The organism is Paenibacillus sp. sgz302190 (assembly GCF_059820445.1).
On record NZ_JBZYAO010000030.1, the window covers coordinates 1 to 94,167 of the forward strand.

75 protein-coding genes and 6 pseudogenes are annotated in these 94,167 nt (G+C 46.6%); 5 read left to right on the forward strand and 76 right to left on the reverse strand.

What is annotated here, in order from left to right:
- Nucleotides 1-78: 78 nt before the first annotated feature.
- The 15 genes and pseudogenes from AC6RNO_RS26075 to AC6RNO_RS26145 all read right to left on the reverse strand — a co-directional run bounded on the left by AC6RNO_RS26075 (nt 79) and on the right by AC6RNO_RS26145 (nt 22,092).
- Nucleotides 79-561 carry a hypothetical protein gene (locus AC6RNO_RS26075; RefSeq protein WP_497107270.1) on the reverse strand — a complete coding sequence of 161 codons (483 nt, stop codon included), beginning with the start codon at nt 559-561 and terminating at the stop codon, nt 79-81.
- Nucleotides 562-901: 340 nt separating this feature from the next.
- Entirely contained in the window at nt 902-4,261 is a 3,360-nt protein-coding gene (locus AC6RNO_RS26080) for a DUF5107 domain-containing protein (RefSeq protein ID WP_497107271.1), read from the reverse strand.
- Nucleotides 4,262-4,454: 193 nt separating this feature from the next.
- Nucleotides 4,455-5,411, reverse strand: a complete 957-nt coding sequence (locus tag AC6RNO_RS26085; RefSeq protein WP_497107272.1) for an aldose epimerase family protein — start codon at nt 5,409-5,411, stop codon at nt 4,455-4,457.
- 5 nt (nt 5,412-5,416) lie between these two features.
- Nucleotides 5,417-7,777 carry a beta-galactosidase gene (locus AC6RNO_RS26090; protein WP_497107273.1) on the reverse strand — a complete coding sequence of 787 codons (2,361 nt, stop codon included), beginning with the start codon at nt 7,775-7,777 and terminating at the stop codon, nt 5,417-5,419.
- Between the two features lie 98 nt (nt 7,778-7,875).
- The gene (locus AC6RNO_RS26095; protein ID WP_474681276.1) at nt 7,876-9,486 is read right to left on the reverse strand and encodes an ABC transporter substrate-binding protein; all 1,611 of its coding nucleotides are present in this window, start codon (nt 9,484-9,486) and stop codon (nt 7,876-7,878) included.
- Between the two features lie 73 nt (nt 9,487-9,559).
- A complete protein-coding gene (locus AC6RNO_RS26100) occupies nt 9,560-10,498 on the reverse strand; it encodes an ABC transporter permease subunit (RefSeq protein ID WP_497107274.1) in 939 nt (312 codons plus the stop codon).
- Nucleotides 10,499-10,592: 94 nt separating this feature from the next.
- Complete coding sequence (locus tag AC6RNO_RS26105) at nt 10,593-11,510, reverse strand: ABC transporter permease (RefSeq protein ID WP_474681278.1); 918 nt, start codon at nt 11,508-11,510, stop codon at nt 10,593-10,595.
- Between the two features lie 103 nt (nt 11,511-11,613).
- Entirely contained in the window at nt 11,614-13,398 is a 1,785-nt protein-coding gene (locus AC6RNO_RS26110; RefSeq protein WP_497107275.1) for a histidine kinase, read from the reverse strand.
- A gap of 3 nt (nt 13,399-13,401) precedes the next feature.
- Entirely contained in the window at nt 13,402-15,015 is a 1,614-nt protein-coding gene (locus AC6RNO_RS26115) for a response regulator (protein WP_497107276.1), read from the reverse strand.
- 267 nt (nt 15,016-15,282) lie between these two features.
- On the reverse strand, nt 15,283-16,803 hold the full coding sequence (locus AC6RNO_RS26120) for a family 43 glycosylhydrolase (RefSeq protein ID WP_497107277.1): 1,521 nt from the start codon (nt 16,801-16,803) through the stop codon (nt 15,283-15,285).
- 257 nt (nt 16,804-17,060) lie between these two features.
- Nucleotides 17,061-18,230 carry a sulfite reductase subunit alpha gene (locus tag AC6RNO_RS26125; protein WP_497107278.1) on the reverse strand — a complete coding sequence of 390 codons (1,170 nt, stop codon included), beginning with the start codon at nt 18,228-18,230 and terminating at the stop codon, nt 17,061-17,063.
- Nucleotides 18,231-18,406: 176 nt separating this feature from the next.
- Nucleotides 18,407-19,674, reverse strand: a pseudogene (locus tag AC6RNO_RS26130) (prolyl oligopeptidase family serine peptidase).
- 206 nt (nt 19,675-19,880) lie between these two features.
- A complete protein-coding gene (locus AC6RNO_RS26135; RefSeq protein ID WP_497107279.1) occupies nt 19,881-20,390 on the reverse strand; it encodes a DUF402 domain-containing protein in 510 nt (169 codons plus the stop codon).
- A gap of 101 nt (nt 20,391-20,491) precedes the next feature.
- Complete coding sequence (locus AC6RNO_RS26140) at nt 20,492-21,490, reverse strand: hypothetical protein (RefSeq protein ID WP_497107280.1); 999 nt, start codon at nt 21,488-21,490, stop codon at nt 20,492-20,494.
- A gap of 89 nt (nt 21,491-21,579) precedes the next feature.
- Nucleotides 21,580-22,092: a hypothetical protein gene (locus tag AC6RNO_RS26145; protein WP_497107281.1), complete on the reverse strand. Its 513-nt coding sequence runs from the start codon at nt 22,090-22,092 to the stop codon at nt 21,580-21,582.
- Between the two features lie 183 nt (nt 22,093-22,275).
- Here AC6RNO_RS26145 and AC6RNO_RS26150 point away from each other — a divergent pair, with 183 nt between their 5' ends.
- Together AC6RNO_RS26150 and AC6RNO_RS26155 are read left to right on the forward strand one after the other, a co-directional pair.
- Nucleotides 22,276-22,860 carry a TetR family transcriptional regulator gene (locus tag AC6RNO_RS26150; protein WP_497107282.1) on the forward strand — a complete coding sequence of 195 codons (585 nt, stop codon included), beginning with the start codon at nt 22,276-22,278 and terminating at the stop codon, nt 22,858-22,860.
- 127 nt (nt 22,861-22,987) lie between these two features.
- On the forward strand, nt 22,988-23,842 hold the full coding sequence (locus AC6RNO_RS26155; RefSeq protein ID WP_497107321.1) for an ergot alkaloid biosynthesis protein: 855 nt from the start codon (nt 22,988-22,990) through the stop codon (nt 23,840-23,842).
- Here AC6RNO_RS26155 and AC6RNO_RS26160 read toward each other — a convergent pair.
- The 39 genes and pseudogenes from AC6RNO_RS26160 to AC6RNO_RS26350 all read right to left on the reverse strand — a co-directional run bounded on the left by AC6RNO_RS26160 (nt 23,798) and on the right by AC6RNO_RS26350 (nt 61,849).
- On the reverse strand, nt 23,798-23,986 hold the full coding sequence (locus AC6RNO_RS26160; protein ID WP_497107283.1) for an AAA family ATPase: 189 nt from the start codon (nt 23,984-23,986) through the stop codon (nt 23,798-23,800). The genes AC6RNO_RS26155 and AC6RNO_RS26160 overlap by 45 nt on opposite strands.
- 113 nt (nt 23,987-24,099) lie before the next feature.
- A complete protein-coding gene (locus AC6RNO_RS26165) occupies nt 24,100-24,480 on the reverse strand; it encodes a GNAT family N-acetyltransferase (RefSeq protein WP_497107284.1) in 381 nt (126 codons plus the stop codon).
- 10 nt (nt 24,481-24,490) lie between these two features.
- Entirely contained in the window at nt 24,491-24,925 is a 435-nt protein-coding gene (locus tag AC6RNO_RS26170; protein WP_497107285.1) for a hypothetical protein, read from the reverse strand.
- A gap of 96 nt (nt 24,926-25,021) precedes the next feature.
- Nucleotides 25,022-25,459 carry a GNAT family N-acetyltransferase gene (locus AC6RNO_RS26175; protein WP_497107286.1) on the reverse strand — a complete coding sequence of 146 codons (438 nt, stop codon included), beginning with the start codon at nt 25,457-25,459 and terminating at the stop codon, nt 25,022-25,024.
- Complete coding sequence (locus AC6RNO_RS26180; RefSeq protein WP_497107287.1) at nt 25,456-25,620, reverse strand: hypothetical protein; 165 nt, start codon at nt 25,618-25,620, stop codon at nt 25,456-25,458. The genes AC6RNO_RS26175 and AC6RNO_RS26180 overlap by 4 nt, the downstream gene beginning before the upstream one ends.
- Before the next feature lie 171 nt (nt 25,621-25,791).
- Entirely contained in the window at nt 25,792-26,607 is an 816-nt protein-coding gene (locus AC6RNO_RS26185) for a GyrI-like domain-containing protein (protein WP_497107288.1), read from the reverse strand.
- A 422-nt stretch (nt 26,608-27,029) separates the two neighbouring features.
- Nucleotides 27,030-27,554 (reverse strand): AAA family ATPase, encoded by a 525-nt coding sequence (locus AC6RNO_RS26190; RefSeq protein ID WP_497107289.1) that lies wholly within the window; start codon nt 27,552-27,554, stop codon nt 27,030-27,032.
- A pseudogene (locus AC6RNO_RS26195) lies at nt 27,538-27,774 on the reverse strand (GrpB family protein); the annotation flags it as partial. The gene AC6RNO_RS26190 and the pseudogene AC6RNO_RS26195, both read right to left, overlap by 17 nt.
- Before the next feature lie 140 nt (nt 27,775-27,914).
- Complete coding sequence (locus tag AC6RNO_RS26200; RefSeq protein ID WP_497107290.1) at nt 27,915-28,469, reverse strand: DUF4234 domain-containing protein; 555 nt, start codon at nt 28,467-28,469, stop codon at nt 27,915-27,917.
- A gap of 110 nt (nt 28,470-28,579) precedes the next feature.
- Nucleotides 28,580-28,843 (reverse strand): hypothetical protein, encoded by a 264-nt coding sequence (locus AC6RNO_RS26205; protein ID WP_497107291.1) that lies wholly within the window; start codon nt 28,841-28,843, stop codon nt 28,580-28,582.
- Between the two features lie 34 nt (nt 28,844-28,877).
- The gene (locus AC6RNO_RS26210) at nt 28,878-28,982 is read right to left on the reverse strand and encodes an Imm7 family immunity protein (protein ID WP_497107292.1); all 105 of its coding nucleotides are present in this window, start codon (nt 28,980-28,982) and stop codon (nt 28,878-28,880) included.
- Between the two features lie 69 nt (nt 28,983-29,051).
- A complete protein-coding gene (locus tag AC6RNO_RS26215) occupies nt 29,052-29,351 on the reverse strand; it encodes a hypothetical protein (protein WP_497107293.1) in 300 nt (99 codons plus the stop codon).
- Between the two features lie 95 nt (nt 29,352-29,446).
- A complete protein-coding gene (locus tag AC6RNO_RS26220; RefSeq protein ID WP_497107294.1) occupies nt 29,447-30,166 on the reverse strand; it encodes a hypothetical protein in 720 nt (239 codons plus the stop codon).
- A gap of 63 nt (nt 30,167-30,229) precedes the next feature.
- A complete protein-coding gene (locus AC6RNO_RS26225) occupies nt 30,230-30,496 on the reverse strand; it encodes a hypothetical protein (protein WP_497107295.1) in 267 nt (88 codons plus the stop codon).
- Nucleotides 30,497-30,579: 83 nt separating this feature from the next.
- A complete protein-coding gene (locus tag AC6RNO_RS26230) occupies nt 30,580-31,164 on the reverse strand; it encodes a hypothetical protein (RefSeq protein ID WP_497107296.1) in 585 nt (194 codons plus the stop codon).
- 88 nt (nt 31,165-31,252) lie between these two features.
- Nucleotides 31,253-31,869, reverse strand: a pseudogene (locus AC6RNO_RS26235) (zinc dependent phospholipase C family protein).
- A 98-nt stretch (nt 31,870-31,967) separates the two neighbouring features.
- On the reverse strand, nt 31,968-32,132 hold the full coding sequence (locus AC6RNO_RS26240) for a hypothetical protein (RefSeq protein ID WP_497107297.1): 165 nt from the start codon (nt 32,130-32,132) through the stop codon (nt 31,968-31,970).
- 592 nt (nt 32,133-32,724) lie between these two features.
- Complete coding sequence (locus AC6RNO_RS26245; RefSeq protein WP_497107298.1) at nt 32,725-33,075, reverse strand: hypothetical protein; 351 nt, start codon at nt 33,073-33,075, stop codon at nt 32,725-32,727.
- A gap of 158 nt (nt 33,076-33,233) precedes the next feature.
- Nucleotides 33,234-33,623 (reverse strand): hypothetical protein, encoded by a 390-nt coding sequence (locus AC6RNO_RS26250; RefSeq protein WP_474681293.1) that lies wholly within the window; start codon nt 33,621-33,623, stop codon nt 33,234-33,236.
- Nucleotides 33,624-34,402: 779 nt separating this feature from the next.
- Nucleotides 34,403-34,681: a DUF2277 family protein gene (locus AC6RNO_RS26255; RefSeq protein WP_497107299.1), complete on the reverse strand. Its 279-nt coding sequence runs from the start codon at nt 34,679-34,681 to the stop codon at nt 34,403-34,405.
- A gap of 126 nt (nt 34,682-34,807) precedes the next feature.
- Nucleotides 34,808-35,761 (reverse strand): ribose ABC transporter substrate-binding protein RbsB, encoded by a 954-nt coding sequence (gene rbsB, locus AC6RNO_RS26260; RefSeq protein WP_474681296.1) that lies wholly within the window; start codon nt 35,759-35,761, stop codon nt 34,808-34,810.
- Nucleotides 35,762-35,784: 23 nt separating this feature from the next.
- Nucleotides 35,785-36,741 (reverse strand): ABC transporter permease, encoded by a 957-nt coding sequence (locus AC6RNO_RS26265; RefSeq protein ID WP_474681297.1) that lies wholly within the window; start codon nt 36,739-36,741, stop codon nt 35,785-35,787.
- Nucleotides 36,731-38,239 (reverse strand): ATP-binding cassette domain-containing protein, encoded by a 1,509-nt coding sequence (locus tag AC6RNO_RS26270; protein ID WP_497107300.1) that lies wholly within the window; start codon nt 38,237-38,239, stop codon nt 36,731-36,733. The genes AC6RNO_RS26265 and AC6RNO_RS26270 overlap by 11 nt, the downstream gene beginning before the upstream one ends.
- Nucleotides 38,240-38,253: 14 nt before the next feature.
- Nucleotides 38,254-38,649: a D-ribose pyranase gene (gene rbsD, locus AC6RNO_RS26275; RefSeq protein WP_497107301.1), complete on the reverse strand. Its 396-nt coding sequence runs from the start codon at nt 38,647-38,649 to the stop codon at nt 38,254-38,256.
- The gene (rbsK, locus tag AC6RNO_RS26280; protein ID WP_474681300.1) at nt 38,646-39,578 is read right to left on the reverse strand and encodes a ribokinase; all 933 of its coding nucleotides are present in this window, start codon (nt 39,576-39,578) and stop codon (nt 38,646-38,648) included. The genes rbsD and rbsK overlap by 4 nt, the downstream gene beginning before the upstream one ends.
- 1 nt (nt 39,579) lies before the next feature.
- Nucleotides 39,580-40,578: a substrate-binding domain-containing protein gene (locus AC6RNO_RS26285; protein ID WP_497107302.1), complete on the reverse strand. Its 999-nt coding sequence runs from the start codon at nt 40,576-40,578 to the stop codon at nt 39,580-39,582.
- A gap of 237 nt (nt 40,579-40,815) precedes the next feature.
- Complete coding sequence (locus AC6RNO_RS26290) at nt 40,816-41,742, reverse strand: GDSL-type esterase/lipase family protein (protein ID WP_497107303.1); 927 nt, start codon at nt 41,740-41,742, stop codon at nt 40,816-40,818.
- Nucleotides 41,743-41,764: 22 nt separating this feature from the next.
- Nucleotides 41,765-42,442, reverse strand: coding sequence for an FCD domain-containing protein (locus AC6RNO_RS26295; RefSeq protein WP_497107304.1), 678 nt, complete (start codon nt 42,440-42,442; stop codon nt 41,765-41,767).
- A gap of 132 nt (nt 42,443-42,574) precedes the next feature.
- Nucleotides 42,575-46,414, reverse strand: coding sequence for a X2-like carbohydrate binding domain-containing protein (locus AC6RNO_RS26300; protein ID WP_497107305.1), 3,840 nt, complete (start codon nt 46,412-46,414; stop codon nt 42,575-42,577).
- A gap of 91 nt (nt 46,415-46,505) precedes the next feature.
- Entirely contained in the window at nt 46,506-48,182 is a 1,677-nt protein-coding gene (locus AC6RNO_RS26305; RefSeq protein WP_497107306.1) for an extracellular solute-binding protein, read from the reverse strand.
- A gap of 114 nt (nt 48,183-48,296) precedes the next feature.
- A complete protein-coding gene (locus AC6RNO_RS26310; RefSeq protein WP_497107322.1) occupies nt 48,297-49,184 on the reverse strand; it encodes an ABC transporter permease subunit in 888 nt (295 codons plus the stop codon).
- A gap of 27 nt (nt 49,185-49,211) precedes the next feature.
- Nucleotides 49,212-50,066 carry an ABC transporter permease gene (locus AC6RNO_RS26315; protein WP_488434723.1) on the reverse strand — a complete coding sequence of 285 codons (855 nt, stop codon included), beginning with the start codon at nt 50,064-50,066 and terminating at the stop codon, nt 49,212-49,214.
- Nucleotides 50,067-50,390: 324 nt separating this feature from the next.
- Nucleotides 50,391-52,691, reverse strand: coding sequence for a helix-turn-helix domain-containing protein (locus AC6RNO_RS26320; RefSeq protein ID WP_497107307.1), 2,301 nt, complete (start codon nt 52,689-52,691; stop codon nt 50,391-50,393).
- Between the two features lie 77 nt (nt 52,692-52,768).
- The gene (locus AC6RNO_RS26325; RefSeq protein WP_497107308.1) at nt 52,769-55,072 is read right to left on the reverse strand and encodes a glycosyl hydrolase family 95 catalytic domain-containing protein; all 2,304 of its coding nucleotides are present in this window, start codon (nt 55,070-55,072) and stop codon (nt 52,769-52,771) included.
- A 148-nt stretch (nt 55,073-55,220) separates the two neighbouring features.
- On the reverse strand, nt 55,221-56,642 hold the full coding sequence (locus AC6RNO_RS26330) for an extracellular solute-binding protein (RefSeq protein WP_497107323.1): 1,422 nt from the start codon (nt 56,640-56,642) through the stop codon (nt 55,221-55,223).
- A gap of 149 nt (nt 56,643-56,791) precedes the next feature.
- Nucleotides 56,792-57,664, reverse strand: a complete 873-nt coding sequence (locus AC6RNO_RS26335) for an ABC transporter permease subunit (RefSeq protein ID WP_497107309.1) — start codon at nt 57,662-57,664, stop codon at nt 56,792-56,794.
- 2 nt (nt 57,665-57,666) lie between these two features.
- On the reverse strand, nt 57,667-58,572 hold the full coding sequence (locus AC6RNO_RS26340) for a carbohydrate ABC transporter permease (protein ID WP_488434725.1): 906 nt from the start codon (nt 58,570-58,572) through the stop codon (nt 57,667-57,669).
- A 118-nt stretch (nt 58,573-58,690) separates the two neighbouring features.
- A complete protein-coding gene (locus tag AC6RNO_RS26345) occupies nt 58,691-60,019 on the reverse strand; it encodes a response regulator (protein WP_497107310.1) in 1,329 nt (442 codons plus the stop codon).
- 33 nt (nt 60,020-60,052) lie between these two features.
- Nucleotides 60,053-61,849, reverse strand: coding sequence for a histidine kinase (locus AC6RNO_RS26350; protein ID WP_497107311.1), 1,797 nt, complete (start codon nt 61,847-61,849; stop codon nt 60,053-60,055).
- 349 nt (nt 61,850-62,198) lie between these two features.
- On the opposite strand from AC6RNO_RS26350, the gene AC6RNO_RS26355 reads away from it, so the two are divergent.
- Nucleotides 62,199-65,924: a carbohydrate-binding protein gene (locus AC6RNO_RS26355; RefSeq protein WP_497107312.1), complete on the forward strand. Its 3,726-nt coding sequence runs from the start codon at nt 62,199-62,201 to the stop codon at nt 65,922-65,924.
- An 80-nt stretch (nt 65,925-66,004) separates the two neighbouring features.
- Here AC6RNO_RS26355 and AC6RNO_RS26360 read toward each other — a convergent pair whose 3' ends face one another.
- The 6 genes from AC6RNO_RS26360 to AC6RNO_RS26385 all read right to left on the reverse strand — a co-directional run bounded on the left by AC6RNO_RS26360 (nt 66,005) and on the right by AC6RNO_RS26385 (nt 73,895).
- Nucleotides 66,005-67,291, reverse strand: coding sequence for an MGH1-like glycoside hydrolase domain-containing protein (locus tag AC6RNO_RS26360; protein ID WP_488434484.1), 1,287 nt, complete (start codon nt 67,289-67,291; stop codon nt 66,005-66,007).
- Between the two features lie 19 nt (nt 67,292-67,310).
- Nucleotides 67,311-68,138 carry an ABC transporter permease subunit gene (locus tag AC6RNO_RS26365; protein ID WP_497107313.1) on the reverse strand — a complete coding sequence of 276 codons (828 nt, stop codon included), beginning with the start codon at nt 68,136-68,138 and terminating at the stop codon, nt 67,311-67,313.
- The gene (locus AC6RNO_RS26370) at nt 68,135-69,007 is read right to left on the reverse strand and encodes a carbohydrate ABC transporter permease (RefSeq protein ID WP_474681313.1); all 873 of its coding nucleotides are present in this window, start codon (nt 69,005-69,007) and stop codon (nt 68,135-68,137) included. Before AC6RNO_RS26370 ends, AC6RNO_RS26365 begins: the two co-directional genes overlap by 4 nt.
- Before the next feature lie 75 nt (nt 69,008-69,082).
- Nucleotides 69,083-70,438 (reverse strand): ABC transporter substrate-binding protein, encoded by a 1,356-nt coding sequence (locus AC6RNO_RS26375; protein ID WP_488434487.1) that lies wholly within the window; start codon nt 70,436-70,438, stop codon nt 69,083-69,085.
- A 105-nt stretch (nt 70,439-70,543) separates the two neighbouring features.
- Nucleotides 70,544-72,073, reverse strand: a complete 1,530-nt coding sequence (locus AC6RNO_RS26380; protein ID WP_497107314.1) for an AraC family transcriptional regulator — start codon at nt 72,071-72,073, stop codon at nt 70,544-70,546.
- Entirely contained in the window at nt 72,066-73,895 is a 1,830-nt protein-coding gene (locus AC6RNO_RS26385; protein ID WP_497107315.1) for a histidine kinase, read from the reverse strand. The genes AC6RNO_RS26380 and AC6RNO_RS26385 overlap by 8 nt, the downstream gene beginning before the upstream one ends.
- Nucleotides 73,896-74,088: 193 nt before the next feature.
- Here AC6RNO_RS26385 and AC6RNO_RS26390 point away from each other — a divergent pair, with 193 nt between their 5' ends.
- Complete coding sequence (locus AC6RNO_RS26390) at nt 74,089-74,958, forward strand: helix-turn-helix domain-containing protein (protein ID WP_497107316.1); 870 nt, start codon at nt 74,089-74,091, stop codon at nt 74,956-74,958.
- Nucleotides 74,959-74,996: 38 nt separating this feature from the next.
- Here AC6RNO_RS26390 and AC6RNO_RS26395 read toward each other — a convergent pair whose 3' ends face one another.
- A complete protein-coding gene (locus AC6RNO_RS26395) occupies nt 74,997-75,440 on the reverse strand; it encodes an FAD-dependent oxidoreductase (protein WP_497107324.1) in 444 nt (147 codons plus the stop codon).
- A 50-nt stretch (nt 75,441-75,490) separates the two neighbouring features.
- On the opposite strand from AC6RNO_RS26395, the gene AC6RNO_RS26400 reads away from it, so the two are divergent.
- Complete coding sequence (locus AC6RNO_RS26400; protein ID WP_497107317.1) at nt 75,491-77,305, forward strand: histidine kinase; 1,815 nt, start codon at nt 75,491-75,493, stop codon at nt 77,303-77,305.
- Nucleotides 77,306-77,347: 42 nt separating this feature from the next.
- Here AC6RNO_RS26400 and AC6RNO_RS26405 read toward each other — a convergent pair.
- The 15 genes and pseudogenes from AC6RNO_RS26405 to AC6RNO_RS26475 all read right to left on the reverse strand — a co-directional run.
- Nucleotides 77,348-78,386, reverse strand: a pseudogene (locus tag AC6RNO_RS26405) (Fic family protein); the annotation flags it as partial.
- Nucleotides 78,387-78,697: 311 nt separating this feature from the next.
- Nucleotides 78,698-78,790, reverse strand: a pseudogene (locus tag AC6RNO_RS26410) (ribonuclease H1 domain-containing protein); the annotation flags it as partial.
- 91 nt (nt 78,791-78,881) lie between these two features.
- Nucleotides 78,882-79,109 carry a hypothetical protein gene (locus AC6RNO_RS26415; protein WP_474681319.1) on the reverse strand — a complete coding sequence of 76 codons (228 nt, stop codon included), beginning with the start codon at nt 79,107-79,109 and terminating at the stop codon, nt 78,882-78,884.
- A 36-nt stretch (nt 79,110-79,145) separates the two neighbouring features.
- Nucleotides 79,146-80,264, reverse strand: a complete 1,119-nt coding sequence (gene rpoD, locus AC6RNO_RS26420) for an RNA polymerase sigma factor RpoD (RefSeq protein WP_474681320.1) — start codon at nt 80,262-80,264, stop codon at nt 79,146-79,148.
- A 76-nt stretch (nt 80,265-80,340) separates the two neighbouring features.
- Nucleotides 80,341-81,723 carry an MATE family efflux transporter gene (locus AC6RNO_RS26425; protein ID WP_474681322.1) on the reverse strand — a complete coding sequence of 461 codons (1,383 nt, stop codon included), beginning with the start codon at nt 81,721-81,723 and terminating at the stop codon, nt 80,341-80,343.
- A 433-nt stretch (nt 81,724-82,156) separates the two neighbouring features.
- Complete coding sequence (locus AC6RNO_RS26430; protein ID WP_474681323.1) at nt 82,157-82,501, reverse strand: YkgJ family cysteine cluster protein; 345 nt, start codon at nt 82,499-82,501, stop codon at nt 82,157-82,159.
- A gap of 8 nt (nt 82,502-82,509) precedes the next feature.
- A complete protein-coding gene (locus AC6RNO_RS26435) occupies nt 82,510-83,898 on the reverse strand; it encodes an MATE family efflux transporter (protein ID WP_497107318.1) in 1,389 nt (462 codons plus the stop codon).
- Nucleotides 83,899-83,921: 23 nt separating this feature from the next.
- Entirely contained in the window at nt 83,922-85,754 is a 1,833-nt protein-coding gene (locus AC6RNO_RS26440; protein WP_497107319.1) for a polyketide synthase, read from the reverse strand.
- Nucleotides 85,755-85,810: 56 nt separating this feature from the next.
- Complete coding sequence (locus tag AC6RNO_RS26445) at nt 85,811-86,560, reverse strand: polyketide synthase (protein WP_474681345.1); 750 nt, start codon at nt 86,558-86,560, stop codon at nt 85,811-85,813.
- Nucleotides 86,561-86,562: 2 nt separating this feature from the next.
- Nucleotides 86,563-87,330, reverse strand: coding sequence for an enoyl-CoA hydratase/isomerase (locus tag AC6RNO_RS26450; protein WP_488434495.1), 768 nt, complete (start codon nt 87,328-87,330; stop codon nt 86,563-86,565).
- A complete protein-coding gene (locus tag AC6RNO_RS26455) occupies nt 87,330-88,589 on the reverse strand; it encodes a hydroxymethylglutaryl-CoA synthase family protein (protein WP_488434496.1) in 1,260 nt (419 codons plus the stop codon). Before AC6RNO_RS26455 ends, AC6RNO_RS26450 begins: the two co-directional genes overlap by 1 nt.
- Complete coding sequence (locus tag AC6RNO_RS26460; protein WP_488434497.1) at nt 88,590-89,837, reverse strand: beta-ketoacyl synthase N-terminal-like domain-containing protein; 1,248 nt, start codon at nt 89,835-89,837, stop codon at nt 88,590-88,592. It lies immediately after the preceding gene.
- Nucleotides 89,815-90,063 (reverse strand): acyl carrier protein, encoded by a 249-nt coding sequence (locus tag AC6RNO_RS26465; protein ID WP_474681329.1) that lies wholly within the window; start codon nt 90,061-90,063, stop codon nt 89,815-89,817. The genes AC6RNO_RS26460 and AC6RNO_RS26465 overlap by 23 nt, the downstream gene beginning before the upstream one ends.
- A 38-nt stretch (nt 90,064-90,101) precedes the next feature.
- Nucleotides 90,102-93,644: a beta-ketoacyl synthase N-terminal-like domain-containing protein gene (locus tag AC6RNO_RS26470; RefSeq protein WP_497107320.1), complete on the reverse strand. Its 3,543-nt coding sequence runs from the start codon at nt 93,642-93,644 to the stop codon at nt 90,102-90,104.
- 173 nt (nt 93,645-93,817) lie between these two features.
- A pseudogene (locus AC6RNO_RS26475) lies at nt 93,818-94,167 on the reverse strand (SDR family oxidoreductase); the annotation flags it as partial.

The window sequence follows — 94,167 nt, forward strand, 5'->3', positions numbered from 1 at the left end:
AGATTTTTTAATTATCCGCCAGACAAAAAGCATCAATAAAATACAGTTTTAGGAACATTTTGAAACAAATTTTTCATGTCAGGTTTGATGCAAAGCTAGTGGGTTTTTGCGCTGGAAACGGTTCGTTTGGAGGAAAAGCCTGCAATTGTGCAGGAATTTCCGCTCCTGATGGGGTTGAGCTTGAATATGAGCGAAAAAAACTGCAGATTTGCAGGAATTTTTCCCAGCAAGCGCTTTTAGGTGCAAAAAGATGTACTTTTGCAGGTTTTCTTCGCGCAGCCAGGCGCTTTGTGGCTCGACAGCCTGACTTTCGCAGGCTTTCTCCCGGACCGGCCTGGCAAGCGGCCTCATGTCCACCCGCCGTGCAGCGCTGTAACCCGCGCCGGAGAGGCGCGCATCAGGAAAGAGCCGCTGTGCCGACGCCAGCCGGTACAACCGCACCGAGCGCGCAGTTCCCAGCGCACGGTGTTGCGCTGCATGACGGCGGTCGGCCGACCACATGGCCATGTCGTGCACAAACGTCCTGATAGCGCCGGAAAATTGTGCGAATACCTCCTTCATGACGCCGGGCCGCGGATGTTCCTCGAATCTTCGTTTGCCAAAAACCGGGACCCCATTAGAGTCCCGGTTTTCTTGTATACGAACCCCTCCGGTTCTCGAACCGGGGGTTCAGGAAAGCTTATGAGCCGATCTGCCAACCGCTGCCACTTGCGAATCGTGGAAATCTGTTCGAAATTTCATACAGAAATTGCACTGATTTCGTAAAATCGAGAAATAGGTGTGAAAAATCGAACAGAATCGTGCCTACAACGGTAAAAATGACTTTTGTATGCGAAAAATCATACAGAAAAGCGCAAAAGGGACTGCAATAGGCCGTCTCATGACAAGCAGTTACAACAGGTCAAGACTTCGTCATAGCCCTGTGTATCCGCGCTCCGCCATGATTGACATCCATCGCCAGAACCGTTTCCAGCTCCGCTTTCGCTTCTTCCATTTTGCCGAGACCAAGCAGGCCGAGGCCTCTCATAAATCGGCAATGAATTGTGTTGCGCTTGTCCAAATCGTCCTCGAACACTAGGAAATCCGGCAAAGAAACCGCGAAATAGTCAAATTTCACGTCATCATGCAGATGCTTTTCCGCATAGTCGATCAGCTTGTTGAACCTGCGCTTCGCTTCCTTTTCTACGCCCAGCTTGCTCCAGGCGAGTCCCTGATAAAAAATCATCTCCGGCGGCTGATCGTTGTAATACATCGCGCTCGTCGGTTCCTCCAAGCCCTGAGACGCTCGGCGGAAGCACGTTTCCGCTTCGGCCGTCTTAGACATGCCCTCGAGAGCAAGCCCCATGAAGTAGTACACATGATTCTCCTGCGCGCCCTCCAGCTTGCCTTCAGCCAGGTTATCCGGATACACAAGCGCCGTTTGCAAACGGACAAGCGCTTCCGCATACCGACCCTCCGCCAAGTCCTGCTTAGCAGCTTCCACATGTCCCAGCACATGCTGGCCGGTGACCTTGCCTTCGCCTCCCTCCCACGGGTGGAAGTTCCGAACGTCCAGCGCCTGCAGAGCTTCCCGGTGCCGCCCTAATTGGTTGAGAAGCGTTACATACTCAACGTACAAATCGTCGCGTTTCTCAACAAGCGGCATATGCGCCTGGAGGGCACATAAACGCGTCTCAGCCGGATGGCCCAGCCTCTTATAAAGCTGATCCAGCTCGTAGAATACGCGGGCATCGTCCTGCCCGAGAGCAAATGCACGCTCCAGCGATTGCAGGGCGCGTTCCGAATCGCCCAGCTTGTTATAAAAAGCGAGCGCCAAATTGCGGTGAACGGTCGCGAAAGCGCCGTTAGCTTCGCGCGAGGCCTTCCAAGCCCGGACGGCATCGTAATGCCGTTTCTTGTCGTAGTACCAGTTCCCCAAATAATAGTTCGCCTTGTCATCCGCAGCATTGGCGGAAACCGCGCTTTCCAGCGCCAGCAGCTCGAACAGGGTGTTGGGAAAGCAAAGGCCCGGTGCCGCCGCCTGCCCGGCTTCCCGATGCTGCGAAGCCAACTCCGGATGGCCGGAAAGCTCGTGCAAATAGGCAAGCGCGTAGTGAACCGTCGGATAGGCTGCTGCCGAGGCGCTCGGCGCGATTCGGTTCAGCACCTCAATCGCTTCTTTCAACAGTCCGGCGAACGCATAATCGGACGCCAAGTTCAAATAATTGTGCGCGCTGCCGTGCAGCAAACGCCGCAATTCCTCTCCGGCCTCCGACGCACCGGCCTCATCCCCGGCTTCTTGCAACGCCAGCATAAGTTCGTTTCCGGCGCCAAAGTCGGCGATATCGATCTGCAGCGTTTCTCTCGCAAAATCGGCAGCTTCTGTCCGGCATCCCCGTCTCCGCAGCAGCGCCGCCTTGAGATGGCGTGCCTTGAAATTATGGGCGTTTCGGACCAGAGACTTGCCGACAAGCTCGAAAGCCTCCTCGATCCCCCCCTGGGATGCGGCAATCTGGGCGAGCGTAAAGAAGCCGGCGTCCTGCCAGGCTCCCGACCACGTCGCCTTGTACAAAGCGGCAAACGCCTCGCGGTTTCGCCCCTGCAGCTTTAGCGACAGGCCAAGCTGGTAGTAAGCCTCGCCGTCATACGGATTCGCGTTGCGCCAGTTCAGCGATTTTACTGCCGTGCGAAAATGCTTTTCGGCCTGGGAAAACTGCCCTCGCCGCAGCAGCAGCGTGCCGTATGCGATATTGATCCGAATATCGCTCTCATCCCGCTTCAAGCCTTCCAAATAGTAAGCTTCCGGCTCGAACGTCGCGTGACGGTACTGCTCAAGATGCAGACCTGCCAGGTAAAGCTGTTCATTCGTGCGCAGTTCATGCGGCTCCGGCAAAGGTTTGGCGGCTTCCGGCACTTCTTCGATGGACGGCGCTGCGGGCCGGTAGGAAACCAACAGCCGTCCATCGGCGCTATGAACAGTAATGGTTAACTCATGCGCTTGGTCGTCATCCTCCAGGGGAACAGCCAATTCAAAGGTGGATAACGGGGATAGCGCCGCCGTTTCTTTGAAGTAGGACCGCCGCTTCCCTTTCAGCTCAATGACCGCTCCTTCGTAGAGCGAAGTCGCATAGGCCTGAGCGAGCGCTTTGCGCGTCCGGTCGTCGACCTCCAGATTGACTGCCGCTTCAATGGTCGCGTTTTTGACAACACCGATGTTCTTGTAAGGCATAAAATATTGGGTGAACGATTTCTCCTCGTAAGGCGCAAGCCAGGTGAAATCGGGCTGATTGTCCGTGAAGACGCCGGTCATCAGTTCAATATACGGACCGTCTTCGTCCGTCAGATTGCGGTCCCAGGCTTGGCCGAACTCGCCATTGCCCCAGGTCCACTGCTTTTTGCCCGGAGATACGTGATGATTGGCCACATGCAGGAGACCGGCCCGAACGCCGTGATCGTACCCGCCTACAAAGTTATAATCGGACTTGTAAGCCATATAGGAGGTCGGCACCGGAATATTGCGATAGCGGGAAATATCGACGCCTGCGGAATAATCCATTTTGTAATACGTGCCCGTAGCAATCGGAAATCGGGATACGTCACGTTTGCCGTGATCGAATACAGCGGTAACATCGGGCGGAAAAACGGACTGCGTATGATCGTTAACCGCCACCGCAGGGTTGGCCCACCAGAGGAAAGTTTGCGGCTCCGCTGTCCGGTTGTACAGACGGGCCGATATTTCCAGATATGCCTTGCCCGGATACAGGGTAAAGCCGGCCGTCATTTTCGTGCCGTACATGCGGTCGATTTCGCTTACCCACACCGTTGCGCTGCCGTTCTTGTTCTCCTCAAGCTTGTACTCGACCGGACCGTACGTATTCGGACGGTGGTGCTGCGGCCAATTGAATTCGATCCCGCCTGAAATCCAGGGTCCGGCCAATCCGACTAAGGCAGGCTTGATGACCCGGTTGTAATAGACAAAGTCGTATTGATTGGTCTTGTCCAGCGCCCGGTAAATGCGCCCGCCCAGTTCGGGCATAATCTCAATACGAACATACTCATTCTCCAAAATGGCCATGCGGTAGCTTTGGGGCCGTTTCTCATCTTCAATCCGGTCAATGACCGGGTGCGGATAAACTTTTCCGGAGCTTCCCTGATAAACCCGCTTTTCCAGAAACATCGGATTGCGGTCAGGCTCTCCGACGCCGTAAGTCGGGATGACGACATCCTCTTCCCATATTCGGACCCCTTGGAACGATTGCTCAGGTTGTGCGTATAGCGTCAAAATAAACCCTCCTTCAATTGATCGTATATGTGTACGGCAGCCGCCTTCATTCGCCAATAGACCGTTTGCAATTACCGATGGCAGTGAATCGGCGCATGGGAGTCTGTCCGACGGAGTTCATCGGACAGACTCCTGGGAGGTCCGCAAGGGACTTGCTCCCGGTGAATCCGGCGTTTTCCCAACCCCGTGACAGTCAAGCTTCCACGACGAACCCTTCGCCGATCCCGCCGGTTCCGAGCCGGACCGATATCGACCAATCCCAAGCTTCGCCGGGCTGAACGACCTGCGCCGTGCCATTGTCTCTCGCCCGGTCAAGACTGTCGTAGAAGCCGATCGACGGCTCCAATGCAATCGCATTGCGATCGTTGCCCATTCCCTCATCGATCCAGATGCCGAGATAGGGAACCCGCGCCGGATCGCATTCCATGCGGAGCCAGTTCCCGCTTATTACACCGGTCAGACCGCACCAGCCCTGCTCATGAATGCCGGGCACATAATACTTGCGGCCGTTCCCCGTCTGCCGTTCCGTTACCAGCAATTGCTCCGCCCACGGATAGGACCGGCCGGCGGTTTGGCTCAAGCCTCCGAAGACGCAAAGCACCTCTTGGACGGAAGGAGGCAATACGAGATTCGTCGGCTCCGGAACGGCGAACTGCGGATGCGGCCCCCAGAGAAACGGCAGCGGATCGCTGCCCTGATTCGCAACGCTGTAGTCCATCCGCAGTGTATCGGCGGCGGCAAAAGACAGCTTTCGCGTAAGCCGATAAGGCTTCGCCAAGCCTTCCACCGAGCAGGAGACCTGTTCTCCGGTGTACGAGTAATCCCAGGGCAGCGCCCACACTTCGCCATGGTCGGGCAGCGGACAGCGCCCCTCCGCATCCGCGAAGCAGGGATTAATCGTCGGGAAGCATTCGTCCCACCCGCTCATATCCGCTTCGCCAAAGGGAGAGCCGTAGGCCGGCCGGAGCAGCTTGCGGCTGCCGGCGTCCACCAGCCACTCCCTGTCCGCCGGTTTATAGCGCAGCGAGACGATTTTTGCCCCCAGCCCGGGAATCAGTTCAACGCGGATTACTTCCGTTTCCAGCACAAGCGACAGCCAGCCTCGGTAGGTGGACGGCCATATCCGGACGTCTTGACTTTTATCCTTCATGGGGGTCAACCTTTCTGCAGCGTAAGTTCGTATACAGGCACGGCGGCGATGCCTTTCAATTCCGCGATCGACTCCTCCGCGTTCTCGCTCCAGCCGGCCATCGTCGTATGGCTGGCGACGGTGCTGCCCTTACGGATCGGCGAGATGTAGAGGTACATTCCTTTCTGAAGCAGCCTCTCGCTGAATTGCTTCAGTCCGATTTCCCACGTTTTTCCATTGCTAAAGTTATCGTTAATCAAATCGCCGTCGATAAAGGCGTAGCCGATATCTCCCGTGTAATCGATCCGCAGCAGCGCCTCCTTGATGCCGACGAAGGCATCCGGCGAAAACGAAAGCACGGCCTTGTCATCCTTCACCCGCTTGAGCTCAAAACCGATTTCCCGGTGAGGCACCCGGAACCGGTACGCCGTAAAGAGCCCTTCCTGCTTTCGCTCCACCAGTTCGCCCCCGTTGATAAGGTCGAGCCCGTCAAAATCGGGAAATACGCGAAGCGCAATTTCTTCCGCTCCGGTCGCTTCCAGCTTCACCTCATCGCCGCTGACGAGCAGATTGCAATCCGTAAGAATAACGCGTTCGCTTCCCCAGACTGCTGTCTGCCAGAAGCCGAGGCTCTCCTCGTCGGTGAGCGTAATCAGGCGCACACTGCGTCCGGCAGCGGACGTTAGCAAGATAGGCGCGGCATTCCCCGCAGCGGGTCGTACAACCGTCAACCCATCACGCTCGAAAATCTCCCCCGATCCGGCTTCAAAACCTGCCAGCGAGGAAGTTTCAAAGGCATATTCCGGCTGCATCCCCTTCGGCGAAGCGAAGAAATAATAGGAAGCCCCGTCAACTTCCAGCCGGTTGATCAACTGCGCCATGGCATGTTCCAGCACTATGCCTTCCAGGTCAAACCGATAGGGCAGCATCGCATAGCTATTTTTGTCCAACGTCAGAGCTCCTTCGGCGGGAAAGCGAATCTCCCTATCCTTGGTGACAACGGTCACGCCGTCCGCCACGCTCAGAGCGTGTGTCTGTACATGGTCCTGATAGTTGTTCAGGAACAGGAGTCCCGAGCCCTCAGACGCCCGAACCGCGCAGCGCAGCGTATCCGTATCGGCCGGTTCCATCTTCGACGTATCGCCGGGCAGTATCGTCTTGGTCCGGCACAGCCATTTCTCAAAAGTCCGGAAAAAATAATGCTGCAGCCGCGTACGGTGATACGATTCGCGCACTTGGCCGAATTCCCCGATGCAGGCGTTAAAGTCGTAGGAAATTTTCGGCGTTGCCAGATCGTTGAGAAACACATCGCGCTTCCCGGTGGGGTTCGAGCCGCCATGGTACATATAGTACCCGATCAAATTGCAGCCTTCCGCCACCTTGATGCCGGTCATCGCCGATACACTGACATAAGGAAAATCGAAACGGTATTTGTAAAACGGCGTCATCCCGCCGCCCATCTCGCAGCAGGCATACGGATAATCCTCGGGCGTGTATCCCGGCTCGAAGTTGTAGCTGACCGGAATGTGATTGTTATGTTTGTCTCGGAATATATATTCCGGCGTCGCCGGATGCTCGCGCATATCGCCGAAACGGTCATGTTCGTAATAAATCCAGGGCCAGTGGGAATATCCGCCCCACAGCGGCAGCATCTCGGCGGCCGGAGCGTTAGCGCCTCCCCATGCCGTACAAGTGTACAACGGCGTGTCGATGCCGGCTTTAATCGCCATTTCTTTCAGCTTCAGCATATGGGCTTCACCGTCCTCCCCGCGCGTCAGCCACTCATTGCTGATGCCCGTCATCAGAGCCCATTGCGCGGCAGAGTGGCCGTGCTCGTTCTCAATCTGCGTGCCGATAATCGGCCCGCCCTGCTTGAACAGCAATCCCTGCACCTGCGAGCTGATTTGCTCATAAAGCCGCTTGGCGAAGAATAAATAACCTTCGTCATTGGAGCGCACATCGAAGGGCCGGCCGAACAGCCAATCCGGCAAGCCGCCGTTGCGGATTTCCCCATGATCGAAAGGCCCGATGCGGATGATGACGTACAGGCCATGCTTGCCGCAAAGCTCGACGAACCGCCGCAGATTTCGGCGTCCGCCCCATTCGAATAAGCCTTGAATTTCCTCATGCACGTTCCAAAAAATATAGGTGCAGACGATGTTCACGCCGCCCATTTTTATTTTGACAATCTCGTCTTCCCATGCATGCTCGTCATACCGGCTGTAATGAAATTCGCCACAGATGCCAAAAAAAGGATGGCCGTTTTTTTCCATGAAATAGTTGTTAAAGCGAATGTGCTCGCCGGTCAGGCTGCTTCCCTGCATGTAGTTTTTATCCACATCAATCGCTTTAAAATCCTGACTGGCGTCAATACGGTACGCTGGCATTTAAAATTTCCCTCCTCGCTTGTCGCTATCCTGAAAAAAAGGCAAAAGAATAGACTCTCCCGAACTGAGAGAGAGTCTTTATCCAATTGCAGCGCCGGCTACTTCTTGTTGGCCAAGAACGCGGCGGCCTGTTTCTCGACCTCGGCTTTGACCTTGTCAATGCCGGCTGCTTTCAGCTTTTTGTCGAGCGTGTCAAACGCCTCGTCCACATTTTTCACGGCTCCGAAATAAATCGGCTGGGCATATTGAGTGGACACGTTTTTCAAATTGGCGACTTCGGTTTTGATGCTTTCCGAGTTAAAGGTGAATCCCAGGTATGGCACAGGCTTCAAATAATCTTTGATTTTGCCGTTCAGTGCAATATAGCTGTCCGTCCAGGTCGCCATCGGCTTGAACAAATCTTTGTTCACGAACCAGAAGCCAGCTGCATCCGGAGGATACGTATTGGATTCGCTGGTCACGCCGGCAGGCAGGCCGATTTTGCCGTCGCTTGTAATCATATAGTTCTTCCCTTCAACGCCGAAATAAGCCAGATATACATAGGCAGGGTCTTCCATCAATAAATCAAGCGCTTCCAGCGTGCGTTCCGGATTTTTCGAGTTGGCCGCAACCGCAATCCCGTTGTTGATCCAGCTCGTTTGCGAAACTTTGCCCGACGGATACAGCATTGGCTTGACGTAGACGTCGATGCCCTTCTCCTTGGCGCTCGTCATGACGGCAGCGACATCGATGGAGTTGCCGAAAGCAACGCCCGTTTTTCCCGCTACAAAATTATCCTTGGAACGCACCTTGTTGGCGTAAGGGTTCTTGTTAATGTAGCCTTTGTCATACCAGTCCTTCATGACAGTCGCCGCATATTTCTGAGCGCTCAGGAACGGCTCTTCCGTCATGCCGACGATCTTGCCGGTCGAATCGTCAAAATCGGAGGTGATCCCTTGGGCCATCGGATCGCCGGAATCGAAAGGCGCCCCGGCCCAACCGACCTTCTCTTGCAGCAAGGTTTGATACGGTGTCGGCAAATCGTATTGCGACTCGAGATTCAGAGGAATCATGTCCGGGTAATCTTTTTTCACTTCCGCCAAATACGGTTCAATGTCCGAGAACTTTTTAAATTCCTTTATGCCGGCTTTGTCCATAATGTCTTTGCGGAACAGCGCCACATTGACCTTGCGGTCCGGCGTCGAGGTCGGCACCATGAACACATTGCCGTTCACCTTGGCGGCCGTAATCGCTTCCGGCGGCAGTTTGGCCATATGCTTCGGCATATAGGTTTTCAACATGTTCTCATCCAGCTTCAGGAATGCGTTTTTGGTCGCTTCAGACACATAGAAGTTCCAATCGGCGGCAAAAACAAAATCCACATCGGCGCCGGAAGCAAGCATCAGCGGATATTTGGACGCTACGTCTCCCCAACCGATATAATTGATTTCCAGCGTTGCGTTGATGTCCTTCTTAAGCTTGGCGTTGATCGCGCTGAGCACCTCCGGCATCCCCTTGGGCGCTTCGCCGAGCAAGTAACCGACGATCTTCACTTCTTTGGAATGATCGATCTTGCTCGTCGACGCACCGGCGGCGGCGGTTTGACCGGGCGCCTCCGACTTTGCCGGACTGCTCGAAGCATTGTTGCTCGAGGAACAGGCCGACAAGAACATCGCAGACGTCAGCACCAACGGCACAGAGAGCAGTGTAAACTTTTTGAGACTTTTCAAAATAAAGACCTCCCTTTTTTGACAAAATTTATATAAATCCCCTAACGGGAGATTTGCCATAATGCCGTGCCGTTTAGCCTTTGACAGCGCCGATCGTGACACCTTTGACAAAATATTTTTGGACAAACGGGAAGACAATCGCAATCGGCACCGTCGTAATGACGGTAAGCGCCAGCTTGAATGTTTCCTTCGGATCGTTGGTCGTTACGTGCTGGGCCATCGCAGACGAGAGATTGATCGAAGACAGCATTTTGTAGAGCAAATACTGCAGGGTGACATACTGCGGTTTGTCTGTAAACATCATGGCCGTCCACCAATCGTTCCAGTAGGCGAGCGCCGTGAACAAACCGATGGAAGCCAAAGCCGGTTTGCTAAGCGGAAGCACCATTTGGAAAAAAATCCGGAAGTCCCCCGCCCCGTCAATGCGCGCCGACTCGACAAGCGGCTCGGGTATACTGCTGCTGATGAAACTTCTGAGAATCAGCACATACATCACGTTAAACATCGGAACGAGCAGCAGCACGAGATAAGTGTTTTTCAAATGAAGATCGCTGCTGATCCACAAATAATAAGGGGCCAGTCCCCCGTTGAACAGCGTCGTGAAGAACAGAAAGAACGCCAAACCGTTGCGGTACTTCACTTCTTTGCGGTACAGCACATAAGCTGCCATCGTCGATATGAACAGGGAAATCGCTGTGCCGATGACCGTCGTGAGCAGTGTTACCTTGAAAGCATTCAACACGTCTTCGGGATAACGGAAGATGATCCTGTATGCTTCAACGGAGAAAGAGCGGGGCCAGAACCAGTATCCGTCCTTCAGCACCGAAGCCTCGGAGGAAAAAGAGCCCGCCAGCATGACGATAAAAGGAATCAAGCAGAATAGCGCAATCAGACTGACCAGCGTGTAGGAAATCGATTGAAACAACCGGTCCTGCTGCGGCCCGCCCTTTTTCAAGGTTGGCCGGTTCGCGGCAGGAACCGCCGATTCATAGGACTTAACATTGGCTTCCATGTACGTTCACTCGCTTTCTGCAGGATAGGCCTAGGAGTCTGTCCGACGGAGCTGCTTTTGTGCATACCTTCCACGGACTTCATCGGACAGACTCCTAGAACAGGGCTTGCTCAGGCTCATAACGCTTGACCAGATAATTGGCGGTCAGGATGATGATCAAGGTCAGCACTGATTGATAGAAGCCCACGGAAGATGCCATGCCGAAGTCCAGAGATCCTACCAGCGAGCGGAACACCAGCGTGTCAATAATATCGGTTGCATCCATCAGCGACCCGTTGTTGCCGATCAACTGGAAGAACATATCGAACTCGCCGCGCATAATCCGCCCAAGTCCGAGCAAAAGCAAAATAATCATAGTCGGCTTGAGAAGAGGCAGCGTGATTTTGAAAATTTTCTGGAACCGCGTTGCGCCATCGATCGTCGCCGCTTCATAAATCTCCTGATCGATACCGACGATCGCCGCCAGGTACAGCACACTGCCGAATCCAACCCATTTCCAGACATACAGGATCGGCAGGAGCAAATACCAGTACGAGCTCGTGGAGTAAATGTCGATCGGCTCCATGTGGAAAAAACCAAGTATCCGGTTGACAATGCCGTATTCGTAATTCAGAAAGTTGTAGACGAACGCGGAAACCGTGACCCAGGAAATGAAGTAGGGGAGAAACATAAAGGTTTGCGCTATTCTTTTAAACCAATTCGTGTAAATTTCGGAAATAAGCACAGCGGACAAAATCGAGAATACGGTATAGACGCCAAGAAACACGGCATTGTAAACAATCGTATTTTTCGTCACGAGCCACGCTTTGCCTGAAGAAAAAAAGTAATGAAAGTTCTCCAGTCCGTTCCAGGGACTCAGAAAAATCCCGTCTTTGTAGTTAAACTCCTTGAAAGCCATCACAATGCCGGCCATCGGCACATAGGCAAAGACGATAAAATAAATGGCGATCGGGAGAAACATCAAATATAACGGCCATCTCACCCGAAGCTCGCGGATTACGCCCAAGTCCATCACCCTCCATCCCTTTTCTTAGAACAACATTTATCTGTGTCTTTATTGTAAAGGGACGGCAGCTTCGCAAGTAGCGGTTAAACCTATGAAAACCTTTGAATTTCTAAGCTTCGATCTGAGCGGGCAGCCGAATCAGGACACGGGTCCCTTTGCCGGGTTCGCTTTGAAATTTCAAACCGTACACCGCACCGTATGCGATCCGCAGCCGCTCCTGGATATTGCGGACGCCATAGCCGCCTCCTTTGCTCCCGCTGCTTCTCTCTTTAAAAATATGGTTCATCTGCTCGGCATCCATCCCGACGCCGTCATCCGCGACTTCAATGAGAAGATCGCCGTCCTCCAGCCAGGAGGAGATGCATATGGCTCCCTCCTCAGGCTCCTTCTCCATAATGCCGTGGAGAATGGCATTTTCCGCAAGCGGTTGCAGCAGTATTTTCGGAACCCGGTAATCATACAAATTTCTGGATACTTCCATCTGCAGGCGAATACCGCCGCCAAAGCGCATATTTTGAATGCGGACGTACGCCTCCATATGCTTGAGCTCATTCCCCAGTGTGACGTATTCCTTTCCGCTGGAAAGACTCAGTTTGTAAAAGACCGCGAGCTCGTCCACAACCCGCGAAATATCGGAGGCGCCCGATTCAATCGCCATGACATTAATCAAATCCAGCGTATTATATAGAAAATGCGGATTGATCTGAGCTTGCAGCGCCTGCAGCTCCTTGTTCTTGACTTCCCTCCCGAGCAAAAACGTTTCATCCATAAGATTGGATATATTATTGGCCATTTCATTGAAATTGCGGGTCAACTCGCCGATTTCATCCTCACTGACCGGCAGATGCGCCAGAGGGAATCTTCCGTTCTTCACCATGCGGATATGCGCGATCAGCCGGAGAATGCGCTTGGTCGCCCGGTTGGTAACCAAATAGGACAACGGCAGCATTAAAGGCACAATGAGAAGAAAAATCCATATCGTCCGATTCCGGGCCTTATTGCTGGAGGCCAAAATATCCGAATAGGGAACAATCATCGCCACCACCATATCCGTGCGGGGAATTTCCTGCACACCGAGCAAATAACGCTGACCGCCAATCGAATAGCGGTCGTTCCAATCGTTCGCGTTCGGGGAGCTCTTATACTTATTAATGATCGCATCCGATTGTTCGGACGTAAGGGGAAAATGCTTGGAGGCGCTGAGCACTTCCCCGCGCTTGTTAAACAACAGAGAGAAGGTATTTTGGGTTAGCACAGCATGATCCAAAACATTCTGAATGCCGCTTTTCGTGACGCGCGCACGAACCAAACCGTCGAATTGCTGAAGGTTATGCGAATTAGGGATTTTGCGGATCACGCTTAGCTCCTGGGGATCGGCGTCGCCATCCAACACGGAAGAAGGCAGCCAGGTAATCACGGCATTCTCGTTTGCAAAATGTTGGAACCATGGCTCATTCTCCAACTTCCTGATACTGAGAAAGTCAGGATTTTCCGTCGCTCCGGCCAGTCCTTGTTTCATATAGAGCTGAATCGTTTCGATATCCTCATTGTATCGAAACTGATTCACCAACCGGGACAATTGGAGCGCATTCATATGCCACAAATTCACGTCAAGATAAGGCGTGGAATCCGCGATCACATTTTCCTGCACCAGGTTGTTGAAAGCGACAAAGTTGAGCACTTCCGTAATGGCCTGGCTTTTGTATTGAAGGTAGGAATTGGTTTCATCCAGCATCTTGCGCGCCAAATACAGCGCATTATCCTTGCTTTCCTGCCGGTTTGTTTGGATATTGATAAACAGGAGTATCAAAAAAGGAACCATGATGACCAGCACATAGGAGGAGAACAACTTGTAACGAATGCCCAGATTTCTGAAAGATAGCCGTCTCTTCATGAGTCACACTTTCCCTGTCATTTTCGACAGCTTCTCCCTGTATTCGCTTGGCGTCACGCCCGCATATCGTTTGAAGAAGGTCGTGAAATAGTTCGCGTCTGCAAAGCCTAACCGGGAAGCCACCTCCAGGAGCTTCATGTCTTGATCGCGAAGCAGCTCCTTCGCCTTATCCAGGCGTGTTTCGGTTATGAATTCCTTAATGGTCTGACCGCGCTGCTTCTTAAAATAAGAGCATAGATACGTCTCGCTAAGCTTGACATGCTGTGAAATCGCATGAATGCCAAAGCCTTTCTCATGAAAGTGGGCAAGTGTAAAACGGATAATCTCCCTCAGCTTTCCCGTGCCCGCAGCGCCGTCATCCGCGCTCATGTCAAAAGACTCGACAGAGGACAGCAGGTAAGCTGCCAGCAAATCCAGGCTGGGGAGGCGGTCGATTTCTTTCCAGATATACCGCCGCTCGGCATTATCGGAACGCTCGGTTACGCCAAGCTGAGCCGCGGTCTCCATGATCGCGAGCAGCATTTGGAAATAGGTATCCTTGACCCGAGGGATATCAAGATCCTGCACATCTTTGACGCGGGCTGTCCAGCGGCGGATCGTCTCCTTCACCAGATCGATGTCGCCTTTGCGAAGTTCGCTGCGCAGCCGGCGTATTTCGTCCCAATCCGTATGAAGCGGAACGCTCGGACTCAGCTTGTCGGCAAACACGGGGGCCTGGCCGTTCGTATAAAATTGAAAACTGACAGCATGAACAGCCTGGCGGTACGCATGCGGGATGTCCATAAGCTCCGCGGCTGCTCCCCCTACCCCCAGCCGCAGTTCGATCATCGGACCTGCCATCCTTTTGAGCTCAGCCTGCATGTCTTCGATCCACTCCCGCCCTGCCTGATAGGAACTTCCATAACATCCGGGCAATATGAGGACAAGGGCATGAGAGGCGTCAAAGCCGGTCAATACCTGATGCGACCGAAACGACGGATGCCGGCCAATCGTGACCAGTATGCGCTCTTGCACCATAACCGGGTTCTCGGGATGATCCGTTGGGCTCCAGAATAGCGTGGCAACAGCCACCGTGTAGGGGCCGTTGAGGGGAAGGAGAAAGGTTTCCCGATTTTGCAAAGCCTGCAGCGTATGCCCGGTCGAGGGACTGGAAACCAGCCTTCTAACCATCTCCTGCCGCAAAATCGGCAGGCTGCGGTCCAAATCCGCCTGCAGCAATCCGTAAGTCTCGGCCTTCTTGATCTCCTCGCGGCGCAGCTGCACCGCCTCCTCCACAGTTCGGCGCACCTCTTCCAGATTGATCGGCTTCTCCAAATATGACAACGCTTTCAAATGAATCGCCGATTTGAGATATTCCTTGTCGGAAAAACCGCTTAGGAAAATAATTTTGCAGGCCGGATCTTCTTGCCGATAAGCTGCGGCGAAATCAATGCCGTTCATTTTGGGCATGCGCACGTCGCACAGAATAACATCCGGCCGCTGCACCTTGGCCACATCGATCGCGACTTGACCGTTTTTGGCGGTCTCCACTTCAGAAATTCCGATCTCCTCCCAAGGTATATAATGCTGCAGCAGGTCCCGCGTACGGTTCTCATCGTCTACAATCAACAATTTCATGATGGTTATCTCCTTTATGCTTCATTCCGGCAAAGGACTAACAGGGTATCAATATAATAATAGTTGATGACACCGGATGATCAAAGAGGATAAACTTTGGATTTTCTTTTTATTCTTCAGCACCCTCTCCGAGTGCCCCTGCTCTGGCATGAATATGCATGCAAAAAGACGCTCCCAATCCCACTTGTATAGTGGTTTTGGAGGCGTCTTTTGGGACTTTGTCGTTCTTCAATAGTCTGTGTTTCGAATCTCTCAAGCCTCAATCAATCAATTCTTGACGAAGGACCAATCATCCACCCTCACCCAGTTGTTGGCGCCCGCTACCGAGAAAACGCCGATTTGCGCCGATCCGTTTGTAACCGCAACGTTAGGTATGGTCACCTGCGTCCAGGAACTGATTGCAGAATTGATCGGATAATCAATTTCGGCGCCCCCGTAATTTTTCACAAAAATCTGGGCTGTTGACTGACCGCCGCTGCTTCTAACCCATACTTTCAAGGTATACGTGCCATTGGGCAGATTGGAAAGATTTTGATAGCGGCTTGCGCTGTAGGCACTCGATGCCGACTGTGTCGCGGCCCAGTTTCCGGTATGTCCGCCGGAAACATTGGAATTCGGGTCCGTCGACACATTACTCCAGATCAGCCAACCGGCCAATGCATTCTGCGAGACGCGATCCGCCTCGTAACTTGGATTCATGACGTAGTTGTTACCGCTTCCAACACTCCATGTACCGGCCGCCGCATCCAGGTTGATCTGACTCAGCGAGTTGAAGGTTGGCGTCGTACCGTTGAAGGAAAGCGGCAGCCACTCGTTGTATCCGATTCCGTTGCCCGCGAAATCGCTCCAACGGTCTCCGCCGAACAGCACAGTCGTGCCGGATGTCCCCTGTACCTTGATGAACATGGAGGTTTGCGAAACATGGGAGAAATCGGCATCGGTGCCGTTCATGACGGATTCACTCGAATACGGCCCCTTTATATTCGTGGCTGTAATGTAATAGGTATGGGAAGCATTCCAGCCATGCAGGTCCGAAGAGCATAAATAATAGACCCCGTTATATTTGAACATAGCATTTCCTTCGCGGCCGCCGGAAGAACTGTTATACACATTCGTTGCCGGCTCGACGTTCAAATAATCGGAAGCCCGCAGCTCAGAGACATAAAGATGGGTTCTGCCGTTTGTGTTGCTGAAAATCAGATAAGCCTTGCCATCGTCATCGACAAACGTCGACTGATCCCCCGACATATTATTGACGACATTGCCGATAGAAGTCTGAACATGATCGAAAGTAAATGTACCCGTAGGTGTGTCGCTTGTAGCAAAGGCGATTCCGCTTCCGGCCGGACCTACATATTGCGTAATGAGGACGTATTTTTGCGTATTCGTGTTGTACACGACGCCAAGTCTGCCTAACCAGCTGGCATCCCAAGTCGAGCCGTCCGTCGCGCCCGTGATGACATTTCCACAGAAGGTCCAATGAACCAAATCCGTGGAGGAATAACAAGTCACCGCGCTGAACTTCGTATCGCTGTTCTTCTTCGTCGGATTATTGTAATAAGTGACCGCGCCGTTGTATTTCACCCCATACCAATAATACGTACTGCCAACTTTAAGGACGTTGCCTCCCTGGGAGTATATCGGATTGTTCGAGGTGTCCTTCCAGAATTCATCGTTATTTAAGGTTTGGCTGGATGCACTGACAGTTGCCGCTCCGATCAAAACTGAAGCGAGCATGATAAGAAGATAGCTTTGAATAACGGAGACCCATTTCATGCTTCTTTTCATGATAACCTTCCCTTCACTTGAATTATTGGATGCTTTATTCATAAAATCAAAACTGCCGCCTTCGCTCCTTTCTTGATTATTTTTATTTCAATTCCAAATATAAAACGCTTTCATTTTTAATGACATATGACAATCCTTCGATTTCCTTTGTAAAGTTATTTGGATACAAAAAAAGAGTGACTTCAAATGACCGCTAATTGCGGTATAAAGTCACTCTTTTTGAAATTATGCGGCAGCGCCGCTAACAGCTTTAGATTTTAATACACGTCACGTTGGTAACGTTTTTGCTCTTGCATATCATTTAGATACGCTTCGGCTGCTTCACGGTTCATCATACCTTCTTTTTCAATTACATCAATAAGCGCGTTGTGGACATCTTTCGCCATGTTTTGCTTATCTCCGCAAACGTAGAAGTATGCTCCTTTTTCCAGCCATTCAAATAATTCTTTGCTGTTCTCAAGCATTTTATGTTGTACATATACTTTTTGCGCGGCATCGCGGGAGAACGCAGCCTCTATTCTTGTCAATACCCCATCTTTTTGATATTCTTCCAACTCGTCCTGATAAAGGTAATCCGTCGCTGAATGCTGGTCTCCAAAAAATAGCCACGATCTGCCTGTTCCTTTATTCACTGCACGTTCCTCGATAAAGGAACGGAATGGCGCAATGCCTGTCCCAGGACCAACCATAATAATATCTTTATCTGGAGATTCCGGCAGATGAAAGTGTTTATTGGGCTGAATAAATACCGGAAGCGTATCGCCTTCTTGAATGCGTTCTGCAACTAATACAGAACAAACCCCTTTTCGTTCGCGTCCGTGAGCCATATAGCGGACAGCGCCGATCGTTAGATGCACTTCCTCAGGATGAGCGGCAATGCTGCTTGCAATCGAATAGAGCCGCGGTGTCATTTTTCTTAAAAGAGCGACCATTTCCCCGGCCGAAGCTTTCCATGGACCGAAATCGCGCAACATATCGAGCAAATCACGCCCATTGGTATATTCTTTCAGTTGGTCGGCATTTTCAGCTAACAAAAGCTTTCGCAGCTCTTCGTTTTCTGTGAATTCCACAGCCTGCTGCAAAATCTTTTTCGACAACAGCGTAATTTCAAAATGAGCGGTTAACGCTTCCTTCAGCGGAAGTGTATCGCCTTCCTTATTAATTATAACTGGTGTTTCTTCATCCCACTTCATTTCCTCAAGAAGGGAAGCCACTAATTCCGGATCATTTTGAGGGATAATACCAAGAGCATAGCCTGGGATATAGGAAAGGTCAGATCCTTTTAACGACAACTCGATATGTCGAGTTTCTTTACTCGAACCGGCTCCATTTAAATTTACATTTTTGAGAACTTTCGCTTGAAACGGATTTGTCCTTGAAAATGTTGCAGGGCCCTTTGAGACATCTGTTGATTGCATAGTCTTCACCTCAAAAATTATATTAATCTAGAATAACACAAGAAGTAAAAATAATACATGTTTTTTGTATGACAATTGTGGCTCCCCATGTAAAACAAAACAAAAGGAGCTGCGCCGAGACAGCTCCTTTTGTTGCTTTCCTATAATACCATCTGCATAAATCGCAGAAGGGTCAAAGTCTTTCGCTATTTTTTTAATGATTGAGCAGCCAGCCATTCCATAATCGTTATCTTTTTCCCGTTTATTGCAGCTATGCATTCGTTGTTATACACATAAATCCAAGACCAATGACCATTGTATTCGTATGGCGTGCCATCCGCTTTCTTATACAAGCCCGTAGTGTCATGTACATTCTCAAACAAGGAGATTTGGACATTTTGGGCTCCCGCTTGGATTAACCGGTCATACGTTGGATTGACGAAGTTAGCCGGAGGCACGATCGGATCTGTTTTTGCAGCCGTGAACCAGATTGGAAGGTTTTTCATTGTCTGAATATCCGCATCACTGATAAGTGTATCTTTCAATGCTTCACAGGTTGGGAACGCAGCTGCAAAGTAGTTGGGATAATCGCGAATCATCAGCATGGTCATATACCCGCCGTTGGAGTCGCCGCCGATATATATGCGATCAGTATCAATATCTTTATGTTCGGCAACATAATTTTGAATCAAAGCCATCAGCGATTTCTCATATTTTGAGGTGCCGTCCCCAAACCCCGTTAAACCATCCATCCAAAAAGTCGGTGTCTGAGGCGCTAGCACATAAGCTCCATTAAAATAGGATTGCATCTCTTTTGAGGCGAAATTGACCGCCTTGTTTCCGGCAATAGCAATGGTTGGATCCGTTCCTCCTTCTCCGGCGCCATGCAACCAAATGATTAACGGATTTTTTTGTTGTCTTTTGCCGGCACATAGCTTGCATACGTCAAAGTGATATTATCGTTGGTTGCTTTACCGGTTGTAAACTCATCTACAAGTTTCCTGGTTCCACCTGCAAACGTATTCACAACTAACCCTGAAATTTTTCCCGCTGGTGTATGAATGTCTTTCTGTTGAGTAATCGTATACTCGTTCGTAATCCATGCATTAAATCTTGTTCCGGCCAAATCATAGTTAATACCTGAACCTAAAGTTATACTCGGACCAATCTGCATTTCCAGAACGACATAGTTCCCCATTTTGAATGCAGGATTTCCCTTTTTATCAGCAACGTAAGCTTTAGTGACTACCCGGTCGCCTTCCTCGATAAAAGGATTTTTCAACCTGCTGTCGCTTCTTACTACATGCACTTTGAAAGTATCCGGTGTTACCGAACCCTTGGGTATCGGTTTGCCTACATCAATAATCAACTTCGTAATTGCCGGGCCCCAATCTTCGATTTCCGTAACAGTCCGATAAGAGTTTGATTGTGTCTGTTGCTTAGCCATCGCATTCATGCCAAATGAAAACGCCATACAAATTGCTAAAATACTTGTTATTGCAGCTTTGTAATTTTTGCTCCATTCATTTAACATGTTTCTACACCTCCCGATTTTATGATGGTATATCCTTTGAAGCGCTTACATTTTATATTATAATAAAATCCTTGTAATATCCCGACTTATTGATATTAAAATTCCGACATCAATACCGATTATACATCGCAGCGGCGGAACTTCGTTTATTTGGGTATTCGTTCAATAAAGCGTTCAATGGTACCGTCGAATGGAAAGTCCCTATTTTTGATGCGTTCCTTTAAATGAGCCAATTCTTGTTTTGCCCTCTGAATCAATTCATCCGGGTATGAAAATTTTATTGCATTACTTTCAAATTCATCTTCGTCAACAACCTTCCACTCTCCGTTTCTCTGGACTAGATCAAGGTCTAAATCCACAAAAGACACAACATTTCCGTTGATTTGGGCAGGCTGATTGATATTGCAGTAATACTGATTAATTTCCCCATCTACAACGTCAGCACTAACCGTAAACCACAATTCCGACGAAAAGAACTCTATAGTCCAGTTTTCCATAGTAAAAATTTTTTGCTTAGTAAAATGCTGCAATTGCCTTCCCTGCTCGCCAAGTACAACCATATACGTGCTTGTCTTCTCTAGAAGTCGAGTATTCCATTTATAATGCAGACGATTTCCGTATTTCATTGCTTGGATAGTGATCTGTTGATTATTCATGCTTTAACCTAATCATGATTATCATATGAATTTTCACCTTTCTTAGCCCATGCTATAGCTTTCTTGACCCTATCATGATATTCTTACACCCACAAAAAGCATCACTTAAAGTAAGCTTGAATCTTATCAAATAATGCTTTCTCCGCATGGGTGCTCAAAGAGAACATACTATAAACCCTACTTAAATGCAAAATAGCCTTAGTAGCCAGGAACTGCGATGATTTTTCACGAACATCAACAGGTATTTCGGGATAGGCTTGAATACAAGACATAAGATGATTGGCTAATTGTTGAGCTACTTTATTTAGATATTCACCTTTTATCGTCTTAGCATCATATTTAGGCAAGATCCTCTCATCGAAAGTCTGCCATAAACCTGATTGAAATTGTTTTGTGAATTTTCCACCAGCGTTTTTTTCTCCCAGCCCAAATGAATCATTTGCTGAACTCATATCGTTTGCACCGGTTTTTTCGTTTTTTGAAGAACCTTTCGCTTTCGTGCCACTAATCTTGGGAATCAGTGTATTTGGCAAGCTATTTCTAAGCAATATATACTCCTTAATTAGATTTTGAACAACCGATCCTTTACGAAGATCGGAAACAGTACCAGGATTTGAATAATCGTTGTTGTTACTTATGTTAGTAATTGCCGCGTCTATTTGTCCTTGTTCTGTTGCATCTGCCTTCTTATAATTTGGAAGCTCTCTAATCGCATCACAAAGATTAAGAAGTGCAATAATCGCTGTCTGAAAACTTTTCCCGTGTACAGCGTGAATCGCAGCATCTTCGAAAACGACAAATGCCGTACTATGAGCACCTCCTGTTGTTCCTTCCCCTCTTTCAATACTTACTTTGCTAATAGTAGGATTCAAAGGATCTGTAACATCATCAAACTCTACATTCGTCATCAAGCGTTGAACATAAACTTCACTACCAGCACCAGAGAAAACATTTTTAACCATTCGCTGTACAGCTTGATTGCCAATTGTCTTATGTAAGAGGTGGGTATTTGAAATTAAACTATGAAGAGAATCAACATTAGATTGACTTGCAGCCGAACGATCTGTTGTTTTGCGTAGTCTTGTTTGAAATTCGTTCATTCAATTTCACCATCACTTTTCCAATAGATCATCGTCAAATTGTTCCAGCAAATCCTGCCGCGCATTTTCCTCATTAGCCCTAACAGGAACTAGCCAAAGATAGCAACCCAAATTTGCTTTAAAACATGTGGACTGCTCTCTTGAGGATAAAATATTATTGTAAAAAGTAATGTTAACAGTATTGCCCCAGAAACAAAAGCAGCGCGATTCAAATATCTTGTTTTTATAAAACTAATAACTATTACTGTGCTGTTTAAAAGAAATATAAACGGTAAGTAAATAATTCTACCAAGACCAGTATTAGGAAAATACGCGATTAATAATGTAATCATAAGTATTGAAGGTAAGATTGCTAATAGATACTTATCTACACTACTTGTCTTATTCCATTCAGGTAATATTCTAAGAAAAGTATTGTTACAATTGAGGCAGGTGCTCACATAGGGAAAAACTAAAGGAATCAAAGCAAATAATGCTTCATAATGAATCCCTCCGATAAAAAATAGGAAGGTTAAAAATATGTAAATAGATAATAATATTCTGGTTAAAATAGAATCTGTTTGTTTTATTTTGTCACTGTTACAAGTTGGACAAGCCTTCATGCTAACCTCCGGGTTAGTTGAATGATTTCACCACTCTATATTCGCCAATGCCATTTCCATATCCTGCTAAGTTGTGAGCGTGACATAGATGAGATTTCGTCAAAAATCAACGCATCGTTTTATTGACTGATCAGTCTAGAATGTGTATGATGTATATCATACGAAAGGAGGCTAGGTCTGAAATTGGGAAGAGCCAAGGAGTTTGATCCCGAAAGTGTTCTCCGAAAAGCAACAGCTGTATTCGGGTCCTACGGTTATGAAGGCACCTCATTAATCTTACTGTTAAACGAGCTAAACATAGCGCGGCAAAGTTTATATGATACCTATGGAACCAAACATGATTTATTCGTCTCAGCGCTGAAATTTTATGTTCAACAGAAAACAGAGGCTGGCATCAAACTGTTGAATGAATGCACCAGTGTGCGGCAGGGCTTGGAACAACTTTTCGGAGAAGCCGTTCAGGTACTAACAGACGAGGAACGCCGCAATGAATGCTTTATTATCAATAGCGCAATCGAGCAGGCACCACAAAATCATGAAATTGCAGCATTTATAAAGGCCAGCACCAAGCAAATGGAGGACGCTTTTCACGAAGTGCTCGTACGCGGACGCAATAATGGTGAATTTCGGCATGCCGAAGAGGAATTACCCGGCTTGGCCCGTTTTCTGAATTATTCTCGCCTGTCACTGACCTTCACGGCTAAGAGCGGTGCCAGCGCGGAAGTGCTGCAAGAGTTAGTGCGTACGACATTAAAAGTTATAGATTAATGGCATCACATGATCACGGTTCTCTGGTTGGACTTGCGAAATGAACGCTTAGGCGTTTATTTTTTCATCTTTTCAGACCGATTAGTCTAAATAATAGTTCTGAACTTTTTAGGAGGAAATAAACATGATCGAAAATAGACCTTTAACACTCATAACAGGAGCCAATGGTAAGACGGGCAGCCGGATTGCAGCCTTGTTACGGGAGAAGCAGTATCCAGTTCGCATGGCAGGCAGAAAAAAGCCAACTTCTATTCATGGCGACGATTATGTTCACTTTGATTGGTATAATTCCTCGACGTTTGCTGCCGCGCTGAAGAATGTGAACAATGTATATCTTGTTGTGCCTGGACTGGACATGAATCCGGAGAAGGTGATGATTCCCTTTATTCAGGAAGCGCTATGGGAGGGTGTTAAGCGATTTGTTCTGCTCAGCAGCGCTTCCATAGATGAGGATGGTCCTATATTTGGCAAGGTACATCAAACCTTAAAGGAGCTCGTTCCCGAATGGGCTGTTTTGCGGCCGTCTTATTTTATGGAGAATTTTACAGAGGGACCACATAGAGAGACGATAAAGCGGAGTAAGAAAATCTTTAGTGCTGCCGGTAACGGGAAAATCGGGTTTGTCAGTGCAGATGACATCGCAGCAGTCGCCGTCCATGCACTTACAGATGTTGTACCCCATAATACAGCACATATCATTACGGGGCCGGAGACATTGTCCTATGGGCAAGTTGCTGACATCATCAGTCGATTCCTTGATCACTCCATACAGCATCAGTCGTTATCTGTTGAAGAACTGAAGAATAACATGATGCAGGCGGGTTTACCGGAAGACTATGCAGCTGCTCTCGCAGGACTGGATCTATTCATCAGGGAAGAAGGCATAGAAGATCAGGTCACGGATACGGTGAAAAAAATAACAGGTCAAAGCCCAGTCTCAATGGAGCAATTTGTTAACCTCCATTTGGAGCGGTGGAAATAACGGAAGAGAATCTTGCTTAACCATTCGAAGATGGTGCTTAGCGAAGGCCCCCCTGTCAAGTAGACACATACTGCCGAGGTTGATCGCTGCTATCGTTCTGCCCACGCCACCTTTCTGATTGGCGAGGGCGATAACCTTTGACATGTTTTAATCCCCAAGCCGGTTGCTCCGGACTTCGGGGCAACCGGTTCTTGAAAAGTATCTATATAAAAAGGGAACGCCGTAAAAGAGGCGCTCCCTTGAATATGCTTTTTCCTTTAGTCATCATCGTTACTCGTGAAAGCCATAAATCGTGCAGAATACTGAAATAAAGGACTTCTAGGAATCGATTCGTATAGCCCATGTGCATCTTGTGTTCCTAAAATCCCTGTTAACTCCTTTAGTTCTTCTGATGTTGTTAGTGATTCGATTAATTTCTTCCCAATGTTTTTTCCTCTGTACTCTTCATCAATATATACATCGCATAACCAATACATTGTTGCACCGTCTGTTACTACTCGGGCAAATCCAATTTGCTTACTTCCGTGATATACTCCATAACAAATTGAGTTTTCAATTGATTTTCTTATTCTTTTTATGGGTCTCTTGCTTGCCCAGTAACTCTTTGATAAATAATCCACTATGACATTCAGATTCAATAATTTAAAATTACCAAATCATATGCTCAGTTATTTCCCAAAAATACTTGAACAAAAATAGCGCTATTAATATTTCAATTAATGCAACTAAAGCAACAATTACAAATAATTGTAAGCTATTAAAATGCCCCTTGTATTTCGTTTCTTGGTTTAATGCCAGAATTTCTGCTGTCATAATAGCATCTTCATATGCAAAATTTCTTGGCAAATATATAAAACCATATAAAAGTAAACCAACAGGAGCAATAGCAAATGGAAGCAATATTAGAGTAAAAATTCCAACAAAAGTTAAATAACTTGTGAACAACAACGCTATCCTTAATATTGGAGGAAAAAGCATAGTCAATAAAATTTGAAGACAAGTATAATTAAACCATTTTCTGATTTGTCCATTATATAGTTGGCCAGTACCAGGATAAATTATTGATAAAATACCTGCAACCATATTGGTTCCCCTCTTTCGCTATAAACTCTTTTATGATATTTAGGATGAATCCTGATATTATATAAAATTGGAGTTTTATGTATGGTTCACAGAACCCTATTTATTACCCTTTAAATATTTTTTAAATCCTTTACTTATTGAACCCTTAAAACCATTAGCTTCGAAGAATTTATGTGCATCCAAACGAAGGGAATTGCTTTGAAGCATCAATAAGAAGCAGTCCCCTCCATTATTCTCCTGTTCAATATGATTTAATAACTTCTTCCCAATACCTTTTCCACGTAATGATTCATCAACAATAAGGTTTTCAATTACCCCGTAAGATCGAAACCCAAACATAGGGTCAAGACAGATTGTTAAAAATACTGTTGCTAGAACATGCCCTGCTTCCTCATACACGTATAGAAAGTTGTTTGCATCATTTCGAATCTGCTCAATACGTTCTGGCAACACATTGATTGGTTCATTTGGAACTAAAATTTCATAAAGTCGCTGAATTGCATCTTTGTCTTGTGGAAGGGCTTCTCTTATCAAGATATCTTGCCCCAATTAAGTGAGTGAACTTCAACAGTTACCCCACGCTCAATCATTTCTTGAACTGTTTCATCAAAATCATAAACGTTAAATCTTATCACCGTTGGATTTTGCGCTCTTATCTTTGCTGTTACAGATGCAATACCATTATCCTCAATCATAAGATAACTGCCACCAAAATCAAGTACAGCTAGATCTTCTTTTTGCTCACGGATATTAAGAACCCATCTTGTCTGTATAAAACTCTACTGCAGCATCAAACCGCTCACAAAATAGGATAATTCCTGATTCACGTAACTGCATTCTACTCCCTCCTTCACCTTACTTCTCTTTCATTGTACAGGTACATAAAGATCAATCTGCGTTTCCGGATGGTGGGGACCTCTAAAGCGATGGTCGTATAACTCATATACTATTGTATTGGATGGTACGAGACCATACTGTGGAAGAAGTGTACTGTAAATTGTTTCTTTGGTTTCCCAGATGTGATCAAGATTCCCTGTGTGGGTAAAAATGGCATAAGTTTGTTCTGGCACTGTGACTGCGACCATGCCCTCTGGAATTTTCTCTGGCGAAGCTTCAAATCCAGCGATGTAAACAAATTCGCCTGATTCTTGTGGAATACCGATGCCGTAAAGTTCGTTTGGATTCGTCCTTCCAGTTACTTCGTGCGCTCGTGACATGAAACGATTCCAGTGCATTGGTATCCCGATGCCTTCATTTAACTCCTGATTGCTCCAATTTAAACCTACGACAGTAAAAGATGCCTTTTTCAATACCTTAGGCTCCATTTTAATTCCTCCTGTTTTATTAAAATGATTCATCATTCGTTCTAAACTGATTAACAATTGATTTTGTCGTTCTATTTCATAACGGATTTTTTGTGCATGTTCTTCTAACATAGGCTTAACTTTCTCATCGTCTTGTAAAACTCCACTCAATTTCAAAGCACGAATCGTTTCCACACTAACACCCATAGACCGTAACCAGATAATCCGTCGAAGTTCAGCAAGCTGTCCAAGACCGTAATAGCGGTACTGATTATCCTCACCAGTTTTAATAGGACTAAACAATTCGATGGTATCGTAATGGCGTAGCGTCTTTGTGGACACGTTGAATATACCAGCCATTTGACCTATTGTTAACACTACAAGAATCTCCTTTCTTTTTTTCGTTAGGATTCTGCATATATCATAAAAGATTTCCCCAAGGTAAAGGTCAATATTTTTTTCGCATAATCTTTTACGATGTTTTCTAAGCGATTACATATATGAAATCCATGTTTTATTAACGGAGTCTTCATTTTGTGTTACTAAATCATCAATTATCTTATCGAACATGATATTGCGATTATATTGTTTATTAAAAACACTCACAATAGATTATCTTGTGTCCATTAATGTATCATCGAAGTCCAATCCAATATGTATCACCGATATTCGCTCTCCTAGTTTAATAAATCTGCCCTTTTATAAGCCTTATCGCAGACGTTTGAAGCAAATTATTTTTATTTACCATGGCATCAACTGTACCTACTACTCTTTCATTAGAATGTTTTTCTCGTGCTGTATCAATTGATTTGGCTTACAATTACTTCTATTACATCTTCAATGTTCATCTCATCCGTATGAATATGCTCCTCAAAGCATTTGTCTGGAAATACATCCAAGCATTTCTCCGTCTGCTGGAAGCACCAATTTCCTTCAGTTTCACCACGCTTCCTCAAGCGTTCATATATCGTGTCTTTCTTAGCCATTAAGCAAAAATGGTATATCTGATTATCAATTTCCCTGTACCCCTCATAAATGTAACGAAAATAATTCTGATTATAAATCGTCATCGGTACGATCAAATTCTTATTGTACTTCGCCTTAAGCGCTTGTGCCACTTGAACTACAAGCACTCTCCATAACGATAAATCTTGAAAGTTGTCTGTTCGCTCACCGTTGTCTTTCATTTCATCCGTTATTATCTTTCTAAGCATGTAGCCAACCTCTTCAGGATCAAACAACATGCTATTGGGTATTCTTTCAAGCAATTTGGACGCCACAGTTGTCTTTCCAACTCCAAATGCGCCATTAATCATGATTATCATAAAATTTTTCGTCTCTTTTCTTGGCCCATATCATCGCGCTATTGACCATCTCACTAAGAAAGTTTTCTTTTCCACTCTGATACAAATGAATATCGTTGGGAAACTGCGCGGCAAGTTTCAGCTTTAATTCTCCATAGGCTTTTGCGTCGTCTGGATGCTCAATCATGTATTGCTTAAAAGCCAAATGAGCAAAGATTCTTTCATCGCCAAACGGATGACAATGAACATGTGCTTTTTACATTGGACTCTAGTAGTAAAAATGATTATCTGCTTACTTCAAAACTATCTTCGCTTAATAAAAGATCAATTATTAACTCGGCATGTGCTGAACAATCAAAAGATTCTAACGCATATCTGTAGTTATTCTGGAAAAATCATTCCCATAATAGTTAAAACCCAAACTAATGCCCCCAATACCACAATACAAATTTGTTTACCGCTTAATCCTGTTCTATGAGTTAAATCTGGTTGCACTTTACTCCACAATTCATTTAATGTTCTTTGAACTAGAGCTAGAGGGATTATTCCTAAAAAACTTAATACCCAATAAGGATCGGGTAATTTAGCTAAAGCATAAGTAACAATAATCACTAGGACAATAAGTCCGGGATAAATATCTCGATTTATTCCTTCTTCTTTTATTAAATCCCGATAATCTTTATGGGCATGATAAATGACTATGAATCCATAAATGGGGATAAACAAACCTACTGTTCTCCAACCAGGACTAAATTCTAAATTTTTATAAACTTTTAAATGCTTCCAATTGCGATAATACCAATAAATATCATAGATTCCAAACGTGAGTAGAGATAACAATATAAATTGCCAAACAGGTTGACTAAAAGAATTTCCTTCATTTTTAACGAGTTCTAATTGGGGACCTAGAGTTCCATTCATGTTGTTATTATTCAAAATTGTTCTCTTCCTTTCTAAAAATCATTTAATTTGAGTAGCTATTTTCAAGATAAATGTAGCGTCAGCATCATGAACCATATCTTTCTTAGTTCTGTCAATTTCATTTTTTATACTTTTAACTCTCTCTGTATAGTTTGAACAATCTTTTTAATCCCCCTCTTGCTGTATTTATTACATAAAAGAGCGACAAAGTTATCCATTTCCCAATCTTCCAGTTTTAGATGTTCCTCAATCATTTTAATTTCTTTAAGAAGTTCTTTCTTTGTCTGCTCTGACTCTGACTCGCCGAAAAGTGCTATGTTGTCTGCAAGCGACATTTGCAGTAAATCACGATATTGATTCATGAAATACCGAAAAATGGGTATCGTCATTCATTTCATCCTTCAAATAAAATCGTGTAATCATTCAAAAACATTCGTCTTCAATTACTGGCATACATGGTGATAAAAAAGGGTCTTCACGCAGTGTCACTTGCCCACGAACTAATACATACGCTGTTGAATTTCGCAAGATGTCGTCATTAACTAGTCACTCCCCATGAAACTTCGATTTCATGTTTGCTTCATTAATTTCGTTTATTTAACCTGAGTCTCCATTTAGCAACTTATTATACAAGGCTTGATAAGTTCTGAGTGCTATATTAGCTTCATCTGCCATAATGGTAATTGAATCATCGGGATATAAGATGATAATTCGGATGATAAATTCATAATAGTTTTCGTCCAAGTAGTAAATCTGATAGATCACTTTTTCCTTACTGTAGTGCTCGTTAATCACTGTCGCATCCTTAAATTCCGCATTAATAATATCAGGAACAGGCACAAAAGAATGAGAGTAAGGAGTTTTCTTGAAACCATATAAAATTAATTTGTTTTCCATTTGACTTCCTTCATGAAGTTTATTGTCCTTTACAAAGACGTTACAATATTACGTACTCCTTTTGTGCGATAAAAGATTCGTTTCTTTTTGAAATATCATGAGAAATTATTATTAAAACAATCATCAGATTCACACTTAATTTTATACCATTGATAACCATAGTCAGTTATGTTTGACTGAATCAATAATCTGCTGCCACAGCGTGTACAAGTATATTCTGTTCGACTACCTCTTTTATACTCGGCCAGATACGCTTCTGCGTGTGCTACCTCATTGATTATAAGCTTAAGAGCATGATCACTTATGTCGAAAGGTTTCATGTCGCCTCTTCTTGCATCAATTGAACGAGAAAAAGCTCCAAATCCGCCAACAAGTTCGTGGTGATGTGTGCTAATCTGTCCGCCGCCTCTTTCAAACAATTTGATCATCGGTTCATATATATATGGGAACCGTAATGCAATCAAGTTACCACTATCAAGCAGAGAACACCATCTCAGATAGTGGATGCTTAATATTTTCATAAGCAAAATATCGATCTCTTTAAGGTTTGGAAATGTTATTAGGAAATTGTCCCATTCATTTTCGTCCATTTTATAACCAATTAACAAGTCCATTCCCATATAAATACTTGTGGCTTCCTTTGAGATAAACCGCAAAAAAACGCCAACTCTTCGATAATACTCAGCAATTAATATAGAATCTGCTTCATATTCCCCTCTAGATCTTACCTCTTCATATCTTTTTTTTGATATTCCAATATATAGATTCGCATCCACATTCTTAATTCTCTTAACAGCTTCTTCGTAATAACTCATGGACATTCTCCCGACATAAACTCCGAAACTTAGTTTCAATCTCCTAATAAAAGACTCGTTTTATTACCAGCGTCGCAATTGTAACAAATTTATTCCCATTGTTTTTAATACTTTATCCAATAATGACTCAGCTTCTAATATTCCCCCACAATAGTAAGGTGAAATTGCAATAGTGATCAAATCCCACGTATACAATTTTATTAATTTATCAACACATTCTCTAACTTCGTGCATTGGCATTAATATCGGTTCAAAATTGTCGGACTCATTAAATACATGTACAACCAAAGCTTTCTCGCCAATTTCACCTTCGATTCTGATATTTCCCATGCAGCGAAAGACCAGTTATGTTCGCGCATAATATAAACTCGTTTGTCAGAGACCAGTTTTCCTTTTCTAACGAAAGTATTATTTTATTTGTAATAATCAATCCATTTCCCTGAGTATTTTGAAAAATGATCAACTACTAGATCTTCCTTATCTTTGAAATCTAATTCCGTAAAACCCCTAATCTCTTTCATCGTTTCACTGTGATCTATTTTTCTTTTCAGAAAGCCGTTTTCAAACCGTAACTCGGTAACATATTGAAAATGATGTGTCCAATCATAACCATTAAATAAATAGCCTTGACCTACTAACTCATCACATAGAATAATGCCTCCCGAATACTCTATAGGTAAGTCCACTTCTTTATACTCCCAGAAAACGCCATTATTATTCTTTCCAGAAACACCATTCAAGTTAGGAGGATTGTAAACCGAGCAGTCCAAATTTACAAAGAAAGACTTGAGAAGTAGTTGTTGGTCATCAACTTCATACAAACAATAGAAACCTCTGTGACTAGCTGTAAAACTATCAATTGGATAATAACCATATCTTTCAGGAATGAACGGCCACTCATTCTCAATTGCCGCGAGTTCATAACGCTGTTTCTTGATATATTTACTATCATTATCCTCAAAGTCATATCTAAAATAATCGGGTATCTGATAAGTCATATTACCTCATAAAATATTAGTTTTCTAGAAAATTTATATTATTTCTAAGGCATATTTATCATGAAACTTCTCTTTTATTGAACTATCGTTATCTTTTCGTTGAGGAATAATGTTTTATATTCAATAACCCCACATCAACTGATGTCTCTATATAACCAACTATCTGATCAAACGTAAATATATTTAGTTTTTCATTTACTACTTTCGTATCATACTCCAAATCTCCCAATACATATGGATGAATTCTTCGACATCTTTATACTTAACCTCTTGTAAATCAAAAATTGTTGGAATAGAAAAAAGCGTTTTTCCCAATTCATCTTTGAAGCCATAGTATTCCAATAATTTCCCATTTAGTAATCTGAAATCATTATGGTACAAATTTAATACTTCTTTATTAGTTTCCATTCTCTTTCTCAACCACGGTAAATAAAAACCTTTCAACCATATATGATCAGCGATTAAATGTGTAAAATACCCTAATATATAATAACTTTCCTCATGTGAACTATATTTATATAAAAATCCATTGTAATCAATGCTTCTAGAATAATCTCGTGGATCACCTACATAGAAATGTGATGTGTCCTTTGGTGAAACAGCATCTGGAGCAATACTTCCAAGTAAAAATGGTGTTCTATCATCTATCGACAGACACTCTGCAATTCTATGAGCAATAATCACGTGCATTATTCTTGAACCCACACTATCTTCCTCCCATTCTTCAACCAATAACCTTCTTACCACTATCTCCCCAACAGAGGTATGCTGCCTAGTTCAATAAAATCCATGTTTTATGTTATTTACACTTTTTCTAAAATCACCAAAGAAAATACAAAGCTGTTTCCACCACCGCCCCCCATTGCACTTTGACTAATTACTTTCCATCCCTCATTCAATAATTGGTTGAGTTCATTTAAGTTATTCTTTTTTTCAGTGTAAGCATACAGAATTAATGCTTTCTGCATTATGTTTCACCTCACATAAAATTGCTCTTTTACCTGTATTCCAATACGATATCATCCCAAACTTGTGCTTCTATATATCTTTCAGGTCCTAATTTACCATCATTATTCCAGATTTGGGGCAAACCAAAAGTTTCAATCAATCTTGGAAGTTCCTCTATGGCGTACACTTGTCCTCTATAGGGCTTGCCATCTTGAAAACGCATGGCGGGAAATGAGTCACCGTAAGTGAAACTGATTGTTTTCGAATCGAGCAATGTTAGCGGTATTTGAACTAGGCTGCCTTCTATATACCATTCCTTTAGCCAAGCGCATGAACCTAGTGTCATGTAATAAGGAAACTTAGTTTTGGGTTCGCCACCCTTCTGAATAAATAACTGTCTAATCTTACTCTCTAATTCAAAGCGTACTTCAATATAATTGTCTGCTCTTTTACTTGCGAATGTTTTATTTTTTTGGCGTATTCCGTCAAAACTACCTCTGCTTCTGAAACTGACAGGCTTGATAAACCCTTGAATTCCCCTTGGGATTTCTCAAAATAGTGAAAGAGATATTGAGGTACCAAATTGGTCATAGGCCCATCGACCTAACCCTTCTATAAAATAGTGCTTTCATTCGTACAAATGGATTCATTACACTTATCGAATATCATTTCAAAATCACCTTGGGTTATTAGATGTTCAATCACTTCTTCAATGCGATTACGACTACACTCATCTACAAGTAGCATGTCACTTCCCCAATAGTACTTTCCATGTAAGCATTCGCCAGTATGTTGATTCTTTTCAGCAAGCGTTTGAATGTTTTTGTATGTATAAAATGAAGCAACCCATCTTGAGCCATCTTCAAACATGACTATTGCATCAGTGTTATCATCATGGATGTTCCACTCTCCTTCAGCCCACTGTTCCGCCTCAATCCAAATGGAATACTGCTTGCTTTTCATCCAAGCCCCTCCGATTAATGAATTCATTTCAAAATTAATAATCACTGTATCGCTCATCGTAGAGCTGCAGGAACGTATTGTTCCATTAGTGGGGAAATCATCAAAGTACTATGGAAAAGAAAATCTTCATCCATGCTCCTCTAATCAAATCCTGATTTTTATTCATTCATATATTCTATCAGACATTTTCCAATGAATTCTTTGTAATTTGGTAATTCTTGAAGTAGCCATACTTTACCTAAATCAGAAGGCATGTAGATAACATTCTTACTTTCAGTAAATTTACTCGCCCAGCTAATAATACCCTCGGAATTCTCATAACCTAAAAAGTAAACTGGTTCTACTGCTTTCTTTAAAAGAGGCTCGATTAATTGAGGTTTGTATGTTGCAACTGACGAAAGAAATGAAAAATATCCTTCCGCGGCTGTAGTACAATTGTAGCTAGGAAGCCAAGAAATATACTTTTCAACAATATCGTTATCAGTCAAGGAAGTATCTCCATCTTCAATCCTTCGTTGAATTAGTTCCATTTCGCAAGATGTCGTCATTGACTAATCACTCCCCAAATCATTTATTTCACCTCTGTCTAATACAATGAAAGTCAGTTTTCATTGTAAATCTTTTTCCATTTAATTTTGTATTCAATCTTGTAATTCTATTAATTTTCTAAGAAAGTCGCCGTGTCGTATACTCATCTGTTGTTTCTCCTGATCGTAGACCCAGCCATTTTCAATAGCATACTTTATTAAAGTTGTACATGTAGATGGTAAGTTAAGGTTGAAGTACCATGATTCTTTCCATGAGAAGAATACTTCAAAAAAAGATGTCTTGGTATTACTAGGATATACCCGAAAAGAGACAAACTCATTTCTAAAATATTCATTAATTACGCAATGGAAATGAAAACCATTCACAGTTACTTTTTTGAATCGTTTTTCAAATGTCTTCAATCAAATCACCTCTAACTACAAATGATGAAACCAAACTTACTCGATCCACTTCATTTTCTTGAATTGTAATTATAAAATTTTTACCTAATACCCGTATCCTCAGTATATATTCCCCGCTTCAAATTATCCATAAAATTCCTTGTATGTGGTCGACTTTTCAATTGCCACTTGAAACAAGTCGTCCCATAGCTTGCTTTTTACACATGAGATAGTAATAGTCCAGATATTCCAACCAGAGTATTTCGGTTCCATGAAGCATTTCATTTTGATGGGCATGAAAAAAAAGATAGAGCCGTGTTAACCCTATCCTCGTCTTGCAAATTATGTTTCGATCAGTTGCTTGATTTTCGGTGGCTTGAAGTGTTTCTCCATGTATTTTAATCATCTCCGATGCCGAATCTTTTCGCAGATCTCGCACGAGCGCGTTCCATTTCGATCTCACGATTGCGTGGCTCGGCATTGGTGACCAGTGAGTCTAACAGAGTCCGGGCAACCGCAGACACCTCCATAATGGCGCGATTGAACGCCTCCTCGTTCGCCTTAGAAGGCATGGTGAAGCCCGAAATCTTTCTCACGAATTGGAGCGAAGCTGCCTCAATCTCATCGTCGGTAGCGGGAGGATCGAAGTTGAATAGTGTTTTGATATTTCGGCACATGGCTGTCTCCTTTGATTACCGTTATTTTTTCAATCTTACTAACATCTAACTCTATCCTGACAATAACAAAAAGAGTGGCTCATCGCCACTCAATATTCGCCAAATTGGCAAAATATTTACTGATTCTTATTTTTTCGTGATCAAATCCAAATCTACCGGAATAAACTTCTCTACTTGTTCACCTTTCAACACTTTCAACGCTGTTTTCACCGCTGTATCTCCGATGGATGCCGGTTTCTGAGCAACGGTTGCTGCCAATTTCCCGTCATTTACGGCTTTCACTGCGTCATCTGTAGCATCAAAACCAACGACCAAAATATTTTTACCCGAGGCTTGAATAGCTTGAAGTGCACCTAATGCCATTTCATCATTATGGGCAAATATAGCTTGAACATCTTTATTTCCCTGCAAAATATTTTCCGTAACGGAAAGGCCTTTTGCACGGTCGAAATCAGCAGGTTGGGAAGCAATTACTTTTACGCCGGCTTTTCCATCCACAGCATCATGGAAACCTTTCCCCCGGTCACGCGCTGCGGAAGTTCCTGCAATTCCTTGAAGTTCCACAAGATTACCTTTATCGCCAAGCGCTTTCAAAATAAAGTCGCCTGCCATTTTGCCGCCTTTCACATTGTCAGATGCAATGTGTGTAACAACTTGTCCGCCATTTGCTGCGCGATCCACTGTAATGACAGGAATATTGGCTTTATTTGCAGCTTGTACGGCAGTTACGATAGCATCGCTATCTGTCGGGTTTATCAGAATGATATTTACTTTTTTCTGGATTAAATCTTCAATACCGCTGATTTGTTTCGCTGTATCGTTTTGCGCATCTACTACAACTAAATTCGCGCCGGCTTCTTTTGCCGCTTTATCCGCACCATCCTTCAAAGTAACGAAAAACGGATTATTCAGTGTGGAAACGGAAAGCCCGATTGTCATTTTACCGGCAGCCGCCTTGCTGTCCGTTGTAGCAGACGGTTTCGTGGAAGCTCCTTCCTCAAGCTTGGATTGCGTCGAACAGCCGGCCAGAACCAGGAACACCGCTACTACGGCAGACAAAATGAGATTCATTTTTTTCATTGTAAACTCCCCTTTAATGAATTTTATTTACGAGACTTTGATCGGTCTAACAGGACTGCGATTAAGATTACGATACCTTTGACAACCTGTTGATAAAAAGACGATACATTCAGTAGGTTAAGACCGTTATCCAACACGCCTATGATCATGGCGCCAATTAATGTACCGACAATCCAACCTTTTCCCCCTGATAAGCTAGTTCCGCCAAGGACGACGGCTGCAATCGCATCCAGTTCAAACGCTCCTCCTGCTGTCGGTTGCGCGGAGTTCAATCTGGAAGTTAGAATGATACCGCTAATTGCAGCTAATAAACCGCTTATCGAGTACACCATAATTTTTACTCTCGATGTGCTGATTCCTGAAAGCCAAGTCGCCTCCTCGTTGCTGCCGAGCGCATAAACACGCCGGCCAAAAGTTGTATGCTTTAAGATGATATATAATACTGCAAATGCAATGACCATCCAAATAATCGGCATTGGAATTTGCAGAAAATATCCCTTTCCTAATATGGCAAAATCCTCTTTGAAGCCCGTGATTGGCTTTCCCTGCGTATAAACTAAGGTGAGTCCGCGGAATACTGTCATTGTTGCCAAAGTCGCGATAAAGGGAGCTACCTTACCTTTCGTGATCACAATACCGTTGACCGCCCCCATGACCATTCCTCCAATGAGACCGATCCCTACAGCCAGCCACGTATTCATACCGCTTGCCATTAAGCCTGCCGTAAAAGTGCTTGATAAAGCCAGTACGGATCCTACAGAAAGGTCGATGCCTCCCGTTAAAATAACGAAGGTCATACCGAAGGCGATAAGAGCATTAATCGAAATTTGACGTAGAACGTTAAAAATATTACCGACGGTTAAAAAATCACCGCTAACTACCGACAAAATTACAACTATCAGAAACAATCCCAATAAAGGTCCCAGACTCTGAAACTTACCGATTTGGGGTTTGTTTAAAATTTTACCATCAACCTGCATGCCGGTTCCCTCCCCCTGTTGCACTTAACATAATGTTTTCCTGATTTGCTTCTTCTTGCTTAAATTCACCGCTTATTTTACCCTCGTGCATGACGAGTATGCGGTCACTCATTCCCAACACTTCGGGAAGCTCGGACGAAATCATTAGAATAGCTACGCCTTGCGAAGCAAGCTCATTCATAAGATCATAGATTTCTTTCTTCGCCCCGATATCGACTCCGCGCGTTGGCTCATCCAAGATTAGTACTTGCGGATTCGTCGCCAACCACTTTCCGATAACCACCTTTTGCTGATTGCCTCCGCTAAGAGAGCCGACCTTCTGCTCACTGTTCGGCGTTTTGATCAGCAGCTTTTTAATCATGGATTCGGACAGCTCCCTCTCCTTTGAACGGTTCATGAAACCGAATGAGGACAATAGCTTCAAGTTCGGAAGGGCCAGGTTGTCGTTAACAGAATGAGCAAGGAGCAGACCTTCATCTTTACGGTCTTCCGTAACTAAGCCAATACCTGCTTGAATAGCATCAATCGGTTTTCGAATCGAGACCGGTTGACCGTTAATGGATATCGTCCCCCGATCAATCGGGGTTATTCCAAATAGTGCTTTCGCCAGTTCGGTTCTTCCGGCACCCATTAGGCCGGCTATCCCTACAATCTCCCCTGCTCTTACTGAAAAGGAAATATCATGAAGCTTCCCTTTTTGTGTCAACCCATTGACCGTCAGTTTCTCTTCTCCAAGGGCGACTTTCACTTTAGGAAAACGATCTTTAATTTCCCTGCCTACCATCATTTTGACGAGCTTGTCCATCGTCGTATTTGCAATGTATTCGGTTCCAATATAATGTCCATCCCGCATGACCGTGACCTGATCGCAAATCCTGAATATTTCTTCCATCCGGTGGGAAATATAGATCATTCCAACACCCTTCTCTTTCAATGAAGCGATGACCTCGAATAACGCTTCGATTTCACGGTCCGTGAGTGCAGCCGTCGGCTCATCCAAAACGAGAATTTCGGCATTCATTGATAAAGCTTTCGCAATTTCCACCATTTGCTGCTGGCCTACAGAAAGCTCATTGACGATAGTACCCGGATCTATATTCAAGCCCAATTGGGATAAATAGCGATTGGACTCCTGCCGCATCTTTTTCCAGTTAATTAGCCTTGACTTTCCGTAAGTGAATTCACGACCGAGAAAAATGTTTTCCATAACCGTTAAGTGCGGAATCATATTCAGCTCTTGATGAATAATAACAATGCCTAAATTTTGTGCCATAGAAGGTGTATTTATGTCGTAGACAGTTCCACTAACGGAAACGGTTCCACTATCTTTTGTATAAATCCCGCCCAATATTTTCATCAGCGTAGATTTGCCGGCGCCGTTTTCCCCCATCAACGCATGAACTTCTCCGCGATTCAGGGAGAATTCAACTTGTTCCAGCACCTTAACTCCAGGGAAGCTTTTACTGATTCCCTTCATTTCCAACAGCTTGGACGTCATTCCAATTCCTCCTTTCAGAAGATAACTCCAGCCTGAAGAATGACATTGGCATATGGAGTAAACTCGCCTGTTCTTATAATTGCTTTAGCTTGATGTGTCATTGCCTTCAGTTCTTCATGACTGACCTCGCAGACATTTATCCCATTCAACGATGGTTCCATTTGCTTCTTTAGCTTGGAACTTACCTGTTCCATTTCACGGGCCACGAAAGCCTGCTCAACTTGCATTTCCAAAAGCACGGTTTCCAAACAATCCATAAAAGAAGGAATGCCTTGTTTCAAGGCCAGATCGATTCGTTTTACATGGGCAGGAATAGGCAGCCCGCTATCACAAATGACAATGGTATCGGTATGCCCAAGTTCACTGATCACCTTAGAAATCTCGCTATTTAAAATTCCAATCTTTTTCATGTTGATTCTCCCTTGGAATTTTTCGAAAATAGCTCCACTTCCTCTATGCTTGGCATTCCGGCTTGAGCCCCAAACTTCGTAACGGCCAGCGCAGATACCTTCGCCGCAAATGACACGGATTGTTCCAAGTTATTTTGCCCGGCAAGCGAAAAAGCTAGACCTGCATTAAACGAATCCCCTGCCCCTGTCGTGTCGACAACAGGCACCTTATAACCGGGTACTTTGTGCAGCTCACCTTTTTCTAAAAAGGCAGATCCGTCACCACCCAGAGTCGTAATGACGTTGCTTGCCCCTTTTTGCATCAAGCTTGTCATTGCTGTTTCCAACTCATCGCCATCTGCATGAATCCCTGTAAGCAAGCACAATTCAGATCGGTTTGGAGTGATGTAATCTACATTGCTTAACAGTTCATCTGGCAACAACTGAGCGGGTGCCGGATTTAAGACCACCGTCTTTCCAAATAACTTTGCCTTTTTCGCAGCATGAACAACCGTTTCTAAAGGAATCTCCAACTGAAGCAGAACAATATCCGCATCCTGGATAATGTCGTCATGCTGATCGATATCGCCTGGCAGCAATTGATGATTGGCGCCCGGGACAACGACGATGCTATTGTCTCCATTTGAAAGATAGATGGAAGCTATTCCGGATGCTGTGCCATCCACGATCTTAACTGAGTTTCTGCTAATCTTATTATTATCTAAAGCTTGTAGAAGCTCTTGACCGAAACTGTCATTTCCGACAGCTCCGATCATCGTCGTTCTTGCTCCCAGCCTTGCGGCCGCAACCGCTTGATTGGCACCTTTGCCGCCCGGTATGAATTTGGCGTTTGAGCCAAGAATCGTTTCTCCCGGTTGCGGGTATCTGTCCGCTTCAATAACGATATCCATATTCAAACTGCCAATTACAACTATATGAGGCGCCTTCATGTTATCTGCTCCTTTTCGTTGAATCTCTTGGGATTACTCTGACATCCAGCTCATAAATTTTGTCCTCTTCTATGGTGCCTTCGATCTTCTTAATTAAAATCCTCGAAACTAAAGCCCCCATATCATAGATGGGCTGTGCGATTGTAGTTAATTCAGGCTCAGTAATCTCGGTCATGTTAATACCGTCGAATCCGCAAACAGCCACTTGTTCAGGTACTTTAAGGCCCATTCTATGCAGCGCTTTCAAAGCTCCGACAGCCATTAAATCATTTCCGGCAAAAATAGCGTCAACATCAGGATGCCGCTTCATTAGCAGTTCCGTCGCTTGGATTCCACCGTGAACCCCAAAATCCCCTTGAACCATTAAGCTTGGGCTGAACCAATCAAACGTTCGTACGGATTCTTCATATCCGATTAATCTCTCCTTTGCAGGGATCAGATCCTGGGGACCATAAATGTGCCCGATTTTCTTGCAGCCTGCCTCAAGAAGATGCTTTACAGCTTGTCGGCCACCCTCACGATTGTTCGAACGAACAACGCTGCAGGTTGTATTGGTCGGTGCCCTATCCAGACAAACAAAGGGAATGTTAGAGGACATCATTTTATCTACATCTTCAAGTCCCAGCGTATTGGAGGCAAAAATAATCCCATCGATATTTTTACTCTTCAACGCATCTATATATTTCTTTTCTTTTCCGACCTGACTGTCCGAATTGCAAAATATGACGGTGAATCCGTATGTAGTGGCAACATCTTCAACCGCCCGTGCCAGTTCCGGAAAGAATGGATTTGAAATGTCGGGTAAAATTAAAGCAATTGTTTTCGTGCTTTTTCCAGCGAGTCCCCTTGCAACAACACTGGGTATATAATTCAGTTTTTCAATCGCATGTTTTAGCTTCAATTCCGTATCAGCGTTTACATAACCGCTTTTATTTAAGTAACGAGATACTGTTGCAACAGAGACTCCGGCTAATTTGGCCACATCGCGAATAGTTGCCATCCTGGGTTCACTTCCAACCTCATATTTATGGTATCGTTACCGCAACTTTAATAAAATCCAATATTTATTGGCATTTCAATATGTGGTACCGTTTACACACATAATATATCACAGCTTTTTTTCAATTGCAATATGAATGTTTACAATACAGAATTAAATTGAAGGCGGATATAGCTTGTTCAACGACAAAAAAACTGCGCAATCAAAAGATGCGCAATTTTCAAAAATCATATATCATCATGAATTTTTTTTTGAATTCGTAACACACACTTTAATTTGCGCTGTTATTCCTTCACCTCTGCTCAAGGCAACTTCTAAAGGCAAGGCTTCCTCTTTATTAGGATTACTATGGCCGACATGCTCCTTCCAGGCGGAACTTAACATCCTGTGTCGTTGTAAAACAAACTGAAATAATTGCGATTTTTCCGGTTGATCTACAAAATCAGGAATTTGTTTTACAGATGTATGAAACAAACTGCTTAATAACGTTGTAGCTATTATCCAATGACCGCCTGAGTTAGGATGGATACCATCACCTGAACGATAACTAGGGTTAATCTTTCGTTCAAGTTCTCTCATCTGAAGAAGCGGATCGTAAATATTCACAACTTGATCGGCAATTATATCAAGAGTAAGTATCCAATTCGCATAGTTTCGAAGCACGTTGTTGTAATTTTCGTATGGAGTTATATAGCTGTATCCTTCTTGGTCATCGCGAGATAGAACGCAATCGCTTATAGACTCTGGATCAAATGGTGGAGGGGTCATGACGAAGGCTTTTGCTCCGTATTGATGGATGGTGCGGATTGCTGCAAGAATACCATTTTGATAAGCTTGAAACCTTTCTTGGGAAAATGGGGAGTAGATGCCATCATTCATTCCATATCCCATAACAACCCAATCCGGCTTGCTTTCTTGCAGCGCCCTTGCCAGTCGATCAAGGATACAAGGACGCGGAAACGGATGATCCGGCTCTGTTAATCCAGAGGCAGTTTCGCTGCTAACGCCCAGATTTACTAAGGTATAATGAATGTTAGAAGCATACAGATGGAAATATGCGTCCAAAAAAGCGATAAACGTACCTTCATCTGTAATGCTGTCGCCAAGAAAAACGATTCTTTTTTCGTCGGAGACCTGTGATTCCTTACCTGATATTTCGATCATTCTTCGGCCCCCAATTGTCAATTCAGTTACCCGTGTTAATAAAATGATCATTTGTCCTTTTTTGGGAACTTTGCAAATGACGGATCATGGCTGCGGAGGCGCCTTTTGGATCCCGCTTCATTAATTTCTCTAAGATTGAATGATGTTCCGACCATTCCACGTTCGTGAAATCTACATCCAGATTTAATTGAATAAAGCTTACATATCTTTGAATTTGTTCAATATATCCAATAACTAAATTCCTCAGATTTGTATTATCACAATATTCAAGGATAGTACCATGTATGGAACTATTCATTTCCGTTATTCTCTCTAATCCGTTAACTGAGTATGAGGAATCATTGATTTTAAGAGCATTCATTGTTTCCAGCAGCCCCCTGAGTTTGTCATCGGGAATGAGAAGCGTTGCCTTTTCTACTGCCAGAGGTTCAAGCTGCAATCTGATTTCAAATAATTCGTTCAAGTCTTTAATACTCATTAGATTAACAAACATCCCTTTAAATGGAATAACATGCAAATACCCTTCCGATTGCAGTCTGGAGAGCGCTTCGCGAACAGGAATGTTGCTTACCTCCAGAGAGCGTGCCAATTGGTCAATGTTTATTTTTTCTCCGGATTTTAATTTATGAGACAGTATGCCTTCTTTAACAATCCGATAAATTTCATCCGTTAAATTAACTCGATTAATTTTGCTTCTCATCGAACCCTCACCCATCATTTTTCCCATAAATATATCATGTATGATTGAGGGTTTTCAATTTGATGAGAAGCGTGAGCCCTCCTTTAACCTAGTGAAGGGCTCGCGGCTTCCTTAGGCATAGACTTAGTGCTTCTATTCGTCTTTAAGTACGTCTTGGTGATCATTCATATCGATATCAGCATCATCGTCATCCGAATTTTCAGCCTGTTGATTGGATTTCTTTTGCGTCATGAAACGTATCTCAGCCCCGTAGCTCGTACCTGCCGAGTTAGTCGCATACGCTCTAGCGTAATAAACTGTATTAGGCTTTAATTTTGTCAGCTTTGCACTGAACATGCCTAATCCGGAACCGGCGGATACTTGTAATGATCCCTTATCGTCAATTGCTGGAGAAGGCACTGTTGAGTACACAATTCCCCGTGATGTGACGGCGGCGCCCCCATCTGCTGCAACCTTGCCTTTAATTGCGGCTTTTGTGCGCTTTACCTTATAATCGGCGGTGCTCACTGTGGCTGTTATCGGACCTGGTACAACGGCGAAGCTCAATTTATCTAAAAGCATATAGATTCCTGATTTTTTCACAGCTTTAATCGTGTGCCAGCCATTCACAAGTCCCGAAATGCTGTATACCTTTTGTTGGACTAAGCGGGAAGCGTTGTAAGCACTCACTGTTTGCCGGAATCCCCCATCTATGTAAATATCGATGCTGCCTTGCGAGGTATCCATTTCTGTAATTACATCAATTCCGGTTCCCTTAAAAGTGTAGGCAAAGGAATCGCCGTTGGTTTCGGTTACATGCACGTCATTCTGATAATCTCCGCTGAAAATGAAAGTCAGGTTAGCAATGCCGACAGGCTGCGCTGCAAGGTATTCCTTCTTGATCGTTACTTTATTGCCTGATAACGTATAGTCGATACCCGGCACAAGTGTTTTTTTGCCGTTGTCGATTCGCTCTAATGCGTATTCTCCCAATGACAACGTGATGCTAATATCCGCTTGCGCGTCCGGTTTTTTATCAAAACTTCCTGTAGTCGGAGTGATCAGATCCCCCGCAACAATGTTTAATTTATCCAGCAGCATAAAAGTTCCGGATTTCTTCACTGCTTTAAGAGTATGGGAGCCGTTCGGCAGTCCATATATGCTGTATACGATTTGTTGAGCTAACCGGCTGGCGTTATAAGTGCTGACCGTTTGTTGGAATGCACCATCTATATAAATATCGATATCCCCTTGCGAAGAATCCTTCTCAGTGACGACTTCAATCCCCGTTCCTTTAAAGGTATAGGCGAAATAATCATTGTTCGTCTCGGTGAAGTGAACATCGTTCTGGTAATCGCCAAGCCCTCTATTCGTGCTATACCCCCATGAGCCCGTATATTGAATCGCAGCATTGTTATCGTTAATGGAAGCCGCGGCGCCTTGGGATGCGGGAGCGAGTTGAGCCGCGAACGCCAACGGTATCGACGGTATCGGCTGCGCAGGCAAATAGATGTTTCCGGTAACCGTAATCCCCGTATCGTTGTCATTTACAATAACTGGCGCAGTTCCCGTTGATGGACCACTCAGATCTGGGATTAAAACTCTCAATTTATCCAGCAGCATATATGATCCCGATTTTTTGACAGCTTTAATCGTATGAGGACCGTTCGCTAATCCGGAAATGCCATATACGGGCTGCTGAACTAATCTGCTGGTGTAATAGGTGCTTATCGTTTGTTTAAAGGCGTTATCTACAAAAATGTCCATGTCGCCTTGGGAGGCGTCCATTTCTGTAATCAATTCAATACCCGTCCCGTTAAACGCATATTCAAAGTACTCATCATTCCGTTCGGTGAATTGCACGTCATTTAAATAATCGCCAAGCCCCCGATTCGTGCTTCGCTGCCAAGCGCTTGAATAGGAAATGCCAGGATCGTCATTATTTAGTGTAATGGAGGCCCCTTGGGAGGTATCGCTAACAACAATGGCGAGCGTCTGGGCATGACCGGCGCTGAAGTTGAAAATCAGGTTGTTCGTTCCGGTCGGCAGCTTGAACAAATATTCTTTTTTGATTGTCACTGTGCTGCCTGAAACGAAATATTCGGTTCCAGCTGCCAAAGGATTTCCCCCGCCTACGATACCGATCAGTTGATTGCCCTGCAGGTTCAATGTCGTTGTGACATCCGCCTGCAAAGTTGCCTGCTTATCAAAATTTCTCGTCGATGGAAGGATGGTGCTGTTCAAAGGTGAGGAGTCACTTACTGCGATGGCGAGAATCGGCCTGGCTCCTGCACTGAAATTGAAAGTAAGCTGGGTAGTTCCCACCGGTTGGGAAGCCAGGTATTCTTTCTTAATGATTACCTGATTGCCGGATACTGTGTAATCCGTGCCAGGCGCCAATTCGGTTTCATTGTTCACAATGCCGCTCAATGTATTCCCGTTCAACGTCATCGTTGTCATCACATCAGCCTGTAAATCCTGCTTCTTGTCAAAGCTTGCCGCAGCCGGGCTAATCGCACTGTTCTGTGCCAAGGAATCGGTTACTGCGATTGCCAGCGTTTGCGCAACACCAAGCCCCCGATTCGGGTCCCGCTGCCAATTGCCCGTATACGAAATGCCGGTATCGTCATCGTTGATTGAGGATACGCCTCCTTGAGACACCACTTTCAACAACCGCGAAGCATGGGGCGCCAAACTCGTCGCGCTGTAACCTGTGTTATAAACGCCAAGATCGGAATGGCTCCATAAATCTCTTACGGACGCCGCACCGCTTAACCCGATATCGCTCCAATTCACGGTGACCGCCGCGTTAGCGCTGCCAAGATTAAACAGCCCGACTGTGTAGCTTCCGTCGCCGTTATTGGCATACCAAACCTGCTGTTCGGTTGATGTAGATACCGGATGTGCAGGATGACCGGCCTGATTGACAGCGATAACTTCATCGTTCGTCAGCAGTTGAATACCGTAACTATCCAAATTCGTCAGATCATTGCCTGTGTACAATTGAGCTGAAGACATTGCCCAAAGGTTCATGGCCGTCTGGCGCTCGTCCGGCGTGATGCCGTCCATCGCACCGTTACCGATGTCCAGGGAGTCGAAGTCGTTCCAACCGCCAGGCCCGGCGTAACGCCACCATTGCTCGGCTTTCGGAAATAGACGTGCGATATTCCCCCAACTGGTTAAACCTGCTTTCCCGCAGTAGCATTCAACATCCCATTCGACGCGCCAACCGTTCGCATACTTCTTCCAGGTGTCCGCGTAGTTAATGTCCAGCGCCCACGACAGCTCGAACCAGATATGATGAGGCTTAAGCGCCTGGGACCAGGCTCTGACATCATCGCGCGCATCAATGGACGTATCGTTATGTCCGGAGCCCGGTGTTACGCTGTCAAACTTCACGAAATCGACGCCCCAGGAGGCAATCTGATCGGCAATCGAGTTGATATAGCTCTGCGCGCACGGCTTCGAGAAATCAATCTTATAGCCCAAATTCCAATAATCCGCTGTCGTTAAGGGCAAAACGACAATATCCTGCGCATGGCAAGCGGTTCCATAAATCGGCAAGTTGGCGTTGTAAACTGCGGGAGACAACCCCGGAATAAAATAAAGACCAAATTTTTGCCCATTGTTGTGCACATGATCAATGACCTCGCCAATACCGTTCGGATAGAGCGCGGTGCTCGGTTGCGGCCGTCCGTATGCATCCGTGCTGCCGCTCCAGCCCGCATCTACATTGATATAATTATAGCCATGGGGTTGCAGTGTCCTATGCATAGCGTCGGATTGAGCCATAATTTGTGCGGCTGTTATCCAATTCGGGCTGTTCTGATATACCTGCATGCTGTAGCTGCTCCAGCCCATGTACGGTTTTTGAGCTAATCCGTTATCGGCCGCGTTCACCATAGTCGTATTTGGAATCAAGAGGGCAAGCAGCGCCAGCAAGAATCCAAAAACCAAATGCCGGCTTTTCGTTTTATTCCATCGTTCAGCCACATCATTCATCCCCTTTTTCACAATAAATTCGCCGTAAAAAAGTCAGATGCTTTATTTCCGGATAAAACACCTGACCTGACATTAACCATCGCTATTTTTTAAAAGAGGCGGCATCATACGCTTTCTGCAAAATTTCGAGATACCTGCCGAGTTTCAAATTCTCCAACCCTTTTACATAAGCGTCCCAATCTTTATTCAGATCTTTGTTTCCGGTAATAAATTGAAGCGCGCTTTGCTCAATGTAGTTCTTAAGATTGGTTTGTAAAATACTGGCCTCATCGGTGAGTGCAGGATCAATCCAAATCGCCCACATCGGGAAAAGTTCCTTCGGCTCATGGCCTTGATATAAGAGCGTCGCATCGTACAGTCTGCGTTCGTAGTTAGCCGAGTCGTAAATATCTGTCCCTTGCACGAAGCTGTCTCTGTATTCCTTAGGCTGGTAGAAATGGCCCATCCCGCTCCATCCTGCATTGCGGGGAGGCTGACCGTCAACGGCAGGAATCGTCGCAATTTGAGGCTTAACGCCTTTGCCGAGCGCTACCTCGCCTTCCTTCGGTCTTCTCCAGTCGATGCCTTCCATCCCCGATGCCGCATTCGTTTGGCCTTCCATGGTAAACATGTAATCCACCATTTTGATCAATGCGATTTGCGCTTCTTTGCTCGCTTTGTTCGTAATGACGAATTTGGCGCCCGGAGTCAGACCCCCTCCGTCATTTGTTGCCAATGAACCATGAGGACCTGTAAGCGGAGGAACAGGATTATAATCGGCGGAATTTTTATTTCCTTTATCAATGTTCACGAATATGGCAGGATGCATGCCGGCGCCCGCACCTAAAATTTGTCCGTTTGCGTTCTCGCCGATTTTCTTGAAGGCTTCGGCATTTTGTGTGAACGCCCCGGGATCGATCAATCCCTCATCATATAAGGATTTAATATAAGTAAGTCCTTCCTTCCACTCCGGCTTATTGGCCGCAGTATCTACTTTCCCGTTAACGAGGTTCAAATAATTACGGTCATCGTCGTAGATGAACCCGTTCATCAGGAATGGAATGACGCGCACGCCGAAATCTTCGATCGAGCCGCTAAGCGGAACTTCATCGGCTTTGCCATTGCCATTCGGATCGTTTTTCTTGAAAGCTTCAAGCACTTTCTTGAAATCCTCGGTCGTTTTTGGCATCTCAAGGTTTAATTTTTTCAGCCAGCTCGTATTGATCCACATCTTGTTCGGATATGAGCAATGGAAGCACTGTGTGTAAGCGCCAAGTCCATAAATTTTACCATCCGGGGCGGTGATAAAGCTTTTGAACGTGGAATCCTTTTCCATCGCCGCTTTAATATTGGGCGCATACTGATTAATCAGATCATTCAACGGAAGCAGGACACCTTGATTGCCAAATTTCAGAAGATCAGCTTGCGAGAATTGATCGATATAGGCAGTTAACATATACGCTTCCGGATAGTCGCCGCTTGCAAGCGAAATTTGCCGCTTTTCTTTGGCTCCGTCATAGGGGATAATCTCAAACTTGAACTTTGCGTTGAATTTGCTTTCCAAATGTTTCGTAAAAAGGTTCGTATTCAGATCAATGTCATTGGCCTGCTGGGCAAAAACGCTGATCTCTACGGGCTTGCCGGCTTGTGCCGCACTGGACGATGCCGGTTCTGCGGAAGGTTTCGACGATGCCGGTGTTTGGTCGTTTTTCGAACAGGCGGCAGCAAATAGACTTGCCATTAAGACGAAAACCAATGCGATGATTGATCTTCTTTTCATGTAAAACCGCTCCCTTTTTAATTTGGTCTGCCAGGCAAAAGAATGTCATTTGTCATTATCCTATAGAGATCACCCCTTTCAATTCTTCGAGGCGAGCATCGTTCCCTCTTCCCGCTACCCTTTTACGGAACCAACCAGCATCCCTTGTACGAAGTAGCGCTGCACAAACGGATAAATAATGAGTACGGGGAGCGTTGCCACGACGATCAAGGCATATTTCAAAAGCTCCGCCAACTGCTGTCTTTCCACCAGCTTTAACGCATCCGTCGCATTCGAGCTATTGTTGAGAATGATAATGCTGCGCAAAACAAGCTGAAGCGGAAACAGGTTAGCGGTTTTCAAATAAATGAGCGCATCGAAATAAGCATTCCATTGACCTACCGCATACATCAACACAAGAACGGCAAGAATCGGTTTGGATAACGGGATCACCACGCTCCACATAAACCTCATATCGCTGCATCCGTCCATTTCGCTTGCATCGATCAGTTCGGCCGGGATCGAGGCTTGAAAGAAAGTTCTTGTAATGATCACCTGCCATACCCATATCGCGTTAGGGAGTAATAAAGCCCATCTCGTGTCGATAAGTCCCATTTGCTTTACAACCAGGTAGGTAGGAATCAGGCCGCCGCTAAACAGCATCGTGAACGTAATCATCATCATCAGTACATTCCGGCCGAAAAAAGTGTTACGCGATAGCGGATAAGCAATCATCACCGTAAGAGCTACGCTGACAGTCGTGCCGACAGCCGTATAAAACAGCGAATTGGCATAGCCGGTCACGATTTTGGGATTATCCATCAAACTTGCATATCCCTTGAAAGAAAATTCTACAGGCCATAACCAGACCCGGCCGGATGTGACCGCCGAGGGACTGCTGAACGAACTGCTTAGAATATAAATGAGCGGATAAAGGATTACGATTAATACAAGGCTTAATATTGTATAAATGCCGATCATAAATAGCTTGTCTCCAACCGAATCCTTGATCGTAGATCTCATCGCGTTCAATCTGGCTCCCCCTCTATTTCACCAAATACTTGTGTTGGATAATCGCTTCGCCATCATGTTTACCACAAGGAGAAGAATCAAATTAATAACGGAATTAAACAAACCCACTGCCGTTGCAAAGCTATAGTTAGCGTTCAATAATCCGATTTGATAGACATACGTAGCAATAATTTCAGAATTTATTTTGTTAAGCGGATTTTGCAGCAAATAGATCTTTTCGAACCCGATGGACATTACGCTGCCCGCATTTAAAATAAAAACAATCGTGATCGTCGGCATGATGCCGGGCAAATCGATATGACGGATTTTCTGAAAGCGCGATGCGCCGTCTACCTTCGCCGCCTCATAAAGCGCCGGATCTACTCCGGCGAGCGCAGCCAAAAAGATGACCGCCGAATAACCGGCGGTTTGCCAAATATCGGACCCAACATAAATCGAGCGAAACATTCCGGGTTCTCCGAGAAAATTGATGGAGGGCAGGCCCATATGGTGCATAGCGACATTTACGAATCCCAGCCTGGGGGCCAGAAAAAGCATAATGACGGATACCATGACGACAGTGGAAATAAAATAGGGAGCAAATGATACCAACTGGACCAGCCGCTTAAACTTTCCGCTGCGTATTTCATTTAGAGCTAAAGCTAACAAAATAGGGATTGGAAACCCGGCAATTAATAAATATCCGCTTATTAAAATCGTATTTTTCATTAATGTCCAAAATATCGGGTTATCAAAAAACAACTTAAAATGTTTGAATCCCACCCAAGGGCTCCCCCATATTCCTTTGGTAACGTTGTAATCCTTAAACGCCAGGACGGCATTCAACATCGGATAGTACTTAAAAACAAGGAAAAATAATACCGGCGGTACCACAATGACATAAAGCTGCCAATGCTTTTTAAAACTCTTTGCTGCCGAGAAAAAGAAGCCTCCTCTTTCTTTTGGCACTGCCGGTCTGCTTTCAATGACAATGCTTTCTTCCAAACCGCTCCCCCCTAGTGCCTCCCGTATTTTTTTGATAGCGCTTACCATACGACTGATTATAGGGGGGGACAACGTCCACCGTATAGGTACAATTGCGTCGTTCTGCGAACAAATAACCCGATTTCCCAGGGTATTTTCTCCCTTTGAGCCTCCAATTATCGCCGTCCAGCCGTTCCAGACAAAAAATCCTAACCGCATGAGCGATTAGGATTTTCATTGTTCTGCGGATTGTCTGAACGAGCTGGGCGATACTCCCATAACCCGTTTGAACGCCCTGCGAAACGTGTGTGAACTATTATAGCCGACATGCGATGCTATTTCATCAACACTATACGTGTTTCTCTTTAATAAGTCAGAGGCGTGGTCCATTCTCACTTTTTCCAAATGATCGGATAAATTCGTCCCCGTCACCTCTTTAAACAATTGGGAGATGTATTTTTCAGGACGCTCCACTTTCTCGGCAATTCGATATAAATTCAAATCCGGGTCTTTATACATTTCTGCGATATAATCGTTAATCTGCTTTACCGTTTTAATATGAGCATCGTTCTTTTTACTCGTGATGAGACTGCACAGGGTTACGATAATTTCACTGATTTCGCGCGAAATAAGTTCAATTGCTTCCTGCGGCTGGATACTTAAGATCCGATTTTTGACTTTCTCAACCATATTGGTTTCCATAAGCGCCTTGTGATCGAGCAATTTGAGCAGTGTGCCTTTCAATTCTCCGATAAACTGAAGCTTCATCACCATGGAAAGCTCCCGGCTTTGCGTATTCTGCTCGATAACGGACTGAACGATTCGTTCGGCTTCACCCACATCTCCAGCCTTGATTGTACTCATCAATCGCAGTTCCACATCCATCGGGTAATAGTACGTGAGACTATCGACACGCGTATCGCTAAACCAAACGATTCCTTTTCTATTCATATATGCGGCGTGTTCCAAAGCCTGCCTCGATTGTTCATAAGAACGGCTAATCTCCATAACGGAAGCAAAGGAATCGCTTAATGCCGCAGTAAGGGAGATCCGATACTCATTAAAGGCAACATCGGTTAGCGCAGCAACCAATTGCGCGACATCTTCCTTGCCGGCTTCCTCGCTTTCGTCTTTCGGCGTGATGATGACGACTATACGATCTGATCCCAAATCGGTCATATGTATATGCAAGTAACCGCTAACATCGAGCAAAATTTGTTTCAAGACGAGTCTGGCGGCATTCAGCTCATTGAGAATTTCAACGCTGTCCAAGCCTGAGTATCCGTTGATCTGCAAGATTCCGGTATATCCGGCATTCATGTGAAGCCCCGTATTCGCCTGAGAGGCGGCGGAAATAATCGCTTCCCTGGATTGAAATTCTCCTGCAATCAGCCTTTTAAGAAAAGCATCCTGGATCAAGGGAAGCTGACGATTCAGCTCGGATTCCAGACGCTTGTTGTTGGTTATGATATTGCGCATGTTCCCTTGCAGAAAATCATATTCATTCCGCCCCACCGTTGTGTCCTTGCCAAACTGCTCTTTCATCACGCTCAGCAGCCTATTGATCGGCGCCGCATTACGATAAGATTGTAAAAAACCGATGAAAAGTCCGATAATTAGGGCAACACCGGTCACGGACCATGTAATGTATTTGATTTTATTCGCATTTTCCATTAAAGCGTATCTTGGAATTCCCGTACTGTATACCCAGCCTGTTAATTGAGAGCGGATCGTAATCACCAGGTCATCTTTATAAAATTGACTGATCTTCGCCTTATCGAAGCGGCTATCCGCCGACAATTGATCGATTTCAGACTGACTGATACCCTGCAAACTAATGGTTTGACCCCGCGCATCGCTGATATAGGTCCACCCGCCATTCGCATCCCTTTGTCCGGATAAGAGGCTGTTGATCGTTTGTTGGTCAATGATCGTGACAACCGCAGCCGGTGGGGAATCGTTAAAGCTGTCTAAGGGGAGGGACTGCATAAAGGTGATCACGGAGCTCTGTACACCATTACTGATGAAGGGACTTAACGGCATCATTTCGCTTCTGTGCGTTTTTTCCAATACCGTCCTTTTCCACTCATCTAACGACAGATTGTTGTAATGTGAGGTCTGATAATAATGTTCAGGCCGAAAATAAGCATTTCCCGGCGTGAGGATGACGTTAAAATTATTCAAATAAATGTAAAAATGTTTCAAAAAATCGTTGGTTTGGCTGTATGCCTTAATATCTCTCGTGATTTTCCATATACCATACACATTCGCTTTCTCATCCACCATTTTTTCGTTCAAAAGCACGCTTAAATCCTGATTTAAAGCAAGCTGTCTTGTAAAACTTTCCACTTCCGCAATTCTCCGCTCCAAAATTTCTTGGCTCTTTTGAAGCTGCGTCACTTTGTTCTCAATGGATATCGACTGCGTGACAGCGATAGCCGTACGGTACGACATGTAGCCGGCTATACTCGGTATGATCAAGATAATCATATAAGAGATCAGAAATCTTCGAAATAAACGCGAATATTTTGGCATGGCCATTCTCCCTTCCAAGTTGGAAGTTTCGAAACACTCCTCTTCTGTTATAGGTCCAGCCGGTATTTATGCGCGTATTAACGCCTTGTTACATTCAGTTGCTTGTCAATGATATACACGAATCCAGGCTCAAGAACAATGCTTGCCGCCTGATTCCGATAATGAAGAAAAGTCTGCCGCTCCGAGAATGCATGAAGAACGGCCTCAACCAATTCCCCATCCTCCCAGAACAAGCTTATTTCTGCGTTGCCTTTCACCCGCATGCCCGTAACCTTTCCGGTATGCCACTTCTCGGGAAGTGCCGGAAGCAAATGAATTTCACCGGCATGACTTTGCACCAGCATTTCCGCTATAGCTGCCGTCCCCCCAAAATTTCCGTCTGCGACAAATATGTTTTTCTCCGCTCCGGCAATGCCCGGTTTGGAATACGTCAGCAAGTTGTCAAAGCATAATTGACCGATCAAATGCGTTAAGTGTTTATACGCTTTGGCGCCATCCTGCAATCTGGCGAAGCTGGTTGCGAAGGAAGCCACCGTGAACTCAACATCCTCCAGCTCTTCACGCTGCATACGGTTTTCCAATGTTTGTCTGGCAGCTGCGCTCAGTTCCGGCGTTCCTCTTAAGGTGATTTGACTGCCTGGATATAAGCCGACCAAATGGGACAGATGCCGATGATCCGGTTGGGCTTCTTCATAATCTTCAAGCCATTCCTGTAATTGCCCCTGCTTGCCTATAAGCAGCGGAGGCAGTAATGCGATGGCATGTTTCAGCCTTTGCTGCCATTCGAAATCGCCCTGCAGCAGCTCAGAGGCTTCCAAGCAGAAGACGAATAAGTCCCGCACCAGCATTTGATCGATCGTAGACCCCATTGACAATTGGTGCTCGCCGTCTTCTACATAGAAGCTATTTTCCGGCGAGTTCGACGGTCCTGTTACGAGCCATCCATATTGCGGATGTATAGTCATATAGTCCAGAAAAAAGGCTGCCGCTTCTTTCAATACCGGATATGCCCGTTCCGCTAAGAACTCCCGATTCAAGTTGAACTCATAATGTTCTCGCAGTTGGGATGCAAGCCATAAGCCGCCGGTAACATTCAATCCCCAAGAGGTCTCCCATCCAGGAGCTGTAAAGCCCCATGCATTAGAAAATACATGTGCCACCCAGCCAATACATCCATAAAATTGCTGAGCTGACGTTTTGCCGGCAACCGCCAATCGCTCAATATAAGCCATTAAAGGAAGATGACATTCTGCCAAATTGCTTGCTTCCGTTGGATAGTAATTCATTTGCGTATTGATATCCAGGTGGTAATCGCAGCTCCATTGCATGCGATTGGCTTCGCCATCGTTCCATATCCCCTGCAAGTTCAAGGGCAATGGGGAGTCAGCCCGCGAGCCGGAAATCATTAAATATCGCCCATATTGATAAAATAATGCAAATAATTGCGGGTCGTCGTCTTGGCCGGTCCGTAGTATCCGTATTCTATCGTCGGTTGGCAAGCGGGAAGAGCTTGAATGACCTAAGTCTATATTTACTCTGGCAAACAAGCTGCGGTAATCGGCAATGTGATTTTCTTTGAGTCTCGGATATCCTTGGGCCGCAGCTAGTTCAAGTTGGCGTTCAGATTCATGCAGCCAGTCTTCATCGCTTTTTCCATAATCCGTGTTGACCGCAAAGTAGATGCAGGCTTCATCTGCATTTTTTATCGCAAGTTGATCGGTACCTGCACAAATCGTTCCACCTTGAATCACCACTTTAAGCATCCCTTGACAGAGCACGCCGCATTGACCGTTACTGTGCATAGTTTCAGTCGCCTGCCCTTTAAAGGCAATCGTATCGCCTCTTTCCGGCCAGCATGTAAAACGATCTGTTTGCCCTTCCACGCCAATCGAAAAAGAAACCCCTCCCGGCTGCTCGCTCCATAATCGGGAAACCACAATGTTATCGGCGTGTGAAGCGAACATTTCCCGTTTGTGGATATGCCCGTTTGCTTTGTAGGAAGTATGTATGAGAGCGTTATCAAGATTCAATTCACGATAGAAATCATCTGCAAGATGCTCGGTACGAAGAACGATTTGACACATCGGCAAATGAGTCCCGAAATTTTGCTTTTTAGGCTGCAGCGCACGCTGGGCCAGTTCTTCTCCACGCTTGAAATCTCCTGCAAAAAAATGCTGCCGCATCTGCTCAAGATCGGGTTTGCCCTTGGAATGGCTTTCGATCCGTTCCGATTGTCCTGACCAGTAGGTGACTTCCGTCATGCTCCAGATTTCCTTATCGATCCCCCCATAAAGAACGGCCCCCAATCTACCGTTACCGATAGGGAGCCCTTGCGACCAGTCCAAAGCGGCGCTGGAATACCAAAGTTTCAAATCGTCCAAGCAGGATCCCCCTAAACTCATCATTTATCGTTTATCATGTATGATTTATTTTATCATTAAGGATTCACTGTGTAAATGCAGCCTGTTATTCAAGCGGAATGTCTTAAAAAATCCGGCCCTAAACATCAGAGCCGGATTGTGTACATGATTAAGGTTTTATTTGGTTGTAAAATTTCTCTTGTACCAGTTTCGCCGCCGCGTCCAGTTGGGCTTTGACATCGACGTCCTTTTTGGAAAATACTTCTTGAACCGCACTTGTCATCGTCGCATAGTAATCTTGCGTGTTGAACTGCGCTTCCGGTTTCCCGTCCAGCAGCTTCATAATCTCAGGGGAGTATTGATACACATTATCGTACTTGTCGTATAAAGCTTTCACCTTTTGACCGTATGCCGAGTCCGTCGTGAAGTACTCGATGACCGGGGGAACAAAATATTTATTATCTTTTTTCCGTTGCTGAATGCTTGCTTCAATGGAAGCCAGGCCTTTATCCGAGAAATAGTCGAACGTTGCGTAACGGAATGCCGTCTCTTGCTGCTCTTTCGTTGCTTTCGGGTTGATCACCAGGAAGTCTCCGCCTAAAACTCCGGTGTGTTTCCCCCCTTTATCGGCAGCAGGCATCGGATAAACAAGAACATTGGCAGGCTCCATGCCGCCTTGGTTCAGCGCCTGGTCAACCGGGCCGTCCGGACCTGCGATCACCATTGCCGTTCTGCCTTGAGCAAAGGCGCTCACTGCGTCGCCCCAACCGAGAGCCCAATCTTTCGGAATGGCTTTGGCATCCCAGGCCAGACTTTGATAGAATTTGAGAGCTTTCGCACCCGCATCCGAATTGAAGGTCGCTGTGACTTTGCCGCCTTCAACCTTCTGAATGTCTCCGCCGGCTTCAAATAAGAAGTTGGTCCAGTTCCAGCCCGCTTCGTTGCCTTTGCCCATCGGCGCAATGCCGGCAATGCCTTTGGCAGGATCGGCCACCGCTTTGGCAGTGTTCAGCATATCGTCCCAGGTCCAGTCGTATCCGGGAACCGCAGCCTTCTTATCGTCCAGCATCTTCTTGTTGACGACCGTTCCGGTTACATAGCCTTGTTGAGCTATTCCATACACTTTGTCTCCTATCAAAAATTGCTTTTGCAAGATCGGGTTCATCTGATTCTTGAACTCATATTTGTTGAAAAGGTCCGTAATGTCGGCTGCCCAACCTTTTTCAGCCAAAAATTTGCCTTCCGTCGCATATGTATTGAAGAGTGTCGGGGCTTCGTTGGCGCCCATTTTGATGCCAATTTCATTCGGATTGTACTGCCAATCGCTCTTGACGATCTCAACATTCGGATACTTCTGATTAAACCGTTTGATTTTGTCGTCTTCAAGTGCCCGTTTTTCCACCTGATCAGGCGTTGGATAATAGATGCTGATCGTGATCTTCTTCTTGTCCTCTGCCGGTGCGCTGCCGGCTGCAGTACTGCCGGAATCGGAGGCGGCAGGCGGGTTTTTCGATTGGTCGGCGCCTGCTCCTTGATTGGAACCGCCGCATGCGGCCAGTAAGGAGCTGAGTACAAGGAGAGACATTGACATTGCCGTCACTTTGCGTTTGCTCACAGGAATTCCCCTTTTCCAATGTGATTTTGATGCTGCACATTTATCATAATTCGGAATTTATACAAGAAAAAGGTGTATTTTTATTCGGGTCATGTGCATGTTTACGTTTCGAACTCGCCACATTTTTAGCCCTTAACCCCACCTAGCTGGATTCCTCTCAAAATAAATCTTTGGAAGATAAGGAATACGACAACCGGAGGGAGCGCGACCATAAACAAGATCGCAAACTTGATGTTCAAATTCATCCTGCGGACGTTGATCACATATTTATAAATGGCCGTGGCAAGAGGATACCCGTTATCGCTGTGCATTACTATAGACGGCCAAAACCAATCATTCCATGCGGTGGAAAAAATAAAAATGGCCAATGTGGCAAAAATCGGAATCGATAACGGAACAGCGATGCGGTAAAAGCATGTGAAATCGGAGGCGCCATCCATCCTGGCCGCTTCAAACATTTCCGAATGAATGCCCCCGAAAAAGTTTTTTAACAGGAGCAGATAAAAAGCATTAGCAGCCGCGGGAAACCAAAACGCAGCAAAATGATTGATCAAGCCCAGTTCCTTCAAGTTCATAAAATTGGGAACGATGTAGGTAGTCGGCGGAATGAAGAGCGTAATCAGGAAAAAGGCGTTGATGACTTTATGGAAAGGCACTTTCAAATGGGATAAGCTAAATGAAGCCAGTCCCAACACAAGGAACGTAACGATGATATTGCCGGCAAAAATTATCAAGGTATTTCTCAAGAAAAGCAATAAATCAATATACTTCCAGCCCTGATTGAAGTTCCCCCACTGCCATTCCGAAGGGAACAAGCGCGGCGGAAACGAGTTGACCTCCGCATTGGGCTTTAGCCCGTTAAAAAATGTGATCACAATGGGATACAGCATGGAACAAACCATGGCGAGGATGATCAAGCACATGACCAGATATACGATTCGATTCGTACTTTTCCTTAGATCGTATACCGAAAGAATGCCGCGTTCGTAGCCTTTCATGTTCAGTCCCCCTCCTTTTTGGAAAACTTGTATTGCAGGACCGCCAAACCGCCGAGCACGACAAACATCAACACCCCTAAAGCTGAAGCTGTACCATAATCCTGGCTGGTGAAGGCACTTTTTACAATCAATAGGCCATATGTTAACGTCGCTTTGTTGGGACCTCCATCGAGCATGGCATACTGGGACTGGTATCCCTGCGAGGTGGCGATAAACTGCAGAATGAATAACAGGAGAATCAAGCTTTTCAGGGAGGGCAGCGTAATGTAACGAATCCGGGCCCATACGCCCGCCCCGTCGATTTCCGCAGCTTCGTACCAATCCCGGGGAATGCCGCTTAATCCCGCCAAATAAATCAGCATAGCCGCTCCGAACTGCTGCCATGTTTCCATAAATACAAGCGAGGCCATCGACCATTTCGTATCCGTCATAAAAGAAACCGGCTCGAAACCCAGCTTGACCAGAATGGCATTGATCGGGCCGACCGGATCATACAACCATCTCCACAGTCCGTACAACACCACGATCGGGAGAACGTTAGGCAAGTAAGCGGCGACGCGGACAAATCCCTGGAATCTTTTGAGCTCCGAAGTGGCGATGGCAAACACAATGGGCACCCAAAACCCGATCACTATGCACAGAAGCATGTAGTATAAAGTATTTTTCACGGCTTGCCAGGTATCAGGATCGCGAAGCACCTTTTGGTAATTATTCAGCCCGACGAATTCGTCGCCTTTGACAAAATCGATATGGTACAAGCTGTAAACGAATCCTTTGATGATCGGCATCCACAAAAATAAGACAAACAAGACGACAGCCGGCAAAATAAACAGATAGCCCCATATATGCTTTTTCCTTATCCGCGGAATTCCGGATTTGCGCCCGGTTTCCGCATATTGAGACTGCAACGCTGCTGCTGGTTGCTTCAACGGATCTCCCTCATTCCTTTTCTAAGTGTCTTTCTTCCATTTTAGAAAAGCAGAGGAAACATGAACATGTGCAAAACTATGCGAATGATAGGTGATCTTACTTCTTCAATTCGCTCGGACTGACCCCGAAATATTTTTTGAATATTTTGCTGAAATGCTCCGGGGATTCGTATCCGACCCTTTCGGATATTTCATAACGGCGCAGATCGGTGGTCAGGATCAGTTTTTTGCTCTCCTCCATCCTTAATTTCATGACATATTCCCACAAATTGTATCCCGTTTGCTTCTTGAACAAATAGCTCAAATAATTGGGGCTCACGTGGTTCTTTTGGGCAACTTCGTGGAGCGTCAGGCCCTTCAGGCCGAAATTGTCGTCAATATACGCTTTCGCTTTATCCACGATCAGGTTGTGCTGTACGTTCCATTCTTCTTCCGTCGGGTCTTTCGAATAGCTGTTCCAGTTGAAATCCCCATAATAAAATACATAATGATCCGGATGTTCCCGGCTGTATCGGATCGCTTTCTGCGCTTGCTCGTTCAACACGCCCAGGAACTCGATCCCATTCAGGATTTGGCTTATTCCCACAACGCATGGAAGGGCCAAATACTTTTGGATGTTATAATTCAGACTTCGTCCCAGCATATCCAATTGATTGATTTTATTGATGCTTCTGTCCCTATGCTTTTCCTCATCCCACTGGAGAATGACGGAAATCTCCTGATCCGGTGAGTAAAAGGTGATATGGTTCCCCTCTTCCTCCAACAATTCTTGGGCAATATTCAACACGGCGTATTGCAATAAGTCCCTGTCTTTGGCGGAGAAGTTCCGCTCCTCCGGGTTCAACGACAGGTTTAGTTTGATTTTTAATACCGCGAAATAAGGTCCTTCCAGAGGGATACCGTTCAGCTTATGTGCAGCCGGGGAACCGGTCAACACTTTGGCAGGGTCGGTAAGAAGCCGATTCAACAGCTCGGTGGTATGAGGCAGCGGCTCTTCTAAACGAAATCGCTGGTTTAGATTGGCGATGAATTCCTCATGCGTCGTCATCGGTTTATCCATTTTTAGCAAAACATTTCGGACCGAATCCAAAAATTGATCGCCGATCAGAGGCTTGATTAAATAATCTTTGGCGCCTAATCGAATGGCCGATTGTGCATATTGGAACGTCTCATGCGCGGAAACAACGATCGTTTGGACCCACGGCTTAATTAATTTCGCTTGATGCATCAATTCAATACCGTTCATCTCGCCCATTTGGATATCGGTTATGAGCAGGTCGACTTCTTCCAATCTTAAATAATCCAGCGCCTCATAACCGCTATGCGCGATAAAGATCATGTTAATGTTTAAGCCGGACGAAGCGAGCAGCTTACTAAGCCCTTTACAGATGAAAGGTTCGTCGTCCACAATCAAAATATTGTACATGCGGCTCTCCCCCATGAAAATCAGTAGTTGAAATCAAGCACGTTCTTCACATTTAGGCAGCAAAATCGTTACTTCCGTCCCGTATTCTTCTCGTTTCCGGTAGCTGATCCCATACGTTTTTCCAAAATGCAGTTGTATCCTTTGATGGATATTTCTTATTCCGTAACCGAAAGACGGATTCGTTTTTTCTTCGTTCAACAAACGTTCGATCATCTCGTAATCCGCTTCTTTATATCCGTTATCTTCGACCCGGATGATCACTTTATCGGCTTGTTCCAAGGCCGAGATTGTGATTTCCCCGTCTTCCCCCATATTCTTCACTCCATGAATAATAGCGTTTTCAATAAGCGGCTGCAGCGTGATTTTCGGAATGAGATACTTCCGTACGCTCTCCGAAACAGCCCAATGTACCTGAAACCCAGCCTCGTATCTTGTTTTCTGAAGACTTACGTAGGCGGCCGCATGCTCCAATTCTTCCTTGAGCGTAATCAGCTCTCTTCCTCTGCTTAAGCCGATTTTCATCAATTTGGAAAGAGCCTTAATCATCTCCGCCGATTCGGAGTTTCCTTCCAGCGAGCTTTTCCAGTAAATACTTTCCAGCGTATTGTAAAGCAGGTGAGGATTGATTTGTTGATACAAAATTTGCAGCTGCGCTTCTTTCTGTTTAATCTCCATCTGATATTGATCATGGATAAGGGTATTCATGCGGCCCGCCATGTCGTAAACGGAAGAAATCAGCACCCCCAATTCATCATTTCTGTTCTTATCGGGAGTCTTGGGCACCGCTTTACCCGGCACGTAGGATCTGACGAAAACAACTAATTTTTGCAGCGGATTCATTAAGGATCTCCAAAAATACATCATGACGGCAAATACAAATATAGAGTACACAACGGAAATTAATTGGATGACTTTTTTGAGCTCGTTTTGCCGCTGCAGCAGCGAGTTTACCGGAATACGGTAGACCAGTTTTTGCTCAAGGACGTGACTGTAATTCACCACATAGATGTATCCGGAAGAAATGACGTCGATCGTGTCTTTCAGCGGCTCTCCGTCTGTAGTGTTCGGCGGCAGCGAAAGCGTGGTTCCGAGGCTGGGAGTTGTCGCCGCGAGAATCAAATCCGACGAATCGGTTAAATAGATTTCGCCGTTCGGCAAAGATACGGTTTGGAACGACTCCTCGATGATTTTATCTATGTTCGTTACGACCAGCACGCCGATGACTCCGTTGCCTTGGGAGATAGAGTTGACGGCCCGGACATAAGTAAGTGTGCTTTGTTTCGATGGGGAGTCGAAATTATCGATGATTCTCAAGTAGCCTTTGCCGTTTTTTTGAACAGCTTCATGAAACCAGTCAGGCGTATTTCGGTCCGAAAGAAAAAAAACTCCCGCTTGAGTCGTGATTCTGAGTTTGGGAGGAGCGAAAGAATAGTATTCATGAGGATCGTAGACATATAAGGAAAAATAAACGGCCTCTCCCCCGTTGACGCCGATCGAATAACTTTTGAGCAGCTTATCCATGGCTTCATATTTGCGGACCCGCTCGACAACGGGGTCGGCTTCGGTCGGAATCAATTGCTGCGTGAGCGGATTTTGAATAATCGTCGCTGTGATCTTGTTGATCGAATCCATATCCCGATTGAGCAACGCATGATTTTGTTTATTCAACTCCGCATAGGCATTCGCCGCATTTCGCTTTAAAATTTGCTCGGTTTTCATATTCCCGTACCCATGCAAAATAAAAACGGGGCTGATCATAAGCAGAAACAACAAGATCAACTGATGATTCACGCTCATTTTCGTCAATGGATTGGTTAGTTTTACCCCCATTCGGATGACCTCCTTCCATCCATAATATATCAAATCGCGCATCCGATTTTCCAAATATTTATATCCGGTAAAAATAACCATACATTCCATAGAAATAGACATGATCGACAGGCATGCTGCCGAACGAATTTTCGCTTGTTGAATTGCATGCAAAAATGCCAGTTCGTAATCCCGCACACGATATCGATAGAATTACTACTTCTATGTCTTAACCAGCCTGCCATATGATCAAAAGGTAACACCGGATCATCATTCAAATCAGAGGAGGGAAGGCAAAAACAACGACAAATAATGGGTGAGAAGGACAACTAAGAGTTTCAATCGAGGAAACTTTATTTTGAAAGGAGAGATGAAACTCGTGAAAAGCAAAAGACGAATCATCGCTTGGCTTTGCTTCCTTACCATGGTATTAGGCACTTTTCTAACATCTATCGGACTACCTGAACCTGCCCAGGCAGTTGGAGGACCGAATCTGGCGATTGGCAAAGCTGTTACGGCAAGCAGTTCGACAAGCGCACCATACACAGCGGCAAATATCAACGACAGCAACCAGGCAACTTACTGGGAAAGCGCAAACAATGCCTTACCTCAATGGATTCAGGTGGATCTGGGCAGCACGGTCATGATCGACCAGATCGTCATGAAGCTTCCGTCAGGCTGGGAAGCGAGAACGCAGACGTTATCGATTCAAGGAAGTACCGACGGCACGACTTTCTCGAATATGGTCAACTCCGCCGGGTATACATTTGATCCGGCCTCGGGCAACACGGTGACGGTCAACTTCGCCGCTGTCAACACCCGTTACGTCAGGCTTAACGTAACCGCCAACACCGTCTGGCCGGCCGGGCAATTCTCAGAGGTGGAGGTGTACGGCGCCGGCGGAGGGCCGGTAGTGATCCCGGGCAAAATCGAAGCCGAAAACTACAGCGCGATGAGCGGGATCCAGACGGAAACGACGTCGGATACCGGCGGCGGCCTGAACGTCGGTTGGATTGATGACGGCGACTGGCTGGACTACAGCATCAACGTGCAAGCCGCCGGCTCCTACACGGTTGAATATCGTGTGGCCAGCCCGAATACGACAGGTCAGATCCAGCTTCGTTCCGACGCAACCACACTTGCCGCTACCGCTGTGCCGAATACCGGCGGCTGGCAGACTTGGCAGACCGTCACAGCCACGGTGAACTTGAGCGCCGGGCAGCAAACGCTCCGCGTTTATGCAGGCGGTGGCGGGTTCAATCTCAACTGGATCCATTTTGTGCAAGGAGGCGGTGATCCGCAGCCGCCTACAGCTCCGGCCAACTTGGCCTTGAACAAGCCGGTCACCGCTTCTTCGAATACGCAAAATTTCGTGGCGGCGAATGCGAACGATGGCAGCACGTCGACCTATTGGGAAGGAGCTGGCGGTTCATATCCGAACACCTTGACGGCGGACCTGGGCGCCAACGCGAGTGTGACCTCCGTCGTGGTGAAACTGAACCCCGACTCCATATGGTCGACGCGCACGCAAACCATTCAAGTGCTGGGACATGACCAGAACTCCACGGTCTTCAACAACTTGGTTGGCGCGACCGTTTATACCTTTGATCCCGCAACCGGTAATAAGGTGACCATCCCGGTCACGGCGACGGTCAGCGCGGTCCAGCTCAAGTTCACATCCAACTCCGGCGCGCCTGCAGGGCAAGCGGCCGAGTTCGAGGTCATCGGGACTCCCGCATCGAATCCGGATCTGACCATCACGGGCATATCGTGGTCGCCGGCTTCTCCGTCAGAAACCGACGCCGTCACACTCACCTCCACGGTGAAAAACATCGGCACGGCTGCTTCTGCGGCCACGACGGTTAATTTCTATCTGGGAACGACGAAAGTCGGGTCCGCTTCCGTCGCGGCGCTGGCAGCGGGAGCATCCGCCGGCGTGTCAGCCACTATCGGGGCCCAGAACGCGGGAACGTATTCCGTCAGTTCCAAGGTCGACGAAGACAACACCGTTATCGAAATGAACGAGACGAACAACAGCTTCACCAATCCGGCTTCGATGACGGTTAATCCGGTGTCAAGCTCCGACTTGGTCGCAACAACTTCATGGACGCCTAGCAATCCAAGCGCCGGCAACACGGTCACCTTCACCATAAACCTCAAAAATCAGGGGAATATCGCTTCTTCCAGCGGCGCTCACGCCATCACGCTGGTGCTCAAGAACGCTGCGGGCACAACGATTCAAACTTTTAACGGCTCCTATACCGGCGCCTTGGCAGCGGGAGCATCCGCTAACGTTACCATCGGCACATGGACGGCGGTCAATGGCAGCTACACGGTCACGACAACGGTTGCGGCAGATGCCAACGAAGTCGCGAGCAAACAAGGCAACAACACCAGCACGACAAGCTTGTATTCCGGGCGCGGAGCGAACATGCCGTTCACGATCCTGGAAGCCGAGGCTTCGTCCAACAGCACCAACGGCACCCGGTTGGCTCCAAACTTTTTGCCGGGCGATTTTGCAGGCGAAGCTTCCGGACGTTCCGCCGTTTATCTCGATACAACCGGAAAATATGTAGAGTTTACGCTCACCTCTCCTGCTAATGCTCTCGTTCTGCGCAATGCCATAGCGGAGAACACAACCGGAACGATTAGCATTTACGTGAACGGCGTTGACAAGGGCAACTTTACCGTCACGTCCAAATACTCCTACGTATACGCAACGCCGGACACTCTCGGACAGCTTGGATACAACAACTCTGGTACGAAAGCATACTGGCTCTATGAAGATGCCCAGCTCATGCTTGACCAGGTTTATCCTGCCGATACCAAAATCCGGATTCAAAAAGACTCGGGGGACGTTCCTTGGATTTATGTCGATTTGCTGGAAACGGAAAATGTCGCGCCTCCGGCGTCAAATCCCGATCCGGCCAAATATGTGGAAGTGTCCGGCACCAAATCGATTGAGCAAGCACTGACGGAATTCAGGCAAGATACTACCAAGAAAGGGATCTTCATTCCCGCCGGGCAATGGACCATTTCGTCTAAAGTTTTCTTGTATGGCCGGGCGACGGAAATCATCGGCGCAGGCCCGTGGTACACCAAGCTGACGGCTCCGCAAGACCAAACGAATACCGATGTCGGATTCAATATCAGTTCCTCCGCCAACGGTTCCATCATCAAAAACTTGTCGGCTTGGGGCAACTATGTATACCGGGTAGACGGACCCGGAAAATTTATTGACGGGAACGGCATGCAGAACGTAACCGTTGAGAATATTTGGGCCGAGCATTTTATATGCCTGTATTGGGGAGTCAACTCTTCCTACAATACGTTTAGAAACAACCGGATCAAAAACACATTTGCAGACGGTATCAACATGACCAACGGATCGTCCTACAATATCATCGACAACAACTATGCACGCGCAACCGGAGACGATGCGTTTGCATTGTTCAGCGCGATCGATGCCGGCGGGTCTTACAATGCAGGCAACAAATACACCAATCTCACCGCCGTCAACGTCAGACGCGCCGCCGCTTTTGCCGTATACGGCGGTCAAGACAACCTGTTCCAGAACTTGTACGGTGCGGATACCTTGACTTACCCCGGCTTGACCGTCAGCAGCTTAAGCTTCGGGTACAACACGTTAGGTTTCGGCGATAAAGATACCGTCATCGACGGAGTCACGCTGGACCGCACGGGCGGAGATTTCTGGACCAGTGCCGGTGCTGACGACAAGATCAACAATTATCAGAATTTCGGCGCGATCTGGTTCTTCGGTGGCGACAGAGACTTCAAAAATATTTGGGTCAAAAATGTGGACATCAATAATCCGGTTTACTTCGGATTGATGTTCCAGTCCAAATATCCGGAAGCCCTTCCAATGACGAACGTTCGGGTAGAGAACGTGAATATCAATAATGCCACCCGCTATGGCATCAAGCTTGTCGTCAAAGCGGAAGACGGGCAAGGACCGGCCGTCGGCTCGGCAAGCTTTACCAATGTAAGAGTGAATAACCCTGGAATTACGGCCATTTATGGCCAAGACAAATGCCCTGGCTTTACTATTGTTAAAGTTTCCGGGAATAACTGGTAACCGCTCTGCTGTAGTCTTGTTTCACTGATGCAGGTTAACCCTTTGGCAGCTGAGATTGACCGCCTAAGGGTTAACCGCCGCTACAACCAGAATCTGCAGATCGGAGGCTTGCCTTCCAGCTCGTCGATCATATTCAGCACGAGCAGGTTCCAGTTCAGAAAGCCTCCATTCATGACCGGCTCCCCGGTTTGCGGAACGTAAAATTCATGCAGGGTACCCGAGCGCTCCAAATCCTCTCCGAGCAGACGAACGATTTTACCGCAAAGCTCTCGAGCCTCAGAAACATATCCGTAGTTCATAAGCCCCCGAAACACCACATAGTTGGCCACAATCCAGATCGGTCCAAGCCAGTTGGACGGGTTGATCGTAGCGCTGACGTCAAACATTTTCTCATCCTGTGCAAGCGAAGCGATTCCGTAAGGGCTATTGAAGGTGACCGGATCCGCTGCATGGACGACGAGGCTGGCTGCCTGCTCTCTGTCTGCGATACCCGCCAGCATCGGGATGAAGCCCGACCATGCCCGAATTTTAATCGGAAGTGTCTTCCAGAAGACGCCGAGCCCTTTGTGAAACCAATCGAAGTGCCGCGTTTGGATATCGACGTCAACGGAGTAGTAGAAGCGGTCTCTCGGATCCCAGCACTCGGCTTGAATAGCGGCTGCGAGACGATCGGCCTTCGCCGAGTAGGCGTCCCGCCGATCCGGTCGTCCCAAACGTTCGCTAATGACGCCCATGGCGCGCAACTCGGCGACCATGAAGGCATTTAAATAAATATTCGCTGTGGAGAAGCGGGCCCGGCCGAACGTCGCCGGATCGTTGTCCATCCCGATCATAATGTCGTCCGCCCACACATACAGACCGCAATTCGTGTTCAAATATCCTTTGTCGTAGCAGTCGAAATATGCCTCCAGTTTCCCGTAATCGCCTTGAATCCATTCGTAATCACCGGAAAAACCGCCGATCATCGCAATCTGCTGGCAAAGAAACGGCTTGTGCATGTTCAGGATATGCCCTTGCCGGCGCATATAGTTGAGATACGGCTCCGGCAGCGAAGCGTTGCCGTCCACCGTAGCAACCATCATCGGAATGTAGCCGTCCTCCATTTGATAATCAAGGAAATTATGAACGTTCCCCTTCGCATGGCGAATATACCGGTTCCGGAGCTCCTCGTCCCCATCATCCGCAATATTGAATAAAGCGTATACCGCCCAGAATGAGTCCCAGTCCCACAAATTGCCGTCGTACACGGAACCCGGGTCTACAAAGGGATGCTTCAAATAGTGTACGGGCTCCTTGAGAATCGTATCCGCTTGGGAGACGATATAGCCCCGCAGCAGCTTTTCATAATAGGGAAGCTTATCGGTCAATTTCAACAACTCTCCTTTTTTATCCTTTAGTTGCGCCCGCCGTCATGCCTTCCACGATATATTTCTGCAGGAAAAAATAGAGCAGCAGAATCGGCAAAATGACAATAAGTATATCGGCGAAAATCAAATTCCAATCCGAGCTGTATTTGCCCACATAATTGTAGACGGAAACGGTCACCGTCCATTTGGTGCCGTCGGTCATCAAGTAGAACGGTCCCATGAAGTCGTTCCATACGGATACGACGGTCAGGAGGGAAGCGGTGACAAGCACTGGCTGCATTAATGGAAAGATGATCGTCCAGAACAGCCGCATGGGGCGGCAGCCGTCGATAATTCCGGATTCGTCCAATTCTCGCGGAATCGTCTTTACATAACCTGTCATCAGAAAAATCGTAAAGGGCAGCAGAACGGCGGCATAATATAGGATCATTCCGTGATATGTGTTATGAATGCCCAATTGAATCATCAACTTGATGGTCGGTACGAGAGACACAGGCATCACTAAGCCGACGACAAAGAAATAATACAATCCGTTAGTCAGCCTTCTATTGTTGCGTTGAATGCTGAAGGCGGCCATCGAGCCGAACAAATTGGTCAAGATCAGCGCTCCGGCCGAGATGAGGACGCTGTTCAAATAGCCCCGCCCAATATTTCCTTCTTGGAAAACGGTCCTGAAGTTTTCCCAATGGATTGTCCCCGGCAGCGTCAGCTTGAACCGTGCCGCTTCGCCGACATCCTTCATGGAATTGACTGTGATCATATAGAACGGCACGATGACGATCAAGACCAGCACGATCAATAAAGCTTCTCGCCCCAGCCCGCTCCATTTGCCTGATGGCATTCTCATAGCTCTACCTCCCTCTTTCGAAGTACCCGCAAAAAGACGAAGGCGACAGCCGTTACGATAAGCGTCAGGAACAATCCGGAAGCGGTCGCATACCCCCAGTTGCCGCGGGAAAAGTTACGGAAGATGAGTGTATTAAACACTTCCGTATCGTAGCCGGGTCCGCCGTTTGTCAACACGAGCACCGTCTCGAACACTTTCAGCGAGCCGATGATCGTCAGAAGCACGTTCACCGTGAAAGACGTGGCCAGAAGCGGGAACGTAATCGCGCGGAATTTCTGAACAGCTCCGGCACCGTCGACGTCGGCCTGCTCCAGCAAATCTCTCGGTATCGTCTTGAGGCCCGCCAAATAAATAACCATCGCAAAGCCGGAGCTGCGCCACAGCTCGGTCATGATGATCGAAAGCAGCGCAAACCTGGAATCGTTGAGCCAATCGACGGCCAGAACACCCAGCCCAATCATCCGGAGCGAATGATTCAAAATTCCTAGCTCGGGATTGTAGATCGCCGTAAAAATGTAACCGACAATAAGCGGCGCGATCACGACGGGCATGTAAAAAGCAGTTCGATGCAGCGGCGTCAGGCGGGAGCTGCGGTTCAGCAGCAAAGCGAGCATCAAGCCGATCACATTGACACCGACCGTCACAGCCGCCGCGTAAACCAGCGTGTTGCGGATAGCTGTGCCAAGCACTCCTTCCGAAAACAGCTGCCGGTAATTATCAAGTCCGATAAATTGGATGGCGTCGCTGTACGAACTCCAGTCCGTAAAGCTGTACACAAAACCGGAGATGGCCGGAAAAACGAACAGACCACAATAAACGACAAGCGCCGGAATGATGAAAGCTATCGGATATCGTACGTGTTTCAACATGACATCGTCTCCTGAAGAAAGGAAACGGGGGATGGCGCCTCCATCTCCCCTTCCTTTAATTGATTATTTGTTGACTCAAAATCCGGGAATTTTCTTATTCTTACCGTCTTGTCTGTAGTTTTTATCCATTTGCTCGACAGCCTTCTGTGCATCGCCCTTGGCAACCAGTTCTTGTGTAATTTTATCGTAATCGAAGAAGCCCGCTTGCAGCCTGAGCTGAATTTGGATGACGCCATTGCCGCCCTGAATGTATTTGTAAATATCCTCCTGGGCCGGGAACAGCTGCGCCTTCACGCCGTTGTACACCGGTATGCCCGGATTGTACTTGTACCAGATCGCGAGCGATTCCGGCTTCGTCATGTAGCGCGACAGCTCAATGGCAGCCTCGGCTCTGGGCGACGTTTTGGTCACGAATATTTGCTTTGGCGGGTATAGCGATACGACGCCTGCATCCTTATCCGAAGGAAGCGGGAAAAATCCGATGTTATTGACTTTGTCGGCGAACCGCTTGGAGATTTCCGGGAGCATCCAGTCCGCTTGGAAAGCCATCGCCGCCGTTCCGTTCGCCAGCGCATCCTGTTGATTCTCGTACGTGCCGGAAAGAAAATCCTTGTTCAAGTAGCCTTTGGTGTTGAGCTCGTACTGCCGCTCAAACACTTTTTTCATTTCCGGAATATCGGTCAGCCGCAAAGTATTCTCGTTCAGCTTCTTCACTCCGTCGTTACCGCCGATGGTCGGCAGGACGAAGGTCTGAAATGCGGCCAGCGAGAAGATCTGCGTCGGCCAACCGGTTTTCCCGGCTTCATAGAACGGTGTAACACCCGCCTTCTTCAGCTTGTCGGCATTGTCCAGCAGTTCCGCATAGGTTTTCGGAATGGAAAGACCGTTCTTTTGGTACACGTCCTTGTTATATAGCACACCCATCGCGTTATAGGAGCCCCACGGGATGCCATAAATTTTGCCGGCTACCGTGTAAAAATCTTTGACTGCCGGAGTAAGCTGACCGACATAGGCTTCCTTTGTCATGTCCACCAGGTTTTTCTCGGCCTGCATCGTCGTATATTCGTTCGGACCGGCGAAGAAATAAAAAATATCAGGCGGATCCTGTGTCGCGAAGCGAGTCTTGACAATATTCTCATACTGCGTGACATCGGGAAGAATTTGCAGGTCGACCTTGTTACCGCTTTCTTTTTCATAGTTGATGAAGATCTCTTTAAATGCTTGCGACTCCGAGTCTCCGTTCGCCACCGTCGTAAAGGTGAGCTTCACCGGGTCCTTCTTCGCAGGTGCGGTCGGCTTATCCCCCACTTCATTGGCCGATGGTGCCGCTGTAGTACCTGCCGTACCGCCGCCCCCTCCGCATGCTGCAAGCATTCCTGCCGACAAAGCCGAAATCAGCATGAACGCCGCCACTCTTTTCCTGTTAGCCATTGTCCATCCCCCTCATTTCACTTATAGCATCGGTCTACAATTCCTATTATAGAAACGCTTTTCATCCCGGTAATGGGGGAAATGCAAACAATTTATAGGGCAAAATCAATGTCCTGAGTGCTGCTTCTTGTACTCCCTGGGAGTCAGCCCCGTCTGTTGTTTAAAAATTTTGCTGAAATAAAACGGATCGCTGTAGCCCACCATCTCGGCAACATCCTTAAACAGCATGCGGGGCTTCTCCCTGATGAGCCGCTTGGCAATATCAATCCGCAGCTGAATCAAGTAGTCGATCGGACTGTACTTATATTGACGCTTAAATATCCTGCCCAAATACGAGGGATGAAGGCCGAACGTATCCGCCAGATCCGAGAGGGAAATATTTCGCATATAATTTTGCTCCAGGTACGACTTCAGCTTGACGGTCCATGAAGCATCGGCCTCACGTACATGCTCGGAGGTGTCGAACAACGATACGAAAGCTTCCTGTACGTTATAACGAACGGCTGTAAGGTCCGCAGCCTGCCAAATCAGCTCCTCCAGCTCGGAATGCCAATGAGCCAGTGCAGGTAGACGTGACAGCTCCTTATGCTTAGCCACCCATAATTTCATCATATCGGTCAGAGAATCGTACCAGCGTACCCGTGTGGAAGAGGACCAGGGTTCGCTCTCCAGCAGTGTCTGCAGCTTGCGCAGAAATTCCGATTTTCGCTGCTTGGCCAGCAGTTCTCCCAGTTCCTCTTCCAGCATATTGGAAAGAGGCAGAGCCTTCGGCTCGGATAGCGACTCCCCCTCCTTAAGATCCATACATTTCCGGCCATTCAGCGGGAAGTTTCTATGCGCGGCTTTCTGCAGCAGATAAAGCGTTCCCGACAATTCGGCTTGCAGCTTTTCAACCTTGGCCGCCACGAAGCAGACGGAACGTTCTGTTTCTGTTCCATGCCCCGCCGATGCAGCAAGAAACTGTTCGAGTCTCACTTCCGTCAGGCTGTGGCAGCCTATAACTACAGCGCGTTGATGATGCGGCGATACCGGTAAAGCATAGAAGGACTCTCCCTCGTTCAACAGCGATTTCACCTGCCATTGATTCGGGTATTCAACCCAATCGCTCTCCTGTTGAGGGGGAATCCATGCAAGCAGAACCGCGTAATTCGCATGATAAAAATATTCCTGCGCCAGCTCCCCGATCTGCTCGGACTCCTGTTTGTCCGACTTCTGAAAGGCCCACTGCTGCAGCAGCTCGGCCTCGATTAACGATTGATCCGAAAGCAGCTTAGCCTTCGCTTTATGCAGAAATCCCCTTATATTTTCCTCGGTCGGGGGCTTCAGGAGTAAGTCCGATACGCCCACCTGTATAGCTTTGCGTGCATATTCAAAATCGCGATACCCTGTCAAAACAGCGCAAACGAGCGACGGCTGCTGCTCCTTGGCACGCTCGATCAGCGTGAGGCCGTCCATGACCGGCATGTAGATGTCCGTCAGCAAAATATGCGGCTTCACCAGATTAAGATCCAACAGGGCATACTCACCATTCTCGTACTCCCCTACGATTTTGAAGTCGGGGTCGATGTCCCGTATCTTCTGAGCAATGCTTTGCAGAATGAGGGGCTCATCCTCAGCAATGATAATTCTAAACATCGTCAATCTCCTCCCGTCTTTCCATTCGTATGATCAGCTCCATGCCCTCGTTCAAATTGCGAAGAGAAAACGCAACCCGTCCCTTCTGAAACAAATAACATCTCGCAAAAGCATTCTCCAGTCCAAGCCCGCCGATTCCTTTTGAGGCGACTTCGTCCGTGATGGAGACGGATGCGTTGTCGAGGCCGGCGATGAAACGTTTAATCCGGGTCAGCGCCTCCGCAGAGAAACCGCTTCCATTGTCTTGAATACGAATCAGCCAATCATTTTTTTCTCCCCGGCTGATCCTTATCCATAAGTTCCAAGGCGGGTATACCTGCTTAAATCCGTGGGCAAAAGAATTTTCGACGATCGGCTGCAGCAAAAATTTAGGAATAGGGACATCATCGAGCGTTTCGTCCATTTCGATTTTATAATCGAACTGCTGTTGGTAGCGAAGCTTCATGAGATCCAAATATTGAACCGTGAACCGTAGCTCATCGCCTAGCTTAGTAAGCCCCGAAGGAGATCTGCTCATATATTCCATCATGCCCATCATCTTATAGCACATGGAGGCGGCGGCATCAGCCCCGGAGTTTTCGGCAAGTACGCCGATTGATGACAGCGTATTGAATACGAAGTGCGGCTGAAGCTGTGTCTGAAGCACGCGGAGTTGAGCCATATTCTCGCGCTGCCTGGCTTCAAGCAGTTGTTCCACCGATTGCCCAAGCCGTGTCTTCATCGCAACAATATCGTCATACAATACCCGAATTTCGAATGAGGCCCAACGATAAGCTCTGCTGCTGGGCCCGCTTCGCATCACGTTGAGTTTATCGATATCCCACATTTTTACATGCCTAAGGATTAGCCGAATAGGCAGGGTGATGGTTGAAGCGATCCCATAAGCGCTAAGCAGTGCAGCGATCTCCGCTAACAGGGCTACGGTCAGAACGGCGTTGCGAAGACTTTGAATCGGACTGAGGAGCGCGCTTTCCGGCTGAACCGATACGACCGTTAGCCCATAAGAGGACGAACGGAGCCACCCGACCATATAATTTTTCCCCTGATACACCTTGGTGGTGGAATGGAACATATTGGATTGCAAAGCCGGAATATCTTGTCCGGCAATAGGCAAACCGTCACCTTCCGTGTCCGCAGGATAAAATCGGTTCCCTTGATCGTCGAATATGAACAATTGAAGGTTCGCATGCTTGCCGGCGTCCCCAATAATCTCCTCCAGCTTGTCATATCGCTGTTGTACTTCTACGATGCGCGGCTCGAAGGCGGCATTGTTCGGAAACAAACGGGATAAAGAAAACACGATCTCTCCCGACTTGAACCATTCATCCCTATGTGGCGGATTGAGCTGAAGATCGCCATTCTTCTGTATGGTCGGCGGAATCCAATCGATCTTGTGCATAAGCCCCGTACGATCTGCGAAGGGATCGATCTTTAGTCCATAACTGATGAAATCCCCGCTCAAATTGAATACATTGATCTGCTCGGCGATAAAGGAAGGGCCGTTCAAGGTGGACAAAATATTTTCGAACCGTTTCTTTTGGGCCAAAACATCGTATGAATCTGAACCTGCGAAAGCGTCTTCGAAGCGTGTTTGGAAATCGGAATTATAAATGACCTGTGCCGAGATCCGATCCAAATCTTTAATCGTTTGAATCAGCGAAGTCTCAAGCCGCTGAAGCATTTGATCGGAAGTTTCAAGCGAGCGTTCCCAGATTGTCGCGGACATTCGCTGATAAAACAAATAGCTTAACGCCGCAATCACAAAAGATATGATCAACGTATATGAAATGACCAGCCTGCTTTGAACCCCGAACTTCGGCATTTTCCTCATCCTCATCATGATGTAGTGTTGTATCCAGCATATCACGCAGAACGTTGCTTTAAGCAAAGGTTAACATATTACAAATTCCTATGTATAGATGCTCCATTTACTTCGTGCTTGATGCGTTTACAATAATGATTAGAGCCGTCAGGGAGAGCTGACAAGAGTGTGAATATTTGGAGGAGGAGCCGAAATGTCGAAGATATTGAAGGGAGCGCAATTCTTTGAGCCCGATTTCCCGATTTATTTAAACCGGGAAACGGAGGCATTCCAAACGGGTCAGCATGAGCACGATTTTATCGAAATGTCTCTCGTCGCGGAAGGCTGCGGCTACCATTATATCGATCATGCATTGATCAAGGTGCAAAAGGGCGATCTATTCCTGCTGCCGGAGGGCACGTCTCATGTATTCCGGCCATCGTCCGCTTCCAGGTCGAAGCCGCTGATCATTATGAATTTTCTTTTCGATCTCAAAGCTCTGGAGCCTGTCCGGCAGTGGATTCCCTTTGAATCCCAATTGTATAAGTGCTTGTATGAGCCTCATGCGCTTTCCCGCGCCTGGTCCTATTATCGTGATGACAACGACCGATTCCTCTCTTTATTTCAGCAGGCTTATTTTGAATACTCAAACCGTTCCGTCGGATATAGGCCTATCATAACGGCTCTCCTTCTGCAAACGCTGCAGCTTATCCATAGGGTTCAAACGGAGGAGTCCGTTCCGGACCAGGCTTCGTCCTCTTCAGCTTCGGATAAAATAAAAGATATCCTCAATTTCATCGAGCAGAACTATTCGGACAAAATCACGTTGAAATCGCTTGCGGAGCAGTACTTTATGAGCGGAGGCCATTTTCAAAACCAATTTAAACGAATCACGGGCCAGACATTTAATCAATATATCCAAAACGTTCGCATTCAAAAATGCTGCCAGCTGCTCAAAACAACAAACAAAACGGTACAAGAGACGGCAAACGATGTCGGCTATACCGATATGAAGTTTTTCCATTCCCTGTTCCGCAAAATTACGGGCAGCTCTCCTCAGCAGTTTCGCAGGATACGAGCCTGATGGGATGCGGAACCAATGTACGAAAAAAAGGAAGGACCTCAGTCCTTCCTTTTACCCTCTGCAAGGGAATATTTCCCATTTACAAGATCACCCAGCCAAGCCCCTTGGACAACAAGCTGCTGCTGCAGTTCATCTATATGGATGCTGCGAGTGATGTTAGTCCCCTTCTTGGCAAGCAATGCTGCTGCTGTTTCCGCCGCCTCTCCCATGGCGAAACAATTGGGCATCACACGAGTTGAGCCTTGTGTTACCCGATCCGTAGAAATCGCCCTACCCGCAACGATTACATTCTCAATCCCGATTGGCAGCAGTGCGCGGAACGGAATACCATGCGACTGTCCGGGGTCCAAATGCACAATCGTCATACCCGTTGATGGCTTAGCCATATGGATATCGATAAAGTAAGCGTTGCGAGCAATATCATCAGGAAAGGTGCGGCAATTCAGAAAATCATCTGCGGTAATGACATAATCTCCAATAATTCTGCGGCTTTCTTTCTAAAGGGACAAGCCTTCTATACGAAAAATCGGCTGTGACCATTCCGGTGCTTCTCCCGAATCTAAATTTGCGCTTTAAGCTATTTAGTTATTTTATACTGACCACCTTTTTGCCTAATTTATTGTTCATTTTACTGCTGACGTATGTCAACTATCATAACTATCAGAATAAGGTCACCGATTTTACGATAAATACCATTGAACAGGTTAAACGAAACATCGACTATGATCTTAAAAGCTATGATAAACTGACTCAACAACTGGCCTATCATCCCGAGGTGCAAAGCTTTCTCAATCAATATCCAAAATCCGCAGAGGCTGCACAAGCTTATAAAGCAGCTTTAGAGCTGCAGTTTGCTAATTTAAAGCTCCAGAAAAAAGAGTTCTTATCCATGGAGATCTATAATGCGAATCAAGAGCGAATTTATTCCGGAATCTACGCCGACAATGTGCCGATTAAGCAAATTTACTCTCGCATTTTTGAGCAATTGGATCAAAGCACAGGAGAGCTGCAGTTTATCGGGGCTTATAATAATCTGTATCGAACGCCAGTTTTAACATTTGCTCGAAAGATTAGCAGCAGCGGCGCTTTGAACTACGGTGGAAAAATTGGTTATTTGATCATTAATGTTGAGCAATACATGCTTAATGATATTTTTCGTAACGTTCACAGCGGGGATTCCGGTTATTTCTTTTTAATTGATGCCGATGGAACCATACTCACACATGACAACAAGGAGCTTTCATCTCAAATCATGAATAAAGCAGATGCCTCGTTTACAACGATGCTTCAGCAAGCTAACGGCACTTACACAAAAGTTCTTCATAAGAAAAGCTACCTTGTTTTTTATGATACCGCTTCTTATTTTCAATTGAAAATGGTCGGCATTATTTCCTCCAATGAATTAAAACAAAAGGCTTATTTATTGATTTGGTATGGTGTTGCTTTTTTCATTCTATACGGAATGATTATACTCCTGATAGCAACGTTAATCTCTGCTCAGATCAGTAAATCGCTGCGTAAGCTGAAAAGACTGATGCAGGAAGTGCATGATGGAAATCTTGATGCGCATATGCAATATCAGGGCAAGGATGAGATTGCTATCCTATCCCGTTACTTCAGTAATATGATGCAGCGTTCAAATGCATTAATTGACGAAAATTACCAATCGAACCTGCGGGAACAGGAGTTGATGCTTTTAGAAAAGGAAGCCCAGTTAAATGCCCTTCAGCAGCAAATCAATCCTCATTTTCTCTACAATACGTTGGAATCTATCAAATGGATGGCATTCAAAAAAAATGCAATGGACATTGTTGAAATGACTACCTCACTAGGAAAGTTTTTCCGAGGGAGCATTTCAAATGGCAGCGGCTTGATCCCTATGGCTCAAGAATTGCAACATTTGGAGCATTATATTCAAATTCAGAAAATTAGATATCAGAATCGCTTTGATATCATTTGGGAAGTAGCTGACGAGATTAAAGCCTGTTATACCGTGAAGTTGATTCTCCAGCCCATTGTAGAAAATGCGATTATCCATGGTTTGGATCAGTTAGAATCAGATGGGCTTCTCATGATTAAAGGATACATGAAGAATAACCAAATATTTATGGAAATTCTAGATAACGGTGTTGGGATGAATGAGAATCAACTCAGCCAAATGCAGCTATTCGCAAGAGACTCCGATGGGAGCGGTCATACAGGAATTGGACTGATCAACGTCTTTCGTCGCTTGCAGTTGCATCATAAAGAACGTTATTCATTGGAAATCGACAGTAAATCAGGCAGCGGGACACTTATAAGGATTCGCCTTCCTATATTGCTCGATGACCATGCTGAAGATAATTAAAAAAGCACTGCGGTATCTCAGATTGAGATCGCAGTGCTGCATTCATTTTAGGAAATGGGCGAACTTATCCGGGGAATTTCGAATGTCTTGAGCCAGCTTCTCGTATTCCGCGGATAATTTGACCGAACGAACTCTTTTGGCGTCTTGATCGCGCGGCTCAATGAATCCTTCTTCTCTCCAATGACTTACCTTTTCCCTTATTGAACGGTCCGACAAACGAAGCAGGTCCCTCATTTCGCTTGTCGTTAGGGTGTCTTGTTTAAAGGTTAATTGAGCGAACACCATTCTTTGCTGGGGATCAAACTTGCGAATCAGATCCGGCTCGATTTTCGTCATTTGGGCAGATTTCTCCGTTACGATGGCAGCAGCTTCTTGAAAAACCTCCGCCAAACCATCAATAAAGAATTCCAGCCAAAGTGTCATGTCAGCCTCATTCCGCCCAAAATAATAATTGTGATGGAGACCCAACTGGAGTCGGCGATAATATTCAGCCAAGTTGCGGTCATAGAAATTCTCGAGTACAAATAACCCCTTTAAGCCATATCCGCCGCGGCGTAAAAGATATGTCGTGATCATCCGGGCCGTTCGGCCATTCCCGTCCATATACGGATGGATCGTCAGAAACTGCCACATGAAAATCCCCGCTTTGATAGGAACCGGGACCGAATAGGTTCCCGGCGAATTCACCCAGGCCACCAGATCCTCCATTAACAGGGACATCTTTCCATTCCGGCGGCAAATAAAAACCAGAAGCAATGCGGCCGCCTACTTGATTTTGTTCTTCGCGATAGTCGCTAATACGCGGTCTTCGTCCGTGCGATATTCGGATAATGGCGTGCAGCTTTTTAATAAATTCCTCTGTGACCGAGAGCTGCCTTTTTTCGGCTTCATCCAGGTATTCCAAAGCTTTCATTAAGTTATAAACTTCCTGCTCTTCATTGTCATTGCTGGTTTGGTACAAGACTTTTCGCTTCGTCGCCTCATCAAGCGTGTTTCCTTCAATTTTCGTTGAAAGAATGACCGTCTTTTCCATCGATTCTTTCTTAAGCAAATCCAGAATAGATGCGGGCAATGGCGTCAGTTATTGAATATTTGGGTGTGAACATAACATCACCTTCCTCAATAACATTATGCCATTGCCGCTATTTTGCCGCAAAGTCATTATTTGATTAAGCCATGCCACTTTTATTGGTTATGAACGCAGGGAATCTGCTTTTGTTGGCTGTATATCAACGGTCTGGAATTCCGGTTCGAGGCCATCCTTCCGGATACTTGCAATCCACTTTTTATAGGCTCTATGTTTATAAGAATCACGTAAATGGCTGATTTTCCGATGTTCCATATCATGGGTTTGTCCAACATAAAAGGGCCTCCGTGTTCGAGGATCAATAATTAGATAGGTGTCCACCAAATTTCTGCCAGTTCTAACGTTGAGAACGATTTATAGACAGCCCCTTTATATCCTTCAACGTTTTGTTTGGCTCCTCCATCCCATGTGTGACCGTTGGATTATGAACACCTGGCAATCTGTTTTTAATGAATCGCGCGGGCTTCATAATTGTACCTCTGAGTCAAGTTACTTCGAAATATCTCGCCACTCTACAATAAACTCTCCTTCAAATCCGTTGCCTTCATGTTTGCTTAGCTCTTCAAGAGCATTTCCGCATTCACATGAGATTTGATCGGCGCCATAATTGTCCGTACCAAAAACAATGCGTTCATTGCGATAGTTGGGACGTCTGCCAGGCACTATTTTCTGTTCCTCGCCGCATTTCAAACAGCGGATAATAAATCCAGCTTCCATGTAGCACCGCCTTCGTTCGTTTATTCATCCATTATGTTATTCCAAAAAATCTTTCAATCGCTTGCTGCGACTTGGATGTCTCAGCTTACGCAGCGCTTTCGCTTCGATCTGGCGAATGCGCTCGCGGGTAACACCGAACACTTTACCCACTTCCTCAAGGGTGCGTGTACGGCCATCATCAAGTCCAAATCGAAGACGCAGAACATTCTCTTCACGTTCGGTGAGTGTATCCAGCACATCCTCCAGCTGCTCCTTCAGCAACTCATAAGCAGCTGCATCAGAGGGGGCCAGCGCCTCATGATCCTCGATAAAATCACCAAGATTCGAGTCGTTCTCTTCACCGATCGGCGTTTCCAGTGAAACAGGTTCCTGAGAGATTTTCATAATCTCTCTCACCTTTTCCGTACTAAGCTCCATCTCCTTGGCGATCTCTTCAGGTGTAGGCTCGCGTCCGATTTCTTGCAGCAGTTGTCTGGAAACTCGGATAAGCTTGTTGATTGTTTCCACCATGTGAACCGGAACGCGGATCGTTCTAGCTTGATCGGCAATGGCTCGCGTAATGGCCTGTCGAATCCACCAAGTTGCATACGTACTGAATTTGTACCCCTTGTTATAATCAAACTTTTCTACCGCTTTGATCAGCCCCATATTGCCTTCCTGAATTAAATCCAGGAAAAGCAGGCCGCGACCGTTATATCGTCTGGCGATACTGACGACAAGGCGCAGGTTCGCTTCAGCCAATCTGCGCTTCGCTGATTCGTCACCCTGCTCGATCCTTTTGGCCAAAACGATTTCCTCCTCTGCTGAAAGCAAAGGAACACGTCCGATTTCCTTCAAATACATCCGTACAGGATCATTAATTTTAATACCAGGCGGGAAGATCAAGTTATCCTCAAAATTCAAGTCATCCTGAGCATGATCGTCGGGCTCATGAGAAGGATCGTCATTCAATTCGTTGCTCACATCAATCCCGTTTTCAGCCAACTGCTCGAAAAATTCATCGATCTGCTCTGAATCCTGATCGAAAGGGGCGAGTTTCTCCATAACTTCTGTATATGCCAGCGAAGAGCTTTTTTTCCCTAGTTCAAATAAAAGCTCTTTCGTTTGTTCAAGCGTAAGTTCAGTCTCTAATCCTTCATGTTGTTCGTTCGCCATCCTTTACTCCTCCTCCCTGGAAAACGGAACTTACACCTGCTCTTTCAAGCTTGTATGATCTACTTTCCAATCGTTCCTATTTCTCAACAGCCGACATCTGGATTGCTGCGCTCGTTTGATTTTTCCGATTAAGAATTCTTAATTCAAAAAGCAGCAGTATCCCTGTAATGGCAGTGGCAATCAAGTCGGCAAGCGGTCCGGAAACTAACACACCCTCGACTTGAAAAAAATGAGGAAGAATTAACAAAGCTGGTATAAAGATAAGTACCTGTCTGGACAAGCTCAAAATCATTGCCTGCTTGGCTTTACCAATAGCCATGAAATAACCGGAACCAATCACTTGAACCCCTATAATTGGAAGCAAGATCAAATACACGCGAAGGGCATGGCTTCCGAAAGTGATAAGCTCCTTATCCTCACTGTTGAAACTCGCAATAAGCTGCTCTGGAAACAGCTGTGCGATTAAAAAAGCCAGGCACGGAATAACCGTCGCAGCAATCATCGCATAGCGGAGCGCTTTTTTTACGCGATCAAACCTTTCAGCCCCATAATTGTATCCTATAATAGGCTGAACCCCCTGATTGATCCCCATAATTGACATCATGACGAGGGCCTGAACACTCGCTACCACTCCCATACCCGATACAGCGATGTCTCCTCCGTATTTAACCATGTTATTATTAATTATAACATTGAGAAGGCTGGACATGGCCTGCATGACAAAAGGAGCAGCGCCAAGCGCAACTATTTTTCCAACAAGGGCACCCTCAGGCTTTATATACTTCATACGTATTTTCAGGGTGCTCTTGCCCCCATAAAAGTGAGCTAAGACAAAAGCCGTTGACACAGCCTGCGCCAGAACTGTCGCCAAGGCTACCCCTTTCATACCCCAACCAAAACCAAAAATAAATAGGGGTGCTAATATAATATTCAATAGCGGACCGATAAGCATCGTTAACATCGCCTTTTTCGGATTTCCTTCTGCTCTGATAAAATTATTCATGCCGAAGCCAACCAGCATCAAGACCGTTCCTGCAAAAATATAAATCATATAGTCTTTCGCGAATGGCAGTACGTCGATGCTTGCTCCATATACTTTAAGAATAGGAGTCATAAAAAGCAAGCCTAACAAAGTGATGAAGATCGATACGATAATCAGCAGCATAAGCGCGTTCCCCATAATCTGCTCTGCTTCGTCTACTTTCTTTTCACCCAGCTTGATGGATACGAGTGAAGAACCCCCCACCCCAATCAACGTTCCACCTGCCCATATAAGCAGCATAATCGGCAAACTAATCGTGATACCGGCGATACCAAGTGATCCAATACTGTGACCGATAAATACTCGATCAATCACGTTGTAGAGTGCACCAACCAACATCGCAATCATAGCAGGCACTGAAAATTGCACCAGTAACTTTGATATCTTTTCTCCGCCTAATCTTTGGATATGATCCATGTTTCGCCACCTTTTCTAAACGCAGATTACAACTGGTTCATTTAAATTTACTTTCTTTAACCTCTTACCTGTAAAATGTTAATTTCACCCCTTGACAGCATGCCGTTAATGTGTTATGATTTATATATACGTATTATATTATAAATTAATGTACTACTTTTTTCAACTTCTTATTCCATATTTTAGGATTTTATCTCATTTTATATATGTAAAGATCTTTAATCCTTATAAAATAATCTTTTTAACCTTATCCGATGCTCCATCGAATAAGGTTTTTTAGTTTTTTGGGAATCGCGGGCCTCTTTCAGTGAGCTTTTCATTCATGGGATCATGCGCGGCTGCAAATATTCGAAAAATCGATAACCTCCATCATTTATTGGCTTAAAATAAACAAGGGTGCATTTCCAATGATCTGGAAATACACCCCTGCTGTTTAAAAAGCTTTCCACGTAATATCTATCGATAGCATACCAATCGGTTTATCCTGAGGAGTCCAATTATTTTGGGTTGCCATTTCCGGATTGCGAAAACAAACAAGCGATTTATAATAGCCGAAGGCGCGGCAAACCCCGGGCCTGACCGAATGAATGCCGCATCTGTCTTTTTCCATATCATAAAACATACAGGTCCCATAATATCTCGTTTGATTCTCAAGCTCCATCCTGCTTTTTTTAGGCATGGACTTCACTTTCTTTATGATCAATTTAAGCTCTTTCTCCGTAACAGGAACAGGACCGCAGCACAAGCCTTTGCACCCTTTACATGGTAAATCCCCCATAACATCCCTCATTTCATATCTGTTATCGGTACCTTAGAGAGCTGATGCTCCCGACTCTCCCGATTGAGGTGTCTCAACTCAACAAGAAGCAGTATTCCCGTAATCAAAAAGGATACCGAGTCGGCTATAGGTCCGGCAACTAACACCCCCTGCATTTGAAAAAAGCGGGGAAGAATAAAAAGGGCCGGAATGAAAATCAGCACTTGCCTCGATAAACTTAACAGGATAGCCTGCTTAGCTTTGCCGATGGCTTGAAAATAACCCAAGCCGATAATTTGAAATCCGATAACCGGCAAACAAAACAAATATACGCTCATTGCATGGCTTCCAAAAGCAACTAACTGTGCGTCATGGCTGTTGAATATGGCAATAAGACGGTCTGGGATTAAACGTGTTAGTATATACGACAAGGTCGCCACCAAAGTCGCGGAGACAGCCGCATATTTAAGCGTTTCTTTTACTCTATCATAATGCTTGGCTCCGAAGTTAAATCCAATGATAGGCTGCATTCCTTGATTAATGCCCATAAGCGTCATCGTGATAAGAATTTGAATACTGGCGACCGTGCCCATTCCCGATACAGCGATATCTCCTCCATACTTAATCAATTTATTATTTACGATGACAGTTGCAATACTCGTCACAATTTGCAAAACAAATGGGGCTGCACCCAAGGCGATTATTTTTCCGACTACCGCGCCCTCTGGCTTGAGATGAGCGGTACGAATTTTCAAGACGCTCTTCTTACCAAAGAAATGCGCAATGACAAGTACAGTTGAGATCGTCTGCGCGACCACTGTAGCTAGCGCCGCTCCTATCATACCCCAGCCGAACCAATAAATGAAGATTGGAGCGATCAGGATATTCAAAATAGGGCCTGTGACCATTGTGAGCATCGCTTTTTGGGGATTGCCCTCTGCTCTGATAAAGTTATTCATACCAAAACCAACCAACAAAAACAAGGTTCCGCCAAAAAAAACAGCCATATAATCCTTGGCATAAGGCAGTACGTCACTGCTTGCTCCGTAGAACTTGAGAATCGGGGTCAACAAAAGCATTCCCGCTATGGTAATGGCGATGGAAGCAAAAATAAGCAATATTAGAGCATTGCCCACGACTCTTTCCGCTTCCGCAATTTTCTTCTCACCCAGCTTGATCGATACCAAGGAGGAAGCCCCCACTCCAATCAGCGTTCCGCAAGCCCAAATAAACAGCATCACAGGCAGACTGATCGTCATTGCGGCAATACCAAGCGTACCTGCTGCACTATGTCCGATATAAATACGATCGATTACGTTATATAACGCACCTACCAGCATAGCAATAATCGCCGGAATTGAAAATTGCAGCAGCAATTTCGGGATTTTTTCCTTAGCCATTTTCTCAGCATGATCCATGATCCATCACTCCATATACTATTTTATTGATACAATTGTTCACAAAATCCCCCTATCGTTTCACACACGCCGGTTTCAAACAATAACGTAATATGGTTGGATGCCTCTACATCGATAAGTTGAAAATCAGGCAAGCTCCGTTCCCATTCTTGCCAATAAGCCGTACGGTCTACGGAAAGCTGATCGTGCAAGGTCGTTAAATACGGTTCCAGATCTCCGTAGAACTTGCCGTTTTTGTTCCTGAAATAATAGCAGGAGACCGCTTGGGGGTCAGGCAGGGGCAGAACCCGGAAATTTTCACTTTTGAATGCGGCTTGAACCTGTAAATTTTTCCTGAAAATCTGAGCCAGCTCGCTATCGCTTTTGGCTATGGACAAACCTCGTGTTTTGCCAAGTGAGATGAGATGCAGCAGCAATTCGTCAGCGGGTGCATCCAAGTTGATCTCCTCGGGATGAATCAGCTTCGGGTAGAGCTTATCCGGCCCTTGGCGAAGCCGGCTGATCAAGGACAGATTGACCGCCTGCAACATCCGGCCCTGCTCCGATATCGCCACCTTGCTCATCCCGTGAGGGTCCAGCGTGTCCAGCATAACCAGCGATCTTACCGCCTGGCCGGACAGTTGCAGTTGGCGGGCCGTCTCATAAGCAAGCAGGCCGCCTAGCGAATATCCGCCCAAATCGTAAGGGCCTTGAGGCTGAAGGGAACGAATCAACTGCACATAGTAGGCCGCCATGGCCGTCAATCCATGAATCGGGGCGTCGGCATTCATGCGCCCTTTCGCCTGAATCCCGTAAAAAGGACGACCTGTCCGCTGGGCAAAATATTGATATCCTTCAACACCTCCTCCTTCTCCGTGCAGCCAAAATACAGGATTCCCCCGCGTACTGCGATTCAGGGAAATGAGTTCAGGCGCATTCGTCATCGGAGAAGACTGCTCGAAAACAGACAAAATCTTTTGCAGCACCTCCGGCTTGTTAACGAAGGTTTTTTGCTGCATCCCCCATTCTTTTTCTAACACGGCTGTAATCCGTTTCTTGATTGGCTCGGTCATATGTTCTTTCATCAGCATCAGAGATTCTCTGGGCACTTCTGCCAAATCCTTCGCCAACCGTATCGCATAAGGCATAACCTCATTGCGCGGTACAATCGGGACCGGCGCTCCCTTGGCCGCCAATTCCGCTCCGCGGAAGCGGTTGCCCGTGTAAAGAATCTCTTGCGCGAGAACAGGGCCCAGTTTCTCGGGAAAAATCAAAGTCGCCCCATCCCCGGGAGTAAAACCATACTTCATATGGTTGCATGTATAGCTGCTTTCCCGGCTCATGACCACAAAATCGCTAAACATGCCGAAACACCACCCCCCGCCAATTCCATGACCCTGCATCGCCGAGATGACAGGAATTTTGCAATCCAGGGGCAGGGTGTAGACATGCACATCGGTCATTTTCATCTTGCCGTCATGCAGAGCCAATAATCCGTCCTTTCCCCCGCCAGACGCAAAGTACGTGTCATATCCGGTAAGAACGATGACTTTATAGTCCGGATTAGCCTGAATGGAATGGAAGGCCTGAAACAGGCCTACAATCAGTTCTATAGAAAATGTGTTTTTATTTTCCCGATCCTTCATCGTAACAAGGGCAATTCCCGGCTCTATACACTGAACCTCGACAACCTTCGATTCCGCAGGCACTCCCGGGGGCAGTACAGGCGCCTGCTCCATGGCTGGCGCTTGCTCCTCCCGCACCCTTGCAGGCGGCTGTCCCGCAGCGGCATCGATCCGGCGGATCAGCTCTTTTTCCGCTTCTGCGGAATTCATCGTACCGATTTGCAGCGCATATAAAATGTCTTTGACATTCAACGAATTTCACCTTCCCGGCGGCCGACTGCTGATTTCCTATAGATCAGCTTCGTCAGCTATTTGCCAAAAAATTCATAGATTCGATCCTTTACTTCCGGACGGTGGAACGTTTTGGCATGCATAGCAACCTCCTGCTCCACAACCTTGGACAGTTCGGCCCGAAGCGGACCTGCCAAATGCTCTTTTAAAGTGATTAGAGAAACTCTTGGCTTTTCGGCAATTTGCCGGGCAAGATCCCAAGCGTAATTCATTACTTCAGAGCGAGGGAGAACCGGGAAAGGGATTCCTCTCTTCTCCAATTCTCCTCCGCGGTAATTGCCGGCGTTAATCAACAGCTCTTCCGCCAGGCTGAATCCCAGCTTCTTCGGCAGGATGAAAGTAGCCCCCATCCCCGGTGTAAAGCCATATCTCATGAAATTGGTCGTATACACGCTCTCCCGGCTGAAAATCACAAAATCGGAAAACAACGCCATGGCAAATCCGCCGCCGATGGCATGGCCTTGCATGGCCGAAATGACCGGAATTTTACACGCCAAAGCCAGGCTGTAAATATTCGTATCGGTAAATTTTTCTTTTCCTTCAAAAATGGCCAGCAGTCCATCCTGCGTTCCTCCGGAAGCAAAATAGCTGTCATAACCTGTCAGGACGACACACTTGTAGTTCGGATGAGTCTCAATCTTTTCATAGGCTTCCGTCAAGCCTTCAATCAATTCCTTGGAAAACGTGTTCTTATGCTCCCTGTCCTCCATCGTGATTTGAACAATTTCGGGAGTAAGCTCATGCATCGAAACTACGGATGAAACCATCATTACTCACGCTCCCATGGGAATTGTCCTTGCTCGACAAATCGGAAAATTCCCTCCAGATTGCGAGGATCGGAAAAAATTTCCCTATTTCCTGCCAACGCCGGAGATTTGGATTTTACCAGAACGTCATCCAATTGATTCATATAGCGCTTATACTGGGCTATGCCCGATTTCGGCAGCTTGCGAAGACGGAGCAAGTGCTTGCGAAGCAGCGCCTCGCTTTGAGCGTCGCATACGTCCGCCAAACCCCAGGTATGCGCTTGCGAAGCTGAGACAGGCTGTGTCATCAGCGTTAAATAATGCGCCTTTTGATAACCTATGCGGCGAATTAAAAAAGGAAGCACACAAGCGGGAAAAAGCCCGAACAACAACTCGGACAAACTAAACACCGCCGTTAGATCGGAGAGCACGATATCACAGGCGGCAACAAAGCCGATTCCTCCGGCATTCACTTTTCCACGAACATGCGAAATCGTTATAAACGGACCCGTTGCCAATTTCAGCCACAAATCATACAAAGGCTCGGGATCATGCCCAGGCGCTTGCCCGTCGGCTGCTTTCTCGTAAATTCCCTGGAAGTCTGCGCCGAAGCAAAATACTTCCGGCAATCCTTCCAAAACCACAACCTTGACAGACTCTTCACACAACGCCAATACATGATGGCACTCTTCTATCATTCGATCATTGATCGTATTGTTCGCTTCCGGCCGATATAACTGAATCACGCAAACCTTATCTTGAAAACGGACTTTAATCGTTTCGTAATTCATTAGACGAACCTGTATTCGCGATGGAATTCGCTAATTCGATCCAGAAATAGAAAGCCTTTCCCTTGGGAAGCCCTGAAAGGCTCGGGAAGCAGATCCACATCAAGTTTGACATTCCGAGTACCGAACTTCACCGCATTGCTGCCGGCCAACAGCGTATCGTACTGGTTCATACTCAAGGCATAGCGATGATTCAACTGATCTTCTATCCGGAATCGGCGCTGTAATTGCTGCCCGTACGAGGTTGCGACTCCGCTGTAAAATTCGGAACAGCAGCCTGAGCCGTAAGAGAAGAGCCCGATTCGTTTGGCGCTTTCAAAACGGCCATTATCGATTGTGCTGGCCAAGGAAAGCAAGACCGTGCCGCCCATAATATTGCCGACTCTCTGGCAATAGTTCAGCCCGGGAGTGACACGCTGCTGGAAATCGGCTTCAATCTCGGCCGTGGCGGCCTTGACCATCTTGCGCATCATGCTGCGATGCGCCCCTTTAACCATGCCGCCAAACGGCGTGTGGAATGACAAGTATTGGAACGAATCGCGGTAATTCACGCCTACTACGCGTTTTTGATACTCCAGAAAAGCATTTTCGCAGCAATCCAGATAAGACAATAAGGAGAGGTCGGCATCGCCTGCTTCACTGTCGGGAATCGGACGGCACGTATCCATAACCTCATATCCGTAATATCCGTTAGCCCCCACGTCTACCTGGAATACTTGGGGATTCTCTCCTATCAAAACAGCTACGGCTCCAGCCCCGCCGCTAGGCTCGGCATAGGACCAGTCTTCGGTCAGCGCCTCTCCGCCTTCTGCCGCCAGGAAGCGTGAAATATCCGTCGCTACAACTAAAGCCTTGGCTCCGGGAGAAGCCTGAGACAAAATAAAATTGACGGCCATCTGAAATCCGGCCGTCCCTGCGTAGCAAGCATTTTTCAGCTCGAACAGGCGGCAATTCCGATTTAATCCCAAATAATGATGGATATAGGTACTCATCGATTTCCCAAAATCGATCCCGGATTCGGTACATGTAATCAGCAGTTCGATTCGATTCCTCTCTGCTTCGGAAAGCTCGTCGATAATAGGCTTCGCCGCATTGACGCCAAAGGTAACGGGATCTTCATAAGGAAGTGCAACCGCCTTCTCTTTCATAAGCAGATTTTCAAAACGCGTCGTATCCAGATTACGGTGCTTGGCTAACTCCATCACGTTCAAATATGCGGTTCCCCCGAATACATTCATCGCCTCGATACCAACTGCAACCATTTATGATTCCTCCCCAGGATCTGCTTGTCTTTTGAAACAAAGAGCGGTGTTAATCCCTCCGAAACCCATGCTTAACGTGAGCGCGTGCTCAATAGCATGAGGAATGGATTCGCCCTGCACCCATCGGCATGCGTCATGAATCGGATTTTCCAAATTCCTGCTCGGATGCAGCCGCTTCTCTTTCATCTGCAAGAGCGTTGCCACCACCTCAACTGTGCCGGCAGCACTTAAGCCATGTCCAATAATCGATTTGGTTGTATTCATAAATGCGTGTCCCAACTGGCAGTCAATAATCGCCCTGGCCTCCGTTTCATCTCCAATCAACGAGCCCGTTCCATGAGGATTAATATAATCAATATCCCGCGGAGACAAGCCTGATTGCTCTAATACGCTTTGAATGACGCGAACTTCTCCGGCATACGAAGGATCCGGATTGCGATTGCGATCCATCTTCATCGCTCCGCCCAACAGCTCCGCGTAAGGCTGCGCGCCTCGGCGGACGGCTGATTCCGTCCGTTCAATGACGACAACGCCGCAGTTCTCTCCATATATGAATCCATCGTGATTCTGATCAAAAGGCCTGCATGCCAGCTCCGGCGTCTGTGCATAGCGGTCACTGCCCATCGCACCCAACGAGCGCAAAGCTTGGCACTCCAAGTAGGAGAGATCCATCAAAGCTCCCATCGCGATGCATACATCCACCTGCCCGGAACGAACGCTGTGGAGCGCTTGAATAATTGATGCTTGACCGCTTGCCGAAGCGCCTCCGATCGTATAGGCAAATCCTTCTATCGGGAATTGTTCGGTGCATAGACCAGCCAAATCGCTGTCCATAAAAGAGATCCCGTAGGTCGGCCGGACAAAATCGATCCGCTCTCCATATGTTACGTACGTTTGCAGCAGCTCACGCTGTTGAACGTTGGAACCGCCGATCACTAAGCCAATACGCGATGGGTCAACGGCATCTAATCTCGCCTCCTCCCATGCTTCTTGCAAAGCAATGAGCGCAGCCTGACCCGATAAGGATAAAGTTCGAAGCAGCCGTTTGGAGATAGACTCAGGAGGGAGCAGAGAAGAAATCTCTGCTCCTATAAATGCCGTGTCCTTTTGCCTGCCGGCACGCTGCATGATGCCGAAGGCATGGCGCCCTGCCAGCAGCGCCTCTGTGAAAGCAGCTTTTCCCTGCCCTATCGCCGATACGACGCCAATTCCGGTGACAACAATTTTAGACGGATTGTAATTTCCCATAGAGTACCTCGACCAGTTCCCCGATATTTTGCGCACCTGATAGCTCAACGCGAGGAATGCGAAGTTCCAAAGAATCCATGGTCATCATGACAATCTCGGCACGATCGACGGAATTCGCGCCTAGCTCCGTCAAGCTTTCCGCAGGCTTGAAATCATGATTTTCCAATTCGGGAAGCACCTCGCGAGTATGGCCTACGACAATATTGAAAATTTCTTGTTTTTGCATAATGATTACCTCCTGGGTTATGGGTATGTAAAAGAACGTCAATTCGTTTGCCCGGATGCGCTGCCGACAGATGCCAAGTACAGTTGTTGCAGAAGCAGATCGGCCTGCTCGATATCCATATTTCCTTCCTGTACCTGTTGGAGCAGTTCTTGCAGCGGAGAAGACGACGGTGTTTGGGCGGCAATTGGTTGAACGCTGCCCTGCTGCGGTTGCCGTTGCTCCTCTAGGAACAACGCAAAAGTGCGAATCGTTGGATGATCATAGATTACATTAGCTGTCAATGCCATACCATAAGTTTGATTGATCTTCTGAATCCATTCGACCCCTATAATAGAATCCATTCCCATGTCGATCAGACTGGCATCCTGATCAATCTGACTGCGCTCCATACCTAAAGCTTCCGCCAAACTATCCGTCAGCTCAACATGCAGTTGTTCCTGCGCCATCGTGCGGAACAAAGCGCCGTTCCCCTTTTGTTCCGCAGCGGCGGGTTCAGGTTCGCGGGAAGGCAATCGGACCGCATGCGGCGCACTTCCGGATGAAGTTTTCCCAGACTCCGAATCCTGCTTGCTTGACTGGCTCGCTGCTGCATGCAGTTCCTTGGCTAAATACGCTGCGAAGTCTCGTACATTGGGGTATTCATAAATGACACTGGCGGCAAAAGAAGTCTGATGCTTCTGGTTGATCTTCTGTATCCATTCCACGCCAATGATCGAATCTAATCCCAAATCGATAAAAGATATCTCTTCATCAATTTGATGGCTCTCCATTGCCAAAGCCTCAGCCAAACTAAGTTTCAGCTCGGTCTCCAGTTGTCTGGTCGAAATCGAAATCCCTTGTGCAGGGGCAACTGTCGCCTTTTGCTCCAGCAAAGCAATCGATAGCGTTGGAGTCTCGAATGCCTCCGAACCGCCTGTCAATGGCAGGGAAATCGTCGGCTTTCCAGAATTCGCCACAGACGGTGGACGCACCGGATCAGGCTGGATCGGACTCAGTGTAATCTTCACCGGCTTCTCTATCACATGCGGCTCAATCAAAGTGACAGATCCGCTTTCAGTTGGAACAATCGGCCTGGATTCACTAACAACCGTCTCCTGAATAGCCGACAAAGCAGGCTGGACTGCTGCCGCGTGATTGCCCAAAGACGCAGAATCACGAACCCAATAATGGCTTCTGGCAAACGGATACGTCGGCAGATGCAGGCGTCCCCGATGTGCATTCTCATGAAGATGCTTCCACGGAATGTCATAACCTTGGCAGTACAAATCCGCCAAAACATGGAGCATATCCAGATATTTCTCCCTGTCCTCTCGTTTGGCTTCGCTCTGTGCCAATAAGTCCCGGATATAGGCATACATCGCCTTCTGTCCGGTAAAATCGCGAGGAACCTGTCCCCGGAAAAGGTTCGGCAGCTTTTCTATTCCTTTAGCTGTCCCGAGCAGATGAACCGCGTCTTCCCTTCCTTGTACGACAATTGCGCAGCGATGGCTAAAATGCTGTCTTCCTGTCATCAACGTATAGCTGATTCGACTCCAATCCGGTTGTTCGGCATCTCCCGTTTGAATGAAGCCGATCATATCATTTACTTTTTCCTGCAAACTTTCTTCTGTTTTGGCTGAGAGTACAAGCAAATAAGACGCAGTTCCCGAAGGCAGTTGCCCTACTTCATCCGCCGAATAACTTTCCACCACCATGTGGGCATTCGTGCCGCTCATGCCAAAAGCACTGACCGCTCCAAGACGATTGCGCCCCGCTTTGTTCGACCACGGTTTTGCTGTTTTATTCACATAGAATGGACTTTCCTTCCAGTTAATGTAGTCATTCTCCGTCTCACAATGCAGACTGGCCGGAATCGTTTCGTGCCGCATTGCCTGCACCAGACTAATGAGGCTGACCAATCCGGAAGCGGCAAAAGTATGACCGAAATTCGTCTTCGTGGAGGTCAGTGCGCAATAGCCTTGTTCACGGGTATAGCTTTTAAATGAATCGTACAGGGCATTGATCTCTATCGGATCGCCGAGGCGAGTTCCCGTACCATGCGTGACGATATATTCGATATGAGCCGGATTCACTTGATACTGCTCGTAAACGGATTTCAGAAGATTCGCCTGCGCAACGCCGCTTGGAGCCGTAATGCCGTTCGTTTTGCCGTCATAGTTTATGCCGCTTCCCTTGATGACTGCATAGATAGGATCGCCGTCGGCCACCGCTTGAGACAACCTCTTGAGCACGACTACGCTTACTGCTTCGCCCGCAACCATACCGTTAGCCCGCTTATCGAACACATAACACTTGCCATCCTCGGACAGCATCCCCGCTTGATTAATCGCTGCCAGGGTGCCGGAGGCAAGAATCAAATTCACTCCCGCAGCAATGGCGGTGTCGCATTCCTGATTGCGCAGGCTGGAGCAAGCCTGATGGGCCGCCACCAGACCGGACGAGCAGGCTGTATTAATCGCCATGTTGGGACCGTTCAAATTGAGAAAATAAGATAAGCGCGCCGCCAGAATCGCATCGTGATTGGACGTTATCGGAGCGTTAATTCCGGTTAAATACTGATAATCACCGCTTTCCACGCCGACAAACATGCCGATTTTGCCCCGTTCGATTTGCTCGGATCCATATCCGGCATCTTCCAACGCCCTCCACGATTCCTGCAGCAGCAAGCGCTGTCTCGGGTCCATCATCTCCGCTTCCTTAGGCGATATGCCGAAAAATAAAGGATCAAACTCAGCAACGCCCGGCACCCAGCCGCCTTTCCATTTGGCAGTACGGCCAGGATCTTCTGTAAATCGGTTCGAAGGATGCTCCTTCACCACATCCTGTCCATTGGTCAAGATTGTCCAGAGCTCCTCAATATTCCGAGCATCGGGAAAGCGCCCACTCATACCGATAATCGCTATCTCTTCTTGCGAAGATCGCTGTGCCGCCACCGCCGCTGTGCCCAATCCGGACATGCGGCGCTTGCTGGATGGAGAGTCCGGTTTGGCGGCTTGTACGACCGGGCTCAACACGCCGATTGGCTGCGGCGCCTGCTCTTGCTCTCGATATAGCGTACGGATCGCAGCTTCATGATCGGTCATGAAATAGCCAGCCAATCGGGCAAGCGTTGGATATCCGTAAAATAAGGCTGGAGTCGTTTCAATGCCAATACGGTTCATTATTTCCCGGGAAAGGTCCGCTAAACTGATCGAATCAAAGCCAAAATCCGTTAAATTCGCTTCACGGTCAACCCGCTCGCGGGATATTTTCAGCAGTTGGCTGACCAGCTCTTTCAGTTCCCACTCCAAGCACTGCTCCACGCTCCAGCCCCTCATCTCAGGGCGTCTTCCTTGCCCTGACGGACGGGCAGCGGCAACGGCTGGCGACAGCGAATCACCTTGAGGCTTCGCTTCTACCGAAGCCCCGCTCAATCCCAGAAACCGCCGTATACGGCTTGGCTGTCCGACAAGCACCAGCGTGTGAGCGCTGCTTCCGCTCACCAATCGTTCAAAGACCGCGAAGCCTTCTTCCGCTTCCAAATAACGCTGACCGCTCGCCTGCAAATACATCTTCGCATGCTCGCCGTCGCCGGCTCCCATCCCTCCGCCTTTCCATAACGGCCAGTTGATCGCTACCGTTTTGCCCTGCCTTTGCCCGCGCCGGNCTGCAAATACATCTTCGCATGCTCGCCGTCGCCGGCTCCCATCCCTCCGCCTTTCCATAACGGCCAGTTGATCGCTACCGTTTTGCCCTGCCTTTGCCCGCGCCGGCTAAGCTCGTTCCGGTAATTCGCATGCGCCATCAAGAACCGGTTGCCCATCGCGTAGTCACAGGAGCCAAAGTCGCCCAGAATCGCTGACGAGGAGGAAAAATAGCAGACGAAATCCAGCGCTTCCTCCCTCAATAGCTCATCCAGCACAAGGGCACCCTCGATTTTCGGATCGAGGATGCGCTGGAATTCCGCTGCCGTTGTGCTCAGGATCGTCTGGCTGCTGAGCAGTCCCGCCGCATGAATCACGCCATGGATGGCGCCAAAACGGTCCCGGACCTGTCTCAGCCCCGCTTCCATCCCTTCCCGATCACATACATCGGCTTGCAGATACATCACGCGCCCGCCCGCCG

Excerpts from the sequence above, each read along its gene's own strand:
- AC6RNO_RS26075 (WP_497107270.1), bottom strand. The coding sequence starts at position 561 with ATGAAGGAGGTATTCGCACAATTTTCCGGCGCTATCAGGACGTTTGTG.
- AC6RNO_RS26085 (WP_497107272.1), bottom strand. The coding sequence starts at position 5,411 with ATGAAGGATAAAAGTCAAGACGTCCGGATATGGCCGTCCACCTACCGA.
- AC6RNO_RS26090 (WP_497107273.1), bottom strand. The coding sequence starts at position 7,777 with ATGCCAGCGTACCGTATTGACGCCAGTCAGGATTTTAAAGCGATTGAT.
- AC6RNO_RS26100 (WP_497107274.1), bottom strand. The coding sequence starts at position 10,498 with ATGGAAGCCAATGTTAAGTCCTATGAATCGGCGGTTCCTGCCGCGAAC.
- AC6RNO_RS26105 (WP_474681278.1), bottom strand. The coding sequence starts at position 11,510 with ATGGACTTGGGCGTAATCCGCGAGCTTCGGGTGAGATGGCCGTTATAT.
- AC6RNO_RS26110 (WP_497107275.1), bottom strand. The coding sequence starts at position 13,398 with ATGAAGAGACGGCTATCTTTCAGAAATCTGGGCATTCGTTACAAGTTG.
- AC6RNO_RS26115 (WP_497107276.1), bottom strand. The coding sequence starts at position 15,015 with ATGAAATTGTTGATTGTAGACGATGAGAACCGTACGCGGGACCTGCTG.
- AC6RNO_RS26120 (WP_497107277.1), bottom strand. The coding sequence starts at position 16,803 with ATGAAAAGAAGCATGAAATGGGTCTCCGTTATTCAAAGCTATCTTCTT.
- AC6RNO_RS26135 (WP_497107279.1), bottom strand. The coding sequence starts at position 20,390 with ATGAATAATCAACAGATCACTATCCAAGCAATGAAATACGGAAATCGT.
- AC6RNO_RS26140 (WP_497107280.1), bottom strand. The coding sequence starts at position 21,490 with ATGAACGAATTTCAAACAAGACTACGCAAAACAACAGATCGTTCGGCT.
- AC6RNO_RS26145 (WP_497107281.1), bottom strand. The coding sequence starts at position 22,092 with ATGAAGGCTTGTCCAACTTGTAACAGTGACAAAATAAAACAAACAGAT.
- AC6RNO_RS26160 (WP_497107283.1), bottom strand. The coding sequence starts at position 23,986 with ATGTCAAAGGTTATCGCCCTCGCCAATCAGAAAGGTGGCGTGGGCAGA.
- AC6RNO_RS26170 (WP_497107285.1), bottom strand. The coding sequence starts at position 24,925 with ATGGTTGCAGGTATTTTATCAATAATTTATCCTGGTACTGGCCAACTA.
- AC6RNO_RS26180 (WP_497107287.1), bottom strand. The coding sequence starts at position 25,620 with ATGATTGAGGATAATGGTATTGCATCTGTAACAGCAAAGATAAGAGCG.
- AC6RNO_RS26190 (WP_497107289.1), bottom strand. The coding sequence starts at position 27,554 with ATGATAATCATGATTAATGGCGCATTTGGAGTTGGAAAGACAACTGTG.
- AC6RNO_RS26205 (WP_497107291.1), bottom strand. The coding sequence starts at position 28,843 with ATGACGATACCCATTTTTCGGTATTTCATGAATCAATATCGTGATTTA.
- AC6RNO_RS26215 (WP_497107293.1), bottom strand. The coding sequence starts at position 29,351 with ATGGAAAACAAATTAATTTTATATGGTTTCAAGAAAACTCCTTACTCT.
- AC6RNO_RS26220 (WP_497107294.1), bottom strand. The coding sequence starts at position 30,166 with ATGAGTTATTACGAAGAAGCTGTTAAGAGAATTAAGAATGTGGATGCG.
- AC6RNO_RS26225 (WP_497107295.1), bottom strand. The coding sequence starts at position 30,496 with ATGGGAAATATCAGAATCGAAGGTGAAATTGGCGAGAAAGCTTTGGTT.
- AC6RNO_RS26230 (WP_497107296.1), bottom strand. The coding sequence starts at position 31,164 with ATGACTTATCAGATACCCGATTATTTTAGATATGACTTTGAGGATAAT.
- AC6RNO_RS26240 (WP_497107297.1), bottom strand. The coding sequence starts at position 32,132 with ATGCAGAAAGCATTAATTCTGTATGCTTACACTGAAAAAAAGAATAAC.
- AC6RNO_RS26245 (WP_497107298.1), bottom strand. The coding sequence starts at position 33,075 with ATGAAAAGCAAGCAGTATTCCATTTGGATTGAGGCGGAACAGTGGGCT.
- AC6RNO_RS26250 (WP_474681293.1), bottom strand. The coding sequence starts at position 33,623 with ATGACGACATCTTGCGAAATGGAACTAATTCAACGAAGGATTGAAGAT.
- AC6RNO_RS26255 (WP_497107299.1), bottom strand. The coding sequence starts at position 34,681 with ATGTGCCGAAATATCAAAACACTATTCAACTTCGATCCTCCCGCTACC.
- rbsB (WP_474681296.1), bottom strand. The coding sequence starts at position 35,761 with ATGAAAAAAATGAATCTCATTTTGTCTGCCGTAGTAGCGGTGTTCCTG.
- AC6RNO_RS26265 (WP_474681297.1), bottom strand. The coding sequence starts at position 36,741 with ATGCAGGTTGATGGTAAAATTTTAAACAAACCCCAAATCGGTAAGTTT.
- AC6RNO_RS26270 (WP_497107300.1), bottom strand. The coding sequence starts at position 38,239 with ATGACGTCCAAGCTGTTGGAAATGAAGGGAATCAGTAAAAGCTTCCCT.
- rbsD (WP_497107301.1), bottom strand. The coding sequence starts at position 38,649 with ATGAAAAAGATTGGAATTTTAAATAGCGAGATTTCTAAGGTGATCAGT.
- rbsK (WP_474681300.1), bottom strand. The coding sequence starts at position 39,578 with ATGAAGGCGCCTCATATAGTTGTAATTGGCAGTTTGAATATGGATATC.
- AC6RNO_RS26285 (WP_497107302.1), bottom strand. The coding sequence starts at position 40,578 with ATGGCAACTATTCGCGATGTGGCCAAATTAGCCGGAGTCTCTGTTGCA.
- AC6RNO_RS26290 (WP_497107303.1), bottom strand. The coding sequence starts at position 41,742 with ATGATCGAAATATCAGGTAAGGAATCACAGGTCTCCGACGAAAAAAGA.
- AC6RNO_RS26295 (WP_497107304.1), bottom strand. The coding sequence starts at position 42,442 with ATGAGAAGCAAAATTAATCGAGTTAATTTAACGGATGAAATTTATCGG.
- AC6RNO_RS26305 (WP_497107306.1), bottom strand. The coding sequence starts at position 48,182 with ATGAAAAGAAGATCAATCATCGCATTGGTTTTCGTCTTAATGGCAAGT.
- AC6RNO_RS26310 (WP_497107322.1), bottom strand. The coding sequence starts at position 49,184 with ATGAGATCTACGATCAAGGATTCGGTTGGAGACAAGCTATTTATGATC.
- AC6RNO_RS26320 (WP_497107307.1), bottom strand. The coding sequence starts at position 52,691 with ATGCCAAAATATTCGCGTTTATTTCGAAGATTTCTGATCTCTTATATG.
- AC6RNO_RS26330 (WP_497107323.1), bottom strand. The coding sequence starts at position 56,642 with ATGTCAATGTCTCTCCTTGTACTCAGCTCCTTACTGGCCGCATGCGGC.
- AC6RNO_RS26335 (WP_497107309.1), bottom strand. The coding sequence starts at position 57,664 with ATGAAAGGCTACGAACGCGGCATTCTTTCGGTATACGATCTAAGGAAA.
- AC6RNO_RS26345 (WP_497107310.1), bottom strand. The coding sequence starts at position 60,019 with ATGTACAATATTTTGATTGTGGACGACGAACCTTTCATCTGTAAAGGG.
- AC6RNO_RS26350 (WP_497107311.1), bottom strand. The coding sequence starts at position 61,849 with ATGGGGGTAAAACTAACCAATCCATTGACGAAAATGAGCGTGAATCAT.
- AC6RNO_RS26355 (WP_497107312.1), top strand. The coding sequence starts at position 62,199 with ATGAAACTCGTGAAAAGCAAAAGACGAATCATCGCTTGGCTTTGCTTC.
- AC6RNO_RS26365 (WP_497107313.1), bottom strand. The coding sequence starts at position 68,138 with ATGAGAATGCCATCAGGCAAATGGAGCGGGCTGGGGCGAGAAGCTTTA.
- AC6RNO_RS26370 (WP_474681313.1), bottom strand. The coding sequence starts at position 69,007 with ATGTTGAAACACGTACGATATCCGATAGCTTTCATCATTCCGGCGCTT.
- AC6RNO_RS26375 (WP_488434487.1), bottom strand. The coding sequence starts at position 70,438 with ATGGCTAACAGGAAAAGAGTGGCGGCGTTCATGCTGATTTCGGCTTTG.
- AC6RNO_RS26380 (WP_497107314.1), bottom strand. The coding sequence starts at position 72,073 with ATGTTTAGAATTATCATTGCTGAGGATGAGCCCCTCATTCTGCAAAGC.
- AC6RNO_RS26385 (WP_497107315.1), bottom strand. The coding sequence starts at position 73,895 with ATGCCGAAGTTCGGGGTTCAAAGCAGGCTGGTCATTTCATATACGTTG.
- AC6RNO_RS26390 (WP_497107316.1), top strand. The coding sequence starts at position 74,089 with ATGTCGAAGATATTGAAGGGAGCGCAATTCTTTGAGCCCGATTTCCCG.
- AC6RNO_RS26415 (WP_474681319.1), bottom strand. The coding sequence starts at position 79,109 with ATGGAAGCTGGATTTATTATCCGCTGTTTGAAATGCGGCGAGGAACAG.
- rpoD (WP_474681320.1), bottom strand. The coding sequence starts at position 80,264 with ATGGCGAACGAACAACATGAAGGATTAGAGACTGAACTTACGCTTGAA.
- AC6RNO_RS26425 (WP_474681322.1), bottom strand. The coding sequence starts at position 81,723 with ATGGATCATATCCAAAGATTAGGCGGAGAAAAGATATCAAAGTTACTG.
- AC6RNO_RS26430 (WP_474681323.1), bottom strand. The coding sequence starts at position 82,501 with ATGGGGGATTTACCATGTAAAGGGTGCAAAGGCTTGTGCTGCGGTCCT.
- AC6RNO_RS26435 (WP_497107318.1), bottom strand. The coding sequence starts at position 83,898 with ATGGATCATGCTGAGAAAATGGCTAAGGAAAAAATCCCGAAATTGCTG.
- AC6RNO_RS26445 (WP_474681345.1), bottom strand. The coding sequence starts at position 86,560 with ATGGTTTCATCCGTAGTTTCGATGCATGAGCTTACTCCCGAAATTGTT.
- AC6RNO_RS26450 (WP_488434495.1), bottom strand. The coding sequence starts at position 87,330 with ATGAATTACGAAACGATTAAAGTCCGTTTTCAAGATAAGGTTTGCGTG.
- AC6RNO_RS26455 (WP_488434496.1), bottom strand. The coding sequence starts at position 88,589 with ATGGTTGCAGTTGGTATCGAGGCGATGAATGTATTCGGGGGAACCGCA.
- AC6RNO_RS26460 (WP_488434497.1), bottom strand. The coding sequence starts at position 89,837 with ATGGGAAATTACAATCCGTCTAAAATTGTTGTCACCGGAATTGGCGTC.
- AC6RNO_RS26465 (WP_474681329.1), bottom strand. The coding sequence starts at position 90,063 with ATGCAAAAACAAGAAATTTTCAATATTGTCGTAGGCCATACTCGCGAG.
- AC6RNO_RS26470 (WP_497107320.1), bottom strand. The coding sequence starts at position 93,644 with ATGGGAGCCGGCGACGGCGAGCATGCGAAGATGTATTTGCAGGCGAGC.